The organism is Micromonospora chaiyaphumensis, from assembly GCF_900091435.1.
Classification (GTDB): domain Bacteria; phylum Actinomycetota; class Actinomycetes; order Mycobacteriales; family Micromonosporaceae; genus Micromonospora; species Micromonospora chaiyaphumensis.
The window spans coordinates 1-109545 of the sequence record NZ_FMCS01000014.1; the positions used below are offsets into that span (position 1 = coordinate 1).

A 109545-nucleotide genomic window follows, 5' to 3' on the forward strand; every position below is an offset into this window, starting at 1 on the left:
CGGTATTAGCCCCGGTTTCCCGGGGTTATCCCAAAGCCTAGGGCAGGTTGCTCACGTGTTACTCACCCGTTCGCCGCTCGAGTACCCCGAAGGGCCTTTCCGCTCGACTTGCATGTGTTAAGCACGCCGCCAGCGTTCGTCCTGAGCCAGGATCAAACTCTCCAACAAAAATCTTTGTTGAACAATCATCCTGACAACAAAAGTGTTGCCAAAGGAATCCCAACCAGCAGACCCTCCCAAAGAAGAGCCAACCAGTCCGGGGTATAAATCAATTTGGCACTGGCTTATCAAGCACCCTGTTGAGTTCTCAAAGAACAACCACACACCATCCGAAAGCCCTACCTCAGCAGGACCCCCGTCCGGGGCAACCTCTCCAACTTACCCGGCCCGACTTCCGCTGTCAACCTCGCGTTTGAGGTGATCAACTTGGTCCGGTCCGATCCACGCTGACGCTCGCCGTTGAGGGCGGTCGTTGCTGTCGTGGGTTCCGGCGGACCGGCCGATCGCCGCTTTCGCGGCCACCCGCCCGGCTCCCTGCCGGCTTTCGAACTCTACCCGGTCGGCTTCGCGATCGCAACCCCGTGTTTCTCGGAGTGGCTCGCACCGCCCGGATCCTCAGTCTGGCTCGGCGTCACCGCCACCAGCCTGGCGCCCGTTCTCGGCCGGTTTGTCCGGCCTCCCCCGTGCAGAGAGAAAGTTACGCGGACGCCTCCGAGAAGGCAAATCAATGATCGTCATTGCCCGTTCCGCGGGCGGCGCCCAGCGACTCCGGCCGGCGGATAGCCGGCGTCGGACCCGACCGCCGGCGGCTCATCCGTGCCAGAGTGTTCGACATGGATGACGCCCCCCGGTTCCCGGCGACGCTCGCCGAGGAAGCCCTGCTCGGGCTGCTGCTGCCGTTCTGGCAGCTGGTCATCGGCGCCTTCGTGCTCGTCGTCGTCCTGGCGTCGGTGAGACGCCTCGCCCGGCGCGGGCCCTCCCGGATGACGACGGCGCTGGTCGTCACGGCCGTGGCCATCGCCGGCTTCACCGTCGTCGGCGTGCTCCTGGAGAGCTGAACGAGCGTCAGAGCCGGCGGTTGGCGAGGCTCGGCAGCTCGGCGCGGATCCTGCGCAGCCGGTCCCGGTCCAGGTCGGTGACGGCGAGGCCCGGCCCGTCGGCCACCTGGGCCAGCACCGTCCCCCACGGGTCCACCACCATGCTGCGACCGAAGCAGGTGCGCCCCGGCTCATGGTCACCGGTCTGGCCGGCGGCCGCCACGAAGCACTGGTTCTCGATCGCCCGGGCCCGGAGCAGCACCTCCCAGTGGTCGCGGCCCGTGTGCATCATGAACGCGGCCGGCACGACGAGGAGTTCCGCGGCGCCGTCGACGGCCAGCTGGCGGTAGAGCTCGGGGAACCGGAGGTCGTAGCAGATCGACAGGCCGACCCGGAGACCCTCGACGTCGACCACGACGGGCTTCTCCCCCGGCGCCACCGTGGCGGACTCCTGATAGGAGACGCGGCCGGGAATCTCGACGTCGTACAGGTGGATCTTGCGGTAGCTGGCGGCGAGCGCGCCGTCGCGGTCGAAGACCAGCGAGGTGTTCCAGGTGTGCTCGGGGTCCGGTCCGGCCTCGTGGAACGAGCCGGCGATCACCCACATGCCGAGCCGGCGCGCGGCGTCGGCGAAGAACCGGCCCACCACCCCGTCGACCGGTTCCGCCGGTGGCAGGCCGGCGGCGGGGCCCAGGTAGTCCACGTACTCCGGGAGGACCGCGAGATCCGCCCCGGCGGCCGCGGCCCTGGCCAGCAGGCCCTCGGCGGCGGCGAGGTTCGCGGTCCGGTCCTCCCGGGCGTTGAGCTGGCAGACGGCGACGCGCATGAGCTCAGCGTACGGGCGGACGGCGGGCGGCGACAGGGCTCAGACGCTGGCCAGGACGAGCGCGCCGGCGGCGAAGCCGAGCCCGGCCAGTTGCACCGGGCGGAGCCGTTCCCGGTCGACCGCGAGCGCAAGCAGCACGGTGCTCGCCGGGTAGAGCGCGGCGATGGCGGCCACCACGCTCAGGTGCCCCCGGCCGGCGGCGGCCAGGAACAGCGCGTTGGCCGCCGAGTCGAGCAGGCCGGCGGCCGCGGCCCAGCGGAGCACCCGCGGTCCGAGCCGCAGGCGTACGCCGGTGCGCACGGCGAGTGCCAGACCGAAGGCGATCGAGCTGGCCCGTACGGCGGCCACCGGCCACATGCCGGCGCCCTCGTCGGCCTGGCCCAGCAGGGCGAAGAAGATCCCGAAGAGCAGCCCGGCGCCGAGCGCCATTCCGATCAGCCGGCCGGACACCCGGCCGGTGACGCCGCCCTCGCCCAGGCTGACCAGCGCGATGGCCACGACGGCGAGCCCCGCGCCGGTGAGTGCGAGGGCGCCCGGCGAGTGCGCGGTCACCAGGCCGGCGACGATCGGCACGACCGCGGCGGTGATCGCGGTGACCGGTGCGACGACCGCCATCATGCCGTCGGCCAGCGCCTTGTAGAGCAGCATCACGCCGGCCGCGCCGGCCACCCCGGCGAGCAGCCCCCAGGCCAGGTCCAGCGGCCGGGGCGTGCCCGGCACGATCAGCACGAGGGCGAGCAGCAGCGGGACGCTGAGCAGTTGCGACACCACGGTCACCGCGACGGGGTCGGCGTGCCGGGACGCCTTGCCGCCGGAGAAGTCGGCCGTGCCGAACGCGACCGCGGAGACCGCCGCGAGCACAATGGGGAACATCAGGCAGTCGTACCACAATATTGACCGCGAAGGACAGTGTGATGACCGACGCCGAAGGGCGGGTGGGCGCGGTGACCTCCGCGGTGGCCCGACAGGTACGCGAGCTGCGGGCCGCCCGCGGCTGGTCCTTCGAGGAACTGGCCGGCCGCTCCGGGGTGAGCAAGGGCATGCTCGTGCAGATCGAGGGGGCGCGGACCAACCCGAGCGTCGGCACCCTCTGCCGGGTCGCCGACGCGTTCGGCGTCAACATCGCCCGGTTGCTGGAGCCGGCCGACGAGAGCACCGTCCGGGTCTCCCGGGCCGACGAGGCGCCGGTGCTGTGGCGGGGCGAGCACGGCGGCACGGCCCGGCTGCTCAGCGGCCTCGGCGAGCCGGACCTGGTCGAGCTCTGGGACTGGCGGTTGGAGCCCGGCGAGGCGCACCACTCCCCCGACCATCCGCGCGGCACCCGGGAGGTGCTGCACGTCCTTGCCGGGACCGTCACGGTCACCGTCGAGGGCGTCGACCACGAGGTACGCGCCGGCGAGACGGTCGAGTTCCACGCCGACCGCGAGCACGGCTACCGGAGCGCGGGCGACGAGCCGGCGCGGCTCGTGATGGTGGCGGTCACCCCGTCGGGCGAGTGGGACCGGCGGACCCGGTCACGCGGACCGCGCCCGAGCTGACCCGGGCGCGGTCGCGGTGGCGGTCAGGCCGACTTCTCCTCGCGGTCCCGGCGGGCACGCCGGCCGGTGAACTCGCGGGGCACGATCGTCGGGTTGACGTTCTCCAGGACGACCTCACGGGTGATCAGCACCCGGGCGGCGTCGGGGTTGCTCGGCACCTCGTACATCACGGAGAGCAGGACCTCTTCCATGATCGCTCGCAGGCCGCGGGCGCCGGTGCCGCGGAGCATGGCCTGGTCGGCGATGGCCTCCAGCGCGGGCGGCTCGAACTCCAGCTCGACGCCGTCGAGCTCGAACAGGCGCTGGTATTGCCGGACCAGGGCGTTGCGCGGCTCGGTGAGGATGCGGACCAGCGCGGTGCGGTCGAGGCTGCGCACGTTGGTGATCACCGGGAGCCGGCCGATGAACTCGGGGATCAGCCCGAACTTCAGCATGTCCTCCGGCATGACCTGGCTGAAGATGTCGTCGGTCGACCGCTCCGACACCGACCGGAGCCGGGCGCCGAAGCCGGTGCCGCCGGAGCCGGTGCGGGCCTCGATGATCTGGTCGAGGCCGGCGAAGGCGCCACCGCAGATGAACAGCACGTTGGTGGTGTCGATCTGGATGAACTCCTGGTGCGGGTGCTTGCGCCCGCCCTGCGGCGGCACGTTGGCCACCGTGCCTTCGAGCATCTTCAGCAGCGCCTGCTGCACGCCCTCACCGGAGACGTCCCGCGTGATCGACGGGTTCTCCGACTTCCGGGCGATCTTGTCGACCTCGTCGATGTAGATGATCCCGGTCTCGGCGCGCTTGATGTCGTAGTCGGCGGCCTGGATCAGCTTGAGGAGGATGTTCTCCACGTCCTCGCCGACGTAGCCCGCCTCGGTGAGCGCCGTCGCGTCGGCGATCGCGAACGGGACGTTGAGCATCCGGGCCAGGGTCTGCGCCAGGTGGGTCTTGCCGCACCCCGTGGGGCCGAGCAGCAGGATGTTGGACTTGGCCAACTCGACGCCGTCGCTGCCCGAACCCGGGGCGCCGGCCGCCTCGGCCTGGATCCGCTTGTAGTGGTTGTAGACCGCGACGGCGAGCGCCTTCTTGGCCTGCTCCTGGCCGACGACGTAGTTGTCGAGGAACTGGCAGATCTCCATCGGCTTGGGAAGCTCTTCCCACTTCACCTCGCCGGACTCGGCCAGCTCCTCCTCGATGATCTCGTTGCAGAGATCGATGCACTCGTCGCAGATGTAGACCCCGGGGCCCGCAATGAGCTTCTTGACCTGCTTCTGCGACTTGCCACAGAAGGAGCACTTCAGTAGGTCGCCGCCGTCACCGATCCGTGCCACCTACGTTCTCCCTGCACTCGTCGGCCGGTGCGCCGGCCCCTGACCTGCGGGCGCCGCGCGCCCGTCCGTCCTGTCGTCCCACCTCGCCGGTCCGACCCAGCGAAGCGGCACAGACCCGACGTTACCCGCTGCCGGAGGTTTCTCCGACCCCCAAAACGGGTGTGTCAGAGGTCGGCCGGGAACGATGCCCCGGCCGACCTCCGACCGCACACTGCTCAGCTGGCGGCGTGAGACGCCAGCAGACCCTTCTTGCGGCTGGTCAGGATGGTGTCGACCAGCCCGTACTCCTTGGACTCCTCGGCCGTCATGATCTTGTCACGGTCGATGTCCTTGCGCACCTGCTCGATCGGGCGGTTGCAGTGGCGGGACAGCATGTCCTCCAGCTGCGTCCGCATCCGCAGGATCTCGCGGGCCTGGATCTCGATGTCGGACCCCTGGCCGTAGCCGCCCTCGGTGGCCGGCTGGTGGATGATGATCCGCGAGTTGGGCAGCGCCATCCGCTTGCCCGGGGTGCCCGCCGAGAGCAGCACCGCCGCCGCGCTGGCCGCCTGCCCGAGGCAGACGGTCTGGATGTCCGGGCGGACGTACTGCATGGTGTCGTAGATCGCCGTCATGGCGGTGAACGAGCCACCCGGCGAGTTGATGTACATGATGATGTCGCGATCCGGGTCGGTGCCCTCCAGCGTCAGCAGCTGGGCCATCACGTCGTTGGCCGACGCGTCGTCCACCTGGACGCCGAGGAAGATGATCCGGTCCTCGAAGAGCTTGTTGTACGGGTTGGACTCCTTCATCCCGTACGACGTGCGCTCGACGAACGACGGCAGCACGTAGCGGTTGTGCACGGCCGCGAACTGGGGCGGCAGGCTCAGGTCGGTCATCGTCAGCTCCTCAGCTCAGGGTCCCGGCGCCATCCGGAACCTGAGCGGCCCCGATGATCACCTTGTCGATGAAGCCGTAGTCCATGGCCTCCTGGGCGGTGAACCAGCGGTCCCGGTCCGAGTCCGCCTCGATCTGCGCCTGGCTCTGGCCGGTGTGGTGCGCGACCCGCTCCTGGAACATCCGCTTCGTGTAGAGCATCTGCTCGGCCTGGATCGCGATGTCCGACGCGGTGCCGCCGAGGCCGCCGGAGGGCTGGTGCATCATGATCCGCGCGTGCGGCAGGGCGTAGCGCTTGCCCTTGGTGCCCGCGCAGAGCAGGAGCTGGCCCATCGACGCGGCCATGCCCATGGCCACGGTCGACACGTCGTTGTCGATGAACTGCATGGTGTCGTAGATCGCCATGCCGGAGTAGACCGAGCCACCCGGCGAGTTGATCCAGAGGTTGATGTCGCGGTCCGGGTCCTCCGCGGCGAGCAGCAGGAGCTGCGCGCAGATGCGGTTGGCGACCTGGTCGGTCACCTCGCTGCCCAGGAAGATGATCCGCTCCTTGAGCAACCGGTTGTAGACCGAGTCGTCGAGGTTGCCAATGGAGTCGCCACCGCGGGCCTCGATCGCCCGGAGCGACTTCTTGGGGATGTGCATGTCGGTCATGGCAGCCCTTCGCTCTCCGTACCGTCCTACCCGACACTAACCGCTCAGCCGGGAGGCGTACTCCCGGTCGGGGCACTGTTCGCTCTCAGCGCAGTCACCCGCGGGGCGTACCCCAGAACGGGTTTCGGCCGCCGCCCGGCGCACAGCGCGGGACGGCGGCCGACACCCGGATGATCAGTGCTCGTGGTCGTGCTCGGCCTCGTTCTGGGCCCGCAGCGCGTCGAGGGTGACCTCGTTGCCCGCCGAGTCCTTGATCGTGATCTTCTCCATGACCGCGGCGAGCGCCTTGCCCCGGCGGACGTCGCCGAAGACGGCCTGGGCGGCGCCGGAGCGGACCAGCTGGTCGTAGTACTGCTGCGGGGCCATGCCGGCGCGCTGGGCGCGGTGGACGATCTCGTGACCGAACTCGTCGTCGGAGACCTGCACGTCCTCGGCGTCGGCGAGGGTGTCCAGCAGGAGCTGGATCTTGACGCCCTCGGTCGCGGCCTCGGTCAGCTCGGTGTCGATCTGCTCCTCGGTCTTCTCCTCCGCGGCGAGGTACTCCTCCAGGGAGGCGCCGATGCGCTCGAGCTGGTCGACCATCGCGGCCTTGCGGCTCTCGACCTCCTCCTTGACGACACCCTCCGGCGCCGGCACCTCGGCGGTGGCGACCATCTGCTCGAGAGCCTTGTCGCGGGCGGCGTAGATCTGCTCGACCTGCTTGCCGCGGGTGACCCGCTCGCGCAGGTCGTTGCGCAGCTCCTCGATGGTGTCGAACTCGCTGGCCAGCTGGGCGAAGTCGTCGTTGAGCTCGGGCAGCTCCTTCTCCTTCACCGTGCGGACGGTCACCGCCACGTCGGCGTCCCGGCCGGCGTAGTCACCGCCGACCAGCTGGGTGGTGAAGGTGGTGCTGTCGCCGGCGGCCAGGCCGACCAGGGCCTCGTCCAGGCCCGGCAGGAGCTGCTTGCTGCCGACCTCGTGCGAGATGTTGCTCGCCTGCCCGCCCGGCACCTCCTCGCCGTCGACGGTGGCGTTCAGGTCGATCTGGACGTAGTCGCCCTCCTGGGCGGCCCGCTCCACGGTCTTCAGCGTGGCGAACCGCTCGCGCAGGCTGTTGACCTGCTCGTCGATCTCGCTGTCGGCGATCTGGATCTCGTCGACGGTCACCTCGATGGTGGCCGGGTCCGGCAGGGTGATCTCCGGACGGACGTCGACCTCGGCGGTGAAGTTGAGCGAGTCACCGTCGTTGAACTCGGTGATCTCGACCTCGGGGCGGCCGAGCGTCTTCAGGTCGTGCTCGCGGACCGCGGCGAGGATGTTCTGCGGGATGGCCTCCTGCACCGCCTCGTTGAGGACGGTGCCCCGGCCCACCCGCTGGTCGATCACGGCGGCGGGAACCTTGCCCCGGCGGAAGCCGGGAACCTGGACCTGCTGGCCGATCTCCCGGTACGCCTTCCTGAGGCTCGGCTCGAGCTCGACGAACGGCACCTCGATGGCGAGCCGCACGCGCGTCGGGCTCAGAGTCTCGACGGTGCTCTTCACAGGCGTACTCCTTGACGGATCTCAGTTGAGTCTGGGCGTGTTTGCGCGCATCGAGTGTAGGCGAGCCGGCCTGCGGCATCGGCAGCGCCCGGGTACCGCGCGGAAAAAACCGGCGGTTCCCGGACGACCCGGTCGCGAACGACAGTCGGGGTGGCGGGATTTGAACCCACGGCCCCTCGCTCCCAAAGCGAGTGCGCTACCAAGCTGCGCCACACCCCGTGGCGACGAAGAGTGTATGCCGTCCGGGCCCGCCGGACGGGCACCGGGGCGGTCCCGGGGCGGCGCGCGGTACGGCGCTGCGCGTCCGGTTCGGGGATTCGGTAGGCTGTCGGGCGCGTCCCGCGAGAGCGGGGCGGTCGCGGGCGTAGCTCAATGGCAGAGCTTCAGTCTTCCAAACTGACGGTGCGGGTTCGATTCCCGTCGCCCGCTCCACGAGGCCGAGGGAGCCGCGCGCCTACGAGCGGTCCTGGGACGGGAAGTCCACCGGCTCGCCGAACGGCTCGACGGATCCGTCCCAACCGTTCCAACCCTGTTGGGTGACCTGCCCGCCCGCGTAGGTGTACGACCAGCGGGCACCGTCCTCGCCCTCGACATGCACGGTTCCCGAGCGAACGAACGGCGCGATCGCGACGTAGAAGGCCGTGGCCTGGTCCGACCACTTGGGGTCACCCTCGTCGTCGTAGCCGAACTCGATCCAGTCCCCGTCGCGGACGACCGAGGCTCCGGCCTCCTCCGCCATGTCGGCCAGGGTGTCATTCGACGGAGACGCGTCCGGCTTGAACCAACCGTCCCGTGCCGCTATGGCGGCTCGGACAGCGGCGACCGCGGCCACGTCGTCCGACTCCGGGAGGTGCAGACGACCCGAGGGCCTCACCAGGTATCCCACGGCGCGCACCCTACCCGCGGTCACTGCCCGCCGGGCGCCCCGCGACCCGGCTCTGCCCGGCGGTGCCGCGCCGGAGATCGACGGGCGGCGGGGGCTGCGTACGATGCGGGGCCGGACATCCCCTCGTCGGGTGGAGGTAGCGACGGATGTCAGGCCAGCGGGACGGTTTCGCCCTCGGCGTGGACCTCGGCACCTCGAACACCGTGGCCGTGCTGCGCTGGCCCGACGGGCGTACGCGCCCGTTGCTGGTGGAGGGCCAGCCGATCCTGCCGTCCGGTGTGTACGCCGACACCGACGGGCGCCTGCACGTGGGCCGGGACGCGCTGCGGCTGGCCCACGCCGACCCGGACCGCTACGAGCCGAACCCGAAGCGCCGCGTCGACGAGGCGGAGGTGATGCTCGGCGACCGCCGGCACACCCCGGCCGAACTGCTCGGCGCGGTGCTGCGCGCGGTGGGCGAGGCCGCCGTGGGCGCGCTCGGGTTCCTGCCGCCCGCCGTGGTCACCTGCCCGGCCACCTGGGACGCGGACCGGCGGCAGGTGCTCGCCGAGGCGCTCGCCCTGGCCGGCTGGCCGTCGGCGGCCGAGCACACCCTCTCCGGCCCCACCCCGCCCGGCACCCGGCTGCTGCGCGAGCCGGTCGCGGCCGCGCGCTACTACACCGAGGTGCTGCGCCGGCCGGTGCCGGTCGGCGAGTCGGTGGCCGTCTTCGACTTCGGCGGCGGGACGCTGGACGTCGCCGTGGTCCGCAACGAGGGCGCGGACCCGTGGGGCGACTCGGGCTTCACGGTGATCTCCTGCGGCGGTCTCGACGACCTGGGCGGGCTGGACCTCGACGCCGCCCTGCTCGCGCTGGTCGGCGAGCGGATCGCCGCCACCCACCCGGCGCAGTGGGCCCGGCTGAGCGAGCCGGCCGACACCACCGGGTGGCGGGAGCGGCTCCAGTTCGTCGAGCACGTCCGGGGCGCCAAGGAGATGCTGTCCCGCACCACGGCGGCGCCGGTGGCGGTGCCGGGTGTCCCGGCCGCCGTGTCGCTGACCCGCGCGGACCTGGAGGGCGTGGCCACCCCGCTGCTGCGGCGGGCGGTCGCCGAGACCCGGCGGGTGATCGCCGCGGCCGGGCTGGCCCCGGAGCGGCTCGCCGGGCTGTTCCTGGTGGGCGGCTCGTCCCGGATCCCGCTGGTGGCCCGGCTGCTCCACGCCGAGCTGGGGATCGCGCCGACCGTGCTGGAGCAGCCCGAGCTGCCGGTCGCCGAGGGCGCGCTGACCGACCTGCCGCTGCGGCGGAACCGGTCGGCGGCCCCGCCGCTGCCGCTCGCCCCGGTCGTCGCGGCTCCCGCCGGGCCACCGGCCGCGGCGCCCCCGGGCGCCGGTCCCGCCGGCACCCTCCTCGACGCCGGCACGCCGCCGCTGCCCACCACGGACCCGCCGACCGCGGCCGACGTGCCGCCCACCGCGGCGCACCAGCCGGACGGCACGACCGTCGCCGCCGGGGCTCCGGGCCCGGCCGCAGCGGGCGCGCACGGCACGACCGTCGCCGCCGGACCGAACGGCACGCGGCTGGACCCTGTACCGCAGGGCACGCCGCTCGCCGCGGGACCGGACGGCACCGCCGTGGCCCCGCACTCACCCGCCCCGGGTACGCCCACACCCGCCCTGCCGCCGTACGGGTCACCGGCGGGCGTACCCCCGCAGGGCCCCGGGATCCCGCATCAGCCGGGCGGGTGGCCGGGCTGGCCCGGCGTACCGCAGAGCGGGCCGCCGGCCCCGCCGAGCGGCGGTGGCCGGGGGCGGCGGGCGCTGTGGATCTCGGTCGGCGCGGTGGTCGCCCTGGCCGGGGTGGCCACCGCGACCGTCCTCTACCTGACCTGGGACCGCCACCCGGAGCTGGACTTTCAGGCGTTCGGCAAGGGCACCCGGGTCGCGGCGGCCGGCGGGGAACGACCGGCGGAGATGTTCACGGCGGTCGCGGGCGACCGGGCCTACCTGGCCTATCCGCGCGAGGACCGGCGGCTGGCGGTGGTGGCCGTCGAGGCGGGCACCGGCAAGGAGCTGTGGCGCAAGGAGAGCGTCACCACGGCCGACCAGTGGGCCGGCGTGGTCGCGCTGCCCGGCGCGGTGGCGCTGCTCGCGGACGCCGCGGGCAGCAGCACCCCGCGTGAGCTGGAGGTGCTCGACGGCGGGTCCGGTCAGCCGCGCTGGCGGCACACCGTGCTCGGGGACGACGAGCTGTTCGTCGGCCGGGACGTGCTGGCGCTCACCGACCACGAGCGGAAGCGCCTGGTCGGGCTCAAGCTGAGCAACGGCGACGAGAAGTGGTCGCTGGACGACCTGGCCGACGAGTACCGCAACACGCGCAACAGCGTGCACCCGGTGACCACCGACGGGTCGGTGTCCGGGCCCGGGTACGGCGACGGTTCGCCCCGCGACCCGCAGCAGGGCCCGGTCGAGCAGCTCGTGCAGGTGAACGCGGACAAGTCCGTCCGGCTCATCGACCTCGGCTCCGGCGCTGAGGTCCGCCGCTGGAAGGCCGTGGCCGAGCCGGACGACCTGGTGGCCGCCCACGAGGACCGGCTCTACGTGGCGGGCGACGACGGGCGGCTGCTCGCGTACGACCTGGGGAAGCAGGCGCAGCCGAGCGTGCTCTACACCGCCGAGGACGACGACCGGCGGGCCAAGGCGCTGGCGCCGTGCGGGGAGCACCGGGCCTGTCTGCTGGAGGTGACCGGCTCCGACGACCAGACCGCGGTGGTGGTGGCCGCGCAGGAGGGCCAGGGCGTCAAGCGGTGGGCCGCGCCCGGTATGACGCAGCTCGTGCCGGTCGGCGAGCGGGTGCTGGCCCGGCGGATCTATCCGGAGCCGGCCGCGACCCTCTTCGCACCGGACGGCACGCGGGTGCTCGACGACGAGGACGGGGTGGCCGTCCGGGTCGACGCCGGCAACCTGCTGCTCTTCGCCGACCCGCTGGGCAGTTCGGTGGACGACCGCAGCGTGGCCGGCGTGGGCGCCGGGTCGGGCAAGGTGGCCCAGCTCGGCGAGCTGAAGGACGTGCGGGGCGACTCCTGCTCGTGGAACACCGAGGTCATCGCCTGCGGTTCCGAGGAGGACTTCGTGCTCCACCGCTTCGTCAAGGAGTAGCACCGAGGTCGCGGAAGACGGCCAGCGCCGCCGGGTCCTCGATGGTCGGCGGCACCGGCTCGTCCCGGCCCTCGACGAGCCCGCGCATGGTCCGGCGGAGGATCTTGCCGGAGCGGGTCTTGGGCAGCGCCGGCACCACGGTGACCCGGCGGAACGCGGCCACCGGCCCGATCCGCTGCCGGACCAGGGCGACCAGCTCACCGGCGAGCGCGTCCGGGTCCGCCCCGGCGCCGGCCTTCAGCACCACGTACCCGCTGGGCACCTGCCCCTTGAGCGGGTCGGCCACGCCGATCACCGCGCACTCGGCGACCGCCGGGTGCGCCGCCAGCACCTCCTCCATGGCCCCCGTGGAGAGGCGGTGCCCGGCCACGTTGATCACGTCGTCGGTGCGGCCCATCACGTAGAGGTAGCCGTCCTCGTCGAACCGGCCACCGTCGCCGGTCAGGTAGTAGCCGGGGAAGGCGGCCAGGTAGGAGCGGACGTAGCGCTCGTCGTCGCCCCAGAGGGTGGGCAGGCAGCCGGGCGGCAGGGGCAGCCGGATCACGATCGAGCCGTCGGTGCCCGCCGGCACCTCCCGGCCACCGCCGTCGACCACCCGGACGTCGTACCCGGGCACGGGCACCGACGGAGAGCCGGGCTTGATCGGCAGCGGCTCCAGGCCGCGCGGGTTGGCCGCCACCGGCCAGCCGGTCTCCGTCTGCCACCAGTTGTCCACCACGGGTACGCCGAGCCGCTCCCCCGCCCACGCCCAGGTGTCCGGGTCCAGCCGCTCGCCGGCCAGGAAGAGGGTGCGCAGGCTGCTCAGGTCGTACCGGGCCAGGAGCGCGCCGTCCGGGTCCTGCCGGCGGATCGCCCGGATGGCGGTGGGCGCGGTGAACATCGCGGCCACCCGGTGCTGGGCGACCACCCGCCAGAACGCCCCGGCGTCCGGGGTGCCGACCGGCTTGCCCTCGTAGAGCACGGTGGTCGCGCCGGTGAGCAGCGGCGCGTACACGATGTAGGAGTGGCCGACCACCCAGCCCACGTCGGAGGCGGCCCAGAAGACGTCGCCCGGTTCGATGCCGTAGACGTTCCGCATCGACCAGCGCAGCGCCACGGCGTGCCCGCCGTTGTCCCGGACCACGCCCTTGGGCCGGCCGGTGGTGCCCGAGGTGTAGAGGACGTAGAGCGGGTCGGTGGCGGCGACCGGCACGCACTCCACCGGCTCGGCGTCGGACATCACCTCGTCCCAGGTCAGGTCGCGGCCGGGGAGCAGCGGGGCGGGCTCCTGGGGGCGCTGCACGATCACGCAGTGCGCCGGGGAGTGGGTCGCCTCGTCCAGGGCGGCGGCGAGGATCGGGTGGTAGGGCACGACCCGGTCCACCTCGATGCCGCAGGAGGTGGCGACGATGACGGCCGGCCGGGCGTCGTCGATGCGGACGGCCAGCTCGTGGGCGGCGAAGCCGCCGAAGACCACCGAGTGCACCGCGCCGATCCGGGCGCAGGCCAGCATGGCGATCACCGCCTCCGGCACCATGGCCAGGTAGAGCAGCACCCGGTCGCCGCGGCCCACCCCGAGGCGGCGCAGCGCACCGGCGAACCGGGCGGTCTCGGCGAGCAGCTCGGCGTAGGTGAGGGTGCGGACCGTGCCGGTGACCGGGCTGTCGTGGATCAGCGCGGGCTGGTCTCCCCGGCCGGCGGCCACGTGCCGGTCCAGCGCGTTGTGGCAGGTGTTCAGCACGCCGTCGGGGAACCAGCGGTACAGCGGCGCGCCGCTGTCGTCGAGGATCCGCTCCGGCGCCCGGTGCCAGTCGAGGTCCGCCGCGGCCTCCCGCCAGAAGCCGGCCGGGTCGGCGATGCTCCGCTCGTACGCTGATCGATACGCGCCCATCCCGTCATGCTGGCCCCGGTCCCGGGCCGGCGCAACGGCCCACCGGGTCGGGTGCGCCGGAAGCGCGCCCCGGCTCGCTGAACGGCCGGGCTCGGCCGGTGGAGGTCACCGTTTCCGCCCGGTCCACCAGGGGTACGGCTGGCACATGGAGACGAACACGAAGGCGCACCTGGCGGGCGGTCCCCGGGACGGCAGCAGCCAGGACGCGGGTGACCGGGCCCTGTTGGAGATCGAGATCGACGGCATGATCCACCGCTACATCCGCACCACGAAGCAGCGCGACGGCGGCACCGTCTACAACTACGACGGGATGGTGGCCCCGGGCGGCGGCGAGCCGGGCGTCGAGGACCCGGCGGCGCGGGTCGCCTCCCCGAAGGCCGACGCCGAGGGGCAGTGACCTCTCAGCCGACCGGGCGACGGATGAACCGCGCCCGGCCGGGTAATGCGAGCGCCGTCCTGGTGGAGTGACGACCGGCGTCGCGGCGTACCGCGACCGGGCCCGCGGGCGGGCGGCGGGGGGCCGCCCCGCCCGCGGCCACGGTCGTCAGTTGCCGGTGACCCAGTTCCAGGCGGAGACCACCCACTCGGTCTGCTGGAGGTAGGCCACCCCCACGCCGACCAGGAAGATCGCGGTCACCAGGTGCGCACCCCGGGCGCTGCGCCGCACCCGCCCGAGCTGCCGCTCCAGGACCAGCCGGCCGAGCAGGCGGGCCAGCGCGAACAGGCCGACCGCGGTGAGCAGGCTGAGCACGAAGGTGAGCAGCGGGGCGGCCAGGTCGCCCCGGCCGGAGATCGCCCAGATGCCCCAGCAGACGAAGGCGAACAGCGCGCCGGCCGCGCTCCACTCCCCGCCCCGGCGGAGCTGGGCGACGTGCCAGCCCATCGGCCGGCGGGGGGCCGACTCGCCGGTCCAGTCGCCCGGGTCGACGGAGGGGAACTGCTCGGTCCGGGGCGTACGCGGCTGGCCGACCGGCGCCACCCCGCGCCGGAACGCGTCCCGCTGCGGGGGCACGACCCCGACGCCGGGCTGCGGCGGCACCTCGACCGTCCGCTCGGCCCACGGCTGTGTCTGGTCCGCCATCTCGTGTCCTCCCCCTCGACCGACGCCGACCACGGTTCCGAGGGTAGCGAGCCGGCAAATAGGGTGCCGACCGCGAAGGTGATGGGTTAGACACACCGGATGACCGACGCGCTGGTGCCCCGGGCCGACGACTTCGACGAGATCTCCGCGCTGCTGACGCTGGCCTTCCACGGCGACGTCGATCCCGAGCTGCGCGAGGTCGAGCGCGCGGTCTTCGAACCGGAGCGGGCGCTGCTGGTCCGGGACGGCGGGACCGCCGTCGCGCACGCCGCCGCGTTCACCCGCGAGCTGGCCGTGCCCGGGGCGAGCGTGCCGGCCGCGCACGTGACCATGGTGTCGGTCGCGCCGACCCACCGCCGGCGCGGGCTGCTCACCGGGCTGATGCGCCGGCAGCTCCGCGAGATCCACGACGCCGGCCGGGAGCCGCTCGCCGTCCTGTGGGCCAGCGAGGGCCGGATCTATCCCCGGTTCGGCTACGGCCTGGCCGCGCAGCGGCTCGTCCTCGCCGGCGACACCGCCGGGCTGCGCCTGCCGGACCCGACGCCCGCCGAGGGCACCCTCCGCCTGGACCGCCCGGCACCGCACCGGGCCGAGCTGGCCCGGTTGTACGAGCGGGTACGCGCCGACCGCCCCGGCTGGTCGCGGCGGGACGAGCGGTGGTGGGACTACGTGCTCGCCGACGTGAAGGGGCTGCGGGGCGGCGCCACCGAGCGCCGGGTGCTGCTGCACGAGGGGCCGGACGGCCTGGACGGCTACGCGCTCTACCGGACGAAGGAGGACTGGGCCGGCACCGGGCCGCGGGCCGAGGTCCAGGTGGGCGAGGTGGTGGCCGCCGCGCCGGAGGCGTACCTGGCGCTGTGGCGGCTGCTGCTCTCGATCGATCTCACCCGCCGGGTGTCCTTCCCGATCGCCGCCGTCGACGAGCCGCTGTTCCGGCTGGTGGACGAGCCGCGGCAGCTCGGCGCCCGGCTCGCCGACGCCCTCTGGGTGCGCGTCGTGGACGCGCCGGCCGCGCTGGCCGCCCGCCGGTACGCCACCGACGTCGACGTGGTGGTCGAGGTCACCGACGACCTGCTGCCGGAGAACAGCGGCCGGTGGCGGCTGGTCGGCGGCCCGTCCGGGGCGGAGTGCACGGCCACGTCGGCGCCGGCCGGGCTGGCCTGCGACGTCCGTGCCCTCGGGGAGCTCTACCTGGGCGGGGCCGGCCTGCCGGCGCTCGTCGCCGCCGGCCGGGTCCGGGAGCTGGTCCCGGGGACGGCGGCGGCGACGGCACCGGCGCTCGGCTGGCACCGCGCTCCCGCTCCCATGGAGGTCTTCTGACCGGCCGCCCCTCGGATCGCGGCGAGTCGCCGTCGGTTCCGAGCGGCAGGTAACCAAGATCTCCGGTCGAAGCCGGACCGCTCGGGCGGTACGGTCGGGTGATGGGGGATGCGGAGCGTCGCCGGCGGCGGCTGCGGCACCACGACGGCGGGACACCGGAGCGCGAGGGCGTGAGCGCGAGCACGGCCGCCGTGCACGACGACGACGGCCCCAGGTCCCCGCGCGGCGGCCGGCAGCACGACTCGCCGGACGACGCCCCCAGGTCACCGCGTGGCGCCAGACGCGCCGAGCCGGAGGCGCCCGAGCACCGGGGCCGGCGCCCGGGCCCGCCCGCCGAGGAGGGCGAGCGGGGGCTGCGCGGCCTGGTCGGCTCGGGATCCTCGCAGGTGAGCGTGACCGCCGCGCTGCGGGCGCGGGACGCCGCCCGGCCGACCGACGACGACCTGGCCGAGGCCGAGGCCCGGGTCGTGATCGTCCGCCGCAACTGGGTGCCCCGCGAGGACCTGCCCCGCAGCGGGCGGTGACGGGCGCGAGCCGGCGGCCGCGCCCGTCGGCGACGCGTCAGGCGGGCAGGTCGGGAAGCTCGCGGCTCTGCTCGTAGTCGGCGACCTGGGCGATCCGGCGGGCGTGCCGCGGGTTGCCGGAGAACGCGGTGGTGAGGAACGCCTCGACCAGGGCGGTGGCCTCGTCCAGCGTGTGCTGCCGGGCGCCCACCGCGATGATGTTGGCGTCGTTGTGCTCGCGGGCCAGCTGGGCGGTGTCGATGTTCCAGGCGAGCGCCGCCCGGACCCCGGCGATCTTGTTGGCGGCGATCTGCTCGCCGTTGCCGGACCCGCCGATGACCACACCGAGGCTGCCGGCGTCGTCGACCACGCGCTGCCCGGTGTGCAGGCAGAAGGCCGGGTAGTCGTCGTCCGGGTCGAAGGCGTGCGGACCCACGTCGACCACCTCATACCCCTGCTTGGCCAGGTGGTTGGCGAGGTGCACCTTCAGCTCGAAACCGGCGTGATCGGATCCCAGGTAGACGCGCATACCGCGCAGTCTGACAGGCCCGCCCCCGTGCCGGCGCGTGGGCGGCGGCACGGAGGCGGTTTCGTCACACGGCTCAGCGCGGCAGTTCGGCGACGACCAGCCCGGCCCGCGCCTTCGGGGTGAACCAGGTGCTCTTGCGCGGCATCTTCTCCCGCGCCAGGTTCACCGCCACGAAGTCGTCCACGGTCACCGGGGCGACGAGGACGGCCAGCTCGGCCCGGCCCGCGTCGACCTCGCCGGTGAGCCAGCTCGCCGGGTAGTCGCCGCCCACGTAGGTGATCCGCTTGTCGCCCGGGTCGAGGCCGAGCGCGTCGCGCAGCAGCAGCCGCTCGACCAGGGCGTGGTCGAGGTTCTCCAGCCGGCCGCCGTCGACCTGCGGCAGGCGCACCGCGTACCCCTGGCCGGCCAGGTGGAGGTGCACGGCGCCGCCGGTCGCCGGGACGCCGACCGGGCCGGCGACCGGGGTGATCTCCGCGCCGGCGGCGCGGAGCCGGTCGAGCAGCTCGTCCGGGGTGGTGGTCAGCTCGCTGACCAGCCGGTTGTAGGGCTGGATGGCAACCGACGCCGGCGTGGTGATCACCGACAGGAAGCGCGGGAACCCGCCGGTCTGCGCGGCCAGGCTGCGGTGGTTGCCGTCGGCGACCACCAGCTCGCCGCCGCCCGCCAGGGCGGTCAGCTCGTCCTGCGCCGGGCCCGGGCCGAGCAGCCAGATGGCGTGCGTGCGGCCGGCCTGGTCCACGTCGGTGGCGGCGGGGGCGCCGGCCGACTCGGTCGCCGCCGCGAGCGCCGCGTGCAGCTCGTCGCCACGCCCGGTCTGGAGCAGGAGTACGGGCGAGAGCAGGTGGCCGAGCGCCTCGGCGAGGGCGACCCGCTCCCGCACCTTGGCGATGAACACGTCCTCGTTGCGGATCACCAGGCCGGGCTCGTCGGCGCGGGTGGAGATCTGGTCGGTGTCGACCATGGCGAACAGCCCGTAGGCGTTCTCCTCGCCCGGCGCGCTGATCCGGTAGAGGACGACCACCTGCTCGGCCGGCGTGTAGCTGCCGTCCGCCTTGGCCTCGGCGAGGCGGGCCACCGCGTCGGGGAGCGCGTCGAGGAAGGACTTCCCGAGGCTTCCCGGCGCCCGGTGGGGCATCTCGATGCCCAGGGCGCTGTGCGGATTCGCCTCGACGATGGCGGTGATCTCCGCGTCGTCGGCGAACTCGTCGTAGTTCTGCGCGCCGGTGCCGCCAGTGGTGATCCAGGCCCGGGCGATCGGATGCACGACCGTCATGCCCGCTGACGCTACCCGCGGCACCGGGAGCGCCGGTGCCGGACCCGCGCGCCGTCCACCAGATGAAAGGGGTCAGCCGTTGCGGTGCCGGCCGGGGGCCGGGCTGCCGCCCGGCGCCGGTGCGGCCGGGCGGGAACCGCCGGAGGTGGCGAGCCGTACCGTCGTCGACCCGGCCGGGGCGGGGCGGCCGGCCGCCGCGCTCGAGCGGACCGCGCCGGGGGTCCGCACGGGCTGGCCCGCGTCGGCGGGTGGGGTCATCCGCGAGGTGGCCACCACCCGGGCGACGCCGACCACGATCGGCGGGGCCAGCAGGTCGGCCATCCCGGCCGGGACCGCCGGCCAGTCGCCCTCGGCCACCGACCAGTACGTCGCACCGGAGTCCTCGGTCGCCGGCTGCGGCGCCTCGTCGGACAGGCGGCGGTGCTTAGCCATGGGAACGCCTCCAGGAGCTGCCGGGCTGCGGCCCCGGGCGGGCCGCCGGCTGGGACACCCGGTGAAACGAGCCCCGCACCGGCCCGGTGACGGGGCGGCGCGGGGCTCGTCCGGCACGGCTCAGTCGAAGATCGGGCCCTGCTCCCGGGTGCGCTTCAGCTCGTAGAAGCCGGGCGTGCCGGCCACCAGCAGGACGCCGTCCCAGAGCCGGCCGGCCGCCTCGCCCTTCGGCGCCGGGGTGATCACCGGGCCGAAGAAGGCGACCTGCCGCCCGTCCGGACCCGGGGCGTGGATCACCGGGGTGCCCACGTCGGTGCCGACCGGCCGCATGCCGGCCTCGTGGCTGGCCCGCAGCGCCTCGTCGTACTCGGTCGACTCGGCGGCGTCGGCGAGCGCCGGGTCGAGGCCGACCTCGGTGAGCGCGCCGACCAGCATGTCCCGGCCCAGCTCCTCCTTGCCGAGGTGGATCCGGGTGCCCATCGCGGTGTAGAGCTTCGCCAGCGTCTCCCCGCCGTGCGCCTGCTCGACGGCGATGCAGACCCGCACCGGGCCCCAGCCCTTCTTCATCAGATCCTGGTACTGCTCCGGCAGGTCCCGGCCCTCGTTGAGCACGGACAGGCTCATCACGTGGAACCGGATGTCCACGTCCCGGACCTGCTCGACCTCGAGCAGCCAGCGGGAGGTGATCCACGCCCACGGGCACAGCGGGTCGAACCACATGTCCACGGCGACACGTTCGGTCACGGTGTCATCCCTTCACGACTTCACGCGCCGGAGCTCCGGCGCCTTCCCCTCCGATCCTCACCCCCGGCGGCATCGACCGGTACCGGAATGAGAGCGTGACCTCGGCCACCGAAGGGTGTCCGTGCATGGAAGACTCGGTTTCGGACGGGCCGTCACGAGCGGGCCGGGGAGGCCGGCCGCGGGGCGCGGCGAGACGAGTGGGATGGAGACGAACAGTGCCGGGAGTGCGCAACCTGACCCAGGTCGAGGCCACCGAGCGGGCCCGCCTGCTCGACGTCACCGGGTACGACATCAAGCTTGACCTGTCGACCGCGGTGCAGGCCGACGGCCGTACCTTCCGGTCGGTGACCGAGGTCCGGTTCCGCTGCGCCGAGCCGGGCGCGAGCACCTTCATCGAGACGGCCGCCGAGTCGGTGCGGTCGGCGACGCTGAACGGCACGCCGGTCGACATCTCCGGCTGGTCCGCCGAGAAGGGGCTCACCCTCACCGGCCTGGCCGCCGAGAACGTCCTCGTGGTCGACGCCGACTTCGGCTACTCCAACAGCGGGCAGGGCCTGCACCGCACGGTCGACCCGGTCGACGGCGAGACCTACCTCTACAGCCAGTTCGAGACGGCCGACGCGCAGAAGGTCTTCGCCTGCTTCGACCAGCCCGACCTGAAGAGCGTCTACACCTGGCACGCCACCGTCCCGGAGCACTGGCGGGTGGTGTCCAACATGCCGGTCGAGCGCGAGGAGCCGGCGGGCGAGGCGCTCAAGACCGTCCACTTCGCCGAGTCGGCGCGGATGAGCACCTACATCACCGCGCTCTGCGCCGGCCCGTACCACGAGGTGCGCGACAGCCACGACGGCATCGACCTGGGCGTCTACTGCCGGGCCTCGATGGCGCAGTACATGGACGCGGACGACCTGTTCCTCATCACCAAGCAGGGCTTCGACTTCTTCCACGAGAAGTTCCAGGTGCGCTACCCGCTGCCCAAGTACGACCAGCTCTGGGTGCCGGACTTCAACGCCGGCGCCATGGAGAACTTCGGCTGCGTCACGCACGCCGAGTCGCACTACATCTTCCGCTCGCAGGTCACCGACTTCGAGTACGAGCAGCGGGCCAACACGATCCTGCACGAGCTGGCGCACATGTGGTTCGGTGACCTGGTCACCATGCGCTGGTGGAACGACCTGTGGTTGAACGAGTCGTTCGCCGAGTGGGCCAGCCACTGGTGCAACACCCACGCCACCCGCTTCTCCGACGCGTGGACGACCTTCCTGTCCATCCGCAAGAACTGGGGCTACCGGCAGGACCAGCTCTCCTCCACTCACCCGGTCTACTGCGAGATGCCGGACCTGGAGGCGGTCGAGGTCAACTTCGACGGCATCACCTACGCCAAGGGCGCCAGCGTGCTCAAGCAGCTCGTCGCGTACGTGGGCGAGGAGCCGTTCCTGGCCGGGCTGCGGGCCTACTTCGGCAAGCACGCCTGGGGCAACGCCACCTTCGACGACCTGCTCTCCGAGCTGGAGACCGCCTCCGGTCGGGAGCTGCGCAAGTTCGCCGCCCAGTGGCTGGAGACCGCGCAGGTCAACACGCTGCGCCCCGAGGTGGTCATCGGCGCCGACGGCGCGTACGAGCAGGTGCTGGTGCGGCAGGAGGCGCCGGCCGGGCACCCGACCCTGCGGACCCACCGGATCGGCGTGGGCCTCTACGACCTGACCGACGGCCGGCTGGTCCGCCGGGAGCGGGTCGAGGTCGACGTGACCGGCGAGCTGACCGAGCTGTCGGTGCTGCACGGCAAGCCCGCCGCCGACGTGCTGCTGCTCAACGACGACGACCTGACCTACACCAAGCTGCGGCTCGACGAGCGGTCCATGGCGACCGTGGTGCAGCACATCGCCGGCTTCGACTCGTCGCTGGCCCGGGCGCTCTGCTGGACCGCCGCCTGGGACATGACCCGCGACGCCGAGCTGTCGGCCCGGGACTACGTGGCGCTGGTGCTGGCCGGGCTGCCCGCGGAGACCGACATCAACCTGGTCACCGCCACCCTGCGCCAGGCGACCACCACGCTCACCTTCTACGCCGACCCGGCCTGGGCGCCGACCGGCTGGGCCGACCTGGCCCGCACCGCCCGCACGGCGCTCGCCGCTGCCGAGCCGGGCAGCGGCTTCCAGCTCGCCTGGGCCCGCGCGTACGCCTCCGCGGCCCGCTCCGCCGAGGACCTCGCCACGCTGCGGGGCTGGCTGGACGGCGCCGAGGTGCCGGCCGGGCTGACCGTGGACACCGAGCTGCGCTGGACCGTCCTCCAGTCGCTGGTGGCCAACGGCGCGGCCGGGGCCGCCGACGTGGAGGCCGAGCTGGCCCGCGACCGGACGGCCAGCGGCGAGCGGGAGGCCGCGTACGCGCACGCGCTGGTGCCGACCCCCGAGAACAAGGCGGCGGTGTGGGCGCAGCTCACCGGCCCCGAGGCGCTGCCGAACTGGCGCAACCGGGCGCTGCTGCAGGGCTTCACCCACCCGGCGCAGGTGGAGCTCACCGCGCCCTACCGGGAGAAGTACTTCGCCGCGGCGGCGCAGGTGTGGGCGCAGCGGGACAGCGAGCCGGCGCAGGAGTTCGTCCAGCTCGCCTACCCGGCGTACCTGGTCGAGGAGGACACGGTGGCCGCCACCGACGCCTGGCTGGCCCAGGAGGGTCACCCGGCGCCGCTGCGCCGGCTGGTCGCCGAGGGCCGCGACGGCGTGGCCCGCGCCCTCAGCGCCCGCGCCCGGGACGCCCGGACCGCCTGATCCTCCGAGGGGCGGTCCGGGCCCGGCCTGGGCCGCCCTCCGGCAGACACGAGAAAGCCCGGCCCGCGAGATGCGGGCCGGGCTTCGTCGTGTGCGGGTGGGCTCAGCCCTTGCCGGCGTGGCTGGCGAGCTGGTCGAGGCCCTGGATGATGCCGCCGGCCAGGTCGCCGCCGCCGAACGAGGCCACCATGGAGAGCGCGGCCAGCTTGGCGTAGGTGTCCGGGATGCGCTTGCGCGCGTAGCGGCCGGTGACGATCTCCAGCTGCCGCTGGTTGGGCGACACGGCGATCAGCACGGACCGGTCCGGCTCGGCGAGCTGGCGGTGCAGCCGCTGGGCGTGCTCCCGGATGGGCTCGTCGAGGCCGCCCACGTAGACCGAGAACACCAGGCCGGTGCCCTGGTCGGCCAGGCGGAGCGCCTCGTCGATGCGGAGCAGCTGACGGGTCGAGAACGGCCCGTCCAGAACCTCCGGCGGGTTACCCGTCCCCGTCGCGGCCTGCTTCTCACCAACGGTCACTTGCGCCTCCGGTTCCACCGGCCGGCGCCTCCCGGCCGGCCTGCTCCTGCTTGCGGCTGGTCAGCGCCGGCGCCTGCGCGCCGGCGGCCAGTGCGGTGCCGGCCGAGTCGGCCAGCAGCTCCGGACGGCCCAGGAACCAGACCGGAGTGAAGTCGAAGGGCCGGCCCGGCCGGTAGCGCTTCGCGCCGCCACCGCCGCCGCCGCGACTGCCGGCGGCCGCCAGTCCGGCGATCACCAGCACGGCGGCCGCCGGGATGCCGACGAAGACCAGCAACGTCTCGGTAACAGACAATCCCAACGCCCCCAGGCGGAAAGAGAGACCAGGAATGTTCCGGGTCGGGTGGACGGTCATGACGACGCGCGCCCGACTCCGCTTGTGCTGTTCACGTTAGCGGAGTCGACGGCCCGCCAGATTGCGGGGTGGTGATCCCATCCGCCACAGCCGTGCTCCAGTTGCGCGGCAGTCGCTATCAATGTCGCGTCGTCGCCGTAGCGGCCGGTGAGCAGCACCCCGACCGGCATCCCGTCGCCGGTGCGGCCGACCGGCAGCGAAACGGACGGGTCGCCGGTGACGTTGAAGATGGCGCAGTACGGCGAAAAGCGCCGCTGCCGGTCGAAATCCTCCGCCGGGTCGAGGCTGGCGAACGCCCCCACCGGCGCCTGCGGTGCGGCCAGGGTCGGGCAGAGCAGCAGGTCGCAGCCGGCGGTACGGCGCACGCCGCGGCGTACCTGGGCCTGGAGTTCGCCGAGCGCGGCCATCAGCGGGCCGGCCCCGACGGCCGCGCCCCGGGCCCGGAGGAACCGGGTCAGTGGCAGCAGGTCGCTCTCCCGTTCGGACGGCACCGGGGCGAGCGCCAGCACGTACCAGACGGTCTCGAAGAGCGGCCACGCCTCGGGGCCGAGCGGCGCGGGGACGTCGACCACCTCGTGGCCGGCCTGGGTGAGCAGCGCGGCGGCCCGGTCGACGGCGGCCACGCAGTCCGGGTGCACCGGCTCGTCGGCGAGCATCGGGGTGGTGAACCGGCCGATCCGCAGCCGGCCAGGGCGGGCCTCGCGCGCGGCGCCCAGGTAGCCGCCGGTGGGCGCGGCGGGCGGCAGGTAGGGCTCGCCGGGCACCGGTTGCGCCAGGACGTCGAGCAGCGCGGCCACGTCGGTCACGGTCCGGCCGAGCGGGCCGCTGATGGGCAGCCCGAACGCCCCGAAGCCGATCGGCCCGCCGGAGACCAGGCCCCGGCTGGGCTTGTAGCCGACCAGGCCGCAGAGGGCTGCCGGGATGCGCAAGGAGCCGCCGCCGTCGGAGCCCTGCGCCACCGGCACCAGCCCGCCGGCCACGGCGGCCGCCGCCCCTCCGCTGGAGCCGCCCGCCGTGTAGCCGAGGCCCCACGGGTTGCGAGCCGGCGGCGCGACGAGGCCCTCGGAGTAGAGCGAGCAGCCCAGCTCGGAGGTGGTGGTCTTGCCGAGGCTCACCATCCCCGCGGCGGCCATGAAGCGGACCACGTCGGCGTCGACGGGCGGCACGAAGTCGGCGAAGGCGGCCGAGCCGAAGGTGGTGCGGACCCCGGCCGTGAGGGTGAGGTCCTTGACGGCGGTCGGCACCCCGTGCAGCGGGCCGCGCCGGTCCGCCGGCACCGCGTCGGCGGCGACCGCCGCCGCCCGGGCGCGCTCCGGGGTGACGGTGACGAACGCGCCGAGGGTGTCGCCGAGCGCGTCCACCCGGTGCAGGTGGTGCTCGACCAGTTCCACGCTGGACAGCTCACCCCGGCGGATGGCGGCGGCCTGCTCCAGCGCCGTCAGGTCGTGCGGCTCGGCCATGCCCCCATCCTGCCTGGTCACGGCGGCCCTTGCACTCATCACCCGCCGCGCGCCACGCGGCGCGGTCAGCCGCGCAGGAAGCGCAGGGCGTTGCGGGACAGCAGCTTGTCGCGCTGGTCGGCGGTGAGGAAGTCGGCCTTGCGCACCACCTGGCCGACCGGTCGCTCCCCCAGCGGGTACGGGTAGTCGCTGCCCACGAGCACCCGGTCCTCGCCCATGGTGTCGACCAGCAGCCGCAGCGCGGCCGGGTCGAAGACCACCGAGTCGACGCTGAACCGGTCCACGTAGGCGCTCGGCGGGGCGCTGGACGCGCCCCGGACCAGGTCGCCGCGGCGGTGCCAGGCGTTGTCGGCGCGGCCCAGCCAGAACGGGAAGCTGCCGCCGCCGTGCGCGAAGCAGATCCGCAGCGTGTCCGGCACCCGGTCGAAGACACCGCCGAGGATCAGCGCCAGCACCGACAGGTGCGTCTCGGCCGGCATTCCGGTCAGCCAGCGGGCCATCCAGCGGTCCAGCCGGGGCCCGCCCGGCATGTCCCACGGGTGCACGAAGACCGGCGCGCCCACCTCGGCGCAGTGGGTCAGGAACTGCACGATGCCGGCGTCGTCGAGGTCGCGGTCGCCGACGTGGTTGCCGATCTCCACCCCGGCGTGCCCGGCGGCCAGGCAGCGGTCGAGTTCGGCGCAGGCGGCGTCCGGGTCCTGCAACGGCACCTGGCAGAACGGCACCAGCCGGTCACCGCCCGCCGCGGTGACCGAGAGCGTCAGGTCGTTGAAGATCCGGGCCACCTTGACCGCCTGGTCGGCGGGGCGGTCGTAGCTGAAGAAGACCGGGGTGGGCGAGACCACCTGCACGTCCACGCCGTCGGCGGCCATGTCGGCGAGCCGGGTCTCCGGGTCCCAGCACTCCGCGCCGACGGGCCGGAACTCCGTCTCCCCCACCATGATCATGGCGGCCCGTTCGGAATCCACCCGGAGCCAGGGCCAGCCGGACCCGCCGCAGGCCGCGGCGAGATCCGGCCACCCCTTGGGTACGACGTGCGTGTGCACGTCCACGACGGGCCCGGGCATCAGCCCTTGCCCGGGTGCAGCGCGCCGCAGTTGGTGCAGGTGCGGGCCTTCTCGTCGCCGTAGAACGCCGCGAATACCGGCGGCAGGTCGGCGGCGATGTCGCGCACCTGGAGTTCCACCTCGTGCACCTTGTGGCTGCACTGGGGGCAGTACCACTGGAACTTCTCCAGCGTGCCCTCCTCGCGGACCCGCTCGATCACCATGCCGATGGAGCCGGCCTCGGGGCGCTGCGGCGAGTGCGGGGTGTTGCGCGGCAGCATCCACATCTGACCCTCGCGCACGTGCACCGTCCGCGGGCCCTCGGGCAGCATCAGGTTGATGTGCATGTTGCCCTTGACCTGGTAGAAGAACTCCTCGTACGGGTCGACGTGGAAGTCGGTGCGCTGGTTCGGGCCGCCGACCACCATGACGATGAAGTCGTCGCTGCCCGGCAGCATCTCCTTGTTGCCCACCGGCGGCTTGAGCAGGTGCTGGTTCTCGCCGATCCAGCCGGAGAAGCTGAACGGCTCGGCGATCTCACTCATGACGGACCTCCCGACGGAAGTAGGGCCACGGCCTGCATCTCGATGAGCAGGTGCGGGTGCGGAAGCTGGTGCACGGCCACCGTGGTCCGGGTCGGCCCGGTGGCGTCAAAGAACTCCGCCCACACCTCGTTGTAGCCACCGAAGTCGTTCATGTTGACCAGGTAGCTGGTGACCTGCACGAGGTCGGTCAGGTCGGCGCCGACCGAGCGGAGCAGGTCCCGGATGTTCTCGACCACCGCCCGGGTCTGCGCCCGGATGTCGAGGTCGGTGGTGCCGAACTCGTCCACCGCGACACCGGCGAAGGTGTTGTCCGGCCGGCGCGACGACGTACCCGAGACGAAGACGAACCCGCCGGCGACCTTGACGTGCGGGAAGGCGCCGCGCGGCACGGCCTTCCCGGCGACCACGCGGGCGGTCTGAGCCTTCTCCGTTCGCGACTGCGGGGCTCGCAAACCCGACTCACTCCTCGCGCTCACGCCGCCGCCCTCAGGGACGCGGTGCCGAGCTTCTCCACGACGGCCCGGACGTGCGCGCCGGGGCGCAGCGGCACGGCGGCGGTGGCCGCGCCCGCCAGGAAGACCCAGCCCTCGCGGAGCCGGACGCCGTGCCGGCCGGCAAGGCGGATGCCCTCGTCCAGCGCGCGGCGCGGATCGCCGAGGATCGCCGCGGTCGAGCCGACCTGGGCCACCCGGCCGTCGATCTCCAGCAGCACGCCGAGGTTGTCCAGCCCGTCCGGCACCGGCGACCAGGGCCCGACCACGAACGCGGCGGCCGAGGTGTTGTCGGCGACGACGTCCGGCAGGGAGAAGGTGAAGTTGGCGTACCGGGAGTCGATCAGCTCGATCGCCGGGGCGACCGCGCGGACCGCCTCGGTGAACGCGCCCACCGGCTCGCCGGGCTCGGGGAGACGGTCCAGCAGGAACGCCACCTCCGGCTCGACCCGCGGGTGGATGAAGCCGGCCACGTCGACGCTGCCGCCGTCGGGCACCCGCATGGCGTCGGTGAGCCGGCCCCAGATGACCTCGTCCACGCCGACCTGGGCCATCTTCGCCTTGCTGGTCAGGCCCATCTTCAGCCCGACCAGCCGCTCGCCCCGGTCGAGGCGCCGCTGCAGCAGCGCGGTCTGCACGGCGTACGCGGCGTCCACGTCGAGGCCGGTCTCGGCGGCGAGCTGCGGGATCGCGGTGGCCGTGTCGGCCGCCGCGCCCAGCTTGTCGGCGATCCCCGCGATGTCCGGCCCGATCATGAGTTCTCCTTACCGGCCAGGTCCAGTGCCACGTCCACGATCATGTCCTCCTGGCCGCCGACCATGCGGCGCCGGCCCAGCTCGACCAGGATCGAGCGGACGTCCACCCCGTACTTCGCGGAGGCGCGCTCGGCGTGGCGGAGGAAGCTGGAGTAGACGCCCGCGTACCCGAGGGAGAGCGTCTCCCGGTCGACCTGGACCGGCCGGTCCTGGAGCGGGCGGACCAGGTCGTCGGCCGCGTCCATCAGCGCGAACACGTCGCAGCCGTGCTTCCAGCCGTGCAGTTCGGCGACCGCCACGAAGACCTCCAGCGGGGCGTTGCCGGCGCCCGCGCCCATACCGGCCAGCGACGCGTCCACCCGGACGGTCCGGCCGTGCGGGGCGTCCGCGCCGGCCGGCCCGGGGCCGGGGATCCGGCCGTGCTCGACGGCCAGCACGCTGTTGGCCACGCCGAGGGACAGGTTGTGGTGGGCGTGGATGCCGATCTGCGTCTCCGGGTCGAGCACCTGCCGGTACGCGTCGACCCGCTCGGCCACGTCGGACATCAGCAGCCGCCCGCCGGAGTCGGTGACGTAGACGCAGTGCGCACCGTACGACTCCATGAGCTTGGCCTGGGCGGCCAGCCCGGCCGGGTCGTTCATGTGCGACATCATGAGGAACCCGGAGACGTCCATGCCGTTCTCCCGCGCCCAGGAGATGTGCTGCGCCGAGATGTCGGCCTCGGTGCAGTGGGTGGCGATCCGGACGCTTGTCACACCGAGCGCCTTGGCCGCCTTCAGGTCGGCGATGGTGCCGATGCCGGGCAGCAGCAGGGTGGTGAGCCGCGCGCTGGTCAGCACCTCGGCGGCGGCGGCGATCCAGTCGGCGTCGCCGGCCGCGCCGTGGCCGTAGTTGACGCTGGAGCCGGCCAGGCCGTCGCCGTGCGCCACCTCGATGGCGGCCACCCCGGCCGCGTCGAGCGCGGCGGCGATCGTCCGTACCTGGTCCACCGTGTACCGGTGCGCGATGGCGTGCATGCCGTCGCGCAGCGTCACGTCCTGGATGTAGAGGTCGGTCATCGCGCGGCCACCTTCCGGAGCGCGACCAGCCGCTCGGCGGTGCGCAGCGCGGCCGAGGTCATGATGTCCAGGTTCCCGGCGTACGCGGGCAGGTAGTGCCCGGCGCCGGAGACCTCCAGGAAGACCGAGACCTGGAGCCCGGTGAAGTGCCGGCCCAGCACGGGCGCGTACGTGTCCACCCGGTCGAACTGCACGTCCTGCTTGAGCCGGTAGCCCGGGACGTACTCCTGCACGGACTTCACCATGTCGGCCACCGAGGCGGCGATCGCGGCTCGGTCGGCGTCGGCGTCCGGGCAGAGGCAGTAGACGGTGTCCCGCATGAGCAGCGGCGGGTCGGCCGGGTTCAGCACGATGATGGCCTTGCCGCGCTCGGCGCCGCCGACCACCTCGATGGCCCGGGCCGTGGTCTCGGTGAACTCGTCGATGTTGGCCCGGGTGCCCGGCCCGGCCGACTTCGAGGCGATCGAGGCGACGATCTCCCCGTACGCGACCGGGGTGACCCGGCCGACCGCGTGCACGATCGGCACGGTGGCCTGCCCGCCGCAGGTCACCATGTTCACGTTGGCCTCGCGCAGGTGCTCGTCGAGGTTGACCGGCGGCACCACGTACGGGCCGATGGCGGCCGGCGTCAGGTCGACAACGGTCCGGCCGTGCGCCCGCAGCACCGCGTCGTGGTGCCGGTGCGCGCCGGCCGAGGTGGCGTCGAAGACCAGCTCGACGTCGGCGAACTCCGGCATGGCCACCAGGCCGTCCACGCCCTCGGCGGTGGTCGCCACGCCCAGCCGCCGGGCCCGGGCCAGGCCGTCGGACTCGGGGTCGATGCCGGCCATGGCCACCATCCGCAGGCTGTCACTCAGCCGCAGCACCTTGATCATCAGGTCGGTGCCGATGTTGCCCGACCCGAGCACCGCCACGCCGACGGTCATGAGGCCTCCTTGGAGAAACAGGTCCGCACCGAGCCGAGCCCGGAGATCCGCGCCTCGTACGAGGCGCCCGGTGTCACGGGCACCATCGGGCCGAGCGCCCCGGAGAGCACCACGTCCCCGGCCTTCAGCGGGTCGCCGGCGCGGGCCATGGTGCCGGCCAGCCACTCGAGGGCGTGCAGCGGGTTGCCGAGGCACGCCGCCCCGGCGCCCACCGACACCGGCTCGCCGGCGTGCTCCAGCACCATCCCGCACAGCCGCAGGTCCACGTCGGCCAGTCGGCGCGGTGCGGTGCCGAGCACGAAGAGCCCGCTGGAGGCGTTGTCCGCCACGGTGTCCACGATGGAGATGTCCCAGCCGGCGATCCGCGAGTCGACGATCTCGATGGCCGGCAGCACGTGGTCGACGGCCCGGATCAGGTCGACGGTGGTGACCCGCTCGTCGGGCAGGCCGGTGCCGAGCACGAAGGCGATCTCCGCCTCCACCCGGGGCTGGAGCAGCCGGTTCATCGGCACCTCGACGCCGTCGCCGACGGCCATGTCGTCGAAGAGCACCCCGAAGTCGGGCTGGAAGACGCCGAAGTTCTCCTGCACGGCGCGGGAGGTGAGGCCGATCTTCGCGCCGACCCGGCGGTGGCCCTTGCCGAGCCGCTGCCGGGTGTAGACCTGCTGCACCTGGTAGGCCGCCTCGATGTCACCCTCCGGCAGCAGCCGGCCGCGCAACGGCGGGCACGGCTTCTCGTCCTGCCGGGCCACGGCCAGTTCCCGGTTGGCGGCTTCGATGTCGACGGTCATCCCGGCTCCTCGCTGCGAACGCATACGGCGCGAGCCATTCTGCCCGGACCGCGCACTCATGAGAGGTCCACGCAGACGTTGGTGAGCTCGGAGTAGAAGTCGAGCGAGTGCACCCCGCCCTCCCGGCCGATCCCGGACGCCTTCACCCCGCCGAACGGCGTGCGCAGGTCGCGCAGGAACCAGGTGTTCACCCAGACGATGCCGGCGTCCAGCCGGGACCCGGCCCGGTGCGCCCGGCCCACGTCCCGGGTCCAGACCGTCGCCGCCAGGCCGTAGTCGGTGCCGTTGGCCAGGGCGTACGCCTCGTCCTCGTCGTCGAACGGCGCCACGTGCACCACCGGGCCGAAGATCTCCTCGCGGTTGGTGCGGGCGTCCGGGCCCAGCCCGGTGAGCACGGTCGGCTGCACGTACGCGCCGCCGTCGCGGGCATCGCCGAAGCGCGGCGTCCCGCCCCCGGCACGCACCTCGGCGCCCTCGGTGCGGGCCAGCTCGTAGTGGCCGAGCACCTTGTCCCGGTGGGTGTGCGAGATCAGCGGCATGTTCACCGTGGCCTCGTCGGCCGGCCAGCCGTACGCCAGCTCGTCGGCGCGCTTGGCCAGCCGGGCCGTGAACTCCTCGAAGACCGGCCGCTGCACATAGATCCGCTCGGTGCAGAGGCAGACCTGGCCGCCGTTGGTGAAGCTGGACCGGACCGAGCCGGCGACCGCCGCGTCGAGGTCGGCGTCGGCGAAGACCAGGCCGGCGTTCTTGCCGCCCAGTTCGAAGCTGACCGCCTTCACCCCGTCGGCGGCGGCGCGCATGATGGCGCTGCCGGTGGCCGACTCCCCGGTGAAGGTGATGGCGTCGACGCCCGGGTGCCGGGTGAGGTGCTCACCGGCCGAGCCGGGGCCGAAGCCGTGCACGAGGTTGAACACGCCCTCGGGCACGCCCGCCGCGGCCATCACCTCGGCGAGCAGGGTCGCCGACGCCGGGGTCTCCTCGCTGGGCTTGACCACCACGGCGTTGCCGCAGGCCAGGGCCGGGGCGACCTTCCAGGTGAGCAGGAGCAGCGGCAGGTTCCACGGCACGATGATCGCGACCACGCCGACCGGCTTGCGGACCGCGTAGTTCAGCGCCCGGCCGCCGGTGGGGGTGACCGTGGTGAACGACTCGGTCGGCGCGGTCGCCACGATCTCGGCGAACGCCCGGAAGTTGGCCGCCCCGCGCGGGATGTCCAGCGTGCGGGCCTGCGAGATGGCCTTGCCGGTGTCGGCCACCTCGGCGGCGACCAGGTCGTCGAAGCGGCGCTCCAGCTCGTCGGCGACCCGGCGGAGCACCTCGGCGCGCTCCCGCTCCCCCATCCGGCCCCACGGGCCGCGCAGCGCCGCCCGGGCCGCGGTGACCGCGTCGTCCACGACGGACTCGCCGGCCTCGACCACCTCGAAGACCGGCTCGCCGGTGACCGGGCTGCGCTTGGTGAACCGCGGGCCGGCGTCCACGAAGGAGCCACCGACGAAGTTGCGCAGCAGGCCGGGGCCGTCCGGCGCGTGCCCGGCCATCAGCCGGGGATCCCAGAGCGTCATCCTCGCCTCCCTCGGCCGAGCGCCACCGCCGCCCCGGCCAGCGCCGCCACCGCGCCGGCGGCCACCGCCCCCACCGCCCGGTACTGGCGGCGCACCCGGCGGCGCACCTCCGCGTACGGGGTGGTGGAAAACGAGACCAGCTCGTACTGCGAGACGTAGCGGCCGGGCAGGGCGCGCTCCAGCGCGTGCTCGATCTTCTTGCGGGTCTGGAACACCGGCGAGGCGACCTTGTCCCGCATCTCCACGAAGTTGGTCAGCGCCATCCGGGCGATGGCCTCGGCGTTGGCCTGCCGGCGGTGCTGGAACAGCGGCAGTGCCGACGCCCAGTGGTCGCCGCACTCGTCCAGGCAGCGGTCCAGCTCGACCACGTCCTCGAACGCGCAGTTCGCGCCCTGGCCGTAGAACGGCACGATGGCGTGCGCCGCGTCGCCGAGCAGGCCCACCCGGCCGTCGAGCTGCCACGGGGTGCAGCGGACCGTGCCGAGCACCCCGACCGGGTTGTGCTGGTAGTCGTCGACCAGGTTCGGGGCGAGCGGGACCAGGTCCGGGTAGTGGGTGGCGAAGTACCGCTCGATGGCGGCCGGGCTGCCCAGCGAGGCGAAGCTCTGCGTGCCGTGCGTCGGCCAGAACAGCGTGCAGGTGAAGGAGCGGTCCGGGTTGGGCAGCGCGATCATCATGGAGGTGCCGCGCGGCCAGATGTGCAGCGCGCCCGGGTCCAGGGCGAACTCGCCGCCGATCGGCGGGATGGTGAGTTCCTTGTAGCCGTAGTCGAGGAAGTCCAGGCTCTCGGTCAGCGCCCCGTACGCGAGGAGTTGCCCGCGCACGGCGGAGCCGGCGCCGTCGGCCCCCAGCACCACCGAGGCGATCTCGGTGACCTTGCCCTGCGGGGTCTCGAAGGTCATCTCGCCGGTGGCCGGGTCGAGCCCGACGAGCCGGTGGTCGAAGGCGATCCGCACACCGGGCAGCGCGGCGGCGGCGTCGAGCAGCGCGTTGTTCAGCGCGCCCCGGCTGATCGAGTTGATCGCCCGGTCACCGGAGACGCTGTACGACTGGAACTGCGGCTCGCCCTCCACCGGGTGGATCATCCGGCCGCGCATCGGCAGCGCGTCGGTCATCACCTGCTGGTCCAGCCCGATCCGGCGCAGCGCGTCCAGGCCGCGCTCGGAGAGCGCCAGGTTGATCGAGCGGCCCCGCTCGACCGTCCCGGTGCGCGGGTCCGGCCGCCGCTCGTAGAGGGCGACCGGGTAGCCGCGCCGGGCCAGGAAGCAGGCCAGCAGGCAGCCGGCCAGCCCCGCGCCGACGACGGCGATCTCCTCGCGTTCCGTACTCATGAGGTGGCCTCCACCGTCGCGGCCAGCGCGTCGGCGACCCGCCAGCAGTCGTGGTACGTCGAGTAGAGCGGCACCGGCGCGAACCGCACGATGTCCGGCTCCCGGGCGTCGGCGATCACGCCGTGCTCGTGCCGCAGCCGCTTGGTCAGCTCGTTGGCGCTGCCCGCGCCGATCCGCACGGAGAGCTGGCAGCCCCGGCGGGCCGGGTCGCGCGGGGTGACCACGGTCAGCGGCCGGTCGGCGGTCACCTCGTCGAGCAGCCCCTCCAGGTAGCCGGTGAGCCGGAGGCTGCGCTCGCGCAGCGCGGGCATGCCGACCGAGTCGAACAGCTCCAGCGAGGTGCGCACCGGACCCATCGCGAAGATCGGCGGGTTGGAGATCTGCCACGCCTCGACGGTGGCCGGCGGCCGGGACACCGGGGTCATCTCGAACCGGGTGGCCGCCTCGGTGCTCCACCAGCCCTCGAAGCGTGGGAGCCCGGGGTCGCCCAGGTGGCGCTCGTGGACGAAGACGCCGCCCAGCGCCCCCGGCCCGGAGTTCAGGTACTTGTAGGAGCACCAGGCGGCGAAGTCCACGTCCCAGTCGTGCAGCGCCAGCGGCACGTTGCCGGCGGCGTGCGCCAGGTCCCAACCCACCACCGCGCCGGCGGCCCGCCCGGCGGCGGTGATCGCCGGGATGTCCATCAGCTCGCCGGTCAGGTAGTTGACCCCGCCGAGCAGCAGCAGCGCCACGGTCTGCCCCTCGGCGGCCAGGAAGTCGACGACGTCCGCGGTCCGCAGGGTGTCCTCGCCCGGGCGCGGCTTGAGCCGCACGACGGCGGTGTCCGGGTCGAGGCCGTGGAAGCGGGCCTGGCTGCGCACCGCGTAGCTGTCCGAGGGGAAGGCGCTGTCCTCGATGACGATCCGGGTCCGCTCCCCCGCCGGCCGGTAGAAGCTCACCATGAGCAGATGCAGGTTGACCGTGAGGGAGTTCATCACCACGGTCTCCGCGGGGCGGGCGCCGACCAGTCGCGCGGCCGGCGCGGTCAGGAGCTCGTGGTACGGCAGCCAGGGCCGTTCCGCCTCCAGGTGCCCCTCCACGCCCAGCCGCCGCCAGGCGTCCAGGTCGGCGAGGAGTTCCTCCCGGGTGGCCCGGGGCTGCAGGCCCAGCGAGTTGCCGGCCAGGTACGCCACCTCGGGGTAGCGCCCGCCATCGGCCGGCGGCACGAGGAACAGGTGCCGGTGGCCGGGGTCGGCGGCGTCGCGGGCGTGCGCGTCTTCTTCGGGGGTGTGCATGCTGCTCTCTCCGGTCACATCGCGGTACGGGCCGACCACAGCTCCGGGAAGACCACCCGGGCCATGCTCCGCTGCAACCAGGCCAGCCCGGCGGAGCCGCCGCTGCCGACCTTGGCGCCCATCGAACGCTGCACCGCCTTGATGTGGTGCCAGCGCCAGTCGCCGAACCGTTCGGCCACCTCGGTCAGCGCCTCGCCGAGCAGGCGCAGGTGGTTGTCGGGGCCGCCGTCGGCGTAGATGCGCACCCAGGCCGCCTCGACGGCGGGGTGCGTCTCGTGCTCGGTCGCCACGTCCCGCTCCAGCAGGTCGTCGGGCAGCTCGAAGCCGCGCCGGGCGAGCAGCGCGACCACGTCGTCCCACAGGCTCGGGGCGGCCAGCGCGGCGGTCAGCTCGGCGTGCACCTCGGTCTGCCGGCGGAACGGGCGGATCAGCGCCGGATCGCGGAGGCCGAGCACGAACTCCAGCTGGCGGTACATGGCCGACTGGAAGCCGGAGCCCTCGCCGAGCCGGTCCCGGAACCGGTTGAAGTCGGCCGGGCTCATCCAGCGCAGCCCCTGCCAGGCGGCGTTGAGGCCCTCCAGGTGCAGGGCGGCGCGGCGCAGCGGTGGGAGCGCGTCCCAGACCCGGTTGGCCCGCAGCTCGCGCTGCGCGTGGCGCAGCTCGTGGCAGGTCAGCTTGAAGTACAGCTCCATGATCTGGCTGACCATGAGGAAGGACATCTCGCCCGGGTCGTCGCTGAGCGGCTGCTGTAGCTGGTGCAGCGTGCTGGCGTGGACGTACGCGTCGTAGGGCACCCGGTCGGCGAACTCCAGGGTCGGCTCGCCGCCGTTGCGCGCCGCGCGGACCGCCCGCTGCTGCGGGGTCGCCGGCCGCACCGCCGTCGTCTGTTCCACCGTCATCTCCCTCCGTACGCCGGGGTAGACGACATGATGCCGCTGGTTGATCCGCAGATGGAATGCCTGTTCAACGGCGGTACGGTGGTCTCACCTGTCACGCCGAAGGCGTGTCCGGCCCTCGACTTCACGGAAGAAAGGTCACCGCGTGGACGACATGGACTGGGCGCTGCTGCGCGAGCTCCAGGCGGATGCCCGGCTCTCCTACAGCGAGCTGTCCCGCCGGGTGCACCTGTCCCCGCCGGCGGTGGCCGAGCGGGTACGCCGGCTGGAGGAGTCCGGGGTGATCACGGGCTACCACGCGCACGTGGACCTGACCCGGGCCGGCCGGACGGTGCTCGCGCTGATCCGGATGTCCTGCTACGGGTCCCGCTGCATCCTCAACGACCCCGCGGTGGCGGACTGGCCGGAGATCATGGAGATTCACCGGATCACCGGCGACGCGTGCAGCATGCTGAAGGTGGCCGCCGGCACGATGGGCGAGTTCGAGGAGGTCATCGACCGCCTCGCTCCGTACGGCCAGCCGTCCAGCACCATGGTGCTCTCCACCCCGCTCGACTGGCACCCCGTCACGCCGCTCCCGCCGCCCGGAACGTCCCCGGCCGGCCGGCGCCGCTGACCGCCCCCGGGTTTGCCCCCAGGTCAGGGGGAATGCAGCCCGCGCTGCCCGTCAGCAGGATTCCGGTGCGCCGCACCGGAAGGGGGGAATCATGCGAGGGCTTCTGTCACACCGCGCGCTCCTGGCCGTTCTGGGGCTTCTCGGTCTCGTCGCGGCGTTCGTCCTGACCACCGCCTCGCCGGCCCGCGCCGGGGAGAACGTCTTCGTCGAGGTCACGCCGAACAGCGTCCAGGCCGGCTCCCGGGTCAGCATCCGGGCCAGTTGCGACAACAACAACGACCGGCAGGCCCAGGTCACCTCGGACGCCTTCGGCCGGGTGATGCTCCGGCCGGACAACGGCTTCCTCACCGGGGCGGTCACGGTGCCCGGGAACAAGGCGCCCGGCGACTACCCGGTGAACCTGGACTGCTCCAACGGGCAGACCGCCTCCACCATGCTCACGGTGCTGAACATGGCCCAGCCGAGCAAGGGCCCGGCGACCGGCGGTGGTGGCACCGCGGGCGGCCGGGGACCCGGCTCGCTGCTGCTGGTCGGCGGCCTGGTCGCGGTGGCCGTGGTGGCCGGCGTCGGCGCCCGCCGCAAGACCGGTAGCCGCTTCTGACGAGGTGCGGCCATGGCCCGCTCACCGCGCCGCCGGGGCCGGCACCGGGCCGGGTCCCGGGTCGGGACCGGCCTGCGGCTGGTGTCCCGCGCCTCGCGCCGGTTCGCCCGCGCCGCCGGGCACGCCTTCTCGGCGAGCGTCACCACCGCCGACCCGCAGGCCCGCCCGGTGCCGCCGGCCCGGCAGGCCGCGGCCGGCGGCCGCTGGCGGTACGCCGTCCGGCGCGGCCCCGGCGCCCCGGTGCTGGTGGTCGCGGCGGTGATGGCGCTGATCGTCGCCATGCTCGGGGTGGAACGGGTGACCGGCATCAGCGTGCTGCCCGCACAGCTCACCGCCGGGCTGCGCCCGCCGCCGAAGAAGTTCCCGGTGCTGTCCGGCAGCCCGCCGACCGACCTGACGATCAACAAGATCGACCTGCGGGCGCCGGTCCACCGGGTCGGCATCGCGCCGGACGGCAGCATCGCGGTGCCGGACGTCGGGCGGGCCGGCGAGGTCGGCTGGTACGACCAGGGGCCCACCCCGGGCCAGTACGGCCCGGCCGTCATCGTCGGGCACGTCGACACCACCACCGGGCCGGCCGTCTTCCACGACCTCAAGGACCTCGACGACGGCGACCGGATCGAGGTGACCCGGCAGGACCGGTCGGTGGCCGTCTTCGAGGTGACCTCGATCGAGCGGTACGGCAAGGAACGGCTGCCGGTGGGCGAGGTCTACGGCGACTTCAGCCGGCCCAACCTGCGGCTGATCACCTGTGGCGGGCGCTGGGTGGGCGGCGAGACCGGGTACGCGGACAACCTCGTGGTCTACGCGTCGCTCGTGAAGGCCCGGTGACCGCCGCTCAGGCCGCCTCGGGCTCCGGCTCGCGCAGGTCGAGCCAGTCGGCCCAGCGCGGGTCGGGCGCCCGGTGGCCGAGCACCCGCCATGCCGTGCCCTTCGGGGCCGCCGGCAGGTTGTGCAGCCGCCAGCCCAGCTCGGCCGGCGTCTTGTCGCCCTTGGTGTGGTTGCAGCGGGCGCAGGCGGCGACCACGTTCTCCCAGGCGTGCCGGCCGCCCCGGCTGCGCGGGAAGACGTGGTCGATGGTCTCCGCCGGGCCGCGGCAGTAGGCGCAGCGCCAGCCGTCCCGGGCGAAGATCGCCCGGCGGGAGAGCCCGACGTGGGTGCGGTAGGGGACCCGGACGTAGCGGGTCAGCCGGACGACCGACGGCACCGGGAGCGCGTTGCGCGCGCTGTGCAGCATGCCCTCGCCGTCGGCCACGCAGACGGCCTTGGCAGAGAGGACGAGGATCGCGGCGCGACGCACCGACACGACACACAGGGGCTCGTAGGTGGCGTTGAGAACGAGTGCACCGGAGCCCACCGCGGGTCGTATGTCAGGCATCGTGCTCACCCTCCCGGTCCAGCCGCTCCTGCCGCCGCTGCGCCGGGACCGCCCCGCGGGCAGCGGGGAACGACACCGACGCCGGCCGGATCACCGACGTCCGTTGCGCCAATAGTCCCTGATCGCGCCCCGGATTGCACGCACTAATCCGGGGTACCCTCGTGAAGCTTTCTCCGCCCGTGCCAAGATGACCGGTTCCGCCCGCGATGATCGGTCCGCCGCCCCGCGGGCGGGAGCCGGGCGGGTCGGCAGCAGGCGCCCAGCGGCGTTGCGGTACGAAAGCAGGGTGAGTCCCGCCAACCTGCTGCTCCACGCGCTGTCCGCCGTCGACCCCAGCCCGTCCCCGTCTCCGTCCGCCGACTGCCGCTCCGACACCTGGTGCAAGAACGTCTGGGACATCACGGGCTCGGCCTGGTTCGCCGAGGGCAGCTACTGGATCGTCCTGAAGCCGCTGCGGATCGCGCTGATCCTGCTGCTCGCCGTGGCCGCCCGCTGGGCGCTGCACCGCACCATCAACCGGCTGGTGCGGACCACGACCGAGGGCGCGGTGCCCACCATGCTCCGCCCGCTGCGGGAGCGGATCCCCAGCGCCACGCTCGACCCGGAGCAGTTCGTGCCGGAGCGGCGGCGGCAGCGCGCCGAGGCGATCGGCTCGGTGCTGCGCAGCATGGTCACCGCGTTCATCTTCGGCATCGCCCTACTCATGGTGCTCAAGGAGTTCAGCTTCGACCTGGCCCCGCTGCTGGCCAGCGCCGGCATCGCCGGCGTGGCCCTCGGCTTCGGCGCGCAGAGCCTGGTCAAGGACCTGATCGCCGGCCTGTTCATGCTCATCGAGGACCAGTACGGCGTGGGCGACACCGTGGACCTGGGCGAGGCGACCGGCGTCGTGGAGGCCGTGGGCCTGCGGGTCACCACGGTCCGGGACGGCCGGGGCGTGCTCTGGTACATCCGCAACGGCGAAATCGTCCGGGTGGGCAACAAGAGCCAGGGCTGGGCCCTCGTCGTGGTCGACCTGCCCATCGGCTTCGCGGGCACCGAGGAGGCCACCGCGGTGCTGCGTACGGCGGCCTCGTCGGTCGCGCTGGACCCGGAGCTGGCGTCGCAGATCGTCGAGGAGCCGGAGGTGCTCGGCGTCGAGCAGATGACGGTCGACGGGGCGGTGATCCGTACCGTCGTCAAGACCACCGCCGACGGGCAGTTCGCGGTCGGCCGCGAGCTGCGCCGCCGGCTCGCCGAGGCGCTGGAGAACTCGGGCATCACGGCGCGGATCGCGGCGGCCCGGCTCTATCCCGGGCTCCCGGCCCGCGCCCCGGCCGGGGGCGAGACGGGGACCGGCGGGGCCACCTGACCTGGGCCGCCGGTCGGCTCGCCGGGCCGGCCGATTTTCGGGGGTCGCGCACCGCGCGGCCCCTCGGGTATCGTCCGTTCGTTCAGTCGGAGATGCGACGATCAATCCGTTCACCCTAGCCAGTTGTCAGACGATCGGGCAGAATCCGGTGAACACGCTCCCCTGGGGAGCGTGCTCGTGTCCTCGCTGATCCGTAGATCTGACGACGGTTTCCAGGTCAGGCCATCACGAGTGGCGACCCGGAGACGATGGAGGCGACGGTGTCCGACGAGCGACCCGCCCTGGAGGGCCCGGCCACCTTCCGCGAACTGTTCAGCCTCGTGGAATTCCGCGTCCTCTTCACGGCAAGCGCTCTGTCCTGGATCGGTGACTACGTGGCGAAGGCCGCGGTCACCGTCCTGGTCTACCGGCAGACCGACTCGGTGGCGCTCTCCGCCGCCGCCTTCGCGGCCAGCTACCTGCCCTGGCTCGTCGGCGGCCCGCTGCTCTCCGCGCTCGCCGAGCGCTACCGGTACCGGCAGGTCATGGTGGCCTGCGACCTGGTCCGGATGGCCCTGATGGTGCTGGTCGCCCTTCCCGGGATGCCACCCTGGGCGATCCTGGCCCTGATCTTCGCCGCAACCCTGGCCAACCCGCCGAGCCAGGCCGCCCGGTCGGCGCTGATGCCCCAGATCCTCGCCGGTGACCGGCTGGTGGTCGGCCTGTCGGTCTCCGCGAGCACCGGGCAGGCCGCCCAGGTCCTCGGTTACCTGCTGGGCGCGGCGGTGGCCGCGGTCAACCCGGCCGCCGCGCTGCTGATCAACGCCGCCACCTTCGGCTTCTCCGCGGCGCTGGTCCGCTTCGGCCTGCACGACCGGCCGCCGGCCATGACCGAGGCGCACCGCAGCCACCTGCTGCGGGAGACCGCCGAGGGCTTCGCGCTCGTCTTCGGTCGCCCGGTGCTGCGCGCCATCGCCGTGCTGGTGTTCAGCGCGATGCTCTTCTCGATCGTCCCCGAGGGGCTCGCCGCGGCCTGGGCCGCCGAGCGGGCCGGGGACGGCATGGACACCGGCACGGCCCAGGCCGTCATCATGGCCGCCAACCCGGTCGGCTACGTCCTGGGCGGGCTCGTCGTCGGGCGGCTCGTCGCCCCGGCCCGCCGGCTGGCCCTCATGCGGCCGCTGGCGGTGATCGCTCCGGCGGTGCTGGTCCCGGCGCTGCTCGACCCGCCGCCGATCGTGGTGGCGCTCCTCGCCGCCGCGTGCGGCTTCGCGGTGGCCGGGCTCATCCCGGTCGCGAACGGCCTCTTCGTCCAGGTGCTGCCCGACGGCTACCGGGCCCGGGCATTCGGCGTCATGGCCAGCGGCACCCAGATCATCCAGGGCGCCGCCGTGCTGGCCACCGGGGCGCTCGCCGAGCGGTTCGCCATCCCGTCCGTGGTCGGTGCGTGGAGCGCCGCGGGCGTGCTGCTCATGGTCCTCGCGGTGCTCACCTGGCCGCGCCCGGCGACCATCGAGGCGGCCGTCGAGGCCGCCCGGGTGGAGTCCGGCGCCACGGCCGCCAAAGGCGAGCGCTGCGGGCACTCCCCGGTCCGGGGGTCGACGGCGGGCGACCGGCCGGGCGAGCGCAGCCGCCGCCGGCACGCGGTGACCTGACTCCCGCTGCGGCGGTGGGCGCGGGCCGGCTCGGAGCGGCACCTGGCAGGATGGGTGGCGTGACTTCCCCAGGCGAGTCGATGACCCTCTTCGAGGCGATCGGCGGCGAACCCGCCTTCCGCAAGCTCGTGGACGAGTTCTACGCCGGTGTCGCCACCGACCCGCTGCTGCGGCCGATGTACCCGGAGGAGGACCTCGGGCCCGCGGCGGACCGGCTGACCCTCTTCCTCATCCAGTACTGGGGCGGCCCGCACACCTACTCGGAGCAGCGCGGCCACCCGCGGCTGCGGATGCGGCACGCCCCGTTCCGGATCGGCGCCGTCGAGCGCGACGCCTGGCTGCACCACATGCGGCGGGCGGTGGACCGGCTGGACCTGCCGCCGCAGCTCGCCGCCGCGCTCTGGGACTACCTGGAGCGGGCCGCCTATTTCATGGTGAACGTGATGGAGGACCCGGCGGCCGAGGGCTGACCGGCGCCGGGGTGGCGCCCGGCCGTCAGAGCAGGGCGCCCTCGTCGTGCAGCCAGTCGACGAAGGTGGTCGCCACCGCCGCGCCGCAGTCGAGCATCTCGACCAGCAGCGCGTCGTGGGTGCCGGCGCCGAGCGGGACCTGGAGCTCCGCGTAGATGGGCAACTGGCCGCGCTCGGTCGGGTCGCCGATGTAGGCCTTGCAGAACCGCCGGGTGTGGTTCCACTCGTTGACCACCCGGTAGGCGCGGTCGGCCCAGTCCGGCGGGACCGTCGCGTGCGGCCGGGCCCGCATCACGAGGATCTCGTCCTCGGGGCCCTCCAGGGTGACCAGCACGGCGTGCCGCTCCCACATGGCCAGCAGGTTGCCGTCGCCGTCGGCCAGGTAGCGCACGTCGAGCAGGTCGAGCGCGTCGCAGACCCGGCGGAGGGTGACCGGGGCGACGGTCGCCGGCATGTCGACGATCACGGGCCGCTCCGCGGCCGCCGCGTCGTCCCCCGGCTGACGGGGGGTCGGTGGTCCGACCCGGACGGTGTCCTCCACTGTGATCCCGCTTCGAGTTTCCGAGTCGCCGCCGCCTCCGGCGGGACCTGGGCGCCATGACCACCACGGCATCGCTCGCGCACCTCACTCCCCAGCGGATCCAGCCGCCTACGGTGCGTTGGATCCGAGGATGGACGGTACCCGGACAGCCGGGATGAGGCATCCCCCCAACGGCCGCCCCAAACCGGAAGAACGAACAGGGGTCATCCGTTCGGATGAACTCCGATGGGCGTCAGGGCGAGGTCGGCGACCTTCCGCGACCAAGCCGCCCCGTACGGTCCGACGAGCCCGACCCAACGGCCGGCGACGCGTACCTGAACGTCGCCGTCGCCGAGGAAGCCCATCCGGACCAGCCCCTGCACCAGCCGCTGGGGCACCTCGACGGGGGCGTCGGGCACCGCGTCCGGGGTCACCACCACGGCGACGTGGTCCAGCAAGGCGTCCCGCAGCGCGCGCTGGCCCACCGCCCGGCCCGCCACGCCGTGGGTGGCCGCCTCGCGCAGCGTCCCGGCCGCCGCGGCGGCGATCCGTCGGACCTCGGTGGCGGGCAGCGCCTCCACGGCCCGGCTGGCCGCCGGCGGCAGCGGCCAGCGCCACCCGTCGTCCCGGCGCCGGGGCAGCGCGTCGCCGCCCGCCGACAGCTCCGCCAGCAGCTCCCCGGCCGCCACCGTGACGTCGCCCGGCGCCGTGCCGGGGACGGTCCGGACCACGAGCACGTCCCACGGCAGGCGGGCCCAGAGGGCGGTGCGCCCGGCCCCCGGCACCGGCCGGAGCCGGACCAGGGTGGCCGGGTCCAGCCGGACCAGGCGGGCCAGGAAGGCGCCCGCGTCGGCCACCCCGTCCAGCCCGTGCCCCGCGGCCGGCGTCGTCATGCCGGGTGCCCGGGCGCGTACCGGAGCAGGAAGGCCCGCTCGTCGGCGGAGATCCGGCGGGGGCGCTGCGCGGCCAGGTCGAACGGGACCAGCACCGAGCGGGCCCGGCTCGCCAGCACGTCGCGGTCGTAGAGCTCGTAGGCGACGGTGAACGAGGCCGCCCGGATCTCCTCCACCCAGAGCTCGATCCGGACCGTGGGGGCCGCCTCCGCGGTGGCCCGGCCCAGCGCGTAGTCGACCGGGCGCAGGTAGTCGACCTCGTGCCGGCGGATGACCACCCCGTCGGCGAACGAGTCGACGCCCCACGCCCGGCCGCCGGCGAACATCATGGCCACCCGCGCCTCCTCGTAGAGGGTGAGGAAGCGTGAGTTGTTGACGTGGCCGTACGCGTCCAGGTCGGACCAGCGCAGCGTGCAGTCGTAGACGAACCGGTCAGTCACGGGTGAGCTTGCGGTACGTCACCCGGTGCGGCCGGGCGGCCTCCGCGCCGAGTCGGTCGATCTTGTTCTTCTCGTACGCCTCGAAGTTGCCCTCGAACCAGAACCACCGCGCCGGGTTCTGGTCGTCGCCCTCCCAGGCCAGGATGTGCGTGGCGACCCGGTCGAGGAACATCCGGTCGTGGGAGATGACCACGGCGCAGCCCGGGAACTCCAGCAGCGCGTTCTCGAGGCTGCCGAGCGTCTCGACGTCGAGGTCGTTGGTCGGCTCGTCCAGCAGGATGACGTTGCCGCCGATCTTGAGGGTCAGCGCCAGGTTGAGCCGGTTCCGCTCGCCGCCGGAGAGCACCTTGGTCGGCTTCTGCTGGTCCGGGCCCTTGAAGCCGAACGCCGCGATGTACGCCCGGGACGGCATCTCGACCTTGCCCACGAGGAGGTGGTCCAGCCCGTCGGAGACCGTCTCCCAGACCGTCTTGTCGCCCGCCAGGCCGGCCCGGCTCTGGTCGACGTAGGACAGGGAGACCGTCTCGCCGACCCGGACCGAGCCGGCGGTCGGCTCCTCCAGGCCCACGATGGTCTTGAACAGGGTGGTCTTGCCGACGCCGTTCGGGCCGATCACGCCGACGATGCCGTTGCGCGGCAGCGAGAAGCTGAGGTCGTCGATGAGCACCCGGTCGCCGAACGCCTTGACCAGGTTCTTGACCTCGATCACGGTGTTGCCCAGGCGCGGGCCCGGCGGGATCTGGATCTCCTCGAAGTCCAGCTTGCGGGTCTGCTCGGCCGCCGTGGCCATCTCCTCGTAGCGGTCGAGGCGGGCCTTGGACTTCGTCTGCCGGGCCTTCGCGTTGGAGCGGACCCACTCCAGCTCCTCGTCGAGGCGCTTCTTCATCTTGGCGTCGCGCCGGCCCTCGACCGCCATCCGGGCGGCCTTCTTCTCCAGGTACGTGGAGTAGTTGCCCTCGTAGCCGATGGCCCGGCCCCGGTCCAGCTCCAGGATCCAGCCGGCCACGTTGTCGAGGAAGTACCGGTCGTGGGTGATCGCGATCACCGTGCCGGCGTACTTGGCCAGGTGCTGCTCCAGCCACTGCACGCTCTCCGCGTCCAGATGGTTGGTGGGCTCGTCGAGCAGCAGCAGGTCCGGCGCCTCCAGCAGGAGCTTGCACAGCGCGACCCGGCGGCGCTCACCACCGGAGAGCTGGGTCACGTCGGCGTCCGGCGGGGGGCAGCGCAGCGCATCCATGGCCAGTTCGAGCTTGGAGTCGACGTCCCAGGCGTCGGCGTTGTCCAGCTCCTCCTGGAGCTTGCCCATCTCCTCCATCAGCTCGTCGGAGTAGTCGGTCGCCATCTGCTCGGCGATCTTGTTGAACCGCTCCAGCTTGGTCTTGATCTCGGCGACGGCCTCCTCGACGTTGCCGAGGACCGTCTTGGCGTCGTTGAGCGGCGGCTCCTGGGCCAGCATGCCGACCGTGTAGCCGGGCATGAGCCGGGCCTCACCGTTGCTCGGCTGGTCCCAACCTGCCATGATCTTGAGGAGGCTGGACTTACCGGCGCCGTTCGGACCGACCACACCGATCTTGGCCCCCGGCAGGAAGTTCAGCGTCACGTTGTCGAGCACGACCTTGTCGCCGTGCGCCTTGCGCGCCTTTTCCAGGACGTAGATGAACTGGGCCACGGTGCGGGCTACCTCCGTCGGTTGCGATCGCGAGCTGGCGGGCGCGGGCGCGGGCCGCGAGGTCCGCCCGCCGCCGCCGGCCGGGGCCGGCCGCGCGCACGCCATCGTCAATCCTGACAGGTACGCCCCGCTCCGCCCACATCACCCCGCCCCGGCGCGTGTGGCGGGCCCGGCTGTCGACAAGATCACGAAGGAGGTTCGACCGGCGTGGGACGGGTAGGGAACTCCGGCACGGGGCAACAGAGGCCGCAGCTACGCTCAGTACGCTCATCGCGGTGGACCCGTCAGCAACCCGGAGGTGGCCGATCGTGACCGTCCGTAGCTCCTTTGTCGTGGTGGCGAACCGACTGCCGGTCGACGAGGTGAGCACACCCGAAGGGCGGCAGTGGCGACGCAGCCCGGGCGGCCTGGTGACCGCGCTGCACCCGGTCCTCGCCGAGCACCAGGGCACCTGGGTGGGTTGGGCCGGCGGCACGGGCGCCGCCCCCGAGCCCTTCGACCTGGAGGGGATCCGGCTGCACCCGGTTCCGCTGAGCGCCGAGGAGCTGGAGCGCTACTACGAGGGGCAGTCCAACGCGACGATCTGGCCGCTCTACCACGACGCGGTCGAGACTCCGGCGTACAAGCGGCGCTGGCGCGAGGCGTACCGCCTGGTGAACGCCCGGTTCGCGGAGGCCGCGGCGGACGTCGCGGCCGAGGGCGCCACGGTCTGGGTGCAGGACTACCAGCTCCAGCTGGTGCCGGCCATGCTCCGCGAGTTGCGGCCGGACCTGCGGATCGGGTTCTTCCTGCACATCCCGTTCCCGCCGATCGAGCTGTTCATGCAGATGCCGTTCCGCACCGAGATCCTGCGCGGGCTGCTCGGCGCCGACCTGGTCGGCTTCCAGCAGCGGCTGGCGGCGCAGAACTTCGTCCGGCTGGCCCGGCACCTGCTCGGCCTCCGCTACGAGGGGCAGATGATCCAGGTCGACGGCCGGCAGGTGAAGGCCGGCGCCTTCCCCATCTCGATCGACACCCGGGAGATGGAGCGGCTGGCCGAGGACCCGGCGATCCAGGCCCGGGCCAAGCAGATCCGCGAGGAGCTGGGCAACCCGAAGACGATCATCCTGGGCGTCGACCGGCTCGACTACACCAAGGGCATCGAGCTCCGGCTGAAGGCCTTCCGCGAACTCCTCGCTGACGGAAAGTTGACAGTCCCCGACGCGGTTATGGTGCAGGTCGCCACGCCGAGCCGCGAGCGCGTGGAGCACTACCAGGCACTTCGGGTGAAGGTGGAACGCGAGGTCGGCCGGATTAATGGCGAATTCGGACGGGTCGGCGTGCCGGCGGTGCATTATCTGCATCAGTCGTACAGTCGCTCCGAACTGGCCGCGATGTACGTCGCGGCCGACGTGATGATGGTGACCCCGCTGCGAGACGGAATGAATCTGGTGGCCAAGGAGTACGTCGCATCGCGCGCCGACCAGGGCGGCGCGCTCGTGCTCAGTGAGTTCGCCGGCGCCGCCACCGAGCTGCGCCAGGCGTTCCTGTGCAACCCGCACGACCCCGACGCGGTCAAGGACGCGCTGCTGCGCGCCGTGCACGTCGAGAAACCCGAGGCCCGCCGCCGGATGCGGATAATGCAACGCCACCTGCGCAGCCACGACGTCGGCCACTGGGCCAAGTCCTTCCTGACCGAACTCGGCGTGCCCGATGCGGAGGCGGCGTGAGTTCTCCTGCCACCACCACTCCGTCCGGCGGAGTGATGGATCCCGAGCTGCGTGCCGCCATCGGCCGGATCGCCCGGGTCCCCCAGCTCCTGGTCGCCTGCGACTACGACGGCACCCTCGCGCCGATCGTCGAGGACCCGAGCAAGGCCGTGCCGCTGCCCGAGTCGGTCGCCGCGGTCCGCGCCCTCGCGTCCCTGCCGCAGACCAGCGTCGCGGTGGTCTCCGGCCGCGCGCTCCGCGACCTGGCCACGCTGTCCCGGCTGCCCAGCGAGGTGCACCTGGTCGGCAGCCACGGCTCCGAGTTCGACATCGGCTTCGTCGAGCGGCTCACCCCGGAGCTGATCGCGGTCCGGCACCGGCTCCGCAACGAGCTGCGCGAGATCGCCGCGGCCCACCCGGGCGTACGCCTGGAGCGCAAGCCGGCCAGCGTCGCCGTGCACACCCGCGGGGTCGACCCGCAGATCGCGGCCGCGGCCATCGAGGCCGTCCGCAGCGGCCCCGCCACCTGGGAGGACGTGACCGTCACCCAGGGCAAGGAGGTCATCGAGCTGTCGGTGGTGGCGACCCACAAGGGCACCGCGGTCGACCAGCTCCGGACCCAGCTCGCGGCCAGCGCGGTGCTGTTCATCGGCGACGACGTCACCGACGAGAACGCCTTCGGCAACCTGCACGGGCCCGACGTCGGCATCAAGATCGGCCCGGGTGACACCCAGGCCGACTACCGGGTGGCCGAGCCGATCGAGGCGGCCCGGGCGCTGGGCCTGCTGCTGGAGACCCGGCGGCACTGGCTGTTCGGCGAGCGGGCGGTGCCGATCGAGCGGCACTCGATGCTGGCCAACGGCCGCACGGTCGCGCTCGTCACGCCCGAGGCCAAGATCACCTGGCTGTGCCACCCGAAGCCGGACTCGGCGGCGATCTTCGCCGACCTGGTCGGCGGCAGCCCGGCCGGGCACTTCACCGTCGGCCCGCAGCGCGGTGGCATCCCGCTGGGCCAGCGCTACCGCAGCAACACCATGACGGTGGAGACCCGCTGGTCCGGCCTGACCGTGACCGACTGGCTGGACCTGCCGGCCAGGGAGACGACGCCGGACGGCCCGGCGATCGTCACCGGCGACTCGACCCTGGTCCGGGTGCTCAGCGGCACCGGGCGGGCCCGGATCGAGTTCGCCCCGCGGCCCGAGTTCGGTCAGGTCGCCGTGCAGCTCCAACCGCTGGACGACGGGCTGCTGGTGCTCGGTTCCAACGAGCCGGTGGCCCTCTACTCGCCGGGCGTCGAGTGGGAGGTCACCAGCGACGCCGGCTACGAGACCGCCAAGGCCGTGGTGGACCTGTCGGCCGCCGGCGGCCAGGTGGTGCTGGAGCTGCGCTTCGGCACGCAGAGCCTCGAACACCACCGGGTGCCGGTCCACGAGCGGCAGGCCGCCGCCGAGCAGCCCTGGAAGGACTGGGTGGCCTCGCTGCGGCTGCCCGCCACCGCCCGGGACCTGGTGGCCCGCAGCGCGCTCACCCTGCGCGGGCTCTGCCACGAGCCGACCGGCTCGATCCTCGCCGCGGCGACCACCTCGCTCCCCGAGGAGCTGGGCGGCGTCCGCAACTGGGACTACCGCTACTGCTGGCTGCGGGACGCGGCCATGACCGCCCGCGCGCTGGTCGACCTCGGCTCCACCGAGGAGGCCGAGGGCCTGCTGCGCTGGGTCGACGGCGTCATCGACCGCACCGGCGGGCACCCGGAACGGCTGCACCCGCTGTACACGGTCGACGGCTACGAGCTGGGCGCCGAGGCGGTCATCGACACCCTGCCCGGCTACGCCGGCTCCCGGCCGGTCCGGGTCGGCAACCTCGCCAACCACCAGCTCCAGCTCGACGTCTTCGGCCCGGTCGCCGACCTGATCGCCGCGGTGGCCGACGCCCGGGGCTCGGTGCGCGACGACGAGTGGCGGGTGCTGGAGAACATGGTCGAGGCGGTCCGCCGCCGCTGGCACGAGCCCGACCACGGCATCTGGGAGGCCCGTCTCCCGCCCCGGCACCACGTCTTCTCCAAGGTCATGCTCTGGATGACCGTCGACCGGGCGCTGCACGTGGTGCGGCAGCACGGCGGCGAGGACCGGCCGGAGTGGGTCGAGCTGCGCGACCGGATCGCCGACAACGTGCTGGAGCACGGCTGGCACCCGGAGGCCGAGGCCTACAGCGTCGCCTACGGCTACGAGGAGATGGACGCCTCGTCGCTCTGGATCGGCATCTCGGGGCTGCTCGCCGGGGACGACCCGCGCTTCCTGTCCACGGTGCTGAAGATCGAGGCGGAGCTGCGCAGCGGCCCGGTCGTCTACCGGTACCACTGGGACGACGGCCTGCCCGGCCGGGAGGGCGGCTTCCACATCTGCACGGCGTGGCTGATCGAGGCGTACCTGCGCACCGGCCGGCGCACCGACGCCGAGGAGCTGTTCGCCCAGATGGTCGACACGGCCGGGCCGACCGGGCTGCTCCCCGAGCAGTACGACCCGCTCGCCGAGCGCGGGCTGGGCAACCACCCGCAGGCCTACAGCCACCTCGGGCTGATCCGCTGCGCCCTCATGCTGGACAACATGCTCAAGCAGTGACCTGAGCGGCGGCACGACGGCGGCCCGGGAGCGGTTGGTCCCGGGCCGCCTGCCTGCTCGGGGTTCAGGTGTCGAGCGCCCCGACCACGTCCCCGATCACGACGATGGCCGGTGGGCGGAGGCCGGCGGCCGCGACGTCGTCGGCAACCGTGCCCAGGGTCGAGCGGAGGGTCCGCTGGCCGCTGGTGGTGCCCTCCTGGATCACCGCGGCCGGCGTCCGCGCGGGCCGGCCGTGCGCCACGAGGGTGGCACTGATCGCCGCGAGGTTCTTCAGGCCCATGAGGATCACCAGGGTGCCGCGCAGGCCCGCCAGGGACTCCCACCGGACCAGCGAGGCCGGCGAGTCGGGCGCCACGTGCCCGGAGACCACGGTGAACTCGTGTGCCACCGCCCGGTGGGTGACCGGCACCCCGGCCGCCGCGGGCACCGAGATCGCGCTGGTCACCCCGGGCACCACGGTCACCGGGACGCCCGCCTCGGCACAGGCCAGCAGCTCCTCGCCGCCCCGGCCGAAGACGTACGGGTCGCCGCCCTTGAGGCGGACCACCACCTTCCCGGCGCGGGCGCGGTCCACCAGGATCCGGTTGATCTCCTCCTGGGCCCGCGACGGCCCGTACGGGATCTTGGAGGCGTCGACCAGCTCGACGTCCGGCCGCAGCTCGTCGAGGAGCAGCCCGGGGACGAGCCGGTCGGCGACCACCACGTCCGCCTCGGTGAGCAGCCGCCAGCCCTTCACGGTGATCAGCTCGGGGTCGCCCGGTCCCGCGCCCACCAGCGCCACCCGGCCCACCTGCGCGGCGTCGGTGTCGGACTCGCCGGGAGCCGGCACGCTCGGCCGTCCCGGCACGGCACCGCCGGCCTCCGCGTTCGGCTGTCCGGCGCGGGCGGCCAGCAGGTCGCGCACCGCGTCCCGCACGCTCATCGCGCGGCGGGGGTCGCCGCCGCCCAGCACGGCGACCGTCACCGGGCCGTGCCGGGTCACCGCCGGGGTCCACGCCGTCGCGGCCGCCCGGTCGTCGGCGCGGACGCAGAAGATGCGCCGCTCGGCGGCGGCGGCGCTGACCGCGGCCGCGGCCGCCCGGTCGTCCACGGCCACCTGGACCAGCCAGGCGCCGTCCAGGTCGTCGGGCACGAACCGGCGCGGCTCCCAGTGCAGCCGGCCGGCGTCCACGTGCGCCCGCAGCGCCGGGGTCAACTCCGGCGCCACCAGCAGGACGTCCGCGCCGGCGTCGAGCAGCGCCGGCACCCGCCGGGTGGCCACCGCTCCCCCGCCGACCACGACCACCCGCCGGCCGGCCAGCCGCAACCCCAGCGGGTACGGGTTGCCGGTCACTTCTCGGCCACTCCCGCCGAGTCGAAGGTGGCGACCTCGTGCAGCACCCGGACGGCGCCGGTGACGACGGGGAGCGCGAGCAGCGCGCCGGTGCCCTCGCCGAGCCGCAGCCCGAGGTCGATGAGCGGGTCCAGGCCGAGGTGCCGCAGCGCCGCCGTGGCGCCCGGCTCGGCCGAGCGGTGCCCGGCGACCATGGCACCGACCGCGTCCGGCGCGAACGCGGCGGCCGCCAGTGCGGCGCTGACCGCGATGACGCCGTCCAGCAGCACGGGCACGCGGCGCGCCGCGGCGCCGAGGACCAGCCCGGCCAGCGCGGCGTGCTCCAGGCCGCCGACCGAGGCGAGCACCCCCAGCGGGTCGGCCGGGTCGGGGGCGTGCCGGTCCAGCGCGGCCCGCACCACGCCGACCTTGCGGTCGTACGTCTCGTCGTCCACGCCGGTGCCCCGCCCGGTCGCCGCCGCCGGGTCGACCCCGGTGAACGCGGCGATCAGCGCGGCGGCCGGGGTGGTGTTGCCGATGCCCATGTCGCCGGTGAGCAGGATGCCCGCCCCGGCGTCGACCAGGTCCCCGGCCACCCGGATGCCGGTCTCCACCGCCGCGCGGGCCTCGTCGCGGGTGAGCGCGGCGGTGACCGTCAGGTCCCGGGTGCCGGGACGCACGTTCGCGGCGACCAGGCGCGGGCCGGCCGGGTCGGCGGTGGGGTCGACCGGCAGCGGGGTGGCCACGCCGACGTCCACCACGGTGACCGAGGCGCCGGCCTGCCGGGCGAACGCGTTGACCACCGCGCCGCCGGCCAGGAAGTTGCCGATCATCTGGGCGGTGACCTCCTGCGGCCACGGGGTGACGCCCTGGGCGTGCACGCCGTGGTCGCCTGCGAAGATCGCCACCGCGGCCCGCTCGGGCAGCGGCGGCGGGCAGGTCCCGGCCAGGCCGGCGAGGCGTACGGACAGCGGTTCCAGGGCGCCCAGCGAACCGGCGGGCTTGGTGAGCCGGCCCTGGAGTTCGCGGGCCGCCGCCATGGCGGCCTCGTCGAGCGGGCGGATCGCCGCGAGGGTGGACTCCAGCATCATGCCTCCAGGATCTCCGCCAGCACGTCGGTGAAGGCGTCGGTCGTCGCCGGATCGCGCACCGCGATCCGCAGCCAGTCCGGGCCCAGCCCGGGGAACGTGTCGCCGCGGCGGACCGCCCAGCCGCGCTCGCGCAGCCGCTCCCGCACCGCGGCGGCGCCGGGCAGGTGTACCAGGACGAAGGCGCTGGCGGGACGGCCGGCGACGCGTACCCCGGGCAGGCCGGACAGGCGGGTCACCAGGTGGTCGCGGTCGGCGGCGAGCCCGGCGGCGATGGCGCGCTCGGCCGCCACGGCGGCCGGGGACGCGCAGGCGGCGGCGGCGGCCAGCGCCGGTGTGGAGACGGCCCAGAGCGGCTGGGCGGCGGCGAGCCGGGCGAGCAGCGGCGGTTCGCCGAGCAGGTAGCCGATCCGCAGCCCGGCCAGCCCCCAGGTCTTGGTGAGGCTGCGGACCACCAGAAGGCCGGGCAGGTCACGGCGGGCGGCGAGCGACTCGGGCTCGCCCTCGACGCCGGGGGCCGCGGTGGTGTCGGCGAACGCCTCGTCGACCACCAGCACCCGGCCGGGGCGGGCCAGCGCGGCGACCGCCTCGGCGGGGTGCAGCACCGAGGTGGGGTTGGTGGGGTTGCCGAGCAGCACCAGGTCGGCGTCGGCGGGCACCCGGGCCGGGTCCAGCCGGAAGTCGTCGCCCGCGTCGAGCAGCACCCGCTCGACGGTGTGGCCGGCGGCCCGCAGGGCGGCCTCCGGCTCGGTGAACTGCGGGTGCACCACCACCGGCCGCCGGGCCTCGCGCAACGCCCGGGCGATCAGCACGAAGCCCTCGGCGGCGCCCGCCGTGAGGAGTACCTCTTCCGGGGTACGCCCGTGCCGGGCGGCCACGGCGGCCCGGGCCGGCCCGGGATCGGGGTACGCGGCCAGCCCGCCGAGCGCCGTGACCAGCGGGTCGGCCAGCCAGTCCGGCATCGGGGCGCGGCGGACGTTGACCGCGAGGTCGACCAGACCGGGTGTGGCCTCGGCATCTCCGTGGTGGCCGAGGTCGGGCTCGTCCGCCGGAGCGGCGGTCCCGATCAGCTGAGCACGCATGTCCGCGATCCTGCCGGGAAGCCGCCGCCCGGGACAGCGGATCCCGGCGTGGGCCGCGTCACCACCGCTGAACCCCCTCGCCCGTTTATGAATTCTTCTCATTTCCGAATCGGAAATGTCATAGCTTGACCATGTGAGCAACCGACCCCTTGCCTCCGCTGGTCGTGCCGTGCCTCTCCTCCGCGCCGGGCTCATCGCCGGCATCGTGGTCGCCGCCGCGGCCTATCCGCTGGCCGCCGTCACCGGCATCGGCGCCAAGGCCACCGCACACGCAGTGGAGCAGAAGACCAACATCCTCAAGACCGCGCTGCCGGCCGAGACCTCGTACCTCTATGCGCCGGACGGCAAGACCGTGCTGACGATGTTCTACGAGGAGTACCGGCAGTACACCAAGATCGAGGACATGTCGCCGAACATCCAGCAGGCGATCGTCGCCGCCGAGGACAACCGCTTCTACCAGCACCACGGCGTCGACCCGAAGGGCGTGGCCCGCGCCTTCGTGTCCAACGCCCGGTCCGGCGGTGTCTCCCAGGGCGCCTCGACGATCACCATGCAGTACGTCCGGATGGCCCTGCGGGACAGCGCGAAGACGCCGAAGGAGGTTCAGGAGGCCACCCAGCAGACCAGCCTGCGCAAGGTCAAGGAGATGCGCATGGCGCTGGACATCGAGAAGCACGTCAGCAAGGAGCAGATCCTCGAGCGCTACCTCAACTCGGCCTACTTCGGCCACCGGGCGTACGGGATCTACGCGGCCTCGCAGATCTTCTTCTCCAAGACCCCGGCCACCCTCACCCCGGTCGAGGCGGCCACCCTGGCCGGCCTGGTCAAGTCCCCTTCGGAGTACGACCCGATCACCTCCGACCAGAAGGACGCCACCGGCCGCCGCAACTACGTGCTCGACAACATGGCCCGCCTCGGCTACCTCTCGCCGGACGCCGCGGCGGCGGCCAAGGCCGAGCCGATCAGGCTGCGGCTCACCAACCCGCCCAACGACTGCGCCTCGCTCCTCGAGAAGTACCGGGCGACCTGGGGCTTCTACTGCGACTACCTGAAGAACTGGTGGAGCGCGCAGCCGGCGTTCGGGGAGAACCGGCTGGAGCGGATGGACAAGCTGCGCCGGGGCGGTTACCGCATCGTGCTCGCCCTCGACCCGAAGATCCAGGAGGCGGCGGAGAAGAACGTGGGCGCGAAGGACGGCACGGGCAGCCCGTTCGCCAACGGGATCGTGGTCGCCGAGCCGGGCACCGGGCGGATCAAGGCGATGGCGGTGAACCGGAACTACTCGCTCGACCTGAGCGAGAACCCGAACAGTTCCAACCCGGAGGCCGGCCCGAAGGTCAAGGCGAACTATCCGAACACGGTCGCGCCGTTGCTCGGCGGGGGCTCACTCCCCGGCTATCAGGCCGGATCGACGTTCAAGATGTTCACGATGCTCGCCGCGCTCAACAACGGGACGAAGCTCTCCGACACCATCAACTCGCCGTACCGCTACCAGTCCAAGGTCTATGACGGGTGGGCGCCGTCGAACGCCAGCGGCGCGATGACCGGCGTGCAGACCATGTGGTCCGGCTTCGGCAAGTCGGTGAACACCTTCTTCGTCCAGCTGGAGGAGCAGATCGGCGCGGAGAAGGGCGTGCGCCTGGCCGAGCAGCTCGGGCTGCGCTGGCGTACCGACGTGGACCGCGAGCACGCCGCGCCGGACAAGGCGAACAAGTGGGGCGCGTTCACCCTGGGCGTCTCCGACGCCACGCCGCTGGAGATGGCCAACGCGTACGCGGCCATCGCCGCCGACGGGCGGTACTGCGAGGCGATCCCGGTCAACTCGATCATGAACCGGGACGGCACGCCGGCCATGTACAAGACCGCCGGTGGGGTGGAGCGCGAGGTCGCCAAGCCGCGGTGCCGGCAGGTGGTCAGCGCCGACGCGGCCCGCGCGGCCACCGACGCGGCCCGCTGCCCGACGGGCGACACCCCGGCCAGGGGCGGCTGCGGCGGCTGGTCGACCGCGGACAGCGTGCGGGGCACGGTCGGCCGCCCGGTCGCCGGCAAGACGGGTACCACCGACAGCACCCGGTCCGCCTGGTTCGCCGGCTACACGCCGGAGCTGGCCGCGGCGAGTTTCATCGCGGACCCGGACAACCCGTTCAACGCGGTGGGTGACGGGTTGTCCCAGGTGCCCGTCAACGCGGTGGCGGAGACGCTGCGCGACGCGCTCAAGGGCAAGCCCACCCGCCAGTTCACCCCACCGTCCGACCAGATCGTGGGCTGACCCACGCTGGACGGCCCGGGGGTGCGCCCGGGCCAGTTGATCAAGAGGTTTGCGCGCGGAATCCCTCGATTCCCGACGCAGACCTCTTGATCAACGTCGGGGGGTCAGCGGAGGTCGGCCGAGACGAAGGACCAGAGTTCCAGGTCGACCCGGGCGCCGTGGACGAAGCCGGCGTTGCGGAGGAGGCCCTCGTAGCTGAAGCCGGCCTTCTCCGCCACCCGGCGGGAGGCGACGTTGCCGGGGGCGACCCGCAGCTCGACGCGCTGGAAGCCGTGCTCCAGGAGCAACGCGATGGCGACCGCGTCGACCGCCTCGGCGGCCAGGCCGTAGCCCCGGGCGTGCGGGGCGATGGCGTAGGACACCTCGGTGAGCCGGGCACCCCAGTCGGTGCGGCGGGTCCAGAGGCAGCCGACCACCCGCCGGTCCTCGCGGCGGACCACCGCCCAGTGGTCGCCGTCGCCGCTGTCGCGGCGCTGCCGGGCCAGCTCGGTGCACCAGGCCCGCCCGTCGATCTGCCCCGAGGAGTCGGCCAGCGGCAGCCACCGCTGGGTCTGCCGGTCCGCGAACACCTCGTCGATCGCCCCGGCGTCGGCCACGACGAGCTGGCGTACCTCGGTGCGCGGGGTGCTGACGGTCAGCGCCGGGAACCGGCGCACCGCCACCTGCCCGATCACGCCGGGGCCTCCGCGGGGGCCACGGCCGCCGCGACGAGCCGGGCCGCGACGTCCGGGTACGCGGCCCAGTGCGGCACGAGCTGCGAGGCGTGCACGCCCCGCCACACGAAGCCCTCCGGGGCGCCACCCTCCCAGCGCCAGGCCGCCCGCTCGCCGGCCCGCGGGGTGAGCACCGCGGCGTGCTGCTTGTGCCCCACCACCGTGGTGCCCGCCCGGGCCACCACGCTGTCGCCGGCCGCGGTCGCCTCCCGGTAGCCGACCACCAGGCCGTCCCGGCTGGCGCCCACCGCGTCGAGCACGCCGCACATGGGCCGGCCGTCGAGCTCCCGGGCCAGCCAGAGCAGGCCGGCCCCCTCGGCGACCACCGGGCGACCGGTGCGGGCCAGCTCGGCCACCGCGATGCAGAGCCGGCGGTTGGCGGAGAGCTGCTCCGCGTACGTCTCCGGGAGCCCGCCGCCGACGACCAGCGCGCGGGTGCCGGCGGGCAGCGCCTCGTCGCGCAGCGGGTCGACGGTGACCACCTCGGCGCCGGCGGCGCGCAGCAGCTCGGCGGTCTCCGGGTGGCTGTAGCTGCCGCCCGGACCGCCGGCCAGCGCGACCACCGGCCGCTCCCCGGCGGGCGGGCCGGCCGGCTCCGGCGACCAGGGCGCGGCGGTCAGCTCCGGGGCGGACCGGGCCAGCGCCAGCAACCGGTCGAGGTCGACCGTGGCGGCGACGCCCTCGCCGAGCCGGCGCACGGCCCGCTCGGCCTCGGCGTCGCGCTGGACCACCGGCACCACGCCGTGCCGGCGGGCGGGCAGCACCGGGGGCAGCTCGTGCCGGCGCAGCGCGCCGTAGACCGGCACCCCCACGTCGTCGAGCGCCTCGCGCAGCATGGCCTCGTGCCGGGGCGAGGCCACCCGGTTGAGGATCACGCCGCCCAGCCAGAGCTGCTCGTCGTAGGCCCGGAAGCCGTGCACCAGGGCGGCCACCGACTGGCCCATGGCGGCCACGTCGACCACCAGCACGACCGGGCTGCGCAGCGCGGTCGCCACGGCCGCCGTGGACTCGGTCTCCGGCCGGCCGGCGATCGAGTCGTAGAGCCCCATCGTGCCCTGGACCAGCGCGAACCCGGCCCCGGCCGCGCCGTGCGCGAAGAGCGGGGCGACCCGCTCCGGGCCGACCAGCCGCGGGTCGAGGTTGCGCCCCGGCCGCCCGGCCGCCAGCCCGAGGTAGGCGGCGTCCACCTGGTCCGGCCCGAGCTTGAAGCCGGCGACGTCCAGCCCCCGGTCGGCGAGGGCCGCGAGCAGGCCGAGCGAGAGGGCACCGGTGCCGTGCCCCGAGGAGGGCGCGCTCAGCACGACGCGCGGCACGACGGTCATCATCGACTCCTGCTCTGGGGTGGTTTCCGCCCGCGTGACCATACCCGTCCCGACCGACGCGCGGCGGCCGGCGACCGGCCCGTTCCGGCCCGGCGCGAGTCAGTGGCGCCGCTCATACGGGTAGCCTTGGCCAACGTGTACCGGTTCCTGCTGACCCCGCGCTGGCTCGGCTATCTCGCGCTGACCCTGGTCGCGGCCGCGGTGATGGTCTTCCTCGGCAACTGGCAGCTGGACCGCTACCGGGGGCGGACGGCGATCAACGAGCGGATCGACGCCGGCGCCACCATGACACCCGCCCCGCTGCGTGACGCCCTGCCGGCCCCGACGGGCGGCCCCGGCACCGCCGGCCCGGCCCCCGCCGACCGGCTCACCTGGACCAGGGTGACCACCACCGGCCGGTACGACAGCGCGAACATCGTCCTGGTCCGCGGCCGCACCGTCGACAACAAGGTCGGCTTCGAGGTGCTCACCCCGCTGGTCCTCGCCGACGGCAGCGCCGTGCTGGTCGACCGGGGCTGGATCCCGCCCGTCCCCGGCGGGAACGCCACCACCCAGCCGCAGGTGCCGGCCGCGCCGACCGGCGAGGTGACGGTCACCGGCCGGCTGGTGTCCAGCGAGAGCGGCGGCGGTGCGGTCGACCGGCGCAACGGCAAGCTGGAGACCCGCCGGATCAGCATCCCCCGGCTCGCGAAGCAGCTGCCCTACCCGGTGTCCGGCGGTTACGTCCTGCTCGACCAGCAGACGCCGGCCGCCGACCCGGCGTTCCAGGCGGTGCCCATCGGGCACACCAACAACTGGCAGAACTTCGGCTACGTGGTGCAGTGGTGGCTCTTCGCCGGGATGAGCCTGGTCGGCTACGGCTGGGTCGCCCGCCGGGAGGCGCGGCGGCTGGCCGGCCTGGACGGGCCGCGCGAGCCGGTGGACCGGGCCGCCGAGCCGGCGGCCACCTGACCGCGCGGCGTCGGCGGCGGCGCCAGCTCGCCGGCCTGGCGGCATCCCGGCCAGTCCGACCGGCCCACCTCGCCGATCTGGAGTCGATCAAGGCTGGCTACGTGCCCGCCGGTCAGCCCGTGACCCGGCCGGCGTGGATGGCCCGCACCGCGTCGATGGTGTCCGCCTCGGCGGCGGTCTTGTCGTCCCGGTAGCGGATCACCCGCGCGAAGCGCAGCGCCATCCCGCCCGGGTAGCGGCTGCTGGTCTGCACCCCGTCGAAGGCGATCTCGACCACCTGCTCCGGCCGGACCCGCACCACCCAGTCGCCCTTCTCCACGGCCAGCCCGAGGAAGCGCTCGGTCTGCCAGCGCAGCAGCTCGTCGGTGAGCCCCTTGAACGTCTTGCCGAGCATGACGAACTCGCCGGTGCGCGGGTCGCGGGCGCCCAGGTGCAGGTTGGAGAGCCAGCCCTGCCGCCGGCCACTGCCCCACTCGACGGCCAGCACCACGAGGTCGAGGGTGTGCCGGGGCTTCACCTTGACCCAGGCCGCGCCGCGCCGGCCGGCGTCGTAGGGCGCGGCCGGGTCCTTGATCACCACCCCCTCCTGGCCCGCGTCGACCGCCGCCGCGAAGGCCGCGCCGGCCTGCTCGGGGTCGTCCACCTCCACCCGGCCGACCAGCAGCGTCGGGTCGACCACGCGGGCCAGCGCCGCCCACCGCTCCCGGCCGGGCAGGTCGATCAGGTCCACGCCGTCGAGGTGCAGCAGGTCGAAGAAGTAGGGCGTCAGCACCGTCTCGCCGGCCCGCTCGGCCGCGGCGAGCACGGCGGGCGCCACCGGCGCGCCCCCGGTGGTGCTCGCGGTGGTGCGCCGGGCGGCCCGGCTGGAGGTCTCCTGGAACGGCAGCGGGCGGCCCTCGGCGTCCAGCCCGATCGCCTCGCCGTCGAGCACCAGCTCCCGGGCGGGCAGCGCGCGGACGGCGGCCACCACCTCGGGCAGCCGGCCGGTGATGTCGTCCAGGCTGCGGGTGAAGACCGCGATGTCCTGGCCGGACCGGTGCACCTGGATGCGGATGCCGTCGAGCTTGACGTCGACCACCGCCGGAACGCCGGTGGCGGTGAGCGCCTCGTCGACCGTGGGCGCGCTCTGCGCCAGCATGGGGGCGAGCGGGCGGCCCACCTGGAGCCCGAACCCGGCCAGCGCGGCCGCGCCGCCGGAGAGCGCCGCGACCGCCACGGCCCGCAGGTCGCCGGCGAGCAGCAGGGCCCGCCGGACGGCCGCCACCGGCACGTCGGCGGCCCGGGCGACCGCCTCGGTGAGCAGCCCGGCCTGCGCGCCCTGGCGCAGCTCGCCCCGGAACAGGCCGACCAGCAGCCGCTGCTCGTCGGCGGTCGCCGCGGCGAAGAGCTGGCCGACCAGCTCGCGCCGCCGGGCCTGGGAGCCCGCGCCGCCGACCGCCGCGATCTCCTCGATCGCCGCGTCGACGCCGCCCACGGTCAGGGTCGGCTCGGCGGCCGGTGGGGGCAGGTCACGCAGGCTCGCCCAGCCCACGCCGGTCTGCCGCTGCCGCAGCTCGCCGGCCAGGTAGCCGGCGCCCGCCGGCACCTCGTCGGGATCGAGCGACCGCAGCGCGGCGGCCAGCAGCTCCACCTTGGCCCGCCGGCCGCTGGTGGCGCCCACCGCCGCCGACGTGGCCGCCAGCTCAACAAACCGCACGTGCCTCATCCTGCCAGCCACGACCGACACCGGGGCGCGTCCCGAGCGATCTTGGAGAGTTGGCGTCCCCCAGGAACGTCAACTCCCCAAGATCACGACGGCGCCGGGCCGGCTCAGGCCGAGACCGGCTCCTCGATGCGGAGGCCGCGGGCGCGCACCTCGTCGGCCACGCGGGTGAGCAGCGTGTCGAGCGTGACCAGCACGGCGGAGAGCTCGCCGAGCTGTTCCTTGAGCGCGTCCTCGGGCCACGCGGAGACATCGACGTCCCCCAGAGCACTGACGGCGGCCTGGAGCCGCGACATCTCGTCGTTCGTACGCATGTTCGAGAGGCTATAACACCCCGCCACCCGACACACCGCAAACTCCGACATCGGCCCCGAAGTTACGGTTTCGACACCTCAGGCTCGCTGCGTGCCCACCGCCGCGACCTTCGCGAGCAGCAGCGCCTCGGCGGCGCAGACCCGGGCGAACTCGCCCAGGTGCAGGCTCTCGTTCGGCCCGTGCGCCCGGGCGTGCGGGTCCTCCACACCGGTCACCAGGATCGCCGCGGCGGGGAACATCTCCTGGAAGGTGGCGATGAACGGGATCGATCCGCCCACGCCGATGTCGACCGGATCGGTGCCGTCCCAGGCCTCCCGGAACGCCGCCCGCGCCGCGTCGAACATCGGCCCGGTGGCGTCGATGACGCAGGGCGCACCGTCGTGCTCGAAGGTCACCGTCACCTGCGCGCCCCAGGGGGCGTTCTTCTCCAGGTGCGCGATGAGCGCCGCGTACGCCTTCTTCGGGTCGTCGCCCGGCGCCAGCCGTACGCTCAGCTTCGCCTTGGCGGCCGGGACCAGCGCGTTCGGCGCCTCCCCGGTGGCCGGCGCGTCCACACCGAGGATCGCGAGGGCCGGCTTGGTCCAGAGCCGGTCGGTGATCCGGCCGGTGCCGAAGAGCTGCGCGCCGTAGACCAGCCCGGCCTCGGCGCGGAACCGGTCCTCGGGGTAGTCGACGGCGGCGCCCTCGCGACCGACGAGGCCCTCGACGGCCACGTTGCCGTCGTCGTCGTGCAGCGTGGCGAGCAGCTTCACCAGCGTGGTGAGCGCGTCGGGCACGGCGCCGCCGAACATGCCGCTGTGCACCGCGTGGTCGAGGGTGCGCACCTCCACGAAGCAGTTGACGATGCCGCGCAGCGAGGTGGTCAGCGCGGGCACCCCGATGTCCCAGTTGCCGGAGTCGGCGATGACGATGACGTCCGACGCGAGCTCCTCGCGGTGCGCGATGAGCAGCTGCTCCAGCGAGTCCGAGCCGTACTCCTCCTCGCCCTCGATGAAGAGGACCACGCCGACCGGAAGCCGGTCGCCGAACGCGCGCAGCGCCGCGACGTGCGCCATGATGCCGGCCTTGTCGTCGGCGGCGCCCCGGCCGTAGAGGCGGCCGTCCCGCTCCACCGGCTCGAACGGGTCGGACTCCCAGAGCGACAGGTCGCCGACCGGCTGGACGTCGTGGTGCGCGTACAGGAGGACGGTCGGCGCGCCGGGCGGGGCCGGCTTCGTCCCGATCACCGCCGGCTGGCCGCCGGAGCGCACGATCTTCGTGTCGAGGCCGCAGCCGCGCAGCAGCTCCGCCACCGCCTCGGCGGAACGCTCGACGTGCGAGTGGTCGAAGCCCTCGAAGGCGATGCCCGGGATGCGGACGAGTCGCTCGAGGTCGGCACGGACGCCGGGCAGTTCCCGCTCGACGGCGGCCCGCACCTCGGACTCGGACATGATCGGTGTGGTCATGACCGGAATCGTATGCCGCCCTTACCTGGCCATGCCGTCCGAGCCCGTCCCCCGGACCGGCGGACGTAGTAGCGCGCCGCGTCGTGCGGCAGGTCGGGGGCGCCGTCGACCACCAGGTCCACCGCGGCCCCGGTGCCGTCGGCGGCGAAGTGCGCCCGCTCCCCCGCGTGCCAGCGGCGCAGCTCGGGCATGATCTCCGCGCCGTCGCGGGCGAGCGCCCGGGACAGCCGCAGGTCCGCCGGCGCGGTGACGAGGACCGACAGGGTCAGCTCCGGCCGGATCGCCGCCCGCGCGGCGCTCACCCCCTCCACGATCAGCACCGGCCCGGCGGGCACCGGCACCGGCCGGTCCAGGAAGCGCCGGTGTACCCAGCTGTACCGGCGGTAGGCCCCCGGCCGGCCCGCGCGGACCGGCCCGAGCACCCACTCCTCCAGCCGGGGCCAGAAGGTGAACTGGTCGTCCCAACCGTCGAGCAGGTCGTCGGTGCGGACCACCGGCGGCCGCGCACCGCCGGGCAGCGCCCCCAGGGCGTCCGCGAGGCGCGTCGCGAAGACGCTCTTGCCCGCGCCGCTCGGCCCGTCGACGGCCACCAGTCGGGTACGCCCCAACCGCGCCGGCCCGGCCAGCACCCGCCGGGCCAACCCGGCGTACGCCTCGACCACCGCCACCGTCACCCGACCGACGCTAGCGGTCCCCCGTCCGCTGGAACCTGCGGCACCAGCAGACCGTTCACCGGGCGGGTCCGGTTCGCCGTGGGCATCATCGGGATGTGCTCCATGACGTGATGAGTCCGGGCGTCGACGCCCTGCTCGAACAGGCCCGGGCCGGCCTCCGCCGGCTCACCCCGCACGACGCCGTCGAGGCCGTCCGCACCGGGGCGCTGCTGGTCGACACGCGCACCGAGGCGCAGCGCCGCGAGCAGGGCGAGCTGCCCGGGGCGATCGTCATCGACCGGACCGTGCTGGAGTGGCGGCTGGACCCGGCCAGCGCCTGGCGCATCCCCGAATCCACCAGCTACGACCGGCAGATCGTGGTGGTGTGCCGGCAGGGCTACAGCTCCAGCCTCGCGGCCGCCGGCCTTCAGGCGCTCGGGCTGCGGCGGGCCACCGACATGATCGGCGGCGTGCAGGGGTGGCAGGAGGCGGGCCTGCCGATGTCCGACCGCCCCGCCGACATCCGCTACTGACCTCACCCGCGATCGGCGCCCCAGGCCTGCTGTCTGGTCGGCGACGCCGGGCCGGTGTGGCGGTGGGCGACGCCCGGGCCCGCTCTGGCGGTCGGCGCTCCGGGCGTTCAGCTGGTTGGCGCCCCGGCCCGTTCAGGTGGTCGGCGCGCCGGGTGGGATGAACGGCAGGTCGGCGGGCGGCCCGGACTCGATGAGCCGCCACAGCGCGTCGGTGTCGAGGTGCTCCTCGACGAGGTCGCCGAGCAGGTCCAGGGTGCGCTCCCGGGCGGCGGCGAACGACGTGTCCGGCGCGACCTTGAACCCGGTCCGGCCGGACAGCGCGGCGACCTCGGTGAGGAAGCGGCGCCGGAAACCGTCGGACTCGAAGGCGCCGTGCCAGTGGGTGCCCTGCACCGCGCCCAGCCGGGCTCCCTCGCCGGTGCCGTCGGCGTAGCGGAGCAGCGGCGGCAGGCCGGGGTCGGCGGTGGACACCTGGCCGTGGTGGATCTCGTAGCCGTGCACCGGCACGTCCCCGGCGGCGGTGCCGGCGGCACGCCGGACCGTCTTGCGCGGTTCGAAGGTGATCTCGACGGGGAGCAGCCCGAGGCCGGGCACGCTGCCCTGACGGCTCTCCACGGGGTCGTGGATGGCCCGGGACAGCATCTGGAACCCGCCGCAGATGCCGAGCAGCGGCTTCCCTGCGGCGGCGTGCGCCAGGACGGCGTCGGCCAGGCCGGTCTCCCGCAGCCAGGCCAGGTCGGCCACCGTGGACTTGGAGCCGGGCAGCACGACCAGGTCGGCGGCGGCCAGCTCGGCCGGCTCGATGGTCAGGCGCACCCGGACGCCGGGCTCGGTGGCCAGTGCCTCGACGTCGGTGGCGTTGCTGATCCGGGGCAGCCGGACCACCGCCACATCGAGCCAGTCGGTGCCCCGGGGCGGCGCCGGCCGGCCGAGCACCCGCCCGTACGCCAGCGAGTCCTCCGCGTCCAACCAGAGGTCGAGCGCCCAGGGCAGCACGCCGAGGGTCGGCCGGCCGGTGACCCGGTGCAGCATGTCCAGCCCCGGCCGGAGCAGCCCGAGGTCGCCCCGGAATTTGTTGATCACGAAGCCGGCGACGAGGGCCTGGTCGGCCGGGTCGAGCAGCGCGACCGTGCCGAACATCGAGGCGAACACCCCGCCCCGGTCGATGTCGCCGACCACGACGGCGGGCAGGCCGGCGTGCCGGGCCAGCCCCATGTTCACGTAGTCACCGGCCCGCAGGTTGATCTCGGCCGGGCTGCCGGCGCCCTCGCAGATCACCACGTCGTACTCGGCCCGCAGCTCGGCCAGCGCCGCGTACGCGGTCCCGGCGAGCCGGGGACGCAGCTCCCGGTAGTTCCCGGCGGTGACCGTGTCGACCGCCTCGCCCAGCAGCACCACCTGGCTGGCGTGGTCGCTGCCCGGCTTCAGCAGCACCGGGTTGAAGCGCAGGTCCGGGGCGAGCCCGCAGGCGGCGGCCTGCATGGCCTGGGCGCGGCCGATCTCACCGCCGCGCCCGTCCGGCCCCACCACCACGGCCGAGTTGTTGGACATGTTCTGCGCCTTGAACGGGGCGACCCGCACACCCCGGCGGCGCAGCCAGCGGCAGATGCCGGCGGTGAGCACGCTCTTGCCGGCGTCGGAGGTGGTGCCGGCGACCAGCAGCCCGCCGCTCATCGCCCGCTCCCCGCTGCTCGCCCGCTCCCCGGTCGCGCCCCGCCGAGGGCGCGCAGCGCGGCGCGGCCGGTCGCCCCGGCCAGGCGGCCGACCGTCACCGGGTACGCCGCCGCGAGGCCCAGCGCGGCCAGCCCGACCGCGCCGGAGATCCGGGCGGCCCGCTTCAGGTGCCGCGCCTCGGGCCGGGGCCCGTCCCCGAGGAACGGCCGGGTCTCCTCACGTCCGAAGTAGACGTTGCGCCCACCCAGCCGGACGCCGAGCGCCCCGGCCATCGCCGCCTCGCACTGGCCCGCGTTCGGGCTCGGGTGGTCGTTGCGGTCCCGTCGCCAGACCCGCCGGGCGGCTGCGCGGTCCCCGTGCGCGGCCGGCGCCACGGCGACGGTGAGCAGCCCGGTCAGCCGGGCGGGGACCAGGTTGAGCAGGTCGTCGAGGCGGGCGGCCGGGGTGCCGAAGCGGGCGTAGCGGGGCGAGCGGTGGCCCACCATGGCGTCGAGCGTGTTGGCCGCCCGGTAGCCGAGCAGGCCGGGCAGCCCGGCGACGGCGCCCCAGACCAGCGGGGCGACCACCGCGTCGGAGGTGTTCTCGGCGACCGACTCGACGGTGGCCCGGGCCAGTTCCGGCTCGTCGAGCGCCGACGGGTCCCGCCCGCAGAGGTGATTGAGCCGGCCGCGCGCGGCCGGCAGGTCGCCGGCCTGCAACGCCCGGGCCATCAGCCGCGACTCGTGCCGCAGGGTGCGCCCGCCCAGCACCGTCCAGGTGCCGGCGGCCACCAGCGCGGCCCGGGCCACCGGGTGACGCCGGGTGGCGAGGCCGGCGGCCGCCCCGAACAGCACGGGCGCGCCGACCGCGAGCGCGGTGAACGCCGCGCCGGCGGACCGCTCGGGCCGGTAGATCCGCCTCTCCAGGGCGCCGGCGGCGCGGCCGAAGCCGGCCACCGGGTGCCATCGCCGGGGGTCGCCGAGCAGCGAGTCCAGGGCGTAGCCCGCCACCAGTCCCGCCGCGTTCGCCATGGCGGTCGCCTGCCGCACCCGTCACCACCTCCGGCCGGCCAGCCTAGTCGTACGGCGGGGCGGCCACGCCGGCGTCGCCACCCCGCTCCCCCGTTGCACGATCCGGGCTGGTCAGGCGGGCACCGGGGCACGTCCCCGGCCGCGCCGCGGCCGCCCGGGCCCGGTGACACCCGGCGCCGCGGCCGGCTCCGGCTCGTCGGTGACCGCCTCCGCCCCCTCCTCCCCGGCAACCCGCTCGGCACCCCGCCTCCCGGTGACCGCCCCGGCGCCCGTCCCGGCGGCCGGTTCGTCCACCTCGGCGGCCAGGCCCTCCCGCCCGGAGACCAGGTCGGCCTGCCCGGCGCCCAGGTCGGGCCGCTCGTCGAAGGGGTCGGCCAGCTCGTCGAGGTCGCTCTCCGCCGGGTCCGTCCCGGCGGAGAGCCCGACCCGCGAGGTGTCGAACTCCGGCGGGAACTCGTCGTCGAAGGGCCGGTCGTCGAACGACACCGGGGCCTGCGCCACCGACACCGGCGCGGTGGCCTCGCCGTGCACCCGGCGCTCGGCCTCGGCGTCGTCGACGCTGCTGGTCGTCATGCTCGGCCGGTTGCGCAGGAAGCGGGCCCGGCCCCGCGACAGGTCGTGCCCGACGGCCACCGCCTCCAGCTCGTAGAGGGTGCGGTGGTTGCCGGCGTCGTCGGTCCAGTCGCGGGTGTAGAGGCGGCCCGCGACCACCACCGGGTCACCGACCGCCACCGAGGCGGCCACCCCCTCGGCCAGCTTCCGCCAGCAGTTGACCCGCACCCGGAGGCTGTTGCCGTCGACCCAGCGGCCGCTCTCCCGGTCGAGCCGGCGGGCGGTCGAGGCCACCTTGAAGTTGGCCACCAGGGTGTTGCTCTGGGTGGTCCGGCGCCACTCCGGCGCGGTCAGCACGTTGCCGACGATCGTGACGTACGTATCGAACATCGCCCCTCCCAGGGGAACTCGGCTTGTCGGGCCGAGCCTCGGCCGTCGTACCCCCGCGGGCCAGCCGTCCCGGGCCGGTCTGTGGATGACGGAGCCGGCTGTGGACAACCACCTGATCAAGGTCCCGGTCTGCTAGGACCAGTGGCCCTGTGGCCCTGACCTGCGAAGCAGCATGATCACGAGGTCGGGTTCCGAAGGTGCCCCGACTGGGTATGGCTTTGATCAACCGAGAGAAAGGGAGCGACGATGCTTCTCCGAGACGTCTGCGAGGCCCGCCGATGAGCGCCGTGGCGAACCCCGCGACCGTGGCCGAGTGCCTGCGGGTCGGCGCCGGGTTCTCCCAGGGCGACCGCAACTGGATCGCGGAGCAGTTCGCGACCCTCGACGCCCGGCTCGCCGGGTTCCACGCCGACGCCACCGAGCTGGAGGTGTCGGTCAAGGACCGGAACGCCCGGGGCCAGAAGGTGACCCTGGAGTGCTGGGTCGCGGGGCGCCAGAAGATCGTCACCACCTCCGCCGAGGAGGACCTGCACGCCGCGCTCAACGACGTCCGGGACGACCTGCGCCGCCGGCTCAACGACGCGAAGACCCGGCAGGAGCCGCGTCACAACAAGCACCTGCGCGAGATCGACCAGCCCGAGGGCGCCCCGTCGCAGGCGGCCGAGCGGGCCGACGCCGAGACCGCCTGAGACCGACTCCCGCCCCCCGTCCGCACCCGGTGCCGGCGGGCGGGGGCGGGGGCTACCGCCGGGTAGCGTTGCGGCGTACCGTCGCGGTCGTGGAACCCGACGTGCTGGGACCGCCGTACGAGCGGCAGACGATCGACCTGGGCACCGACGACGAGGGCCCGGTCGTCGCAACCCTGGTCCGCCGGCGGGCGGAGCGCCCGACCGGCCGTGCCGTGCTCTACGTGCACGGCTTCGTCGACTACTTCTTCCAGACCCACGTCGCCGACTTCTTCGCCGAACGCGGCTGGGACTTCTACGCGCTCGACCTGCGCAAGTACGGCCGCAGCCTGCAACCGCACCAGACCCCGAACTTCTGCCGTGACCTGAGCGACTACTTCCCGGAGCTGGACGCCGCCGCGAAGATCATCCGCGAGGACGAGGGGCACGACACCCTGCTCGCCATGGGCCACTCCACCGGCGGCCTGATCATCTCGCTCTGGGCGCACGCCCGCCGCGAGGCCGGCCTGGTCGACGGGATCGTCCTGAACAGCCCCTTCTTCGACATCAACGCGCCCTGGCTGGTCCGTCGACCCCTCGCGGCCGCCGTCTCGCGGCTGGGCCGCCGGGCGCCGCAGCGCGTCCTCCCGTTCGGGCTGGGCACCGTGTACGGCGAGAGCCTGCACGCCGACCACCGCGGCGAGTGGCGCTACGACCTGGCCTGGAAGCCGCTCGCCGGGTTCCCGGTGCGGGCCGGCTGGATCAACGCGATCCGCGCCGGCCAGCGCCAGCTCCGGGGCGGCCTGGACATCCCCGTGCCGGTGCTGCTGGCCTGCTCGACCCGCAGCTACCGGGGCACCAAGTGGCACGACTCGGCCACCCTCGCCGACGCGGTGCTCGACGTGGAGCACATGGTCCGCTGGGCGCCCCGCCTCGGCCGGCACGTCACCCTGGCCCGGTTCGACGGCGGGCTGCACGACCTGACGCTGTCCGGCCCCGCCGTACGCGAGAAGGTGTTCGCGGAGGTCGGTCGGTGGGCGGAGGGCTTCCTCGGTGCCGGGCCGACCGCGCCGGCGCCACGGCGACCGGCCGACGAGCCGGCCGGGGCCACGACCGAGGGCTGAGCCGGGCCGGTCAGCGGTGACCGGCGGTCGCCGCCGCCAGGGCCGACCGGATGCGGTCGAACGTCGCGACCGGGTGACCACCGCCGTCGGGCGGCAGCAGGAGGCCCAGGCAGCGCAGCGAGAGCTCCCCATCGGCCGCCTCGACACCGAAGACCGGCGCGCCCACGTACCCGGACGGCAGCTCGGTGGTGACCCGCACCTCGTCGCCGACCCGCGCCACCCGCTCGATCACCGCCTCCAACGGCCGCGCCCCGGCGTCGCCGACACCGAGCGCCAGCACGAACGCCGAGCCCGGCTCCGCGCCGACCCGGGCGACCGCGTCGGCCGGCGCGGCCACGGCGTCGGTCACCTGCTGGGTACGCCAGATCCAGCCCCCGTCCTCGGCGTATCCGTGCAGGCCGCCCGTGGGCATGGCGGCGAGGCCGAGCTCCGGCAGCTGCAACCACCGGTCGGCGAAGCCGGGCAGCTCGATCGGCTCCGCGGCCGCCTCGGCCGGCTCGGTGAGGCTCGGCCGCAGCCCGATCTCCCCGTACGGCGTCCGGGTGGTCGCGGCGGCCGTGAGCAGCCACTCGTGCACCACCTCGCCGTCGTCGGTCGCGCCGACCAGCTCGCTGTAGAAGAAGGCGGTGCCGTACGTCTCCGCCGCCGCGCCACGCCCGTCCGACCCGCTCACCGGCAGGATGGCCCGGCCGAGGAGCTGGCACAGCTCGTACGCGATCTCGTTCTCGGTTTCCTGGTCGAGCAGCACGACGCCGAGGGTACGGTCCGGCCCGGGGTCGGCGGCCCGCGACCCGGATATCCGGGGTGCTCCCGGAGGGCCGGCCGTGGGACGCTGAGCAGCGACGTGGCCACGACCACCCGTTCCCCCGGCGAGCCCCGGGGCGGCGGTACCCTCTTGGCGCGACACCGTCGACGCGCGCCCGTAGCTCAGCGGATAGAGCAGGGGACTTCTAATCCCAAGGCCGCAGGTTCGAATCCTGCCGGGCGCACCACCCTCACCCCAGGTCAAAGGCCTGCCGCTCCCAGTCCAGTCAGTCGCCACCGGTCCCGTACAGCCATTCGTACAGCCAAGTCAGCCGAAGGGGTGCTTCGCGGCCTCGTCCACGGCGGCCCGCTCATCCGACCAGGCGAGCCCTAGCAGTTCCCCACGCCGCAGCCCGACCGTAGGGCGCACACGTACAGCGCTTCGAGCCGGTGACCGCGCAGGACGTCGAGCAGGCGCTTGGCCTCGTCCACTTCCAGGGCGCGACGCTCAACCTGACGAGATCCGCTCTATCACTGCTGCCCAGCCCAGCACCCGCCGGTCAGGGCTTCACGTGTTGCTGGCGGGGGAACAAGCGCGCGAGGCGCGGCAGACGTTGTTCGATCTGGGCGAGGCTGTCGCTGTCCCAGGGTTGATCGGTTGGTTCCGGGTCGGAGTACGTGCGGTGGCCCCGGCCGTCCAGCGCTTCTTCGAGGCTGTCTTCACGCCCGGTGATGTGGTCGTGGGCGCGGGGTGCCACGTAGGCGAGTTCTTCCCAGTGTGGCCATTCCGCGTTGGCCCATTCCCGGGGACTGCTGCCGGCGAGCGCGCGAACGGCGGGCAGGTCGGCGAGGTTGTCGGGGTTTTGGGCGGCGTGATGCCACCAGCGCTGCCCCTGGCCGATGAGCCATGGTTGGAAGTACCAGAACGCGTCGCCGCTACAGAGGCCGTCCATGATCTGGTTGGCTGCGCCCCACATGGCATAGGTATCGATCGGGCGACGCGCAGCCTCCAGGTGGAGCTGGAAGTCCGCGATGTGCTCAAGAGAGACGCGGCTGAGCCGGTATGCCAACCAGTCGAGCCTGTGGGCCGGGTCGGTCGTCTCCTCGGCTGACCGCTCCAGGAACTGCCAGAATTCCGCCATGTTCACGTCGAGGACGGTAACGGTCCGCTTGATCTGGAATCCTGGCGGGAGGAGAGCGTGGAGCCGGGCGGCCCGCTAAGTGACGCGGAGGTCCGGGAGTTGACGCGGTTGCTGGCACGGTTTGCGTCGCACGATCTGGACCAGTAGGAGAACTGGCGTATCAACACCCCGTATGGTCCGGTGTTCATGTCGGTCAGCCGCAAGGTGCTGCCGGGCTGGCCGGAGGATGTGTCACCAGGATCTGGCCGATGCCTGCGCAGCTGGCCGAGGACCGTACCAGAGGTTGGACGGTGTAGCGGCAGGACGACAACGGCAACCGGTGCGAGGTCTCCCGACACGACAGCCGGACGGAGGCGGACTCCGCGGCTGCCAGGATGGAGGCCCGGGGCCACAAACAGACCAGCGATAGCCCTTACCATCGACAACGATCGGCCTACTGCCTCGCTTGTTGAGTGCCACGGATCCTCCCCCTGCCGTTGCAGCATTGGATGCCGGCACGCGCCTCGCCAGCCGGCTTCGGCTGCGCAAGCGCACGCGACCTGCCGGGGCGCGGCGACCGTCAGGGCTGCGCGACTTCGGGTCGCCGGACCCGGTAGCGCAGGTGGGTCACGTGCGGCGAATCCACTGTGGCGAGCCGCTCCACTTCGATGTGCGCGTCGCCCAGATGCTCGAAGAGGCGGCGGCCAGCGCCGAGCAGCACGGGCGCGAGCTGGACGCGAATCTCGTCGACCAGACCGGCGGCCAGGAACTGCTGGCCGACCGTCGCGCCCATCAGGCGTACGTCGCGGTCGCCCGCGGCCGTGGTGGCCCGGTCGAAGGCGTCCCGGACGTCGGTGACGAAGGTGAAGGTGCCGCTCTTCTCGACCCGCTCGGCGAGGGGGTGGTGGGTCAGCACGAGGCAGGGCACCGGGAAGGGGGTGTCGTTCCAGACGTCGACGCCGACGTCGAACGTCCGCCGGCCGAGCACCACGGCGCCCGTGCCCGTCTGCATGCCCCGATTGATCTCCGCGTCCACCTCGTTCGACGAGGCCTCGAAGATCCACTCGTGCAGGCGGAGCCCGCCGACGCCCATCGGGTTCTCCACGCTGACGTCCGGGCCGGCCATGAACCCGTCCAGCGACATGGTGACGTCCAGCAGTACGCGTGCCATGAAAGCCCTTCGTCGAGGGACGCCGGGCGTCCGGGAGCGGTAGGTGCTCGAGACCGTAACGCCGAGGTACGACAGGTAGGCCTCGGCGGACGGCCGGACCGGTCAGTCCCCTGGTGACTGTTGCCCGGCGGCCTCGCTCCACCGCCGGGCCTCAGCCGACAACTGCGTCATCGCTTCCTCCTTCGCGGCACCGTACTGGGCCCGGCTGTCGGGACACCGCTCGGCCGCACGTCTCTTCGCCACCTCGTAGCGACGGGCGGCGTCGGGGTTGGCCGCGACATAGGCGCGAAAGACCCGGTTCGCCTCAGGTACCGACGACGTGACGTGGAAGACGTGCAGGTGGTGGGTCCGCTTCCCGGCGGTGTCCTTCGCGAAGAACAGGTGATCCCTGTCCTCGGGGAAGGCCGTCGGCCGGTAGACGTACCCCAGCAGCTCGAGTGGTCGGAGATCCGCGACGACGGCGTCGACGTCAGGTACCGCCATCTGGATGTCGATGATGGGCTTGGCCGCACATCCGGGGATGCTGGTCGATCCGATGTGCTCGATGCTCAGTGCCGCAGGCAGTGCCTCCGACAACAGCCGTTGTTCGACCGTGAATCGCTCCGGCCAGGCCGGATCGTAGGGCACGACCACGACCACGGGCGCCTCGTCCGTCATGAGGGCCAAGGTAGCGGGTCGCGGACGCCGGCCCGCGCGCCGATGACCGGAGGCCCTATTCCCAGGGTGGGGTGTATCGGCTCACGTAGTTGCGAGCACGTGGCAGCGGGTCGCGCCAGTACTGGTCCGGCATGCGGCTGTGGTGCGTTGCGCAGAACTCGGCAAGACCTTCGACGACCTCGACGCGCTCCAGCGGGCGGCCTTCGAAGGCCGTGTTGGCGGCCAGCAACTGCGGCTCCGGGTTCCAGCCCGAGTGATCGAACGCCCAGCCGTCCCACACCGCGTAGGCATGGAAGATCTGCCAGTCGCCCGCGAAGCGCACCCCTGCCATCCCGATCGGCCGGTCAGGGTAGACGTCCCGGCAGACCCAGGCCAGGATGTGACAGGCTCCGGCAGCGAAGAAGGCCTGGTCGGTCCGCTCCCAGGCGATCCGCTGATCCGACCGCTCGATCGCCGTCCTCCGGAAGATGCCCGCTGCCTCGGCCGTCACAACACCGGACGATAGCCCGGCAGCGACCGCACCGCCCGCCCTCACACGTTGCCGAAGGCCGGCGCGCCCGCGCTGTCGTAGGTCAGCATGGTCACCCCGGTGCCGGAGGTGCGGGTGCCGGTCAACCGCAGGCCCGCCGGGGGCACGCCGTCGGCGAAGAGTCGCTGCCCGCGCCCCAGCACCACCGGGAAGACCAGCAGCTGGTACGTGTCGATGAGCCCCTCCCGCATCAGCGACCGGGCGAGGGCGCCACTGCCGTGCACCTGGAGTTCCCCGCCGGGGCGGTTCTTGAGTTCGGTGACCGCGGCCGCCAGGTCACCGTCCAGGCGGTGCGAGCCCGACCAGGTCAGCTCGTCGTCGCGGTTGGTGGCGACGTACTTCGGCAGCCGGTTGAGCGGGTTGTCCGGGCCGCCCTGGGCCGGGTCGGTCACGTGCGGCCAGTACGCGGCCATGATGTCGTAGGTGCGGCGGCCGAGCAGCAGGGCCTCGGCCCGCTCGAGGGTCTCGCCCATCCACCCGCCGACCGTTTCGTCGAAGTGCGGCGGCAGCCAGCCACCCAGGTCGAATCCGCCGCTGCGGTCCTCCTCCATGCCGCCGGGGGCCTGCATGACGCCGTCCAGGGTCAGGAACGTGGTGATGGTGAGTCGCATGATGGTGCCTCCTTCGTGACCGGCCCTGCGCCGGCCTCCACCCTGCCGACGGCCGAGGGCCGACCGATTCGACAGCTCCACCGAAACCAAGGATGTGACCTGGACCACAGCCGTCAGGGCTTACGAGCGAACAGGTACGCCGCCGGACGCCGCCCCTCCTCCGGCGCCTGCCACATGGTCGCGGTGACCGGAAGACCCGCCGCCGCGAGCTACCGGTGCCGGCCCGCCCGTAGCGGGCGGCGGCGAGGGCCGGGCCGACGTACTCTCCGCTCATGGTGACCGAGACGGATCTCCGGCTGGCCGACGGCCGCACGCTGCACGTCTACGACACCGGCGGGTCCGACCGGCTCGCCGTCTTCTGGCACCACGGCACGCCGAACATCGGCGCACCGCCCGCGCCGCTGTTCGCCGCCGCCGACCGGCTCGGCCTGCGCTGGGTCTCGCACGACCGCCCCGGCTACGGCGGGTCGACGCCGCGGCCGGGGCGCGACATCGCCTCGGCGGCCGCCGACGTCGCCGCGGTGGCCGACGCGCTGGGCCTCGACCGGTTCGCCGTGATGGGCCACTCCGGCGGCGGTCCACACGCTCTGGCCTGCGCCGCGCTCCTGCCCGACCGGGTGGTCGCGGCAGTGGTCGGCGCCGGCCTGGCCCCGTACGGGGCGGACGGCCTGGACTGGTTCGCCGGCATGGTGCCCGCCGGGGTGGCGTCGCTGCGGGCCGCCGCCGCGGGACGTGCGGCCAAGGAGGCGCACGAGGCGTCCGGCGCCGAGTACGACCCGGAGTTCACCCCGGCCGACCTGGCCGCGCTGCACGGCGAGTGGTCCTGGTTCGACACTGTGGTGGGCCCGGCGACGCGGGGCGGCCCGGGCGGGCTCATCGACGACGACCTGGCGTACGTGCACCCGTGGGGCTTCGACCCCGCCGAGGTGACGCCGCCGGTGCTGCTGGTGCACGGCGAGCGGGACGGGATCGCCCCGGTGGCGCACGCCGAGTGGCTGGCCAAGCGCTGTCCCTCCGCCGAGCTGCGCCGCTACCCGGAGGACGGGCACATCTCGGTGCTGCGGCACGCCGGGCCGGCGCTGGAGTGGCTGCGCCGGCGCGCCGACGAGGCGTCCGCCCGGTAGGTGACGGTGGGTGAGGCGGCGGCCGGGGTATCCGGCCGCCGCCCCGCCGCGCCGGATCGGGCGCGGACCGCGACCCGGCACGGGGGCCTGGGAGGTCCTCCGTGCGGGCCGCGGTGCCGGCGCCGGCCGGGTGGAGGGTCGAAGTGGCCCGCCCCGGCGCCGGAGTTCGGTGGGTCGACCGGCCGGCCTCGCCGTGGACGCGCCGGTCACCGACCTCATGCCCCTCAGCGCTCACCCCACCCGGGATGTCACAGCGACGCCCGCCGCGCCGTCACTCGCAGATCCGCCAGCCGCCGTTCTCCTTGACGAGGAGGACGGCCAGCGGCCCGGACGGTAAACCGGGTGACCGTTCGCCGCGGGCCGTCCACCATCGACGGATGCCGCAGCATCGACCCGCCGAGCCGGACATCCGGCGTTACTACACCGAGGTCTTCGCCGAGGCGGACCGGTTGGACCGGTCGCCGCAGGGACGGTTGGAGGCGCGCCGCACGCGCGACCTGCTCACCCGGCTGCTGCCGCCCACGCCGGCCGAGGTGCTGGACGTCGGCGGCGGCCCCGGCGCGTACGCCGGCTGGCTCGCCTCGGGCGGGCACCGGGTGCACCTGGTCGATCTGGTGCCGGCGCACGTGGCGGCGGCGCGGGCGGCGTACCCGGGGATCACCGCGACCGTGGGTGACGCCCGGCGCCTGCCGCTGCCCGATGGCTCGGCGGACGCGACCCTGCTGCTCGGCCCGCTCTACCACCTGCCCGACCGGGCGGACCGGGTGGCGGCGCTGCGCGAGGCGGCGCGGCTGACCCGGCCCGGTGGGCCGGTGCTCGCGGCCGCCATCAGCCGCAACGCGGCCCTCATCGACCTGACCGTGCAGGGGCGGGCGGACGAGCACAACCGTCCGCTGCTGCGCGAGGAGTACGCGACCGGGGTGAACGACCCGCGGACCGGCTTCACGACGGCCTACTTCCACCGCCCCGAACAGCTGGTGGACGAGTTCGTGGCGGCCGGCCTGCCCGCCCCCGCGCTGTACGGGGTGGAGGGTCCGCTGTGGCCGGTGCTGAACGCGCTCGGCACCGGCCCGGCCGAGCGGCTCTTCGCCGAGGCGGTGGCCTGCGCCGAGACGTTCGAACGGGACCCGTCGGTGCTCGGGGCCAGCGCGCACCTGCTCGCCGTGGCCCACGCCGGAACGGGCCGGAGCGGGCCCGCCGGCGGCTGAAACTCCACAGCGACGCGCCGCGCACCGAGGGTGACCGGCCCCGCGTGCACGTGTTATTCTCCGGCGTCGATCTACCGTGCGGACCCGACCGGGTCGCTGCCGGAAGGACACCTCCCCCGATGCCGGTCGTAGCCGCCACGACCCTGCCGCCGTCCGCGCTGGACCGGCCGGCGGGCGGCGCGTTCACCCTGATCTTCACCACCCTGCCGGCGCTGCTCCGGCTCACCTGCGGGCTGGTCGCCGCGGTGGTGGCGCTGTCGGTGTGCACCCCGCCGGTCCGGGTGACGCTGCTGGTGCCGGCGGTCGCCGCGCTCACGGCCTGGTCCGTCTGGTACGCGGTCCGCGCGCTCCGGTTCGGGTTCACGGGTCCGCTGGTGGCCGGCGACGTGGCGCTGACCACCGCGGCCGCGCTGGCGATCCCCTGGCTGGTCGCGCCGGAGGTGCTGCCCGGCGAGGGGAGCTGGCTGGCGGTGCTGGCCAGCACCACCGTGATCAACGCGCAGGCCACCGCCCCGGCACGCTGGTCGGTCCCGGCCGGGCTGCTGGTCACCGCCGGCTACGCGACCGGCGCCGCCCTGGCCGGCAACCCGGTCGAGGCGCGGGCGCACGCCGGGACGCTGCTCGTGCAGACCGGCTGCACGGCGGTGATGACCACGGTGATGCGCCGCCGGATCGGGCGCGCCGACGCCGCCTTCGGGGACTACCAGCGGCTGTCGCGGGACGCCGTGGTGGGGCGGGCCGCCCGGGAGGCCGAGCGGCGGCAGAACCGGGACCTGCACGACACCGTTCTCGCCACGCTCACCATGGTGGGGCTGGGCGCGGTGCCCGGCCCGTCCGCCGCGCTGCGCGAGCGGTGCGCGGCCGACCTGCGTACCCTCACCGCCCTGGCCGACGCGCGGGCCATGCCGGCCGGCGCGGTGGCCCTCGACGAGCGGCTGCGGGCGGTCCTCGCCCGCCTGCCCGAGCTGACCGTGGACGCGACGCTCGTGCCGTGCCGGGTGCCCGGCACGGTCGCCGCGGCGCTCGCCGACAGCGCCGGCGCCGCGCTGGCCAACGTGGTCCGGCACGCGCCGGGCGCCACCGCCACGCTGCGTCTGATCCCGGACGGCGGCGCCGTCGTGGTCGAGGTGGCCGACGACGGGCCCGGCTTCGACCCGGCCACCGTCCCGGCCCACCGGTACGGGCTGCGCGAGTCGATCCACGGCCGGATGGCCACGGTGGGCGGCCGCGCGGTCGTGACCTCCGCCCCTGGTGCCGGCACCCGCATCCGGCTGGAGTGGTCCGGTGTCCACTGAGTCGAGAACGGTCGGGACCGGCACGGCGGCCCCGGCGATCGTGCGGCAGCGGACGCCGGAGCGCGCCGGTCCCGGGGCGGCCGCCACCGCGGCGCACGCGGTGGGCGACGCCTCGGACCGGGGCGCCCGGATCGTGGCGGTGGTCATCGCGCTGGCCTGGCACCTGGCGATCGGTCTGCCGGCGCTGCTCGGCTCCTGGTCCCGGCTGGCCGCCCCGCCGGTGGTGGCCGCCGGCTGGCTGGTGACCGCGGCGGTCGGCGTCGCGGCCGGCGTACGCCTGCTGCGCGGTGGGCTGCCGCCCGCCCGGCTGCTGGCGGTGGCGCTGCTGGTGGTCGACGGGGTGGTCTTCGCGGCGGCCGGTGAGCGGCAGCTCTTCACCACGGCCAACTGGGTGTGGGGCGGGCTGGCCTGGTTCTTCCTGCTGGTGCTCTGGCGGCGGCCGCTGAGCTGGCTGCTCGCGCTGCTCGCCGCGCACGCGACCATCGCCCTGGCCGCGGTGGTCCTGCACGGCGCCACCGCCCCGGCCGACCTCAGCCGCTACGCCATGTACGTCTACGGCACCTCGTCGCTGCCGGTGGCCGTCTTCGCCGGGGCGGCGGCGATCGCGGCGCTGGCCCGCGACCGGGCCGCCACCGCCGCGGCGGCCCTGGCCGTGGCGGCGGAGCGGGACGCGGCGGAACGGGCCCGGCGGGACCGGCAGGCCCGGCTGGCCCTGGTGAGCGGCACCGCCGAGGAGGTGCTGGCCGCCCTCGCGTCCGGCGAGGCCGATCCGGCCGACCCGGCGGTGCGCCGCCGCGCCGTGCTGGCGGCGGCCCGGCTGCGCCGGCTGATCGCCGAGTCGGACGACGTGCCGGATCCGCTGCTGCACGAGCTGCGCGCCGCCGCCGACCTGGCGGAACGGAACGGCCTGCCGATCGAACTGGTCGCCGTCGGGGCTCCGCCGGAGCTGCCGGTCGAGGTCCGGCGGCGGCTGGCCGACCCGGCGACCGCCGCGCTAGCCGGCGCCCGCGGCTGGGCCCGGCTGACCGTGGTGGCCGGCCCGGACGAGGTGGTGGTCAGCCTCGTCACCCCCGACCACGACGGGCCGGACGCGACCGGCCCGCCCGGCGGGGACGGGGACGGGTCGGTGGAACACCTGCACGAGCGGGACGGGGAGATCAGATGGACGCAGACGCGGTGGCGGAGGACGTGACCGGCGGGCCGCCGGTGGGCGTGGCGATCGTGGACGACCATCCGGTCGTGATCGACGGGGTACGGGCCTGGCTGGCCGGCGAGCCGCGGCTGCGGGTGCTGGCCACGGGGGACGACCCGGACGTGGTGCTGCGGGACGCCCCGGAGGCCGAGGTGGTCCTGCTCGACCTGCGGCTGCACGGGCGCATGGTGCTCGACAGGCTCGCCGAGCTGAGCGCCGCGGGCCGCCGGGTGGTGGTCTACTCCGAGCACACCGACCCGGAGACCATGCTGGCCGCGCTGGACGCCGGCGCGGTGGCGTTCCTGGCCAAGCACGAGGGCCGGGAGCACTGCGTGGCCACGGTGCTCGCGGCGGCGAGCGACCGCCCGTACGTGCCGCCGGCGCTGGCCGGCGCCATCGTGGGCGACGCCCGACCGGACCGGCCGGCCCTGTCCGACAAGGAGCGCGAGGCCCTGCTGCTGTGGTTCCAGTCGATGTCGAAGGCGTCGGTGGCGCGCCGGATGCGGATCAGCGAGCACACCGTGAAGCAGTACGTGGACCGGGCGCGGATCAAGTACACCCGGGCGGGGCGGCCGGCTGCCACGAAGGCGGCGCTGCTCGCCCGGGCGATCGAGGACGGCCTCGTCCGGCCGGAAGATATCGGCATCTACCGGTCACAGGCGTCCGCCGACCGGCCGACCCCCTAACGGGTGTCATGACAGCCGCTTCGAGGTGGGCGAGGCTCGACGTGTCGCCAACCGCCACCGGGAGGTCGTGACCGTGCAGGAGGACGCCGCACCCTTCTTCATCGGGCCGCACCGCTTCGACGCGGATGACGATCCCACCCGTCCCCTGCTCGACCGGCGCTACGCCCTGCTCCCCGAGCCGGGTGAGCACCTGCTCGGGCAGCACCGGCTGCTGGTGGCCGGTCACCTGCTCGGCCCCACCGACGATCTCCGGTCCTGGGCGCTGCCCACCCCGGCGGCGGTCACCGTGACCGACCGTCGCCTGGCGTACGTCTGCACCGGCTCCGAGCTGTCCCTGGTCTCCGGGCGGGACGGCCGGACGGACGCCCGGCACCGGCGCCCGGTCCGGCTGTCCCGCCTGGTCAGCGGGCAGATCCGCTGGCAGTGGCCGTCCCGTCTGGAAGTCACCGAGAGCCCCGACGGCACCGGCGAGCTGCGGGTCGTCTGCGACGCGCTGCGCACCATCCGCCAGCCGGCGCTGGCGCTCGCCGGCGCCGTCGACCTGGTCGCCGCGCTGGCCCGGCAGGTGCGCCGCTCGGTGGCCGCGTACCGGCTGGACCGCCCCGAGCTCGTGGACCTCTCCCCGCCGGAGCGGGACACCCTGGCGGTCCGGATGGGCCCGGCGCCCGGCCCGACCCGGGGCGCGGTGACCCTGCCGGGTTCGCTGCCGGTCGAGTTCCTGTCCCGCGACGACTACTACCGCCCGGCCCTGGCGGAGGAGACGGCCTGGCCCCGCCAGGACGTCCCGGCGCGGGACCGCCCCGGCTCCGCCTGCTGACCCGCGCCCAGCCGGCCGGCGCCGGCACCCTGCCGCGACGCTGCGGGCCCGCCGCGGATCAGGAGGCGGGGGTACGGCGACCCGGGCGGTCCAGCTCGGCGGCCTGCTCCGGGGTGGGCGCGGTGCCACCCAGGTGGGCCGGCTGCCACCAGGTGTCGTCCGGGCCGGCGGGCTGGTCGGGATATTCCCGCTGGGCCCGGTCGACCAGCGCGGTGAGCCGGGTGCGCAGCTCGGCGGTGAGGGCGTTGCCGTCCGGGTGGGCGGCCGGGTCGATGGGCTCGCCGACCAGGATGGTGATCGGGGTGTGCCGGCGGGTCAGGGTGCGCGGCCGGCCCTTGGTCCACAGCCGCTGGGTGCCCCAGAGCGCCACCGGCAGCAGCGGCACGCCGGCCTCCTGGGCCATCCGGGCCGCGCCGTTCTTCAGGTCCTTCACCATGAAGGAGCGGCTGATCGTCGCCTCCGGGAAGACGCCGACCACCTCGCCGCGGCGCAGCGCGCTCACCGCCGAGGCGTACGAGCCGGCGCCGGCGGCCCGGTTGACCGGGATGTGCTTCATGCCGCGCATAAGCGGGCCGGAGACCTTGTGCCGGAAGACGGAGTCCTTGGCCATGAACCGGACCAGCCGGCGGGAGTCGCGCGCGCCGTAGCCGCAGAAGATGAAGTCGAGGTAGCTGACGTGGTTCGAGGCCAGCACCGCCCCGCCGGTGCGCGGCACGTGGTGGCTGCCCTCCACGCGCAGGCGCAGGTCGAGAGCGCGGAACATCGTCTTGGCGGCGAGGATCACGGGCGGGTACACGAGTTCCGACATCCGCCAACTTTACCCCGAGTAGGTTACGGGACCGTAGGGGCGAAAGTCGCCTCCCTCTGCCGTCGGCAGAGCGGCTCGCCGTGGCGGGGTCACAGCGGCCAGCATGGCCGGATGACTGATCGCGCCGTACTGCTCTGGATCCACGGCGGTGGGTGGCGGGCCCGCTCCGACGAGGACGGGGCCGCGCTCGCCCCGCTCGGGCTGCGGGTGGTGCCCGCGACCTACCGCTTCGCGGCCGAGGCCCGGTGGCCGGCCCAGCTCGACGACGTACGCGCCGCCGCGCGGGCCGCCCGGGCCGCAGCGGGCGGGCTGCCGCTGCTGGTCGGCGGCGACTCGGCCGGCGCCATGCTGGCCCTGCACCTGGGCCTGCGCGGGGTGGAGCGGCCGGGCGACGTCCACGGGGTGCTCGCCTACTGGGCGCCGGTGGACCCGCTGGACCCGGACTGGCGGCGGCTGCGCCGGCACGACGACCCCTGGGCGGGCCTGCTGGGCCACCCGCCCGCCGCGGGCGACGCGGCGACCGCCGACGCCACCGTCGCCAGCCACCTGGGTTCGGGCGTGCCCGTGCTGCTCGTGCAGGGTCGCGACGACGCCGCGGTGCCGGCCGCCCAGTCGGTCGGGCTGGCGGGCCGGCTGCTCGCCGCGGGCCACCCGGCGCACCTCTGGCTCACCCACGGCGGGCACGCGCTGGCCCTGGACCGCCCCGACATCCGGGCGGTCACCGCCGCGTTCCTGGACAGCGTCCTGCCGCCGGCCTGAGCCGACTACGGTGCAGGGCATGCCCGATCTCACCGCGATCGTCATCCACTGCCGCGACCCCTACCTGCTCGCCCCGTTCTGGAGCACGGTGACCGGGCTGCCCGTGGTCGAGGAGGACCGGGTCAAGCTCGGCGACCGGTCGCTGGAGCCGGACGAGTCGGTGCTGCTGCGCGACCCCGCCGGCCGCCGGCCCGACGTCTGGATCAGCCCGGTCGACGACCTGCCCGGCCCCGGCCGGATCCACCTCGACCTGGTGGGCGACGCCGAGGAGCGGGCCGCCGTGCTGGAGGCGGGCGCCACGGTGGTGCGCGAGCTTCCCCGCTGGACCGTGCTGGCCGACCCGGAGGGCAACGAGTTCTGCCTGCTCCCCCGCAGCGAGGCGCACGGCGACACGCTGCTGCCCGGGCACTGAGCCCACGGCGGCGCGCCGCCGGCCTCCCGGCCGGCGGCGCGCAGGTGCCTCGGGTCAGGAGGCGAGGTTGTGCAGGTCCAGCCGGCCCCGGGCGAAGGCGTCCACCCGGCCCCACCGGCCCGGGATGTCCAGCACCTCGATGCGACCCATGCCGACCGGCAGCCGCGGGTCCACCGCGAGGTGCCCCTCGTGCGGCTCCAGCCCCAGCATCGTCCGGATCAGCAGCAGCGGGGTCCCGGTCGACCAGGCCTGCGGGCTGCACGCCGTCGGGTACTCCACCGGGAACTTGGTCAGCTCCCGCTGGTAGCCGCCGAACGCCTCCGGCAGCCGCCCGTCGAAGTACCGCGCCGCGTCCAGGATCCCGTTGGCGACGGTGGCGGCCTCCTCGGCGAAGCCGTACCGGCGCAGGCCCCAGGCGATGAAGGAGTTGTCGAACGGCCAGATCGTGCCGTTGTGGTAGCCGATCGGGTTGTAGCGGACCTCGCCCTCGGCCAGCGTGCGCACGCCCCACCCGGAGAAGAGCCGCGGGCCGACCAGGTGCGCGGCGATCTGCTCCGCCCGGTCCTCCTGCACGATGCCGCTCCACAGCAGGTGGCCGATGTTGGAGCTGAGCACGTCGCACTGCCGGCCGTTCGGGTCCAGCCCCAGGGCGTAGAAGCCCCCGTCGGCCACCCACCAGTCCCGGTTGAACCGCTCCTTGAGCTCCGCCGCCTCGCGTTCCAGCTGGTCGGCGTACGCGGGGTCGCCCCAGAACTCCCGGGCCAGCCGGGCGGCCCGCATCTTCGCGTCGTACGCGTACCCCTGCACCTCACAGGTGGCCCGGGGGAACGGCGGCAGCGTGCCGTCGGAGTACGAGAGGGAGTCCCAGGAGTCCTTCCAGCACTGGTTCTCCAGGCCGGTGTCGGTGTTGCGCCGCTCGTACCAGATGTAGCCGTTCCCGACCAGGTCGGCGTAGTCGTCGATCCACTTCAGCGCGGCCCGGCACTCCCGTTCCAGCTCCTTCACCAGCGCGACGTCGCCGCTCCACTTCTCGTACTCGTCGAGCAGCACGATGAACAGCGGCGTCGCGTCCACCGAGCCGTAGTACGGGGAGTGCGGCTGCTCCTCGAAGGCGGCCGTCTCGCCGTAGCGCATCTCGTGCAGGATCCGGCCCGGGTCCTCGTCGCGGAAGTCGTCGAACCGGGTGCCCTGCAACGCGCCGAGGATGCGCAGCGTCGTCTTCGACATCTCGGGCGCGAACGGCAGCACCTGGAGGCAGGTGAAGATGCTGTCCCGGCCGAACATGGTCATGAACCAGGGCAGGCCGGCGGCCGGCAGCGTCTGCCCGCCCAGCGAGAGGGGCGAGAACCGCAGCGCGGCCAGGTCGATGAGGCTGCGCCGGTAGGTCGACGCCACCTGGCCGTGCTCGCTGTTCACCTTCGGCGCCTTGGCGATCCACTGCTCCAGGTCGTGCTGGAGGGCCAGCCGCTCGGTGCCGTGGGCCCGCAGCCCCATCCGCAGGTCCCGGCCGCCCGGGCCGACCGCGTGCGTCTGCACGTCGATGGCCGTGTCCCACTGCTCGTTGGGTTCCAGGTGGATGGTCCAGGCGAACCCGTTGCGGTCGTAGCGGGCCGGCCGGGAGGCGGCGATGACCGTCTCCCGCCGGAAGTTGCCCCGTCGGTAGCCGAGCCGCAGCTTGTCGGGCTCCGCCTCGGCGTAGATCTCGCCCTTCTTGTTGAGGATCTCGTCCTTGACCTGGAAGAGGTCGGCGAAGTCGGAGCCGGCGTCCATCCGGATCTCCAGGTCCACCGCCTTCTCGTCGTGGTTGAGGATGGTCAGCGTCTCCCGGAAGCTGCCGCCCACCGCCCGCTCCCGGATGATCGACAACTTGGCGTCGATGTAGTGCGTGGCCATGCCCGGCACCAGGAAGAACCGGGCCTCGTAGTACTGGAGGTCGTCGTAGGAGAGCGCGTTGAGGCGCTCACCGTTGACGGTGAGCACCCATTTCGACAGGAACCTCGTGTCGATCGAGAAGAGGCCGGTCGGCTCGGTCGGCGTGGCCTCGATGTCACCGGTGTCCTCGGAGACCACGAACGTGTTGCCGTCCAGGATCCGGACGGTGCTGCTCCCGGGCATCAGGCAGTCCTCCTCTCGAACGAGTGGTGCGGCCCGCGCGAATCCGGCGGACCAGGGAAGATCCGTTCCACCTGCAACACCAGACGCAGGTCGCCGGAGACCGTCATGTCTCCCCGCAGCAGCGCCGCGATGGCGTTCTCCTGGCCGCTGACCAGCTCGCCGAAGAGCCGCGGCTCGGTACCCACCACGGTGTCGGCCTCCTGGTCCTCCTGCCGGACGCGGAGGTTGCCCCGGTCGATCTCCAGCAGCCAGTGCGTGGTCTGCGGCCCCTCGTGCAGGTCGAACCGGAGCGTTCCGGAGGTCTTGGCCAACAGCGGTTCGAACCCCCGCCGGTCCAGGTCCTCGAAGAATCTGGTGGTGGTCATGTCCATCGGGCGACTCCTCCCGCGATCCGCGCCCTCCGACGTCCGAGGACGGGTCCCCGCCGGGTACGGGGTCAACCTCGCCCGGTTCGGGTGAGTCACCCGCCAGGAGCCTCGGACGCGCGAACGCCGGCCCCCGAACCGGGGGCCGGCGTCACCGCGGCGGACGGGTCAGTTGTTCGGGTCGTCGGCGCTGACGTCCGCGAGCACGGACTGGGGTTCCCGCTCGACGGCCAGGTCACCCATCGACACCAGGCCGATGAGGCGGCCGTCCTCGGTCACGGGCAGCCGGCGTACCCCGTAGGTGCGCATGAGGTCGGTGGCGGCCACCGCGTCGTCGTACTGGCTGACCGTCACCACGTCCTTGCTGGTGATCTGGTCGAGCTGCGTGGTGTTGGGATCCAGGTTCTCGGCCACGCCCCGGACCGTGATGTCCCGGTCCGTGACGATGCCGACCACGTTGTCACCATCGGTCACCACCACGTCGCCGATGGCGCTGTCGCGCATCTCCTGTGCCGCGGCGGTGAGGGTGTCGCTGCCGTTCATCGTCACCAACCGGGTCGTCATGAACTCTCCGACCGTTGTCATGGTGCTCCCCTCTCGGTGTCGGCACCGCGGTCTACCCGGCGGCGCGAACGAGGTAACGCCGCCGGGCACCCGGCCGGTCAGCCGCGCGGGGGCATTCCGTAGAGCCGCTCGACGTGCAGCCGGAGCACCAGCCGGCGCTCGGCCACCATGGCCCGCCGGAAGTCGTCCCAGTCCGGGTGTTCGCCCTGCACCGCCCGGTAGAGCCCGACCAGTTCCTCGACGGTCGGGTCGTCCGGCCGCTCCGCGACCGGGGTCAGCTCGGCCCGGGCCTCCACCACCGCGTACGCCCAGCCGTCCTCGCTGCTCACGTGGAAGCTGGCCCGGGGGTCGCGGCGCAGGTTGGCGGTCTTGGCCCGGCCGTCGGTGACCGAGATCCGGATGACCCCGGCGTCCCGGTCGAAGAAGTGGACCACCGTGGACAGTTGGGGCCGGCCGTCCCGCTTCAGGGTGGCGAGCACGCCGAGCCGGCGGTTCGCCACGAGGTCGGTCAGGGCCTGCCGGGTGCGCTCGTCCGCCATGGGGATCAGCGCCCTTCCGCGGCGACCAGTTCGGCGAGCTGCACGGCGTTGAGCGCCGCGCCCTTGCGCAGGTTGTCGTTCGAGCAGAAGAGGGCCAGGCCGTGCTCGACGGTCTCGTCGGCCCGGATCCGCCCCACGTACGTCGGGTCCTGACCGGCCGCTTGGAGCGGGGTCGGCACGTCGGAGAGCGCCACGCCCGGCGCGCCGTCGAGAAGTTCCCGGGCCCGGGCCGGGGTGATCGGGCGGGCGAAGCGCGCGTTGATCTGGAGCGAGTGGCCGGTGAAGACGGGCACCCGGACGCACGTCCCGGAGACCTTGAGGCCGGGGATCCCCAGGATCTTGCGGCTCTCGTTGCGCAGCTTCTGCTCCTCGTCGGTCTCGTTGGAGCCGTCGTCGACGATCGAGCCGGCCAGCGGGAGCACGTTGAACGCGATCGGACGGGCGAACGACCGCGGCGCGGGGAACTCCACGGCCGAGCCGTCGAAGGCGAGCCCGGCGGCGTGCTCGGCGACCTTGCGGACCTGCTCGTCCAGCTCGGCCACGCCGGCCAGGCCGGCCCCGGAGACCGCCTGGTAGGTGGCCACCACCAGGCTGACCAGCTCGGCCTCCCGGTGCAGCGGGCGCAGGACCGGCATGGCCGCCATGGTGGTGCAGTTCGGGTTGGCCACGATGCCCTTGGGCCGGTCGGCGATGGCGTGCGGGTTGACCTCGGCGACCACCAGCGGCACCTGCGGGTCCATCCGGTACGCCGAGGAGTTGTCGATGACGACCGCGCCGGCCTCGGCGACCCGGGGGGCCAGCTCCCTGGCCGTGCCCTTGCCCGCCGAGAAGAGCACGATGTCCAGGCCGCGGTAGTCCGCGGTGGCCGCGTCCTCGACGGTGACCTCGCCGCCGCGCCAGGGCAGCGTGCGCCCCGCCGACCGGGCCGAGGCGAACAGCCGCACCTGCTCCGCCGGGAACTCGCGCTCCGCCAGCACCTGCCGCATCACGCCACCGACCTGGCCGGTGGCCCCCACAATGCCGATCCTCATGCCCGCGAGGCTACCCATCCGGGCGGGCCCGGCGGGAAGCCTTTCCCAGCGCGCGGGCCGCCGGCCGCCCGCGCACCCTTCGGCGATCGGCCGGTCGGCCGGCAACGACACCGCCGAGCGACGGGCCGCCGACGGAGAATTCCCGGCCGTCCGGGGCCCGGGCCGGAGCATCCGCGCCCGCGCCCCGGGCGCACGCGACCCGCCGGACGCGACGGGAATCACATCGCCGCGGCCGGCACCCCACCGGAATCCGGTCAGGACGTGTGGTCGACCACCTCGCCGAGGCCGGCGGCCACCAGCTCGTCCCGGATCACCGCCGCGTCGCCCTCGACGACCAGCGTGAGCGACTCCGGGTGCAGGTGGGCGGCGGCCGCCGCGGAGACCTCCTCGACGGTCGCGGCGAGCAGCGCCTCGCGCAGCCGGGCGTGGTAGTCGTCCGGCAGGTCGTGCACGACCAGCGTGGTCAGTGCCGAGGCGATGGCCCGGGGGCTCTGCAGCTCGACCGAGAGCTGGCCGGCCCGCCAGGAGCGGGCCACGGTCAGCTCGTCCTCGGTCACCCCGGTCAGCTGGGTACGCGACACCTCACCGACCGCCTCGACCAGGGCCGGCGCGGTCACCGCGGTCTGCACGCCGGAGCTGATCGCGAACCGGCCGAACCGGCGGGACGAGGCGAAGTCGCCGCGGATCCCGTACGTGTAGCCGCGCACCTCGCGGATCAGGTGGTTGAGCCGGGAGGTGAAGGCCCCGCCGAGCACCGTGCCGGCCAGCGTCATCGGCACGTGGTCCGGGTGGGCCCGGTGGGGCGACGGGTGCCCGAGCCGGAGCGTGGACTGCACCGAGCCGGGACGGTCGACCAGGATGATCCGCCGCCGGTCGGACAGCGGCACCTCGATGGGCCCGCCCTTGTCCGCCGCCGCGCCGCCGGCACCGGTGAACACCGTCGCGGCGAGCGCGTCGAGGTCGACCCGGTCCAGGTCACCGGCGACGATCAGCGTGCCGGGGCGGATGAACCACTCGGAGTGGAAGACGGTGACGTCGTCCACGTCCAGGGCGGCCACGCTCTCCGGGTCGCCGTACAGGGGGCGGCCCCAGCGGTTGTCCGCCCCGAACAGGTCGGCGCGCAGCACGGCGTCGGCCCGCGGGCCCGGGTTCGCCCAGTCCATCCGCAGGGCGGTCGCCTCGTCGTCGCGGACCCGCCGCACGTCGACCGGGTCGAGCTTCGGCGTGCGTACCGCCTCGGTGAGCAGTTCCACGGCGGCGCTCAGCCGGTCGACCGGCACCTGCACGCTCACCTGGAACGAGTCCCAGTCCAGGCCGGTCACCAGCTCGGTGCCGAGCGCCTCGATGGCCAGGGCGTACGCGGTGGCGTCCCGCTGCGCGGTGCCCTCCTCCAGCGCCTTGGCCAGCACCCCGCCGAGCCCCTCCTTGCCGACCGGCTCCCGGCCGGCGCCGCCGTCGAGCAGCAGCAGCGCGACGGCGAGGTTCTGCCCGGGCAGGTGCGCGGCGACGACCTGGCCGCCGGCGGCGGACCGGCGGACCACCTGCGGGAACCGGTACGGGCGGGCGGCGCCCGGTCCGGGACGGGTGGCGATCAGCGTCATGAGGTCTCCTCGGGCAGGTAGGTGAGGGTCGCCCGGTCGGCCGCGCCCAGCAGTTCGGCGGCCTGCTCGGCGATCTGCTCGGCGGTGACGGCGAGCCAGGCGGGCAGCCGCTCGCCGGCCCGGGCCGGGTCGCCGAACTGGGTGGCGTACCGGCCGAGGGTGTCCGCCCGGCCGTCCACGGTGGACATCTGCCGCCACCACATGGTGCTCAGCAACGCCTTGGCCCGGTCCAGCTCGGCGGCGGTCACCGGCACGGTGGCCAGCTCGTCGACCACCTCGGCGAGCCCCTCGCGCAGCCGGTCGCCGGACACGCCGGGACGGGCCGTGGCGGTGGCGATCAGCGGCGCCGGGGCGTGCGCCAGGTCCACCCCGTACGCCCCGACCAGGTCCGGCTGGGCGATCCGCTCGCCGTCGGCGAGGCGCTGGTAGAGCCGGCTGCCCCGGCCGCTGCCCAGCACGGTGGCGAGCACCGTGGCCACGTCGTAGCCGGGGGTGCCGAACGGCTGGGTGCGGTGCGCGACGTAGACCCGGGGGGCGGGCACCTCGGCGGTGACCGTCTCCACGGCGGGCCGGCCGGTGGCCGGGACGGTGCGCCCGTCCGGGGCCGCCGGGATGTCCTCGCGCGGCGGCAGGGCGCCGAAGTACTTGTCGGCCAGCGCGAACACCTCGGCGGCCGTGGTGTCGCCGACCACGGTGAGCACCGCGTTGTTCGGGGCGTAGTAGGTGGTGTGGAACGCCTGGAAGGTGGCCAGGTCGGCGGCGTTCAGGTCGGCCATCGAGCCGATCGTGGCGTGGTGGTAGGGATGCCCGGGCGGATAGAGCAGCGGCAGCAGCCGCAGCCAGGCGTCGCCGTACGGCACGTTCTCGTAGCGCTGGCGGCGCTCGTTCTTCACGACGTCCCGCTGGTTGTCCAGCGTCTCCTGGGTCAGCGCCGGGACCAGCCCGCCCATCCGGTCGGCCTCCAGCCAGAGCGCCAGCTCCAGGTGCTCGGCCGGGACCGTCTCGAAGTAGTTGGTCCGGTCCGGGTTCGTGGTGGCGTTGAGCGAGCCGCCGGAGCCCTGGATGAGCCTCATGTGCTCGGTCTTCGCCACGTTGACCGAGCCCTCGAACATCAGGTGCTCGAAGAGGTGGGCGAAGCCGGTCTGGCCCTCGGGCTCGTGCCGGGAACCCACGTCGTACCAGAGGTTCACGGCGACGGCGGGGGCGGTGCGGTCCTCGCTCACCACCACGCGCAGACCGTTGTCCAGTCGGGTCGTCTCGATCGGCCAGGGGTAACCGCTGTCGGGCATGGCACGACGCTATCCGATCTCGCGGGTGGAAAGGTGACGTGCGGGGAGCATCGTCGCCGCGCGCCGGGGTACTCGCCCCGCATGTCCTCCCCCGCAACGTCGGCGGTCGAACGCGCCGCCGCCGCGCTGGCCCGGCTCCGGCGTGGCCGGCTGCTGCACCCCGCCGGCCGCACCTTCTCCGCCGAGGTCCTGATCTGGGGTACGCCGGGCCCGCCGACCGGGGTGCCGCTGCTCGACCTGCCCGGCCGGTGGCCGGCGACGGTCCGCCTGTCCAAGGGGGTGCCGACGCCGGGGAGCTGGCCGGACGTGCTGGGGGTGGGGATCCGGCTGCACCGCGATCCGGAGCCGGCGGTGGACCTGCTGGCCAGTTCCAGCGCCGCCGCACCGGTGCTGCGCCACCTGCCGCTGCCCCGGCGCGGCTTCACGGGGACGTACAGCTCGATCATGTCCTTCCGGGCCGGCCGGCGGCGGCTGTACCTGGCGGTGCTGGCCGACCCGGACTCGCCGGAGCTGGGCCGCGGCCTGGCCGGATTCCCGGGGGCGGCCGGCGACGACGGGCCGCGGCTGGTGCTCGCGGTGGCCTCGGCGGTCGGGCCGTGGCGGCCGTTCGGCGAGGTGCGCCTGGACGGCCGGCGCGGCGCCCGGGAGGACGCCGCGCTGGCCTTCGATCCGATCGGCAACGCGCCGCCGGGCCTGCGGGTGACCGGCCCGCTCGCGTGGTTGCGGGCGACCACCTACCGGGGTTCCCGGCGGGCCCGGGGCGCCAGCGCTCAGTCGGGGGGCTCGACGGGGGTGACGGTCTGATCGGAGGTCCGGTGCTCCAGCACCGTGTCCGGGGCGGCGTTCCGGTCCTCCTCCCGGATGTCCGATTCGGCGAGGATCGCGTCGGCCTGCGCCTCCGGATCCTCGCTGCCCACCGCCGCCTCCTCGGGCAGCAGGTGGGCGCGGGACTCGATCCGCTCCTGGTCGCTCTGGTCCTGACTCATGCCGTCCCCATACCCCCGCCGGGCGTGGCGTACGCGACGAGCGGGTGGGACGCGCCCCTGACGTCGGGTACGCTGACGGGCGTGACGCGGTCGTATCGATGGTTTAGGCAGCCGGCTGGAGGAGCCGGTGACTCGACCATGAGCTGACGTCACTTCCTCTTCGAGCCGGCCGGGCAGGGATGATTCCCTGCCCTTTCGCTTTTCGAGCAGCCGGCTCGATCCCGGGCGCCGGCCCCGGGCACGGTCGGCGGAAGGAACCCCACCGTGACGACGACCCCGGACGCCCATCGGGTCATCGACCAGCGGATCGACCGTGTCGTGCCGCTGACCACCCCGGCCCTGCTGCACCACCACCTGCCCCTGGAGGAGGCCCTGGCCGAGGCCGTGGTGGCCGGCCGGCGCGCCGTCGCCCGGGTGCTGGACCGGGCCGACGACCGGCTGCTGGTCGTGGTCGGCCCGTGCTCGGTGCACGACCCCGCCGCCGCCCTGGAGTACGCGGGCCGGCTGCGCCAGGTCGCCGACCGGCTGGCCGACGACCTGCTCGTGGTGATGCGGGTCTACTTCGAGAAGCCGCGCTCGACCGTGGGCTGGAAGGGCCTGATCAACGACCCCGGCCTGGACGGCTCGGGCGACGTGAACACCGGGCTGCGCACCGCCCGGGCGCTCCTGCTCGACGTGCTGCGGCTGGGCCTGCCGGTGGGCTGCGAGTTCCTCGACCCGATCACCCCGCAGTACATCGCCGACACGGTGGCCTGGGGCGCGATCGGCGCGCGGACGGTGGAGAGCCAGGTGCACCGCCAGCTCGCCTCCGGCCTGTCCATGCCGATCGGCATGAAGAACCGCCCGGACGGCAGCATCGCCACGGCGGTGGACGCGATCCGGGCGGCCGGCGTGCCGCACGTCTTCCCCGGCATCGACGTCTCCGGCACCCCGGCGATCATGCACACCCGGGGCAACGCCGACGGGCACCTGGTGCTGCGCGGTGGCGGTGGCCGGCCCAACTACGACGCGGAGTCGGTGGCGGGGGCGCTGGACCTGCTGCGGGCGGCCGGGCTGCCCGAGCGCGTGGTGGTCGACGCCAGCCACGCCAACAGCGGCAAGGACCACCGCAACGAGCCGCTGGTCGCCGCCGACGTGGCCGCGCAGCTCGCCGCCGGCCAGCGGGGCATCGTCGGCATCATGCTGGAGAGCTTCCTCCAGCCGGGCCGCCAGGACCTGGACCCCACCCGCGACCTGGAGTACGGCAAGTCGGTGACCGACGCCTGCATCGGCTGGGACACCACGGCCGAGGTCCTCGACCACCTGGCCCAGGCCGTCCGCACCCGCCGCGCCACCCTGCCCACCCCCGCGTGAGCGGGGGGTGGGGACGTTTGACCGATTCGGGCCCGGGTAGCTGGTCGGCGTGACCGACGACGCGCCCGTGACGGAGCAGCCGGACACCCGGCAGCTCGACGAACTGCTCGACGACATCTTCCGTGGCCAGGAGCGGATGAGCCAGGCGGACATCTACCGCCGGGCGGTGTCCGCCGAACTCCCCGCCGACCTGCTGGCCCGGATCGACGCGCTGCCCGAGGGCGAGTACGCGGTCGACGAGGCGGCCGACCTGCTCGGCGGGACGGTGGCCTGAGCCATCCGGGAGGGGCCGCCCGAGGACGGAGAGGACAGCGCAATGACCGACCGCAACGAGGAACACGAGCACCCTCCGGCGCTCGGCCAACCGCCCGAGGGCACGGACACGCTGCCGGATCCCGACTTCTCCGGCGAGCACGACCAGACGGCGGTCTCCGACGACGTCATCACCGGCGAGGACCGCGACGAGCGGGAGCCGGAGGCGGCGCGCGGCTGGGCCGGCGAGGACCACGGCACCACCCCGACCTGAGCGGACGGGTACGCGAGAATGGGGGTCGGCGCGGTACGCCGGCCCCCATTCCGTCGTGCGGTCAGTCCTCCTGGTGCCCACCCTCGGCCGCCTGCTGGGCCACCGCGTACCCCATCTGGAGGAAATCGGAGGCGGCGACCGCGGTCAGCGCGGTGGCGACCAGCCGGGTCAGCCGGGGCGCCAGCACCAGCCCGCCGGTGAGGCCGGTGGCCACCCAGACCGCCAGGCAGAACGGGCAGCTCACCAGCTCGCCGAGCGCGTGCCGGGTCGGGCTGCCCTGGTCGCGGACCTGCTCCATCACCTCGCCGCTGCCGATCGGGTGGTCGTAGCGGGTGAACGGCGCGCGGAGCGGGCTGGTGATCGCGTCCTTGGAGAGCAGCCGGCTCAGCTTGTGGGTCGCGATCGAGAGCAGCACCACGTCGGCGGCCGCGGGCCGCTCCGGCACCGGCCGGCCGGTCGCCTTGACCAGGCCGACCAGCGACGCGGTCACCGCACCGTACGTGCCCATCGCCACGAGGTAACCGCCCAGCGGCCGGTGCTCGTGCGGCGCGTACGCCTGGCGCAGCCGCGCCACCTTCTGCTTCAGGCCACTACCGGTCACCCGGCCTCCCTCCTTCTCGTCGGCGGCGCCGGCTCAGCCGGCGTTCAGGTTGTCGGACACCTCGCGGGCGAGGTTGGCCAGGATCTCGTCGGCCATCCCGTGATCGGTGCCGGTCAGGTCGAGCCGGACCCGGGCGCCTCCGGCGTCGGCCGGCTCCACGTCGATGTCCGCGGACCAGCCAGCGGACTCGGAGCTCCAGCGGGCCCGCAGGTCCTCGGCGTCGAGCACCTCCACCTGGTGGGTGCCGGACCGGCGCAGCTCCTCGGGCAGCCAGGCCGACGACCGGTCCGGGTCGGTGGCGGTGCTGAAGACCACCTCGGGCGGCGCGGACATGCCGCGCTCGGCGTGGTTGCTCATCAGGCGTCCCGGAGGCGGCTCGGGTCGACCTCCCGGCCGGGGTGCCGGGCCAGGTACTCGGTCTCCAGCTCGGCGGTGCGGCGCAGGTGGTTGGCGAGCGCCGAGTCGGTGGCGTGCCGGAGGGTGTCCAGCCGGGTCCGGTGCAGGCTCTGCATCTCCCGGATCAGGTCCTCGTCGCCGAGCTCGGCGGGGTCCACCCCGAGCAGCTCACCGTCGACGTCCTGGGTGCGGGCGTGATCGCCGTCCCATTCGGTCACCCGCTGCTCCGGGCTGGCGTCACGGCGTACTGATTCGGTCATCGTCGCCCCCTCGTCTCGTTCGGGCTGGCGTCTAGACGGATGCCCAGCGGGGGTGTCACCAAACCCTCCCACCTACGACACCGTGTCGGAGACGGCCGGCGGGCCCGGTACCCTCGATGGCATGAAGCGGCTCTGGACACCGGCGTGGATCGCCCGCCACGTGGCCATGGTCGTGCTGGTGGTGGGCTTTCTCGGGCTGGGCTGGTGGCAGGTCACCCGGGCCGCCGGTGGCAACACGCTGAGTTTCGGCTACGCGATCGAGTGGCCGGTCTTCGCGGCCTTCGTGGTCTTCGTCTGGTGGCGTGAGGTGCGGCACACGCTGCGGGCCGCGCGTGAGCAGGCGACCGGTCCGGCGCCGTCGGCGGCCGCCGGGCCCGAGCCGGCCGTCGCCACCCCGGCGGTACGCCGGCCGGTGCGGGTCAGTCGCGTGCCGGCCGCCCCGGCCGGCGGGGGCGACGACGGCGAACTGGCCGCGTACAACCGCTACCTTTCCTGGTTGAACGCCAACCCGGGTGCGAAGCCCGGCGACTATCCCGGCTGAGGCCGGTGCGGAAGGACGGACGACGGTGGGCGGAGCCCTTACCCGGTACCGCGTGATCGCCTGGATCGTGGGCGTGGCGCTGGTGGTGCTGGTCCTGATCGGCATGCCGCTGAAGTACGGCTTCGACAACCCGACCGTGGTGGCGGTGGTCGGCACCGCCCACGGCTGGCTCTACATGATCTACCTGGCGCTCACCTTCGACCTGTCGCGCCGCGCCGACTGGCCGCTGAAGCGGATGCTGCTCGTGATGCTCGCCGGCACGGTGCCGTTCGTCTCGTTCTACGCCGAGCGCCGGGTGAGCCACTGGCTGGCCGCCGAGCGGCCCACCCGGGCGCCGGAGCCGGTCGCCGGCTGATCCGGCCGGGTCAGCGGTTCGGCCGCCACGCCTGGGCCGCCGGCGGGTCCGTCCAGCCGCCGTGGCGCACCCCTTCGCGGGCCCGCTTCAGGGCCCGGGTGACCTGGCCGAACTGTCGCTCGTCGTCGCTGCTGAAGAGCAGCACCTCGGCACCGCCGAGCCGGCCCCACAGCTCGTACAACGGCGGCCGCCAGCGGTCACCGATCAGCACGAGCAGCAGTGGCAGCAGCCCGACCGCGCCCAGCGTGAGATACGCCGCAGCGGTGAGCCGTTGCAGCCCGCCGGTGAAGCCGAGCAGCACACCGACCGCGCCGATCAGTGCGGCGGAGACGGCGACCGCCCGGAGGGCGAGCCGGTCGTGCGGGCCCCGGGTGGTCCAGAGCTGGGTGATCTCGGCGACCGGCCAGCTGTTGCGGCCGACGGTGAAGCGCTCGCCGGTGACGACGATGCCCGGCCGGGCGTAGAGCAGGGTGGAGCCCGCGCCCGGTGACCGGGGCGGGCGGGTGGTGGAGCCATCGGTCTGCACGGCGGCCTCCCGGGGTTCGCGGGCCCGGCCTCCCGGCGCGCGCCGGCCTTGCCGCGCGGCGGGAATCCCGGACTCCGCGCTTCATTGTGTTGCGGGTGCGCCACCCCGGCCGGATGTTTTCCCTGCCCACGCGCCTGCGGCCGGACCGGCGCCGCGCCCGAATATCAGAGTGATTTCCGTCTTTGTCATGACTTTGCGGCGCGTTGCCTGGCGACATCCGCCCAGAACGACGAATCGGGCCAGTGGTGTGATCCGCCCACCCGGCACGGGCGCGACGACGGCACGCCCGCCAGCCGGTCACTGACCGTCACCGGCACCGGTGGCACTTCCTGACACTTTGCCAACTTTCGCCCCTGCTTCAACTCCCGGACACTCCGGTCCCGGGTTAGGTTGGGCAGGCCGGTCCGGTCGACCGCCATCCACCCGGATGGCCCCGGGCCGGTGTCGCGGGTGCGTGCACGCGCCCGGCGAGGAGTCGGAGAGGAGCTTTCCGCTCTTGTCGTCCTTACGGATCCTGCTGCGCTCGCTTGCGGTGGCCGGCCTCTCGGCCGCGCTGCTGGCCCCGGCGTCGGTGGCTCGGGCCGAGCCCACCCCCGCCGAGCTGACGAAGCAGATCGAGAAGTCCTCGACTGAGCTGGAGCGAATCGTCGAGTCGTACAACAAGCTCAACGAGGAGATCAAGGCCAACAAGGCCACCGCGGCCACGTTGCAGACCAGGATCGGCCCGTTGCAGGAGCAGGCCGAGCGGAGCCGCGCCGACGTCGGCCTCCTCGCCGCCACGGCCTACAAGACCGGGGGCATGCGCACCGTGCAGGCCCTGCTGGAGCCGGGCGGGCCGGCCACGCTGCCGGACCGGCTGGGCACGCTCGACCAGTTGACCCGCCAGCGGCAGCAGACCATCGCGGGCTTCACCGAGAACCAGCGCCGGCTCATCGACCAGAAGGCCCGGCTCGACGCCACGCTGGCCCGGGAGGCGGCGCAGGCCAAGCAGTTGGTCGCCGGCAAGAAGAAGATCGAGGCAGACCTGGCCCGCCTCTACGAGCTGCGCCGGAAGGCGTACGGCCGGGCCACCGAGGCGCCCGCCAGTTCCAGCTCGGCCGGCAGCGCCCCGGCCATCTCGGGTTCCGCCGGCGTGGCCGTGCGCTACGCCTACGGCGCGATCGGCAAGCCCTACGGCTACGGCGACGACGGCCCCGGCAGCTACGACTGCTCCGGGCTGACCCTGGCGGCCTGGCGGGCCGCCGGCAAGTCCCTGCCGCACAACGCGGCGATGCAGTGGGACGCCACCTCCCGGATCAGCCGCGGCTCACTGCAACCCGGCGACCTGGTGTTCTACTCGGGTCTCGGGCACGTGGCCATCTACGTGGGCAGCGGCCAGATCATCGACGCGCCCAGCGCGGGCCGCAACGTCAACAAGCGGGACATGGACATCATGACCATCGCCGGCTACGGCCGGGTGCGCTGATCCCGGAACGGCGAACGGCCGGCGTCCCCCTATCGGACGCCGGCCGTTCGTCGATTCCATTACTACCAGGTCAGGCCGCCTGCAGCCCCTCGGCGCGGGCCAGCTCACGGAGCCGGCCGAGGGCCTGGATCTCCAGCTGACGGATCCGCTCCCGGGAGAGCGAGAACCGCGACGCGACCTCGGTGAGCGAGTGCTCGCGCCCGTCCTCCAGGCCGTAGCGGGCCCGCATGATGCCGGCCGAACGGTCGTCGAGGTGGTTGAGCAGACCCTCGATTCGCTGCCGCTCCAGGCCGGTGAGGACGATCTCCTCCGGCGACGGGGCGTCGCTGTCGGCGACCAGGTCGCCGAGGTTGGTGTCGCCGTCGTCGCCCACCGGGGTGTCCAGCGAGACGGTGTCCTGCGACCAGCGGCGCAGCTCGTTGACCCGCTCGACGGTGACGCCGAGCGCCGCCGCGATCTGCTCCGGCTCCGGGTCGCTGCCCAGCTCACGGGTGAGCTGCCGGGCCACGTTGCGCATCCGGTTGACGTCCTCGACCAGGTGCACGGGCAGCCGCACGGTGCGCTCCTGCTGCGCGATCGCCCGGCTGATGGCCTGGCGGATCCACCAGGTCGCGTAGGTGGAGAACTTGTAGCCGCGCTCGTAGTCGAACTTCTCGACGGCCCGGACCAGGCCGGTGTTGCCCTCCTGGATCAGGTCCAGCATGGGCATGCCCGACCGCACGTAGCGGCGGGCGATCGAGACGACCAGTCGCAGGTTCGCGCGGATGAACAGGTCCTTCGCGCGCTCGCCCTCGACGACCAGCCGCTCCAGGTCCTCCCGGTCGACGCCGGCGGGGACGCGGTCCTCACCGAGCAGGTGCTCGGCGTAGAGGCCGGCCTCGATCGCCTTGGAGAGATCGACCTCCTTGGCGGCGTCCAGCAGCGGCGTCCGGGAGATCTCGTGCAGGTAGACGCCGACCAGGTCCCGCTCCTCGGCGACCTCGTCGGTACGCATGCCGATGTTCTTGTCCACGATTGCCACGGTCCCCTCGCTCGCGCCGGTTGCCCGGTTCCTTGCCATCCCCACGTTCATCAGCCCTCCCCGTAACCTCCGCTGTGCCCGTAGGTGCTGACACCTACACAACAGATGAGACGCGTCGGGGATTCCATGTCGTGAGTCGAAACTGTCACGAATGCCTGAGTAGTAGCTGAGAGCCCGGTCCATGTTTGCTGTCAGGACCCCTGCTCGGGTGGCTCCCGGACGCCCCGGCGGAGGGCGTCGGAGCAGCGGAATCGTCGTCCGCTCAGGAAATCGCACCATTGCGAATTCCATGAACACAGCGACCCGCGTCACCGCCTCATTGCGATCCTGGTCACTGCGAGATACGCGTCCGCGGACCGGTCGGTTCAGCCACGGGTGAGGATTACCCCACGGCTGGTTGAACAATCCGCAGCGGGCGGGACGTCCCCACCCGCCACGTGATGCGCGTCGCACCCGTGGTGCGGGCCGGCCGGGAGGGGATCCGGCCGGCGGAGGCGTCAGGAGGCGAGCAGGGCGAGCGCGCCGCGTACCTGGTCGGCGGAGCGGGCCAGGGCGGCCCGGGCGGCCGAGACCTCGGCGCCGGAGACCAGCGAGACGAGGGCGGTCTTGAGGTCGCCGTCGGCCTCGTTGAGAGCGGCGCGGCAGACCTCCTCGGCGCAGCCGGTGGCCTCCATGAGGATGGAGATCATCCGGCCGCGCAGCTTGGCGTTGGTGGCCACCATGTCGATCATCAGGTTCGAGTAGACCCGGCCGAGGCGCACCATGACGGCCGTGGAGAAGGTGTTGAGCACCAGCTTCTGCGCGGTGCCCGCCTTCATCCGGGTCGAACCGGTGACCACCTCGGGTCCGGTGTCCACCCCGATGAAGACATCCACCGACGCGGCGGCTTCGGCCTCCGGATTGGCGCAGAGCAGCACCGTCGCGGCCCCCTGCGCCCGGGATGCGGCGAGCGCCCCGAGGACGTACGGGGTGCGCCCGCTCGCGGCCAGCCCGACCACCAGGTCGCCGGGCCGTACGCACTCGGCGGCCTCGGCGGCGCCGCCGCGCTCGTCGTCCTCGGCGTCCTCGACGGCCCGCCACATGGCCTCGGGACCGCCGGCCAGGTGCGAGCAGAACCAGTGCCGCGGCGAGTTGAAGGTGGGCGCGAGTTCGGCGGCGTCGAGCACGCCGAGGCGGCCGGAGGTGCCGGCGCCGAAGTAGTGCACCCGGTTCCCGCCGCGCAGCGCGGCCACGGCCAGGTCGACGGTCTCGGCGATCTCGTCGAGGACGGCGGCCACCGCGGCGGGCACCCGCCGGTCCGCCTCGTTGATGATGGTGAGCACGTCCCGGGTCGACATCAGGTCGAGGTCGACGCTGTGCGGGTTGCGCCGCTCGGTGGGGGCACCCACCCGGACCACCGGCCGCACGGCCATCTCGTCCCGCTCCACCCGTCCCGCCGTCATGCCCGCCTCCGGCCGGCGCCCACCCGGTGCGACTGGACGGCCTCGGCGGTCGCTTCCAGGGCCTTCCGGGCCTTGGCCCGGTTCCGTGCGGCCACCCCGACGAAGAGGCAGTCGACGACGGTCAGCTGGGCCAGCCGGCTGGCCATCGCGCCGGAGCGGTAGGTGGTCTCGCGGGCCGCGGTGGTCAGCACGTGGTCGGCGACCTCGGTGATCGGCGAGCGGGGGAAGTTGGTCAGCGCGACCGTCGTGGCGCCCCGGGCGCGGGCCTGTTCGAGCACCTCGATGACGTCCGACGTCGTGCCGGTGTGCGAGATGCCGACCGCGACGTCGCCCCGGCCGAGCAGGGCCGCCGAGGTGAGCGCGGTGTGCACGTCCGGGAAGTAGAAGGCCGTGCGGCCGATGCGGTGCAGCTTCTGCTGGAAGTCCGAGGCGACGAAGCCGCTGGCCCCGGCGCCGTAGACGTCGATCCGGCCGGCCGCGCCGATCGCCTCGACCACCTGCTCGCAGACGGCCGGGTCGAGCTGCTCGGCCGTCTCCTCGACGGCCCGCGCGTCGTTGAACGCGATCGTGGCGATGATCTGCGCCAGGTCGGCGCCGGGTGGGATGTCACCGCCCACCACGCGGGCGTCCGGCGGCTCGATCCGGCGGGCGGCCTCGGCGGCGAGCCGGATGCGCAGCTGGGGGTAGCCGTCCATGCCGACCGACCGGCAGAACCGGATGACGGTGGCCTCGGATGTCTCGGCGGCGGTGGCGAGGTCGGTGATGGTGCGCCGGGCGGCGTCGGCCGGGTCGGCGACGACCAGCCGGGCCACCCGCTGCTCGGCCGGGGACAGCGAGGGCAGCAGGCCGCTGATGTGGACGATCAGTCCACCGGGCTCGTGACTCGCAGAAATCTTCGGACTCTTCGCCACGGATGAAACTTACTTTCATGAGGCGTGACCGTCAACCATGACGGCGCGTATCCGGAAAAGTACCGCGTTCCGCGCCCGCTTCCCGCCCCAAGGGTCCCATTCCCGCAGCCCCGCCGCCTCCCCCGCTCCGGTCGACTCCCGGGGCGCCGGCCGACGGCCGGCCCGGCCGTCGCGCCTGCGACCTCGGCCGGACGGCCGCACCGAGGTCACCGGTCGGCCGGGGCCGCGTCACGACGGGGATCGACGGGCAGGAATCGCGCCCCGGTCATCGCCGCGCCGGCCGGGCGGCTAGCGTGGTGCCCATGGCGGAGCGCACGGTGCTGGTGACCGGGGGCACGGGCGGGCTGGGCGGCGCGGTCACGGCCGCCTTCCTCAGGGCCGGCTGGCGGGTGGTCGTACCCGAACGGGAGGGTGGCGGGACGGCGCCGGCGGCCGGCGGGCCGGTCCGCGTCACCTCGGACCTGCTGGACCCGGAGGGCGCCGCGCGGGCCGTGGCCGTCGCCACAGCCGAGCCGGCCGCGCCGCTGCGCGCCGTGGTCAACCTCGTCGGTGGCTACGCCAGCGGCGGCCTCGTGCACGAGACCCCGATCGAGGAGTTCGACCGGATGCTGCGGATCAACCTGCGGCCGACCTACCTGGTCACCCAGGCCGCGCTGCCGCACCTGGTCGCGGCCGGCGGCGGCGCGGTGGTCTGCGTGTCGGCGCGGGCCGCGCTGGCGCCCTTCCCCGGCGCGGCCGGCTACGCCACCGCCAAGGCGGCCGTGCAGGCCTTCGCCAACGCCGTGGCCGTCGAATACCGCCAGCGCGGGGTGCGCAGCAACACGGTGCTGCCCAGCGTGATCGACACGCCGGCCAACCGCGCCGCGCAGCCGGACGCCGACCACCGGCGCTGGGTCCCGCCCGCCGAGATCGCCGCGGTGATCCGTTTCCTGGCGTCCGACGAGTCGGCGCCGACCAGCGGGGCGAGCATCCCGGTCTACGGGCGGGCCTGAGCCGGCACCGGTTCGCCGGGGAGCCACTCGGTCAGGTGCGCGCGGATCCGGTGGGACACCTCCTCCGGGGTGCCGCTGCCGTCCACCACCACGAAACTGCCGTACTCCGGCAGGGTGCGGTAGGCCGTCGCCGCGTCGCTGAGCCACTGCATGCTCTCGTGGTCGGTGCCGCGCCGCTCGATCCGCCGGTAGGCCTCAGCCGGATCGAGGGTCAGCAGGAAGGTGACGCGGGGCGGCGGGAAGACGCGGTACCCGGCCCGGGCCAGCCGCTCCCACCGCTGCCCGCCGTGCGCCCGGATGCTGGCGTACTGGCAGGCGGACCAGCGGTCCATCACGGCCGTCCGGCCCGTCACCAGACAGGTCACCAGGGCGAGCGCGATGGCCAGCCAGCGGAGCAGGGACTCCAGGGCGAGCAGCCCGTTGCGCCCGACGAGCCGCTGCGCGTCGGGCCGGCCGACCCGCTGGGCGAGCCGGCCGAGCCAGCGGCGGCCGCCGGCGTTGCGGTGGTAGGTGGCGGGGTGGCCCGCGGCGGTGAGCGCCTCGGCGAGCCGGTGGGCCTGGGTGGTCTTGCCCGAGCCGTCGATGCCGATCAGGGCGACGGCGCGCAGTCGGGCCCTGCCGCGCCGCACCCGCTGTGACCTGGCCACCCTCCCGAGGCTATCCGACCAGTGCTCGCCTTCGGCGGTTTGTCCGCATTGTCACCGCCACGTCGGGGCGCGTCCCCAACAGGTGTGGCCGACCCGTTCGCCGGGTACGCAACTTCATTCCCACCGCCACCTACGACGACGGGAGACCCAGATGGCCGAGCGCGGGGACGAGACCCTGGTGCACACCCTGAAGAAGGTCGCCGCCGTGCTCAAGCAGTCCGAGATCCCCTTCGCGCTGGGCGGCAGCTTCGCCGTGTACGCCCACGGCGGCCACTCCAGCGACCACGACGTGGACTTCCTGATCCGGCAGCAGGACGTGGACCGGGCCTTGGAGGCCCTGGTCGAGGCCGGCTTCACCGCCGAGCGCCCGCCCGAGGACTGGCTGGTCAAGGTCTACGACGAGGGCCGGATGGTGGACCTGATCCACCGGCCGATCGAGACCCCGGTGACCGAGGAGACCTTCGCCGACACCATCGTGCGGCCGGTCGACGCCATCCACATGCCGGTGCTCTCGGCCAGTCAGCTCATGGTGCACAAGCTGCTCAGCTTCTCCCAGCACTACTGCGACTTCGCCCGGGCCCTGCCGCTCGCCCGCTCGCTGCGGGAACAGATCGACTGGGAACGGGTACGGAAGGAGACGCAGCACTCGCCGTACGCCGAGGCGTTCCTGGTGCTGCTCGACCGGCTCGACGTGCTGCCCGGCGGCGCGTCCGGAGGAAGGGAGACCCCGTGACCGGACAGCACGGCGGCGCGCCGCCCGACGAGTACGTCGAGGCGGAGATCCAGAGCATGTTGGCCGAGGACCCGGACGTCGCCGAACAGGGCATCACCGTGGTGCGCCGCGAGCGCGGCCTGGTGCTCTACGGCGAGGTGGAGAGCCCGCACCGGCGGGAGGAGATCCTGCGCCGGGTGGCCGAGCGCTTCCCGGACCTGCCGATCACCAGCGACATCGGGGTGATCCGCACCCAGGCCCCCAGCCAGGTCGAGGAGCTGCCGTGAGGGAGGTTCAGTGGTGATCCGCATCGCCGCCGTCGGCGACGTGCACCTGGACGAGGACGTCGTCGGCCGGTTCCGGCCGGCCCTGGAGGAGTTGCCCGACTGCGCCGACGTGCTGCTGCTCGCCGGGGACCTGACGCGGCACGGCACCGAGTCCGAGGCGCGCTGCGTGGCGCAGGAGTTCGGCGACCTCGGCGTACCGGTGATCACCGTCCTCGGCAACCACGACCACCAGTGCGACCAGGTGCCGCAGGTGGTGAAGGTGCTGGAGGACGCCGGGATCACCGTGCTGGAGGGGACCGGGGTCGTGCTGGAGTGCTCCGGCGGGCGGCTGGGCGTGGCCGGCGTGAAGGGGTTCGGCGGAGGGTTCGCCGGGCGGTGCGCCAGCGACTTCGGCGAGCCGGAGATGAAGGCGTTCGTCCAGACCACCAAGGACAGCGCGGACTCGCTCGGCGCGGCGCTGCGCGGGCTGGACTGCGACCTGCTGGTCGCGCTCACCCACTACTCCCCCGTGCCGGACACGCTCGCCGGCGAGCCCCTGGAGATCTATCCGTTCCTCGGCTGCTACCAGCTCGGCCAGGCGATCGACTCGGCGCCCACCGCGCTGGCCCTGCACGGGCACGCCCACCACGGCACCGAGCGGGGCACCACCCCGGGCGGCGTACGCGTCCGCAACGTCGCGCACCCCGTCATCAAGCAGGCGTACAGCATCTTCCACCTGGGTGATCATCTGGAGTGAGAGGCCAGGTTTCCCGGATCCGACGAACGGGTATCCGGCCGACATGGAGCTGATTCTCTGGATTCTCGCAGTCGTACTGGTGGTCGCCGGCATCCTCGCGCTGTTCCGCCGGCAGATCCTGTGGGGCATCGTCCTCATCATCGTCGGCCTGCTGGTCGGCCCCGGTGGCGTCAGCATCTTCACCAATTAGCCCGTCGACCTCCCACCACCCCTGACCCGCCGGGGTCGTCGGGTCCGAACGCCTCGTCCTCCCAGACAGGGGCTTCCGGACCCGGCGACCCCGGCGCCGTGCTGCCGCCCGCCGGTTTGCCCCCGGCGCCCCGGGGCGTCCGACGGCATGACGATCTCGGGGACCATCCGCCGGGTCGGGCGGGGCCGGAGGTGGTGGGCCCTGCTTGGCTTCGGCGCCGCGGTGACCGTCGCGGCCGCGCTCAACCTCGCCATCTGGCAGCTGAACCGGTGAGCGGCGCGGGGCGGTGCACCCCGCGCCCACCCGTGGTCAGCAGCGCGGCACGCCGGGGATGTACCCGTCGTAGCCGGTGTAGACGTACGCGTCGGAGATGAACCGGCCGGTGCCGATCCGGTCCCAGATCGAGCTGGTCCCGTAGGTGCCGCTGACACTGGTGCCGCTGGTCTGGCAGTAGATGGTGACGTTGGCGCCGTCGGCGACGGTGCCGACCGCGCTGTAGCCGGTGCCCGGGCCGGACCGCACCGTCAGGGCGACGCCGGAGCTGGTGTTGACGGTGCCGGCACCGGTGTTCGACCCGGCGCAGCCGTTGTCGCTCGTGTAGGTCTTGGTGCCCCAGTAGAGGGCGAGCGCCCCGTTGAACCGGACCTGGATGTCGTTGCCGTTCAGCCGCTGCTCGTAGTGCAGGTGCGGGCCGGTCGAGCCGCCGGTGCTGCCCACGTAGCCGATGACCCGGCCGTAGCCGACGGTCTGCCCGACCGAGACGTTGAAGCTGCTCAGGTGGGCGTAGTAGGTGGTGTAGCCGTTGCCGTGGTCGATCCGCACGTACTTGCCGTAACTGGTGCCGCCGAGGTCGGTCACCCGGTCGACGGTGCCGGGCGCGCTGGCCACCACCGGGTCGCCGAGGTCGTCGGTGCGGTTGAAGTCGACGGCGTAGGCCGGGCTGTGGTCGGACCGGGTCTGCCCGGACCAGGACTGGTTGCAGGGGAACGGAACCTTGAAGGTCGGCGCGGCCATGGCCGGCGCCGCCGGGACCAGGGCCACGAGAACGGCCGCCACCGCCGCGAGGCTGAACCAGCGTTTACGCATCCACTGCCTCCTATGTTGAAAGTTTTCGATCTGATACGGACAGCGTGGCAGAAAGTTCCATCGATGGGAAGAGGCCTCCCGAGCGATCGTTCAGCGGAGCGTGGGAGCGCGCCCACGGCCGGTGAGCGGGTTTCGGGATTGTTACCGGGCCGTGTCCGGCAGGGGGTGGACCGGACGGGATGCAAGCGCTTACATGTGGGGACGACCATCGGACCGGCGCGGGTTCGATTTCCCCCACGCGCCGGCAAGGAAGGAGATCGGCATGGCGTTTGCCAGATCGCGCCAGGCTCTCGCGATCGCCGGCGTTCTGGGGCTGGCGCTCGGCGTCACCGCCTGCGGCACCGGCAACGACAAGAAGAGCAGCAACGCGAGCAAGCCCGAGTGCGCCGCATACGAGAAGTACCAGGGCCACGACGGCAAGAAGGTCACGATCTACTCGTCGATCCGGGACATCGAGGCCGACCGCCTGGACCAGTCCTGGAAGCAGTTCGAGGACTGCACGGGTATCGACATCGACCACGAGGGCTCGGGCGAGTTCGAGGCCCAGCTCGGCGTACGGGTGGACGGCGGCAACGCTCCCGACCTGGCCTTCATCCCGCAGCCGGGTCTGCTCAAGCGGTTCGTCGACTCGGGCAAGATCAAGGAGGTCGGCGCCGACACCAAGGCCATGGCCGAGCAGAACTTCACCCCCGACTGGCTGAAGTACAGCACGGTCAACGGCAAGCTCTACGGCGTGCCGCTCGGCTCCAACGTCAAGTCGTACGTGTGGTACTCGCCGAAGACCTTCAAGGACAAGGGCTGGTCGGTCCCGACCACCTGGGACGAGCTGATCGCCCTGAGCGACAAGATCGCGGCGAGCGGCACCAAGCCGTGGTGCGCGGGCATCGAGTCCGGTGACGCCACCGGCTGGCCGGCCACCGACTGGATCGAGGACGTGCTGCTGCGCACCCAGGGGGTGGAGGTCTACGACCAGTGGACCACCCACGGCATCCCCTTCAACGACCCGAAGGTCGCCGACGCGGTCGACAAGGCCGGCACCATCCTCAAGAACGAGAAGTACATGAACGGCGGCTTCGGCGGCGTGAAGAGCATCGCCACCACCTCCTTCCAGGAGGCCGGCACGCCGATCACCACCGGCAAGTGCGCCATGCACCGCCAGGCGTCCTTCTACGCCAACCAGTGGCCGGAGGGCACCAAGGTGGCCGAGGACGGCGACGTCTTCGCGTTCTACTTCCCGGCCGTCGACCCGTCCAAGGGCAAGCCGGTGCTGGGCGCCGGCGAGTTCGTCTCGGCCTTCGCCGACCGTCCCGAGGTCCAGGCGGTCCAGACCTACCTGGCCTCCGGCGAGTACGTCAACAGCCGCGCCAAGATCGGCGACTGGCTGTCGGCGAACAAGAAGCTCGACATCAACAACGTCCCGAACCCGGTGGACAAGCTCTCCGTGCAGATCCTCCAGGACCCGAAGACCGAGTTCCGGTTCGACGGCTCGGACCTGATGCCGGCCGCGGTCGGCGCGGGCACCTTCTGGAAGGGCATGGTCGACTGGATCAACGGCAAGGACACCACCACGGTGCTGAACGGCATCGAGGGCAGCTGGAAGTGATCTGAGGCGGTGGCCCGGTCCGCGTCGCGGACCGGGCCACCGCCCGCAACCGAACCCTTGAGGGAGGGTCGATGGAGTTCGACTTCGCGGCGGAACAGCCGAAGTTCCTCATGCTGATGTACGGGCTGATCGCTTTCGTCGGTGTGGTGGGCGGGCTGCTCCTGCTCCTCGACGTGGTGCCGGCCTGGTTCGCCCGCCGGCGGGAGGAGCGGCTGGTCGCGGCCGTGGCGAGCGGCACGCCCCTGCCCCGCCGGCGCAAGCCGCGGGAAGGCGTGATCGCGCTCTTCTTCCTGTTGCCGACACTGCTGTTTCTCCTCGTCGGGCTGGTGGTGCCGGCGATCCGCACCACCCTCCTTTCGTTCATGGACAAGGACAGCAGCAGCTGGGTGGGCCTGGCCAACTACAGCTGGCTGTTCTCCGAGGACTCGATCGTCCGGGTGCTGATCAACAGCCTGATCTGGGTGCTGCTGGTTCCGCTGGCGGCCACCGCGTTCGGCCTGATCTACGCCGTCCTCGTGGACAAGGCCCGGTTCGAGGCGGTGGCCAAGTCCCTGATCTTCCTGCCGATGGCGATCTCGTTCGTCGGCGCCGCCATCATCTGGAAGTTCGTCTACGCGTACCGCGGCGACGGCGACCAGATCGGCCTGCTCAACCAGATCGTGGTGAGCCTGGGCGGCGAGCCGAAGCAGTGGCTGCTGGAGTCGCCGCTGAACACCTTCCTGCTCATCGTGATCATGGTGTGGATCCAGGCGGGCTTCGCCATGGTGGTGCTCTCCGCCGCCATCAAGGCCATCCCCGCGGACATCGTGGAGGCGGCCCGGCTCGACGGCGTCAGCCCCTGGCAGATGTTCTGGCAGATCACCATGCCGAGCATCCGGCCGGCGCTGATCGTCGTGGTGGTGACGCTCTCGATCGCCACGCTCAAGGTCTTCGACATCGTCCGGACCGCCACCAACGGCAACTACGACACCAACGTGATCGCCACCGAGATGTACAACCAGGCGTTCCGGTACCAGGAGAACGGGCACGGCTCCGCGCTCGCGGTCTTCCTCTTCGTCCTGGTGATCCCGATCGTGATCTACCAGATCCGCAACCTGCGTCAGCAGCGGGAGGGCTGAGATGACCACCGCCACCCCCACCGTCGGAGCCGGCGTCCAGGCGACCGGGACGCCCGGCCGGGCCGCCCGCGTCCGCAAGCGGCTGAACAGCCGCACCGCCACGCTGGTCTCGATCGTCATCGCGCTGCTCTGGACGATCCCGACCTTCGGCCTGTTCATCTCCTCGTTCCGGCCCGAGGACCAGATCAAGACCACCGGCTGGTGGACGTTCTTCAGCGACCCGCAGTTCACCCTGGAGAACTACCAGGAGGTGCTTTTCAGCACCGGCTCGTCGGGGCAGCTGGCCAGCTACTTCATCAACTCACTGGCCATCACCATCCCGTCGGTGCTCTTCCCGCTGGCGTTCGCCTCGCTGGCCGCGTACGCGCTGGCCTGGATCAACTTCAAGGGCCGGGACTGGGTCTACATCGCGATCTTCGCGTTGCAGATCGTGCCGTTGCAGATGGCGCTCGTGCCGTTGCTGAAGTTCTTCTCGACCGGCGTCACCGTCGCCGGCGTACAGATCCTCCCGGCCTGGGACCTGGTGGACGAGCAGAAGTTCGCGCAGGTCTGGTTCGCGCACACCTGCTTCGCGCTTCCGTTCGCCGTGTTCCTGCTGCACAACTTCATCTCGCAGCTCCCCGGTGACCTGATGGAGGCGGCCCGGGTCGACGGGGCCACCCACCCGAAGATCTTCCGCACCATCGTGCTGCCGCTGATCACCCCGGCACTGGCCGCGTTCGGCATCTTCCAGTTCCTCTGGGTCTGGAACGACCTGCTGGTCGCGCTCATCTTCGCCGGGGGCGGCGACGAGACCGCCCCGCTGACCGTCCGGCTCGCCGAACTGGCCGGCACGCGGGGCAACGAGTGGCAGCGGCTCACGGCCGGCGCGTTCGTGTCGATCGTCGTACCGCTGATCGTGTTCCTGTCCCTCCAGCGCTTCTTCGTGCGAGGCCTGCTCGCCGGCAGCGTCAAGGGCTGATCTCCTGCTCCGCCGCCGCCGGTCCCCGGCGGCGGCGGGCGCGGGGTCGGAGCGGGGAGCCGATGACGAAGATTGACGATGTCGCCCGCCTGGCCGGGGTCTCCACGGCCACCGTGTCCCGGGCGCTGCGCGGCCTGCCGACGGTCTCGGCCGCGACGCGGCGCCGGGTGCTCGCCGCCGCGGAGCAACTCCAGTACGCGGTCTCACCGAGCGCCTCCCGGCTGGCCGGCGGGAAGACCGGCACGGTCGCGGTGGTGGTCCCCCGGATCACCCGATGGTTCTTCGGGACGGTGGTCGAGGCGGTCGAGGACTACCTCCACCAGAACGGCTACGACCTGCTGCTCTACAACCTCGGCGGGCGGGAGCAGATCCGGCAGCGGGTGCTGCGCCCGGCCAGCCTGCACAAACGGGTGGACGCGATCATCCTGGTCGCCACCCCGCTGCGCCCGGCCGACCTCACCGCGCTGACGAAGCTGGCCCTGCCCGGCGTGACGATCAGCTCCGGCAGCGGGGTGCCCGGCTGGCCCTGCGTCCGCATCGACGACGTGGCCGCGGCGCGGACCGCCACGCGGCACCTGCTCGACCTCGGGCACACCCGGATCGCGCACATCTCCGGCGACCCGGACGACGAGCTGGCCTTCACCACCCACCTGGACCGGCGGCGCGGCTACCAGGAGGCGCTGCGGGCGGCCGGGCTCCGGCCCGACCCGAGCCTGGACGTCGAGTCGCAGTTCACCGTCGACGGGGGCACCCGGGCGACCGCCGAGCTGCTGGCCCGGGGCGAGCCACCGACCGCGATCTTCGCCGCCTGCGACGAGATGGCGATGGGCGCGATGACCGCCCTGCGCGACGCGGGGCTGCGGGTGCCGCAGGACGTCAGCGTGATCGGCATCGACGACCACGACCTGTCCGGCGTGCTCGGGCTCAGCACCATCGCCCAGCCCGCGGCGGAGCAGGGCCTGCTCGCCGCCCGGCTGCTGCTCGACCCGCTGGGCGGGCGGGTCGCCGACCCGTACGCCGGGCTGGTGCCGGCGCAGCGCGGCCCGGAAACCGACCCGCGGTCCCCGTCCTCCGTGATCCTGCCCACTCGCCTGGTGGTGCGCGAATCGACCGCGCCGCCCCGGGCAAACTGAAGAATTCGTCCCGTACGCACGACAGGGAGAAGGCGCTGAACACCGACGCGACGCAGGAGACCCCGGCCACCGGCTGGTGGACCGAGGCCGTCATCTACCAGATCTACCCGCGCTCGTTCGCCGATGCGAACGGCGACGGCATCGGCGACCTCCCCGGCATCACGGCCCGCCTCGACCACCTCAGCGAGCTGGGCGTCGACGCGATCTGGCTGTCGCCGTTCTATCCGTCCCCCCAGGCCGACGCCGGTTACGACGTGGCCGACTACCGGGACGTCGACCCGCTCTTCGGCACCCTCGGCGAGGCCGACAAGATGATCGCCGAGGCGAAGGCGCGTGGCCTGCGGGTGATCGTCGACCTGGTGCCCAACCACACCTCCTCGGAGCACCGCTGGTTCCGGGAGGCGGTCGCGGCCGCGCCGGGCAGCCCGGAGCGGCAGCGGTACATCTTCCGCGACGGCAAGGGCCCGCAGGGCGCCGAGCCGCCGAACGACTGGACGAGCGTCTTCGGCGGGCCGGCCTGGACCCGGCTGCCGGACGGCCAGTGGTACCTGCACCTCTTCGACACCGGCCAGCCCGACCTCAACTGGGGCAACCCGGAGGTGCGCGCCGAGTTCCTGGACATCCTCCGCTTCTGGCTGGACCGGGGCGTCGACGGGTTCCGGGTGGACGTGGCGCACGGCCTCATCAAGCAGGCCGACCTGGCCGACTGGCAGGAGCCGCAGGAGATCCTCTCCGGTCAGGACGTGGACAAGCCGCGCCCGCCCATGTGGGACCAGGACGGCGTGCACGACATCTACCGGGAGTGGCGGCGGCTGCTCGACTCCTACGACGGGGAGCGGATCCTGGTCGCCGAGGCGTGGGTGGAGCCGGCCGAGCGGCTGGCCCGCTACGTGCGGCCGGACGAGATGCACCAGGCGTTCAACTTCGAGTACCTGCTCGCCGCCTGGACCGCCCCCGCCCAGTACGCGGTGATCACCCGCTCGCTGGAGGCCACCGACAGCGTCGGCGCCCCGACCACCTGGGTGCTGTCGAACCACGACGTGGTCCGGCACGCCTCCCGGCT

The 109545-nt window shown here is 73.6% G+C and carries 112 protein-coding genes, 3 tRNA genes, 1 rRNA gene and 2 pseudogenes (1 of these 118 only partly in view); 48 read left to right on the forward strand and 70 right to left on the reverse strand.

What is annotated here, in order from left to right; all coding sequences use genetic code 11:
- Window positions 1-168, reverse strand: a 16S ribosomal RNA gene (locus GA0070214_RS28575); the annotation flags it as partial.
- 665 nt (window positions 169-833) lie between these two features.
- Between GA0070214_RS28575 and GA0070214_RS28580 the strand changes: the two genes are divergently transcribed.
- Window positions 834-1058 (forward strand): hypothetical protein, encoded by a 225-nt coding sequence (locus GA0070214_RS28580; protein WP_091269774.1) that lies wholly within the window; start codon window positions 834-836, stop codon window positions 1056-1058.
- Window positions 1059-1065: 7 nt separating this feature from the next.
- Here GA0070214_RS28580 and GA0070214_RS28585 read toward each other — a convergent pair whose 3' ends face one another.
- A complete protein-coding gene (locus GA0070214_RS28585) occupies window positions 1066-1863 on the reverse strand; it encodes a carbon-nitrogen hydrolase family protein (RefSeq protein ID WP_091269632.1) in 798 nt (265 codons plus the stop codon).
- A gap of 39 nt (window positions 1864-1902) precedes the next feature.
- A complete protein-coding gene (locus GA0070214_RS28590; protein ID WP_091269633.1) occupies window positions 1903-2736 on the reverse strand; it encodes a DMT family transporter in 834 nt (277 codons plus the stop codon).
- A 41-nt stretch (window positions 2737-2777) separates the two neighbouring features.
- Here GA0070214_RS28590 and GA0070214_RS28595 point away from each other — a divergent pair, with 41 nt between their 5' ends.
- On the forward strand, window positions 2778-3401 hold the full coding sequence (locus GA0070214_RS28595; RefSeq protein WP_091269634.1) for a helix-turn-helix domain-containing protein: 624 nt from the start codon (window positions 2778-2780) through the stop codon (window positions 3399-3401).
- A gap of 23 nt (window positions 3402-3424) precedes the next feature.
- Here GA0070214_RS28595 and clpX read toward each other — a convergent pair whose 3' ends face one another.
- The 5 genes from clpX to GA0070214_RS28620 form a co-directional block, all read right to left on the reverse strand.
- The gene (gene clpX, locus GA0070214_RS28600) at window positions 3425-4720 is read right to left on the reverse strand and encodes an ATP-dependent Clp protease ATP-binding subunit ClpX (protein ID WP_091269635.1); all 1296 of its coding nucleotides are present in this window, start codon (window positions 4718-4720) and stop codon (window positions 3425-3427) included.
- A 215-nt stretch (window positions 4721-4935) separates the two neighbouring features.
- Window positions 4936-5598 carry an ATP-dependent Clp protease proteolytic subunit gene (locus GA0070214_RS28605; RefSeq protein ID WP_091269636.1) on the reverse strand — a complete coding sequence of 221 codons (663 nt, stop codon included), beginning with the start codon at window positions 5596-5598 and terminating at the stop codon, window positions 4936-4938.
- A gap of 10 nt (window positions 5599-5608) precedes the next feature.
- A complete protein-coding gene (locus tag GA0070214_RS28610) occupies window positions 5609-6250 on the reverse strand; it encodes an ATP-dependent Clp protease proteolytic subunit (RefSeq protein ID WP_088960728.1) in 642 nt (213 codons plus the stop codon).
- A 174-nt stretch (window positions 6251-6424) separates the two neighbouring features.
- Complete coding sequence (gene tig / locus GA0070214_RS28615; RefSeq protein ID WP_091269637.1) at window positions 6425-7771, reverse strand: trigger factor; 1347 nt, start codon at window positions 7769-7771, stop codon at window positions 6425-6427.
- A 145-nt stretch (window positions 7772-7916) separates the two neighbouring features.
- A tRNA-Pro gene (locus GA0070214_RS28620) sits at window positions 7917-7990 on the reverse strand.
- A 139-nt stretch (window positions 7991-8129) separates the two neighbouring features.
- Here GA0070214_RS28620 and GA0070214_RS28625 point away from each other — a divergent pair.
- Window positions 8130-8203, forward strand: a tRNA-Gly gene (locus GA0070214_RS28625).
- A 22-nt stretch (window positions 8204-8225) separates the two neighbouring features.
- On the opposite strand, the gene GA0070214_RS28630 is transcribed toward GA0070214_RS28625, so the two are convergent.
- Window positions 8226-8510 carry a hypothetical protein gene (locus GA0070214_RS28630; RefSeq protein ID WP_091269638.1) on the reverse strand — a complete coding sequence of 95 codons (285 nt, stop codon included), beginning with the start codon at window positions 8508-8510 and terminating at the stop codon, window positions 8226-8228.
- A 293-nt stretch (window positions 8511-8803) separates the two neighbouring features.
- Here GA0070214_RS28630 and GA0070214_RS32880 point away from each other — a divergent pair, with 293 nt between their 5' ends.
- Window positions 8804-11794 carry an Hsp70 family protein gene (locus tag GA0070214_RS32880; protein ID WP_091269639.1) on the forward strand — a complete coding sequence of 997 codons (2991 nt, stop codon included), beginning with the start codon at window positions 8804-8806 and terminating at the stop codon, window positions 11792-11794.
- Here the strand turns inward: GA0070214_RS32880 and GA0070214_RS28640 are convergent.
- Window positions 11784-13664, reverse strand: coding sequence for a propionyl-CoA synthetase (locus GA0070214_RS28640; RefSeq protein ID WP_091269640.1), 1881 nt, complete (start codon window positions 13662-13664; stop codon window positions 11784-11786). The two genes, GA0070214_RS32880 and GA0070214_RS28640, sit on opposite strands and share 11 nt — an antisense overlap.
- Window positions 13665-13809: 145 nt before the next feature.
- Between GA0070214_RS28640 and GA0070214_RS28645 the strand changes: the two genes are divergently transcribed.
- Window positions 13810-14061, forward strand: coding sequence for a hypothetical protein (locus GA0070214_RS28645; protein WP_091269641.1), 252 nt, complete (start codon window positions 13810-13812; stop codon window positions 14059-14061).
- A gap of 147 nt (window positions 14062-14208) precedes the next feature.
- Here GA0070214_RS28645 and GA0070214_RS28650 read toward each other — a convergent pair whose 3' ends face one another.
- Window positions 14209-14745 carry a hypothetical protein gene (locus tag GA0070214_RS28650; RefSeq protein WP_091269642.1) on the reverse strand — a complete coding sequence of 179 codons (537 nt, stop codon included), beginning with the start codon at window positions 14743-14745 and terminating at the stop codon, window positions 14209-14211.
- A 99-nt stretch (window positions 14746-14844) separates the two neighbouring features.
- Between GA0070214_RS28650 and GA0070214_RS28655 the strand changes: the two genes are divergently transcribed.
- Both GA0070214_RS28655 and GA0070214_RS28660 read left to right on the forward strand, forming a co-directional pair.
- Window positions 14845-16065 (forward strand): GNAT family N-acetyltransferase, encoded by a 1221-nt coding sequence (locus tag GA0070214_RS28655; protein WP_091269643.1) that lies wholly within the window; start codon window positions 14845-14847, stop codon window positions 16063-16065.
- Between the two features lie 101 nt (window positions 16066-16166).
- The gene (locus GA0070214_RS28660) at window positions 16167-16589 is read left to right on the forward strand and encodes a hypothetical protein (protein WP_091269644.1); all 423 of its coding nucleotides are present in this window, start codon (window positions 16167-16169) and stop codon (window positions 16587-16589) included.
- Window positions 16590-16626: 37 nt separating this feature from the next.
- On the opposite strand, the gene GA0070214_RS28665 is transcribed toward GA0070214_RS28660, so the two are convergent.
- The 4 genes from GA0070214_RS28665 to GA0070214_RS28680 all read right to left on the reverse strand — a co-directional run bounded on the left by GA0070214_RS28665 (window position 16627) and on the right by GA0070214_RS28680 (window position 19546).
- Window positions 16627-17097 (reverse strand): ribose-5-phosphate isomerase, encoded by a 471-nt coding sequence (locus GA0070214_RS28665; RefSeq protein ID WP_091269645.1) that lies wholly within the window; start codon window positions 17095-17097, stop codon window positions 16627-16629.
- A gap of 73 nt (window positions 17098-17170) precedes the next feature.
- Complete coding sequence (locus tag GA0070214_RS28670; protein WP_091269646.1) at window positions 17171-18370, reverse strand: DUF1015 family protein; 1200 nt, start codon at window positions 18368-18370, stop codon at window positions 17171-17173.
- A gap of 72 nt (window positions 18371-18442) precedes the next feature.
- Window positions 18443-18802, reverse strand: coding sequence for a hypothetical protein (locus GA0070214_RS28675; protein WP_091269647.1), 360 nt, complete (start codon window positions 18800-18802; stop codon window positions 18443-18445).
- 120 nt (window positions 18803-18922) lie between these two features.
- A complete protein-coding gene (locus GA0070214_RS28680) occupies window positions 18923-19546 on the reverse strand; it encodes a mycothiol-dependent nitroreductase Rv2466c family protein (protein WP_091269648.1) in 624 nt (207 codons plus the stop codon).
- A gap of 224 nt (window positions 19547-19770) precedes the next feature.
- On the opposite strand from GA0070214_RS28680, the gene pepN reads away from it, so the two are divergent.
- Window positions 19771-22317, forward strand: a complete 2547-nt coding sequence (gene pepN / locus GA0070214_RS28685) for an aminopeptidase N (RefSeq protein WP_091269649.1) — start codon at window positions 19771-19773, stop codon at window positions 22315-22317.
- 103 nt (window positions 22318-22420) lie between these two features.
- On the opposite strand, the gene GA0070214_RS28690 is transcribed toward pepN, so the two are convergent.
- From GA0070214_RS28690 to GA0070214_RS28755, 14 genes are all read right to left on the reverse strand, one after another.
- Window positions 22421-22834, reverse strand: coding sequence for a DUF5130 family protein (locus tag GA0070214_RS28690; RefSeq protein WP_091269650.1), 414 nt, complete (start codon window positions 22832-22834; stop codon window positions 22421-22423).
- A complete protein-coding gene (gene ctaJ, locus GA0070214_RS28695; RefSeq protein ID WP_446686027.1) occupies window positions 22821-23126 on the reverse strand; it encodes an aa3-type cytochrome oxidase subunit CtaJ in 306 nt (101 codons plus the stop codon). The genes GA0070214_RS28690 and ctaJ overlap by 14 nt, the downstream gene beginning before the upstream one ends.
- 56 nt (window positions 23127-23182) lie before the next feature.
- Window positions 23183-24646: an amidase gene (locus GA0070214_RS28700; protein WP_091269652.1), complete on the reverse strand. Its 1464-nt coding sequence runs from the start codon at window positions 24644-24646 to the stop codon at window positions 23183-23185.
- Between the two features lie 65 nt (window positions 24647-24711).
- Complete coding sequence (locus tag GA0070214_RS28705) at window positions 24712-25713, reverse strand: amidohydrolase family protein (RefSeq protein ID WP_091269653.1); 1002 nt, start codon at window positions 25711-25713, stop codon at window positions 24712-24714.
- Complete coding sequence (locus tag GA0070214_RS28710) at window positions 25713-26237, reverse strand: 3-hydroxyanthranilate 3,4-dioxygenase (RefSeq protein ID WP_091269654.1); 525 nt, start codon at window positions 26235-26237, stop codon at window positions 25713-25715. The genes GA0070214_RS28705 and GA0070214_RS28710 overlap by 1 nt, the downstream gene beginning before the upstream one ends.
- Complete coding sequence (locus GA0070214_RS28715; protein ID WP_091269655.1) at window positions 26234-26689, reverse strand: RidA family protein; 456 nt, start codon at window positions 26687-26689, stop codon at window positions 26234-26236. The genes GA0070214_RS28710 and GA0070214_RS28715 overlap by 4 nt, the downstream gene beginning before the upstream one ends.
- Window positions 26690-26709: 20 nt before the next feature.
- The gene (locus tag GA0070214_RS28720) at window positions 26710-27483 is read right to left on the reverse strand and encodes a 2-keto-4-pentenoate hydratase (RefSeq protein WP_091269656.1); all 774 of its coding nucleotides are present in this window, start codon (window positions 27481-27483) and stop codon (window positions 26710-26712) included.
- The gene (gene dmpG / locus GA0070214_RS28725) at window positions 27480-28541 is read right to left on the reverse strand and encodes a 4-hydroxy-2-oxovalerate aldolase (RefSeq protein ID WP_091269657.1); all 1062 of its coding nucleotides are present in this window, start codon (window positions 28539-28541) and stop codon (window positions 27480-27482) included. Before dmpG ends, GA0070214_RS28720 begins: the two co-directional genes overlap by 4 nt.
- Entirely contained in the window at window positions 28538-29467 is a 930-nt protein-coding gene (locus GA0070214_RS28730; protein ID WP_091269658.1) for an acetaldehyde dehydrogenase (acetylating), read from the reverse strand. The genes dmpG and GA0070214_RS28730 overlap by 4 nt, the downstream gene beginning before the upstream one ends.
- Window positions 29464-30258, reverse strand: coding sequence for a 2-keto-4-pentenoate hydratase (locus GA0070214_RS28735; RefSeq protein WP_091269659.1), 795 nt, complete (start codon window positions 30256-30258; stop codon window positions 29464-29466). The genes GA0070214_RS28730 and GA0070214_RS28735 overlap by 4 nt, the downstream gene beginning before the upstream one ends.
- A gap of 56 nt (window positions 30259-30314) precedes the next feature.
- Window positions 30315-31796 carry a 2-hydroxymuconic semialdehyde dehydrogenase gene (locus tag GA0070214_RS28740; protein WP_091269775.1) on the reverse strand — a complete coding sequence of 494 codons (1482 nt, stop codon included), beginning with the start codon at window positions 31794-31796 and terminating at the stop codon, window positions 30315-30317.
- A 20-nt stretch (window positions 31797-31816) separates the two neighbouring features.
- On the reverse strand, window positions 31817-33151 hold the full coding sequence (locus tag GA0070214_RS28745; protein WP_091269660.1) for an FAD-dependent oxidoreductase: 1335 nt from the start codon (window positions 33149-33151) through the stop codon (window positions 31817-31819).
- Window positions 33148-34425 carry a kynureninase gene (kynU, locus tag GA0070214_RS28750; protein ID WP_091269776.1) on the reverse strand — a complete coding sequence of 426 codons (1278 nt, stop codon included), beginning with the start codon at window positions 34423-34425 and terminating at the stop codon, window positions 33148-33150. The genes GA0070214_RS28745 and kynU overlap by 4 nt, the downstream gene beginning before the upstream one ends.
- Window positions 34426-34439: 14 nt before the next feature.
- Complete coding sequence (locus tag GA0070214_RS28755; RefSeq protein WP_091269661.1) at window positions 34440-35324, reverse strand: tryptophan 2,3-dioxygenase; 885 nt, start codon at window positions 35322-35324, stop codon at window positions 34440-34442.
- Window positions 35325-35466: 142 nt separating this feature from the next.
- On the opposite strand from GA0070214_RS28755, the gene GA0070214_RS28760 reads away from it, so the two are divergent.
- From GA0070214_RS28760 to GA0070214_RS28770, 3 genes are all read left to right on the forward strand, one after another.
- Window positions 35467-35937 (forward strand): Lrp/AsnC family transcriptional regulator, encoded by a 471-nt coding sequence (locus tag GA0070214_RS28760; protein WP_091269662.1) that lies wholly within the window; start codon window positions 35467-35469, stop codon window positions 35935-35937.
- A gap of 91 nt (window positions 35938-36028) precedes the next feature.
- The gene (locus GA0070214_RS28765; protein ID WP_091269663.1) at window positions 36029-36538 is read left to right on the forward strand and encodes a hypothetical protein; all 510 of its coding nucleotides are present in this window, start codon (window positions 36029-36031) and stop codon (window positions 36536-36538) included.
- Between the two features lie 12 nt (window positions 36539-36550).
- Entirely contained in the window at window positions 36551-37369 is an 819-nt protein-coding gene (locus GA0070214_RS28770; RefSeq protein ID WP_091269664.1) for a class F sortase, read from the forward strand.
- 7 nt (window positions 37370-37376) lie between these two features.
- Here the strand turns inward: GA0070214_RS28770 and GA0070214_RS28775 are convergent, their stop codons facing one another.
- Complete coding sequence (locus GA0070214_RS28775) at window positions 37377-37916, reverse strand: HNH endonuclease (protein WP_091269665.1); 540 nt, start codon at window positions 37914-37916, stop codon at window positions 37377-37379.
- 286 nt (window positions 37917-38202) lie between these two features.
- Between GA0070214_RS28775 and GA0070214_RS28780 the strand changes: the two genes are divergently transcribed.
- From GA0070214_RS28780 to GA0070214_RS28790, 3 genes are all read left to right on the forward strand, one after another.
- Window positions 38203-39264 (forward strand): mechanosensitive ion channel family protein, encoded by a 1062-nt coding sequence (locus tag GA0070214_RS28780; RefSeq protein ID WP_244167894.1) that lies wholly within the window; start codon window positions 38203-38205, stop codon window positions 39262-39264.
- A gap of 248 nt (window positions 39265-39512) precedes the next feature.
- Complete coding sequence (locus tag GA0070214_RS28785; RefSeq protein WP_091269667.1) at window positions 39513-40898, forward strand: MFS transporter; 1386 nt, start codon at window positions 39513-39515, stop codon at window positions 40896-40898.
- Between the two features lie 80 nt (window positions 40899-40978).
- Complete coding sequence (locus GA0070214_RS28790; RefSeq protein ID WP_208602946.1) at window positions 40979-41368, forward strand: globin; 390 nt, start codon at window positions 40979-40981, stop codon at window positions 41366-41368.
- Window positions 41369-41393: 25 nt separating this feature from the next.
- Here GA0070214_RS28790 and GA0070214_RS28795 read toward each other — a convergent pair whose 3' ends face one another.
- The 4 genes from GA0070214_RS28795 to ettA form a co-directional block, all read right to left on the reverse strand.
- Window positions 41394-41981: a type III secretion system chaperone family protein gene (locus GA0070214_RS28795; protein ID WP_091269669.1), complete on the reverse strand. Its 588-nt coding sequence runs from the start codon at window positions 41979-41981 to the stop codon at window positions 41394-41396.
- Between the two features lie 131 nt (window positions 41982-42112).
- Complete coding sequence (locus tag GA0070214_RS28800) at window positions 42113-42781, reverse strand: DUF8185 domain-containing protein (protein ID WP_091269670.1); 669 nt, start codon at window positions 42779-42781, stop codon at window positions 42113-42115.
- Complete coding sequence (locus GA0070214_RS28805; protein WP_091269671.1) at window positions 42778-43221, reverse strand: acyl-CoA thioesterase; 444 nt, start codon at window positions 43219-43221, stop codon at window positions 42778-42780. Before GA0070214_RS28805 ends, GA0070214_RS28800 begins: the two co-directional genes overlap by 4 nt.
- Window positions 43214-44890: an energy-dependent translational throttle protein EttA gene (gene ettA / locus GA0070214_RS28810; protein ID WP_091269777.1), complete on the reverse strand. Its 1677-nt coding sequence runs from the start codon at window positions 44888-44890 to the stop codon at window positions 43214-43216. Before ettA ends, GA0070214_RS28805 begins: the two co-directional genes overlap by 8 nt.
- A gap of 308 nt (window positions 44891-45198) precedes the next feature.
- Here ettA and GA0070214_RS28815 point away from each other — a divergent pair, with 308 nt between their 5' ends.
- Window positions 45199-46599, forward strand: coding sequence for an alpha,alpha-trehalose-phosphate synthase (UDP-forming) (locus GA0070214_RS28815; protein ID WP_091269672.1), 1401 nt, complete (start codon window positions 45199-45201; stop codon window positions 46597-46599).
- 35 nt (window positions 46600-46634) lie between these two features.
- Window positions 46635-49196, forward strand: a complete 2562-nt coding sequence (otsB, locus tag GA0070214_RS28820) for a trehalose-phosphatase (protein ID WP_091269673.1) — start codon at window positions 46635-46637, stop codon at window positions 49194-49196.
- 64 nt (window positions 49197-49260) lie between these two features.
- On the opposite strand, the gene cobA is transcribed toward otsB, so the two are convergent.
- Genes cobA through cobC form a run of 3 tightly spaced genes read right to left on the reverse strand, consistent with a single transcriptional unit; the run spans window position 49261 to window position 52678 of the window.
- On the reverse strand, window positions 49261-50529 hold the full coding sequence (gene cobA, locus GA0070214_RS28825; protein ID WP_091269674.1) for a uroporphyrinogen-III C-methyltransferase: 1269 nt from the start codon (window positions 50527-50529) through the stop codon (window positions 49261-49263).
- Entirely contained in the window at window positions 50526-51596 is a 1071-nt protein-coding gene (cobT, locus tag GA0070214_RS28830) for a nicotinate-nucleotide--dimethylbenzimidazole phosphoribosyltransferase (protein WP_091269675.1), read from the reverse strand. The genes cobA and cobT overlap by 4 nt, the downstream gene beginning before the upstream one ends.
- Window positions 51596-52678, reverse strand: coding sequence for an Rv2231c family histidinol phosphate aminotransferase CobC (gene cobC, locus GA0070214_RS28835; RefSeq protein WP_091269676.1), 1083 nt, complete (start codon window positions 52676-52678; stop codon window positions 51596-51598). The genes cobT and cobC overlap by 1 nt, the downstream gene beginning before the upstream one ends.
- 133 nt (window positions 52679-52811) lie before the next feature.
- On the opposite strand from cobC, the gene GA0070214_RS28840 reads away from it, so the two are divergent.
- A complete protein-coding gene (locus GA0070214_RS28840; RefSeq protein ID WP_091269677.1) occupies window positions 52812-54947 on the forward strand; it encodes a transglycosylase domain-containing protein in 2136 nt (711 codons plus the stop codon).
- Window positions 54948-55051: 104 nt separating this feature from the next.
- On the opposite strand, the gene GA0070214_RS28845 is transcribed toward GA0070214_RS28840, so the two are convergent.
- Both GA0070214_RS28845 and GA0070214_RS28850 read right to left on the reverse strand, forming a co-directional pair.
- A complete protein-coding gene (locus GA0070214_RS28845; RefSeq protein ID WP_091269678.1) occupies window positions 55052-55621 on the reverse strand; it encodes a GNAT family N-acetyltransferase in 570 nt (189 codons plus the stop codon).
- Window positions 55618-56982, reverse strand: a complete 1365-nt coding sequence (locus GA0070214_RS28850) for a cobyrinic acid a,c-diamide synthase CobB (RefSeq protein WP_091269679.1) — start codon at window positions 56980-56982, stop codon at window positions 55618-55620. Before GA0070214_RS28850 ends, GA0070214_RS28845 begins: the two co-directional genes overlap by 4 nt.
- 135 nt (window positions 56983-57117) lie before the next feature.
- Between GA0070214_RS28850 and GA0070214_RS28855 the strand changes: the two genes are divergently transcribed.
- The gene (locus tag GA0070214_RS28855; RefSeq protein ID WP_091269778.1) at window positions 57118-57933 is read left to right on the forward strand and encodes an SURF1 family cytochrome oxidase biogenesis protein; all 816 of its coding nucleotides are present in this window, start codon (window positions 57118-57120) and stop codon (window positions 57931-57933) included.
- Window positions 57934-58045: 112 nt separating this feature from the next.
- Here GA0070214_RS28855 and GA0070214_RS28860 read toward each other — a convergent pair whose 3' ends face one another.
- The 4 genes and pseudogenes from GA0070214_RS28860 to GA0070214_RS28875 all read right to left on the reverse strand — a co-directional run.
- Window positions 58046-59629 carry an ATP-dependent DNA ligase gene (locus GA0070214_RS28860; protein WP_091269680.1) on the reverse strand — a complete coding sequence of 528 codons (1584 nt, stop codon included), beginning with the start codon at window positions 59627-59629 and terminating at the stop codon, window positions 58046-58048.
- Window positions 59630-59742: 113 nt separating this feature from the next.
- Window positions 59743-59949 (reverse strand): hypothetical protein, encoded by a 207-nt coding sequence (locus tag GA0070214_RS28865; protein ID WP_091269681.1) that lies wholly within the window; start codon window positions 59947-59949, stop codon window positions 59743-59745.
- Window positions 59950-60027: 78 nt separating this feature from the next.
- Window positions 60028-61380, reverse strand: coding sequence for a dipeptidase (locus GA0070214_RS28870; protein ID WP_208602947.1), 1353 nt, complete (start codon window positions 61378-61380; stop codon window positions 60028-60030).
- Window positions 61373-62245: pseudogene (locus GA0070214_RS28875) on the reverse strand (uridine kinase family protein); the annotation flags it as partial. The pseudogene GA0070214_RS28875 and the gene GA0070214_RS28870, both read right to left, overlap by 8 nt.
- Here GA0070214_RS28875 and GA0070214_RS28880 point away from each other — a divergent pair.
- Window positions 62180-62581 (forward strand): rhodanese-like domain-containing protein, encoded by a 402-nt coding sequence (locus GA0070214_RS28880; protein WP_091269683.1) that lies wholly within the window; start codon window positions 62180-62182, stop codon window positions 62579-62581. The pseudogene GA0070214_RS28875 and the gene GA0070214_RS28880 sit on opposite strands and share 66 nt — an antisense overlap.
- Before the next feature lie 132 nt (window positions 62582-62713).
- On the opposite strand, the gene GA0070214_RS28885 is transcribed toward GA0070214_RS28880, so the two are convergent.
- The 3 genes from GA0070214_RS28885 to ssb all read right to left on the reverse strand — a co-directional run bounded on the left by GA0070214_RS28885 (window position 62714) and on the right by ssb (window position 66207).
- A complete protein-coding gene (locus GA0070214_RS28885) occupies window positions 62714-64255 on the reverse strand; it encodes a cobyric acid synthase (protein ID WP_091269684.1) in 1542 nt (513 codons plus the stop codon).
- Window positions 64252-65283 carry a cobalamin biosynthesis protein gene (locus GA0070214_RS28890; protein WP_091269685.1) on the reverse strand — a complete coding sequence of 344 codons (1032 nt, stop codon included), beginning with the start codon at window positions 65281-65283 and terminating at the stop codon, window positions 64252-64254. Before GA0070214_RS28890 ends, GA0070214_RS28885 begins: the two co-directional genes overlap by 4 nt.
- A 93-nt stretch (window positions 65284-65376) precedes the next feature.
- Entirely contained in the window at window positions 65377-66207 is an 831-nt protein-coding gene (ssb, locus tag GA0070214_RS28895; protein ID WP_091269686.1) for a single-stranded DNA-binding protein, read from the reverse strand.
- 278 nt (window positions 66208-66485) lie between these two features.
- Here ssb and GA0070214_RS28900 point away from each other — a divergent pair, with 278 nt between their 5' ends.
- Together GA0070214_RS28900 and GA0070214_RS28905 are read left to right on the forward strand one after the other, a co-directional pair.
- A complete protein-coding gene (locus GA0070214_RS28900; RefSeq protein ID WP_091269687.1) occupies window positions 66486-66896 on the forward strand; it encodes an HPF/RaiA family ribosome-associated protein in 411 nt (136 codons plus the stop codon).
- An 89-nt stretch (window positions 66897-66985) separates the two neighbouring features.
- Window positions 66986-67996, forward strand: a complete 1011-nt coding sequence (locus tag GA0070214_RS28905; protein WP_167364350.1) for an alpha/beta hydrolase — start codon at window positions 66986-66988, stop codon at window positions 67994-67996.
- A 10-nt stretch (window positions 67997-68006) separates the two neighbouring features.
- Here the strand turns inward: GA0070214_RS28905 and GA0070214_RS28910 are convergent, their stop codons facing one another.
- A complete protein-coding gene (locus tag GA0070214_RS28910) occupies window positions 68007-68744 on the reverse strand; it encodes a hypothetical protein (RefSeq protein WP_091269688.1) in 738 nt (245 codons plus the stop codon).
- A gap of 168 nt (window positions 68745-68912) precedes the next feature.
- On the opposite strand from GA0070214_RS28910, the gene GA0070214_RS28915 reads away from it, so the two are divergent.
- Window positions 68913-68988 (forward strand) — tRNA-Arg (locus GA0070214_RS28915).
- A gap of 312 nt (window positions 68989-69300) precedes the next feature.
- Here GA0070214_RS28915 and GA0070214_RS28920 read toward each other — a convergent pair.
- From GA0070214_RS28920 to GA0070214_RS28945, 5 genes are all read right to left on the reverse strand, one after another.
- Window positions 69301-69882, reverse strand: coding sequence for a DUF4240 domain-containing protein (locus tag GA0070214_RS28920; RefSeq protein WP_244167900.1), 582 nt, complete (start codon window positions 69880-69882; stop codon window positions 69301-69303).
- Between the two features lie 559 nt (window positions 69883-70441).
- Complete coding sequence (locus GA0070214_RS28930) at window positions 70442-71032, reverse strand: dihydrofolate reductase family protein (RefSeq protein WP_091269690.1); 591 nt, start codon at window positions 71030-71032, stop codon at window positions 70442-70444.
- 102 nt (window positions 71033-71134) lie between these two features.
- Complete coding sequence (locus GA0070214_RS28935) at window positions 71135-71689, reverse strand: GrpB family protein (RefSeq protein ID WP_139141929.1); 555 nt, start codon at window positions 71687-71689, stop codon at window positions 71135-71137.
- A 55-nt stretch (window positions 71690-71744) separates the two neighbouring features.
- Complete coding sequence (locus GA0070214_RS28940) at window positions 71745-72179, reverse strand: hypothetical protein (RefSeq protein ID WP_091269692.1); 435 nt, start codon at window positions 72177-72179, stop codon at window positions 71745-71747.
- 41 nt (window positions 72180-72220) lie between these two features.
- Complete coding sequence (locus GA0070214_RS28945; RefSeq protein WP_091269693.1) at window positions 72221-72829, reverse strand: dihydrofolate reductase family protein; 609 nt, start codon at window positions 72827-72829, stop codon at window positions 72221-72223.
- Between the two features lie 272 nt (window positions 72830-73101).
- On the opposite strand from GA0070214_RS28945, the gene GA0070214_RS28950 reads away from it, so the two are divergent.
- From GA0070214_RS28950 to GA0070214_RS28975, 6 genes are all read left to right on the forward strand, one after another.
- On the forward strand, window positions 73102-73953 hold the full coding sequence (locus GA0070214_RS28950) for an alpha/beta fold hydrolase (protein ID WP_091269694.1): 852 nt from the start codon (window positions 73102-73104) through the stop codon (window positions 73951-73953).
- Between the two features lie 377 nt (window positions 73954-74330).
- Window positions 74331-75161 carry a class I SAM-dependent methyltransferase gene (locus GA0070214_RS28955; RefSeq protein ID WP_091269695.1) on the forward strand — a complete coding sequence of 277 codons (831 nt, stop codon included), beginning with the start codon at window positions 74331-74333 and terminating at the stop codon, window positions 75159-75161.
- A gap of 119 nt (window positions 75162-75280) precedes the next feature.
- Window positions 75281-76456, forward strand: coding sequence for a sensor histidine kinase (locus GA0070214_RS28960; RefSeq protein WP_091269696.1), 1176 nt, complete (start codon window positions 75281-75283; stop codon window positions 76454-76456).
- On the forward strand, window positions 76446-77648 hold the full coding sequence (locus tag GA0070214_RS28965) for a hypothetical protein (protein WP_091269697.1): 1203 nt from the start codon (window positions 76446-76448) through the stop codon (window positions 77646-77648). The genes GA0070214_RS28960 and GA0070214_RS28965 overlap by 11 nt, the downstream gene beginning before the upstream one ends.
- Complete coding sequence (locus GA0070214_RS28970; RefSeq protein WP_091269698.1) at window positions 77618-78334, forward strand: response regulator transcription factor; 717 nt, start codon at window positions 77618-77620, stop codon at window positions 78332-78334. The genes GA0070214_RS28965 and GA0070214_RS28970 overlap by 31 nt, the downstream gene beginning before the upstream one ends.
- 73 nt (window positions 78335-78407) lie before the next feature.
- The gene (locus GA0070214_RS28975; RefSeq protein ID WP_091269780.1) at window positions 78408-79151 is read left to right on the forward strand and encodes a hypothetical protein; all 744 of its coding nucleotides are present in this window, start codon (window positions 78408-78410) and stop codon (window positions 79149-79151) included.
- Between the two features lie 58 nt (window positions 79152-79209).
- On the opposite strand, the gene GA0070214_RS28980 is transcribed toward GA0070214_RS28975, so the two are convergent.
- On the reverse strand, window positions 79210-79959 hold the full coding sequence (locus tag GA0070214_RS28980; RefSeq protein WP_091269699.1) for a lysophospholipid acyltransferase family protein: 750 nt from the start codon (window positions 79957-79959) through the stop codon (window positions 79210-79212).
- 111 nt (window positions 79960-80070) lie between these two features.
- Here GA0070214_RS28980 and GA0070214_RS28985 point away from each other — a divergent pair, with 111 nt between their 5' ends.
- Both GA0070214_RS28985 and GA0070214_RS28990 read left to right on the forward strand, forming a co-directional pair.
- Window positions 80071-80718 carry an alpha/beta hydrolase gene (locus GA0070214_RS28985; protein WP_091269700.1) on the forward strand — a complete coding sequence of 216 codons (648 nt, stop codon included), beginning with the start codon at window positions 80071-80073 and terminating at the stop codon, window positions 80716-80718.
- 19 nt (window positions 80719-80737) lie between these two features.
- Entirely contained in the window at window positions 80738-81130 is a 393-nt protein-coding gene (locus GA0070214_RS28990; protein ID WP_091269701.1) for a VOC family protein, read from the forward strand.
- A gap of 54 nt (window positions 81131-81184) precedes the next feature.
- Here the strand turns inward: GA0070214_RS28990 and GA0070214_RS28995 are convergent, their stop codons facing one another.
- The 7 genes from GA0070214_RS28995 to GA0070214_RS29025 all read right to left on the reverse strand — a co-directional run bounded on the left by GA0070214_RS28995 (window position 81185) and on the right by GA0070214_RS29025 (window position 88634).
- Window positions 81185-83245 carry an amylo-alpha-1,6-glucosidase gene (locus GA0070214_RS28995; protein ID WP_091269702.1) on the reverse strand — a complete coding sequence of 687 codons (2061 nt, stop codon included), beginning with the start codon at window positions 83243-83245 and terminating at the stop codon, window positions 81185-81187.
- Complete coding sequence (locus tag GA0070214_RS29000; RefSeq protein WP_091269703.1) at window positions 83245-83616, reverse strand: SCP2 sterol-binding domain-containing protein; 372 nt, start codon at window positions 83614-83616, stop codon at window positions 83245-83247. The genes GA0070214_RS28995 and GA0070214_RS29000 overlap by 1 nt, the downstream gene beginning before the upstream one ends.
- A 162-nt stretch (window positions 83617-83778) precedes the next feature.
- A complete protein-coding gene (locus GA0070214_RS29005; RefSeq protein ID WP_091269704.1) occupies window positions 83779-84195 on the reverse strand; it encodes a CBS domain-containing protein in 417 nt (138 codons plus the stop codon).
- 77 nt (window positions 84196-84272) lie between these two features.
- Window positions 84273-84713 (reverse strand): PPOX class F420-dependent oxidoreductase, encoded by a 441-nt coding sequence (locus tag GA0070214_RS29010; protein WP_091269705.1) that lies wholly within the window; start codon window positions 84711-84713, stop codon window positions 84273-84275.
- 5 nt (window positions 84714-84718) lie between these two features.
- Window positions 84719-85744: an aspartate-semialdehyde dehydrogenase gene (locus GA0070214_RS29015; RefSeq protein ID WP_091269706.1), complete on the reverse strand. Its 1026-nt coding sequence runs from the start codon at window positions 85742-85744 to the stop codon at window positions 84719-84721.
- A 254-nt stretch (window positions 85745-85998) separates the two neighbouring features.
- A complete protein-coding gene (locus GA0070214_RS29020) occupies window positions 85999-87345 on the reverse strand; it encodes a M16 family metallopeptidase (protein WP_091269707.1) in 1347 nt (448 codons plus the stop codon).
- On the reverse strand, window positions 87342-88634 hold the full coding sequence (locus tag GA0070214_RS29025) for a M16 family metallopeptidase (RefSeq protein ID WP_091269708.1): 1293 nt from the start codon (window positions 88632-88634) through the stop codon (window positions 87342-87344). Before GA0070214_RS29025 ends, GA0070214_RS29020 begins: the two co-directional genes overlap by 4 nt.
- 81 nt (window positions 88635-88715) lie before the next feature.
- Between GA0070214_RS29025 and GA0070214_RS29030 the strand changes: the two genes are divergently transcribed.
- A complete protein-coding gene (locus GA0070214_RS29030; protein ID WP_139141930.1) occupies window positions 88716-89438 on the forward strand; it encodes a phosphodiesterase in 723 nt (240 codons plus the stop codon).
- On the opposite strand, the gene GA0070214_RS29035 is transcribed toward GA0070214_RS29030, so the two are convergent.
- Window positions 89405-89620, reverse strand: coding sequence for a hypothetical protein (locus GA0070214_RS29035; protein ID WP_091269709.1), 216 nt, complete (start codon window positions 89618-89620; stop codon window positions 89405-89407). The two genes, GA0070214_RS29030 and GA0070214_RS29035, sit on opposite strands and share 34 nt — an antisense overlap.
- Before the next feature lie 264 nt (window positions 89621-89884).
- Here GA0070214_RS29035 and GA0070214_RS29040 point away from each other — a divergent pair, with 264 nt between their 5' ends.
- From GA0070214_RS29040 to GA0070214_RS29050, 3 genes are read left to right on the forward strand one after another with little or no spacing between them, the layout of a single operon-like run.
- Window positions 89885-90973, forward strand: coding sequence for a 3-deoxy-7-phosphoheptulonate synthase (locus tag GA0070214_RS29040; protein ID WP_091269710.1), 1089 nt, complete (start codon window positions 89885-89887; stop codon window positions 90971-90973).
- Between the two features lie 40 nt (window positions 90974-91013).
- The gene (locus GA0070214_RS29045; RefSeq protein WP_377463232.1) at window positions 91014-91247 is read left to right on the forward strand and encodes a hypothetical protein; all 234 of its coding nucleotides are present in this window, start codon (window positions 91014-91016) and stop codon (window positions 91245-91247) included.
- 42 nt (window positions 91248-91289) lie between these two features.
- Window positions 91290-91499: a hypothetical protein gene (locus GA0070214_RS29050; protein ID WP_091269712.1), complete on the forward strand. Its 210-nt coding sequence runs from the start codon at window positions 91290-91292 to the stop codon at window positions 91497-91499.
- 61 nt (window positions 91500-91560) lie between these two features.
- On the opposite strand, the gene GA0070214_RS29055 is transcribed toward GA0070214_RS29050, so the two are convergent.
- The 3 genes from GA0070214_RS29055 to GA0070214_RS29065 are packed head-to-tail and all read right to left on the reverse strand — an operon-like array spanning window position 91561 to window position 92756.
- Window positions 91561-92100 carry a DUF1360 domain-containing protein gene (locus tag GA0070214_RS29055; protein WP_091269713.1) on the reverse strand — a complete coding sequence of 180 codons (540 nt, stop codon included), beginning with the start codon at window positions 92098-92100 and terminating at the stop codon, window positions 91561-91563.
- Window positions 92101-92133: 33 nt separating this feature from the next.
- Window positions 92134-92457: a hypothetical protein gene (locus GA0070214_RS29060; protein WP_091269714.1), complete on the reverse strand. Its 324-nt coding sequence runs from the start codon at window positions 92455-92457 to the stop codon at window positions 92134-92136.
- Entirely contained in the window at window positions 92457-92756 is a 300-nt protein-coding gene (locus GA0070214_RS29065; RefSeq protein WP_091269715.1) for a DUF6158 family protein, read from the reverse strand. Before GA0070214_RS29065 ends, GA0070214_RS29060 begins: the two co-directional genes overlap by 1 nt.
- A 121-nt stretch (window positions 92757-92877) precedes the next feature.
- On the opposite strand from GA0070214_RS29065, the gene GA0070214_RS29070 reads away from it, so the two are divergent.
- The gene (locus GA0070214_RS29070) at window positions 92878-93297 is read left to right on the forward strand and encodes a hypothetical protein (RefSeq protein ID WP_091269716.1); all 420 of its coding nucleotides are present in this window, start codon (window positions 92878-92880) and stop codon (window positions 93295-93297) included.
- Between the two features lie 25 nt (window positions 93298-93322).
- Entirely contained in the window at window positions 93323-93652 is a 330-nt protein-coding gene (locus GA0070214_RS29075) for a DUF3817 domain-containing protein (RefSeq protein WP_091269717.1), read from the forward strand.
- A 10-nt stretch (window positions 93653-93662) separates the two neighbouring features.
- Here the strand turns inward: GA0070214_RS29075 and GA0070214_RS29080 are convergent, their stop codons facing one another.
- Window positions 93663-94178 carry a DUF6232 family protein gene (locus tag GA0070214_RS29080; RefSeq protein WP_091269718.1) on the reverse strand — a complete coding sequence of 172 codons (516 nt, stop codon included), beginning with the start codon at window positions 94176-94178 and terminating at the stop codon, window positions 93663-93665.
- Window positions 94179-94674: 496 nt separating this feature from the next.
- Here GA0070214_RS29080 and GA0070214_RS29085 point away from each other — a divergent pair, with 496 nt between their 5' ends.
- Window positions 94675-95643 carry a C40 family peptidase gene (locus GA0070214_RS29085; RefSeq protein WP_091269719.1) on the forward strand — a complete coding sequence of 323 codons (969 nt, stop codon included), beginning with the start codon at window positions 94675-94677 and terminating at the stop codon, window positions 95641-95643.
- 70 nt (window positions 95644-95713) lie between these two features.
- Here the strand turns inward: GA0070214_RS29085 and GA0070214_RS29090 are convergent, their stop codons facing one another.
- The 3 genes from GA0070214_RS29090 to GA0070214_RS29100 all read right to left on the reverse strand — a co-directional run bounded on the left by GA0070214_RS29090 (window position 95714) and on the right by GA0070214_RS29100 (window position 99017).
- Window positions 95714-96703, reverse strand: coding sequence for a sigma-70 family RNA polymerase sigma factor (locus GA0070214_RS29090; protein WP_208602949.1), 990 nt, complete (start codon window positions 96701-96703; stop codon window positions 95714-95716).
- 458 nt (window positions 96704-97161) lie between these two features.
- Complete coding sequence (murQ, locus tag GA0070214_RS29095; RefSeq protein WP_091269721.1) at window positions 97162-98106, reverse strand: N-acetylmuramic acid 6-phosphate etherase; 945 nt, start codon at window positions 98104-98106, stop codon at window positions 97162-97164.
- Window positions 98103-99017, reverse strand: coding sequence for a MurR/RpiR family transcriptional regulator (locus GA0070214_RS29100; RefSeq protein ID WP_091269722.1), 915 nt, complete (start codon window positions 99015-99017; stop codon window positions 98103-98105). Before GA0070214_RS29100 ends, murQ begins: the two co-directional genes overlap by 4 nt.
- A gap of 302 nt (window positions 99018-99319) precedes the next feature.
- On the opposite strand from GA0070214_RS29100, the gene GA0070214_RS29105 reads away from it, so the two are divergent.
- Window positions 99320-100009: an SDR family NAD(P)-dependent oxidoreductase gene (locus GA0070214_RS29105; protein ID WP_091269723.1), complete on the forward strand. Its 690-nt coding sequence runs from the start codon at window positions 99320-99322 to the stop codon at window positions 100007-100009.
- On the opposite strand, the gene GA0070214_RS29110 is transcribed toward GA0070214_RS29105, so the two are convergent.
- The gene (locus GA0070214_RS29110; protein WP_091269724.1) at window positions 99994-100656 is read right to left on the reverse strand and encodes a dTMP kinase; all 663 of its coding nucleotides are present in this window, start codon (window positions 100654-100656) and stop codon (window positions 99994-99996) included. The genes GA0070214_RS29105 and GA0070214_RS29110 overlap by 16 nt on opposite strands.
- On the opposite strand from GA0070214_RS29110, the gene GA0070214_RS29115 reads away from it, so the two are divergent.
- The 5 genes and pseudogenes from GA0070214_RS29115 to GA0070214_RS32885 all read left to right on the forward strand — a co-directional run bounded on the left by GA0070214_RS29115 (window position 100592) and on the right by GA0070214_RS32885 (window position 102854).
- Entirely contained in the window at window positions 100592-101389 is a 798-nt protein-coding gene (locus GA0070214_RS29115) for a nucleotidyltransferase (RefSeq protein WP_279615679.1), read from the forward strand. The genes GA0070214_RS29110 and GA0070214_RS29115 overlap by 65 nt on opposite strands.
- Window positions 101390-101445: 56 nt before the next feature.
- Window positions 101446-101655: a hypothetical protein gene (locus GA0070214_RS29120; RefSeq protein ID WP_204342491.1), complete on the forward strand. Its 210-nt coding sequence runs from the start codon at window positions 101446-101448 to the stop codon at window positions 101653-101655.
- A gap of 10 nt (window positions 101656-101665) precedes the next feature.
- Window positions 101666-102444 (forward strand): annotated as a pseudogene (locus GA0070214_RS29125) (metallophosphoesterase family protein).
- Complete coding sequence (locus tag GA0070214_RS32010; protein WP_167364351.1) at window positions 102435-102581, forward strand: GPGG-motif small membrane protein; 147 nt, start codon at window positions 102435-102437, stop codon at window positions 102579-102581. The pseudogene GA0070214_RS29125 and the gene GA0070214_RS32010 overlap by 10 nt, the downstream one beginning before the upstream one ends.
- A gap of 147 nt (window positions 102582-102728) precedes the next feature.
- Window positions 102729-102854, forward strand: a complete 126-nt coding sequence (locus tag GA0070214_RS32885; protein ID WP_279615680.1) for a hypothetical protein — start codon at window positions 102729-102731, stop codon at window positions 102852-102854.
- Between the two features lie 36 nt (window positions 102855-102890).
- Here GA0070214_RS32885 and GA0070214_RS29130 read toward each other — a convergent pair whose 3' ends face one another.
- Window positions 102891-103667, reverse strand: a complete 777-nt coding sequence (locus GA0070214_RS29130; protein ID WP_091269728.1) for a M23 family metallopeptidase — start codon at window positions 103665-103667, stop codon at window positions 102891-102893.
- 262 nt (window positions 103668-103929) lie between these two features.
- Here GA0070214_RS29130 and GA0070214_RS29135 point away from each other — a divergent pair, with 262 nt between their 5' ends.
- The 5 genes from GA0070214_RS29135 to GA0070214_RS29155 form a co-directional block, all read left to right on the forward strand.
- Window positions 103930-105270 carry an ABC transporter substrate-binding protein gene (locus GA0070214_RS29135; RefSeq protein WP_091269729.1) on the forward strand — a complete coding sequence of 447 codons (1341 nt, stop codon included), beginning with the start codon at window positions 103930-103932 and terminating at the stop codon, window positions 105268-105270.
- A gap of 71 nt (window positions 105271-105341) precedes the next feature.
- Window positions 105342-106388: a carbohydrate ABC transporter permease gene (locus GA0070214_RS29140; RefSeq protein ID WP_091269730.1), complete on the forward strand. Its 1047-nt coding sequence runs from the start codon at window positions 105342-105344 to the stop codon at window positions 106386-106388.
- 1 nt (window position 106389) lies between these two features.
- Window positions 106390-107349: a carbohydrate ABC transporter permease gene (locus GA0070214_RS29145; RefSeq protein WP_091269731.1), complete on the forward strand. Its 960-nt coding sequence runs from the start codon at window positions 106390-106392 to the stop codon at window positions 107347-107349.
- A gap of 62 nt (window positions 107350-107411) precedes the next feature.
- On the forward strand, window positions 107412-108482 hold the full coding sequence (locus GA0070214_RS29150) for a LacI family DNA-binding transcriptional regulator (protein WP_091269732.1): 1071 nt from the start codon (window positions 107412-107414) through the stop codon (window positions 108480-108482).
- 35 nt (window positions 108483-108517) lie between these two features.
- On the forward strand, window positions 108518-109545 hold the 5' portion of the coding sequence (locus GA0070214_RS29155) for a glycoside hydrolase family 13 protein (protein ID WP_091269781.1). 616 nt of this gene lie beyond the right edge of the window; the window shows 1028 of its 1644 coding nt (coding positions 1-1028); its start codon is at window positions 108518-108520; the stop codon falls past the right edge of the window.

Excerpts from the sequence above, each read along its gene's own strand:
- GA0070214_RS28580 (WP_091269774.1), top strand. The coding sequence starts at position 834 with ATGGATGACGCCCCCCGGTTCCCGGCGACGCTCGCCGAGGAAGCCCTG.
- GA0070214_RS28585 (WP_091269632.1), bottom strand. The coding sequence starts at position 1,863 with ATGCGCGTCGCCGTCTGCCAGCTCAACGCCCGGGAGGACCGGACCGCG.
- GA0070214_RS28590 (WP_091269633.1), bottom strand. The coding sequence starts at position 2,736 with ATGTTCCCCATTGTGCTCGCGGCGGTCTCCGCGGTCGCGTTCGGCACG.
- GA0070214_RS28595 (WP_091269634.1), top strand. The coding sequence starts at position 2,778 with ATGACCGACGCCGAAGGGCGGGTGGGCGCGGTGACCTCCGCGGTGGCC.
- GA0070214_RS28605 (WP_091269636.1), bottom strand. The coding sequence starts at position 5,598 with ATGACCGACCTGAGCCTGCCGCCCCAGTTCGCGGCCGTGCACAACCGC.
- GA0070214_RS28610 (WP_088960728.1), bottom strand. The coding sequence starts at position 6,250 with ATGACCGACATGCACATCCCCAAGAAGTCGCTCCGGGCGATCGAGGCC.
- GA0070214_RS28630 (WP_091269638.1), bottom strand. The coding sequence starts at position 8,510 with ATGGCGGAGGAGGCCGGAGCCTCGGTCGTCCGCGACGGGGACTGGATC.
- GA0070214_RS32880 (WP_091269639.1), top strand. The coding sequence starts at position 8,804 with ATGTCAGGCCAGCGGGACGGTTTCGCCCTCGGCGTGGACCTCGGCACC.
- GA0070214_RS28640 (WP_091269640.1), bottom strand. The coding sequence starts at position 13,664 with ATGGGCGCGTATCGATCAGCGTACGAGCGGAGCATCGCCGACCCGGCC.
- GA0070214_RS28645 (WP_091269641.1), top strand. The coding sequence starts at position 13,810 with ATGGAGACGAACACGAAGGCGCACCTGGCGGGCGGTCCCCGGGACGGC.
- GA0070214_RS28650 (WP_091269642.1), bottom strand. The coding sequence starts at position 14,745 with ATGGCGGACCAGACACAGCCGTGGGCCGAGCGGACGGTCGAGGTGCCG.
- GA0070214_RS28655 (WP_091269643.1), top strand. The coding sequence starts at position 14,845 with ATGACCGACGCGCTGGTGCCCCGGGCCGACGACTTCGACGAGATCTCC.
- GA0070214_RS28660 (WP_091269644.1), top strand. The coding sequence starts at position 16,167 with ATGGGGGATGCGGAGCGTCGCCGGCGGCGGCTGCGGCACCACGACGGC.
- GA0070214_RS28665 (WP_091269645.1), bottom strand. The coding sequence starts at position 17,097 with ATGCGCGTCTACCTGGGATCCGATCACGCCGGTTTCGAGCTGAAGGTG.
- GA0070214_RS28670 (WP_091269646.1), bottom strand. The coding sequence starts at position 18,370 with ATGACGGTCGTGCATCCGATCGCCCGGGCCTGGATCACCACTGGCGGC.
- GA0070214_RS28675 (WP_091269647.1), bottom strand. The coding sequence starts at position 18,802 with ATGGCTAAGCACCGCCGCCTGTCCGACGAGGCGCCGCAGCCGGCGACC.
- GA0070214_RS28700 (WP_091269652.1), bottom strand. The coding sequence starts at position 24,646 with ATGGCCGAGCCGCACGACCTGACGGCGCTGGAGCAGGCCGCCGCCATC.
- GA0070214_RS28705 (WP_091269653.1), bottom strand. The coding sequence starts at position 25,713 with ATGCCCGGGCCCGTCGTGGACGTGCACACGCACGTCGTACCCAAGGGG.
- GA0070214_RS28710 (WP_091269654.1), bottom strand. The coding sequence starts at position 26,237 with ATGAGTGAGATCGCCGAGCCGTTCAGCTTCTCCGGCTGGATCGGCGAG.
- GA0070214_RS28720 (WP_091269656.1), bottom strand. The coding sequence starts at position 27,483 with ATGATCGGGCCGGACATCGCGGGGATCGCCGACAAGCTGGGCGCGGCG.
- dmpG (WP_091269657.1), bottom strand. The coding sequence starts at position 28,541 with ATGACCGACCTCTACATCCAGGACGTGACGCTGCGCGACGGCATGCAC.
- GA0070214_RS28730 (WP_091269658.1), bottom strand. The coding sequence starts at position 29,467 with ATGACCGTCGGCGTGGCGGTGCTCGGGTCGGGCAACATCGGCACCGAC.
- GA0070214_RS28735 (WP_091269659.1), bottom strand. The coding sequence starts at position 30,258 with ATGACCGTCGACATCGAAGCCGCCAACCGGGAACTGGCCGTGGCCCGG.
- GA0070214_RS28740 (WP_091269775.1), bottom strand. The coding sequence starts at position 31,796 with ATGGCCGGGCACGCGCCGGACGGCCCCGGCCTGCTGCGCAACTTCGTC.
- GA0070214_RS28745 (WP_091269660.1), bottom strand. The coding sequence starts at position 33,151 with ATGAGTACGGAACGCGAGGAGATCGCCGTCGTCGGCGCGGGGCTGGCC.
- kynU (WP_091269776.1), bottom strand. The coding sequence starts at position 34,425 with ATGCACACCCCCGAAGAAGACGCGCACGCCCGCGACGCCGCCGACCCC.
- GA0070214_RS28755 (WP_091269661.1), bottom strand. The coding sequence starts at position 35,324 with ATGACGGTGGAACAGACGACGGCGGTGCGGCCGGCGACCCCGCAGCAG.
- GA0070214_RS28765 (WP_091269663.1), top strand. The coding sequence starts at position 36,029 with ATGCGAGGGCTTCTGTCACACCGCGCGCTCCTGGCCGTTCTGGGGCTT.
- GA0070214_RS28770 (WP_091269664.1), top strand. The coding sequence starts at position 36,551 with ATGGCCCGCTCACCGCGCCGCCGGGGCCGGCACCGGGCCGGGTCCCGG.
- GA0070214_RS28775 (WP_091269665.1), bottom strand. The coding sequence starts at position 37,916 with ATGCCTGACATACGACCCGCGGTGGGCTCCGGTGCACTCGTTCTCAAC.
- GA0070214_RS28785 (WP_091269667.1), top strand. The coding sequence starts at position 39,513 with ATGGAGGCGACGGTGTCCGACGAGCGACCCGCCCTGGAGGGCCCGGCC.
- GA0070214_RS28790 (WP_208602946.1), top strand. The coding sequence starts at position 40,979 with ATGACCCTCTTCGAGGCGATCGGCGGCGAACCCGCCTTCCGCAAGCTC.
- GA0070214_RS28795 (WP_091269669.1), bottom strand. The coding sequence starts at position 41,981 with ATGCCGTGGTGGTCATGGCGCCCAGGTCCCGCCGGAGGCGGCGGCGAC.
- GA0070214_RS28800 (WP_091269670.1), bottom strand. The coding sequence starts at position 42,781 with ATGACGACGCCGGCCGCGGGGCACGGGCTGGACGGGGTGGCCGACGCG.
- otsB (WP_091269673.1), top strand. The coding sequence starts at position 46,635 with ATGGATCCCGAGCTGCGTGCCGCCATCGGCCGGATCGCCCGGGTCCCC.
- cobT (WP_091269675.1), bottom strand. The coding sequence starts at position 51,596 with ATGCTGGAGTCCACCCTCGCGGCGATCCGCCCGCTCGACGAGGCCGCC.
- cobC (WP_091269676.1), bottom strand. The coding sequence starts at position 52,678 with ATGCGTGCTCAGCTGATCGGGACCGCCGCTCCGGCGGACGAGCCCGAC.
- GA0070214_RS28850 (WP_091269679.1), bottom strand. The coding sequence starts at position 56,982 with ATGACCGTCGTGCCGCGCGTCGTGCTGAGCGCGCCCTCCTCGGGGCAC.
- GA0070214_RS28865 (WP_091269681.1), bottom strand. The coding sequence starts at position 59,949 with ATGCGTACGAACGACGAGATGTCGCGGCTCCAGGCCGCCGTCAGTGCT.
- GA0070214_RS28870 (WP_208602947.1), bottom strand. The coding sequence starts at position 61,380 with ATGTCCGAGTCCGAGGTGCGGGCCGCCGTCGAGCGGGAACTGCCCGGC.
- GA0070214_RS28880 (WP_091269683.1), top strand. The coding sequence starts at position 62,180 with ATGAGTCCGGGCGTCGACGCCCTGCTCGAACAGGCCCGGGCCGGCCTC.
- GA0070214_RS28885 (WP_091269684.1), bottom strand. The coding sequence starts at position 64,255 with ATGAGCGGCGGGCTGCTGGTCGCCGGCACCACCTCCGACGCCGGCAAG.
- ssb (WP_091269686.1), bottom strand. The coding sequence starts at position 66,207 with ATGTTCGATACGTACGTCACGATCGTCGGCAACGTGCTGACCGCGCCG.
- GA0070214_RS28900 (WP_091269687.1), top strand. The coding sequence starts at position 66,486 with ATGAGCGCCGTGGCGAACCCCGCGACCGTGGCCGAGTGCCTGCGGGTC.
- GA0070214_RS28920 (WP_244167900.1), bottom strand. The coding sequence starts at position 69,882 with ATGGCGGAATTCTGGCAGTTCCTGGAGCGGTCAGCCGAGGAGACGACC.
- GA0070214_RS28930 (WP_091269690.1), bottom strand. The coding sequence starts at position 71,032 with ATGGCACGCGTACTGCTGGACGTCACCATGTCGCTGGACGGGTTCATG.
- GA0070214_RS28935 (WP_139141929.1), bottom strand. The coding sequence starts at position 71,689 with ATGACGGACGAGGCGCCCGTGGTCGTGGTCGTGCCCTACGATCCGGCC.
- GA0070214_RS28945 (WP_091269693.1), bottom strand. The coding sequence starts at position 72,829 with ATGCGACTCACCATCACCACGTTCCTGACCCTGGACGGCGTCATGCAG.
- GA0070214_RS28950 (WP_091269694.1), top strand. The coding sequence starts at position 73,102 with ATGGTGACCGAGACGGATCTCCGGCTGGCCGACGGCCGCACGCTGCAC.
- GA0070214_RS28955 (WP_091269695.1), top strand. The coding sequence starts at position 74,331 with ATGCCGCAGCATCGACCCGCCGAGCCGGACATCCGGCGTTACTACACC.
- GA0070214_RS28960 (WP_091269696.1), top strand. The coding sequence starts at position 75,281 with ATGCCGGTCGTAGCCGCCACGACCCTGCCGCCGTCCGCGCTGGACCGG.
- GA0070214_RS28970 (WP_091269698.1), top strand. The coding sequence starts at position 77,618 with ATGGACGCAGACGCGGTGGCGGAGGACGTGACCGGCGGGCCGCCGGTG.
- GA0070214_RS28980 (WP_091269699.1), bottom strand. The coding sequence starts at position 79,959 with ATGTCGGAACTCGTGTACCCGCCCGTGATCCTCGCCGCCAAGACGATG.
- GA0070214_RS28985 (WP_091269700.1), top strand. The coding sequence starts at position 80,071 with ATGACTGATCGCGCCGTACTGCTCTGGATCCACGGCGGTGGGTGGCGG.
- GA0070214_RS28990 (WP_091269701.1), top strand. The coding sequence starts at position 80,738 with ATGCCCGATCTCACCGCGATCGTCATCCACTGCCGCGACCCCTACCTG.
- GA0070214_RS28995 (WP_091269702.1), bottom strand. The coding sequence starts at position 83,245 with ATGCCCGGGAGCAGCACCGTCCGGATCCTGGACGGCAACACGTTCGTG.
- GA0070214_RS29000 (WP_091269703.1), bottom strand. The coding sequence starts at position 83,616 with ATGGACATGACCACCACCAGATTCTTCGAGGACCTGGACCGGCGGGGG.
- GA0070214_RS29005 (WP_091269704.1), bottom strand. The coding sequence starts at position 84,195 with ATGACAACGGTCGGAGAGTTCATGACGACCCGGTTGGTGACGATGAAC.
- GA0070214_RS29010 (WP_091269705.1), bottom strand. The coding sequence starts at position 84,713 with ATGGCGGACGAGCGCACCCGGCAGGCCCTGACCGACCTCGTGGCGAAC.
- GA0070214_RS29015 (WP_091269706.1), bottom strand. The coding sequence starts at position 85,744 with ATGAGGATCGGCATTGTGGGGGCCACCGGCCAGGTCGGTGGCGTGATG.
- GA0070214_RS29020 (WP_091269707.1), bottom strand. The coding sequence starts at position 87,345 with ATGACGCTGATCGCCACCCGTCCCGGACCGGGCGCCGCCCGCCCGTAC.
- GA0070214_RS29025 (WP_091269708.1), bottom strand. The coding sequence starts at position 88,634 with ATGCCCGACAGCGGTTACCCCTGGCCGATCGAGACGACCCGACTGGAC.
- GA0070214_RS29030 (WP_139141930.1), top strand. The coding sequence starts at position 88,716 with ATGTCCTCCCCCGCAACGTCGGCGGTCGAACGCGCCGCCGCCGCGCTG.
- GA0070214_RS29035 (WP_091269709.1), bottom strand. The coding sequence starts at position 89,620 with ATGAGTCAGGACCAGAGCGACCAGGAGCGGATCGAGTCCCGCGCCCAC.
- GA0070214_RS29050 (WP_091269712.1), top strand. The coding sequence starts at position 91,290 with ATGACCGACCGCAACGAGGAACACGAGCACCCTCCGGCGCTCGGCCAA.
- GA0070214_RS29060 (WP_091269714.1), bottom strand. The coding sequence starts at position 92,457 with ATGAGCAACCACGCCGAGCGCGGCATGTCCGCGCCGCCCGAGGTGGTC.
- GA0070214_RS29065 (WP_091269715.1), bottom strand. The coding sequence starts at position 92,756 with ATGACCGAATCAGTACGCCGTGACGCCAGCCCGGAGCAGCGGGTGACC.
- GA0070214_RS29070 (WP_091269716.1), top strand. The coding sequence starts at position 92,878 with ATGAAGCGGCTCTGGACACCGGCGTGGATCGCCCGCCACGTGGCCATG.
- GA0070214_RS29090 (WP_208602949.1), bottom strand. The coding sequence starts at position 96,703 with ATGGCAAGGAACCGGGCAACCGGCGCGAGCGAGGGGACCGTGGCAATC.
- murQ (WP_091269721.1), bottom strand. The coding sequence starts at position 98,106 with ATGACGGCGGGACGGGTGGAGCGGGACGAGATGGCCGTGCGGCCGGTG.
- GA0070214_RS29105 (WP_091269723.1), top strand. The coding sequence starts at position 99,320 with ATGGCGGAGCGCACGGTGCTGGTGACCGGGGGCACGGGCGGGCTGGGC.
- GA0070214_RS29115 (WP_279615679.1), top strand. The coding sequence starts at position 100,592 with ATGCCGATCAGGGCGACGGCGCGCAGTCGGGCCCTGCCGCGCCGCACC.
- GA0070214_RS29120 (WP_204342491.1), top strand. The coding sequence starts at position 101,446 with ATGTTGGCCGAGGACCCGGACGTCGCCGAACAGGGCATCACCGTGGTG.
- GA0070214_RS32010 (WP_167364351.1), top strand. The coding sequence starts at position 102,435 with ATGGAGCTGATTCTCTGGATTCTCGCAGTCGTACTGGTGGTCGCCGGC.
- GA0070214_RS32885 (WP_279615680.1), top strand. The coding sequence starts at position 102,729 with ATGACGATCTCGGGGACCATCCGCCGGGTCGGGCGGGGCCGGAGGTGG.
- GA0070214_RS29130 (WP_091269728.1), bottom strand. The coding sequence starts at position 103,667 with ATGCGTAAACGCTGGTTCAGCCTCGCGGCGGTGGCGGCCGTTCTCGTG.
- GA0070214_RS29135 (WP_091269729.1), top strand. The coding sequence starts at position 103,930 with ATGGCGTTTGCCAGATCGCGCCAGGCTCTCGCGATCGCCGGCGTTCTG.
- GA0070214_RS29140 (WP_091269730.1), top strand. The coding sequence starts at position 105,342 with ATGGAGTTCGACTTCGCGGCGGAACAGCCGAAGTTCCTCATGCTGATG.
- GA0070214_RS29145 (WP_091269731.1), top strand. The coding sequence starts at position 106,390 with ATGACCACCGCCACCCCCACCGTCGGAGCCGGCGTCCAGGCGACCGGG.
- GA0070214_RS29150 (WP_091269732.1), top strand. The coding sequence starts at position 107,412 with ATGACGAAGATTGACGATGTCGCCCGCCTGGCCGGGGTCTCCACGGCC.